This window comes from Paenibacillus sp. FSL E2-0201, assembly GCF_037963325.1.
GTDB lineage: Bacteria > Bacillota > Bacilli > Paenibacillales > Paenibacillaceae > Paenibacillus_AQ.
In genome coordinates, this window is sequence record NZ_CP150154.1 from 6055112 (window position 1) to 6168831 (window position 113720).

Consider the following 113720-nt stretch of genomic DNA (forward strand, 5'->3'; position numbering starts at 1 on the left):
TGAACAGCTAAAGATACGGTGGCATAATCGGCCAGTTCTACTGCGATTTGAACGCCCGAGTTTCCCCGTCCCACAACGATAACACGCTGCTCACGAAACGGTTCAGGTTGTTTATATTCGGACGAATGAAGAAGGTTTCCTTGAAAAGATTCAGTTCCAAGAAGATTAGGAATATATGGACGATGAAAAGAACCCGATGCGCTAATAATCGATTTGCTTCGATATCTTTTGCCATTAAAAGTTATGATATCAAAGCCGCCATTGACAGCTTCGACTCGTTCCACTTTGCTATTTAACATTAATGGAAGTTTGAACTTCTCAGCGTATACACGTAGATAGGAGATGACCTCATCACGTAACGGGTACTCGTTTGAATCTTTGGGGAAAGCGAAACCTGGTAATGACGAATATCGTGCAGGAGAAAACAACTTAAGGCTATCATAATATTGTGGCCAAGCCCCCGCCGGCTGATCACCGGCTTCCAAGATCATGAAATCCAGTCCAGCCTTTTGCAAATGATAACCGGATGCGAGACCCGCCTGCCCACCACCAATGACAATGGTATCTACAACTTTGGACATTGTTGTTCATCCTTTCTTTTTAACCGAGTATGTAGTTAACAGCAGTTATTCTTATTTAACGCATAGATCAACAGTTCTAGGCTCTCTGTAACCTGCTCCCGTTTGTTCTCCGGGATATCATTCATAATCTTTCCAAAGTATGCATTAAGAACAGCACTAATTTGTTCATTTAAAACCTGTCCCTTGCTTGAAAGCATCAGCTTCACATAACGCCTATTGTTCGGATCAATAATTCTTTCAACCCAATGATCTGCTACTAAGTTATTTACCGTTCTGCTCATGGTGCTTTTATCCAGATTAAGTACATTAGCCAGATCTATGAGTGAGATTTCACCCGCAAACCCAATTTCCATAATAGCGTGGCATTGTCCGATCGTTGCTCCGCAACACATGAGTTGTGTTTTCTCTAGAGCACCAATGTTTTTATCGAATGCTCTCATTAAATTTCTCAGTACATCTACATTTTCCATGGTTTCACCTCAATAATGAATAGAGAAATATTACGAACCTTTTACCCCTTTATACAGGCTATATCCTATCTTGCCATCAAGCACAGCTTTGAAAAAAATCTTCTCGTTCTCCATGACTTTAAATACACCTTTAATTCCATGCTTCTGCACAATCCGTTTTAAGGTTATCAGTCTTTCGGGTATAGTAAGCAGCTTCGAACGATGCTTAACATCTCGATCTTTTCGAACCTTCCAGAATTTTTCTGGTTGTGACCATTCTTCGTACTCCGCAATAATGTTAACGACACCCGATTTTCTCAGCATTTCATTCCATTGCTCAAATTCCAAAGGAGTCGTTCCGTACCTTTCAGCCAGTTCTTCCTTCTCTTTTTCCGTGATTTGCTTTTTCCAGATGGATTCATGGATCACTATGGTGCCACCAGGTTTCACAACACGCACCATTTCATTCAGTACCTGTTCTGAATCATCCGGGATCCCAACCGCACATTCGTTAATCACTGCATCAAAGGTATCATCACCGAAGGGTAACGCCTGGGAATCTCCCTGACGGAAGGAGACACGGCCTGTCATACCAGCCAATTTAGCAGAGTTCGACGCGGACTCGATCATTTTTACAGAGATGTCTAATCCAGTCACCTGAACTCCATAGTTCTCTGCATAAAATATTGCTTGAGTTCCTCTTCCACTGGATACATCCAAAACCCACATCCCCTGCTTAAGCCCTGCAATCTCTGCTGTACGTTTAGTTAAAGCAAAGCCACCAGGATGCAGTGTTTCTATTCCACTAATTTCAATGGCATCCTCAATGGTTGGTTGATGTATTCCTTTTCTTTTCATCTTCATCCCTCCCCCTAAAAATGTAACACACAACTGTTGCATTTTAGAACAGTTTTAAAAAAGACTATATTCGTAAGGAGATAGTCTTCAAATGGTAAAAGTTTATGATTGTGACGGGTAAAAGGTCAGAAGAAAATAAAGTGTTAGACCCGGTTAATTGTAGCAACGTAAATAGAGGATGGTTAGTTCATTATATGAGCAAAGAATTAGGATACTAATTCTTTTTTTAATTTCATTCAAATGCTCACTTGAATGTTATCGAAAAAAGGGTATACTATATTCAAACCAACATTTGAATGATAATGGAGTGAGAAAATGGATAAAAAAGACACTTGTGAGATTTATTGTTACGATGAAGAAAAGGTTAGTCGTATACAAGGTGATTTGCAAAAGATTAATATATCTAAAGTTGCCCAATTGTTTAAAGCCATAGCAGATGAAAATAGAGCAAAAATCACCTATGCATTGTGTAAGGATGAAGAGCTATGTGTTTGTGATATAGCAAATATTATTGGATCAACGGTTGCGAATGCTTCCCATCACTTGCGAACACTTCATAAACAAGGGGTTGTGAAGTATAGAAAAGAAGGAAAATTGGCATTTTATTCATTAAACGATGAACAAATTAAACAACTAATTTTTATTGCTGTAGCACATGAGAAGGAGGATAAAGTAAATGTCTGATCAACAAACAAAATTATCCGAACAAGAAATGAAAACCTATAGGGTTCAAGGATTTACCTGTACAAACTGTGCAGCTATCTTTGAAAATAATGTTAAAGAGTTACCTGGTGTTCAGGATGCAAAAGTTAATTTTGGAGCGTCTAAAGTTTATGTTACAGGTACGACAACAATTGAAGAGCTTGAAAAAGCTGGATCATTCGAAAATTTAAAGATTCGTGATGAAAAAGAACAAAGAGTAGAGCGTGAACCCTTTTGGAAGCAAAAAGAAAACATAAAAGTATATATTTCTGCGATGCTGCTTGTTATTAGTTGGTTTTTAGGAGATCAATTTGGGGAAGAACATCTTCTTCCGATGATTGGTTATGCAGCGTCCATTTTAATTGGTGGATATTCACTATTTATTAAAGGTCTAAAAAATTTAAGCAGATTAAATTTCGATATGAATACGTTAATGACCATTGCTATTTTAGGGGCAGCGGTAATTGGTGAATGGGGTGAAGGAGCAACAGTTGTTATTCTTTTCGCTATCAGTGAAGCATTAGAGCGTTATTCAATGGATAAGGCTCGTCAATCTATTGAATCATTGATGGATATTGCTCCAAAGGAAGCATTAATTCGTCGTGGAAATGAAGAAATGATGATCCACGTTGATGATATTCAAGTCGGAGATATTATGATCGTAAAGCCTGGTCAAAAATTAGCCATGGACGGCACAGTCATTAAAGGAACTTCAACGTTAAATCAAGCTGCGATTACAGGTGAAAGTGTTCCAGTAACAAAAACAATTGATGACGAAGTGTTTGCAGGAACATTAAATGAAGAAGGATTGCTCGAAGTTCAAGTATCAAAACGAGTTGAGGATACTACGCTTTCTAAAATTATCCATCTTGTAGAAGAAGCTCAAGCAGAACGTGCACCTTCTCAAGCGTTCGTCGATAAATTTGCCAAATACTATACACCAGCTATTGTTATCTTGGCTCTGTTAATCGCTGTTGCTCCTCCTTTACTATTTGGCGGTGATTGGAGCGAATGGATTTATCAAGGTTTAGCTGTATTAGTGGTCGGTTGTCCATGTGCATTAGTTGTTTCAACTCCGGTTGCCGTCGTTACTGCAATTGGAAATGCTGCAAGAAATGGTGTTTTAATTAAAGGTGGTATCCATTTAGAAGAGGCAGGAGCCCTTAAAGCGATTGCTTTTGATAAGACAGGGACATTAACAAAAGGTATTCCTGCAGTAACAGACATAGTGACGTATAGTGGAAATGAAAGTGAATTAATGACGGTAACTGCAGCCATAGAAAAAGGATCGCAACATCCACTCGCTTCGGCCATCATGAGAAAAGCAGAACAAAATGGATTGAACTTTAATAGTGTTTCAGTTGAAGAGTTCCAATCTATTACAGGTAAAGGCGTAAAAGCAATAGTATATAATCAAATGTATTATGTTGGAAGTCCAAATCTTTTTGAAGAACTGCATCAAACAATAGATAGTTCAATTAAAGAAAAAATCACTCATATGCAAACAGAAGGAAAAACCGTAATGGTGTTAGGAACGGAAAAAAAGATCCTTTCATTAATCGCCGTAGCAGATGAAATGAGAGAATCCTCCAAAGAAGTTATCACTAAATTGAATAATATTGGAATCGAGACAGTGATGCTGACAGGTGATAACCAAAGAACCGCCGCAGCAATTGGAAAAAAAGTTGGTGTTTCTGATATTAAAGCTGACTTACTACCCGAAGATAAGTTGAATTTTATTAAAGAACTTCGAACAAAGCATCATAGTGTGGCAATGGTCGGGGATGGCGTGAACGATGCACCAGCACTTGCAGCTTCCACTGTTGGTGTAGCGATGGGTGGTGCCGGGACTGATACAGCCTTAGAAACGGCTGATATTGCATTAATGTCTGATGATTTAAGTAAATTGCCATATACCATTAAATTGAGCCGTAAAGCTTTAGTCATCATTAAACAAAATATTACCTTCTCTTTAGCGATTAAATTAGTGGCATTGCTGTTAGTTATGCCTGGTTGGTTAACGCTATGGATAGCGATATTTGCCGATATGGGAGCAACGTTGATTGTGACATTAAACAGTTTAAGGTTATTAAAGGTTAAAGAATAAATGTAGTTATGTAATCAAGGCAGTAATCCGATAAGTTAACAGGAGACGATAGTTAAACATAAAGGGTTCCACATATTATACATGACTAATATGCGGAACCCTTTATTATATTTGGCTTTCCTAAATTTAGGTCTTGATAAACTAGGAAAATAAAGTACTCGACTGGCGAGGGTATTAAACTAACAGGCAGGATAGTTGAATAATAAAAACACATTATAGAAAAATGAATTGTTCATTGTAGTAATAATGAAAGAGGATACCTCCAAAATATAGTACATATAATTCGACTCGGGCTTTAAACCACACTTTTAATAATAGCAAATAGAAGAACATCTACAAAGTATCATGTGTGATATAATTCTGATAAAAAAGAGGAGCGTGTGAGGTGTTTTCGAGGGAAAGCTTAGAAAAGAACCAAATTGGCGTATACGCAGTAGCTTTAATTGTTGGGGGGATTGTTGGATTGGTAACTCCACGAATTGGTGGCTTCATGGAGCCTTTGGTTTCCTTTGCGATTGCTGTCCTTTTATTCAGTATGTTTTGTCAAATTCCATTTCTTAAACTAAGGAAGGCAGTCTCTAATGGACGCTTCATAGGGGCTTTGCTGATTGTAAATTTTATTTTAATCCCCTTGCTTGTATTCTTATTAATTAAGATTTTCCCTCAGCCAAGCCCAGTTTTAATCGGAGTTTGCTTGGTACTTCTAACTCCGTGTATAGACTATGTCATTGTCTTTACTCAATTGGGCAAAGGGAATGAAAAGTTAATTCTTGCGACTACACCACTACTTTTTGTTGTACAAATGATTATGTTACCTATTTACCTTTGGCTGTTCATTGGTGCTGAGACATCCCAAATAGTAAGAATTGGTCCATTTATTGAAGCTTTTGTTTATTTAATTATTGTCCCTTTATTACTTGCATTAGCTGTCCAATTATTAGCTAAAAAAAGGGCTTATGGCATTAAAACGCTGGACCTTACAGCGTGGTTGCCTGTTCCACTCATGGCACTCGTACTCTTGTTGGTGATAGGCTCTCAAATTGACAGGATTGTAAAGGATTTCAATATAATTATCGCAGTGATTCCAATTTTTGCATTATTCCATATAATCTCTCCAGTAATATCAAGAACGATATCATTTGTTTTTCGTTTGGAGCCATCAGACGGAAGAGCACTTATTTTTAGCGCAGGAACTCGCAACTCGCTTGTTGTACTTCCCCTTGCCCTTACCTTACCAGGGGAGATGGCAACAATAGCAGCATCTGTGATAGTAACCCAAACAGTAATTGAATTAATCGCGGAGCTTATATATATAAAGTTAGTGCCGAATTTTATTTACCGAGATTAAAAGGTATGCAAATTAAAGTTTCAGATATTTGCACTAACGGGGAAGGTTAGTACAATGAAACAGCGACAGTCTAGGACTTTATTTACTCGTCCTTTGCTATCGCTGTTTTAATTTCTAGGTTTAGTCAAATATTTTATTTTCTGCTGACATAAAAACCTCTCAACACATCACGCATTTCTTGCTTGATATTAATGTCTGGACGTTTTTCTTTGGCCAAAGCTTCCGCTTCTTCCACGGTAGAAGCCATTTCTAGTTCAAGTAAAACTCCAGTGGCTACTGTTCCTGTGCGATTGCGCCCACCTGCACAATGAAAATACACCGTCTTTCCACTGTTCACTGCGTCTGTAACCGCCTGAATAGCTGCTTTCACATAAGACCCTTGCCCTGCTTCATCCTCTACGATGGGGAAATGATGACGGGTTACTTCGGCTGGAAAGCCTTCTGCCTCCGTTCCGTTATCTCTCAGATCAAACACATCTGTAATCTGATTCTCTTTAAGTGCTTCAAGTAAAGCGTTCTCTCCACCAATATATACTTTATTCTCGATAAGTGTATGATAATTTGCCATAATAGCTCTCTCCTGTCGGCTTAACAGCAGTTGCTGCCGCCACTCATAGTTAGTCCTGCGCCTTGCTCATCCTCTACAAAATCAAGGACAAGTCCGCTGATTTGGTCAGCCACCTGGGAATCAACCGCAATTTGAATATGATTTACTACACTCACCACATCATTTTCTTGCGGTTTCTCAAGCGACAACTGGTAACTGGGTCCACAGCATCCTGCTCCGGAATATGCAAACCGCAATGTGGAGACCCCTGCCTCCTTCATCATGTTCTCAATAAACTGCTTCGCTTCATCAGTGATCGTCATCTTTCCTCACTCACTCTCTTTGCTATCTTGAGGTATTTCCTGTCAAGGCCTTCAATTGTTCATAGCCTGTAATTTCATCCGGTTGCCACGGAATAATTGCCATATGACCGTTAGAGATTTGATTAACCTTACTAATCCATTGCAGTTCAGCATGAGCACGCGCATTCAGGACTTTGTCATTTGTTCCTGCAGCAGCAAAACTTTGGTTGACAGCCCACCATTTTGTTGGGATGCCGGCACGCTTCAGATCACTTTCCAAACGTGAGGCTTCATAAAAAGGAGTTGCCTCCGCTAGCGTGACGATCACGACACTGGTTTCCTTCGGATTACGAAGACGAGGGAGCAAATTTTGAACGGAATCCGGAATCCATCCAGAGGAACGGGCGATTTCTTTATGATACTCCTGAGTTGCATCAAGCAATAACAAGGTGTGTCCTGTCGGCGCCGTGTCAATCACTACGATTTCCTCTTCTGAATGTTCAACCAAATCGGCAAAAGCCCTAAAAACAGCGATTTCTTCTGTGCACGGCGATCTTAAATCTTCTTCTAGAAAAGCGAGTCCCTCTTCATCAAGCGAATCTGCATTTTGTTGAATGACCGCAGCTTGGTATCTCTCTAGTTCGATTTTAGGATCGACTCGACTGAGTGTGATGCGATCTGAATTCTCTCCAAAAACATACTCTAGATGGGCGGCGGGATCAGTCGTACTGAGGTGGACCCGGTGTCCACGTTCTGCAAGCCCTACAGCAATCGCAGAAGCTACTGTGGATTTCCCTACGCCTCCTTTACCCATTGTAAAGATTACCCGAATTCCACTTTCATTGAGCTCATTAATCAAACCACCTAGATCCGGAAGGGAACTATCAATCTCCACAGCAGTTACTTTTTCTGTAGATGTCAACGGATCCGATTGGAAAAGATTACGTAAGCTTTCAAGTCCAGTCACGTTAAATGGAGCTAATGGAATAACATAATTCGGCAGTTCCTGGAGTTCAGCAGGCAATTGTTCCAAAGCCCGCTGCTGCCTGTTATAGAACCCTTTAGATACAGAGTCCTCTTCGCTGTGAGATAATAGCAAACCATTAATGACCAGCATTTGGTTCTTGATACCTGTTCCCCGAAGTTCTGACGATGCACGTGCTGCTTCCATTAGCGGAGATTGTTCCGGACGGGTAACCAGAATTAGCGTCGTCATTTCACCATCTGATAAGGTGCGGACGGCTTCGTTATATAGTGTTTTTTTGGATTCTAAACCAGCCAGAGGCCCCAGACAAGATGCACCATGCGTACTTTCATCCAGAAATCCACTCCACGCCGATGGCAATTGTAATAAACGCAGTGTATGACCTGTAGGTGCGGTATCAAACAGAATATGATCAAATTGAGACTTTAATTGTTCATTAGTAAGCAGCGTCGTAAATTCATCAAAAGCTGCAATTTCAACGGTACATGCACCGGATAGCTGTTCTTCCATGGTGCTGATAACTGAATCAGGTAGGACTCCACGATACGGGGCAACAACTTTCATTTTATACTCTTCCGCAGCGGACTCCGGATCTAAATTTGCGACAAAAAGATTGGGCACACCTTCAATTGCGACGGGTTGATTGGACAACTCCAGGCCGAAGACATCTTGCAAATTAGAGGCCGGATCGGTACTCACGAGCAGAACCCGTTTACCGGCGTCCGCTAAGGCAACTGCTGCTGCACAAGCAGTTGAAGTCTTCCCAACGCCACCTTTACCTGTAAAGAAAAAATATGGCGTTTTCAGGATGGTATGTGGATCGAACCGAATAGACATGTTGACCCTTCTTTCGTTTATTGTGACTTCACTTTTAGTTCTAGACGCACTCTAGGCTTCATCGTAAGTTCAGAAGCCGGAATCCCTGTCCAGTTCTCTAACTCTTCATTAGTAGGATAACCTTGTTTCTTAACGACCTGACCATCTATCATAATTACAGGCAATACATCTGGACCTTCATCAGTCAGTAATTGTTTAACAACTTCATTCGCAACAAAAGCAGCCGGCTCACTGGACAAGTTATAACGGGAAACATTGACGCCCCTTTTCTTCAGGTTATGCACCACTGCAGAGATCCGAATTAATTCCGGATCAACACTCGGACCACATACTCCTGTGGAACAACACATCGCTGGATCATAGATTTCAATAGAGTTCATATATTTAATCTCCTTTCTGTAGAAAAAAGCCGGGATTTCTCCCGGCTGGACTATTCCTTATTCGCCGGTTTCAGCAAATTGTTTAATTCGTGCTCCGACCTGATCACGGACCTGCTGGAATACAGCCCATTTCGCTTCGTCAGTTCCTTGCGCTTTCGCAGGATCATCAAATCCCCAGTGTTCCCGTTTCACTTTTGGAGGTGTAATCGGGCACTTATCAGCAGCGTCTCCACACAAGGTAATCACCAGATCAGCGTTATTTAATAGCTCTGAATCAATAATATCGGATGTCTGAGACGTGATATCAATTCCTACTTCATTCATAGCTTTCACTGCTTTAGGGTTAAGACCATGTGCTTCGATACCTGCACTGTAAATATTCCACTCATCACTGAGGTATTTCTTTGCCCAGCCTTCAGCCATCTGGCTCCTGCAAGAGTTTCCAGTACACAAAAAGTAAATTGTTTTCTTTTCCATGAAAGATAATCTCCTTTATATTGAAGGTAATAGTAACTATATTTTTGGTGCTTTGTTTAGGCAGCAGGTGACGGTTTATTAAAGTACTTCTTTCCGAACCATAAAGAGACGTTTACAAGCCCGATAAGAACAGGCACCTCAACAAGCGGTCCGATAACAGCGGCAAATGCCGCCCCTGAATTTAATCCGAACACACCGATGGCCACTGCAATACCCAGTTCAAAATTATTGCTGGCTGCAGTAAAAGAAAGTGAGGCTGCTACCGGATAAGAAGTTCCCGCTTTTTTGGACATCCAGAAGGACAAGAAAAACATAATGACGAAGTATATTAATAATGGTATAGCGATTCTAACGACATCCATAGGTAGCTGAATCATTAAATCTGCTTTAAGTGAAAACATCAACACGATTGTAAATAAGAGGGCAATCAAAGTAAGAGCACCAATCTTTGGCAAGAAAACCTTCTCGAACCAAACCTCACCCTTTGTCTTCAGTGCAATCACTCGCGTCAATATTCCAGCTGCAAATGGAATACCCAAGTAAATCATTACGCTTTCCGCAATTTGCCCCATCGTAATATCAACGACTGCTCCCTGTACGCCAAACCATCCGGGCATTACAGTGATGAACAAATATGCAAAGACGGAATAAAAAATGATTTGGAAAATGGAGTTAAAAGCCACTAAACCTGCTGTATATTCCGGGTCGCCTTTTGCCAGATCACTCCATACGAGAACCATAGCGATACATCGAGCCAAACCTATCATGATTAATCCAATCATGTATTCCGGCATATCGCTCAGAAATAAGATGGCTAACAGAAACATTAATACTGGACCGATAATCCAGTTCTGCACCAAGGAGAGCAGTAGGACTTTCCAATCCTTAAATACTCTTCCCAGTTTCTCAAACTTCACTTTAGCAAGCGGTGGATACATCATCAGAATCAATCCCACGGCTATAGGAATTGAAGTCGAACCGACCTGCATCTTCGATAAACCTTCCGAAAAGCTAGGTATCAAAAAGCCGATCAATATCCCAATTCCCATTGCCGCAAAGATCCATAAGGTTAAATAACGATCCAAGAAAGACAACTTTTTTTCTCTTTGACTCATATTGTTCAATCTCCTTTGATAAGTTTTCCTTATCACTTAAATCCTTGCACGTATTAATTACAAGAAATTCTAAGACCTTTCTTATCGAGCTCTTCCAATTCATGATCTTGTGAAGGAACAAAGTTCATCAATTTCTGGATTAACTCATTATGATTACTATTAGAATTAATTGAATAAAAAATCCATTGACCCTTCCGATTTTCCTTTACCAGACCTGCATCCTTTAGTTTGCGTAAATGCTGACTGACAGACGGTTGACTCGTTTTGAAAACTTCGACAAGTTCGCATACACAGCATTCTTGCTTCTCCAACAATTTCATCATGGTAAGCCTCGTTTTATCCCCCAAAAGCTTTAAAACCAGTGATACTTCTTCCAAATCATCTAGAGCAAAACTCATATTCCGTTCCTCCTTTTCCTTCATCATTATATAATCATATGCTTATATAAGCAATAGGTAATATATAAATCAGACTCTGAGGTCAGACTTAAGTCATTCGATTAATCACAATCAGCCTCAGTATAGTTCTCTTTTAACAAAGACAGCAACGTCTGAGTATCGGGCAAGGTATCTAGAACGGTTTGAATAAAGGGTTTATCATCCACATCAAGTGAATAGTATACCCATTGTCCACGTCTTCTTTCCTTAACCATTCCCAGCGCCTTTAATTTTCTTAAATGTTGGCTGACATTGGGCTGAGTCATATCTAAGATCCCCGCTAGATCACACACACACCATTCTTTATCTTTCAATAGTCCCATTATTGTGAGTCTGGTTTTGTCACCTAATAATTTCAGTTTTTCAGCCATTTCCATATCGAACATATACACAGTCCCCTCAAGATTACGAACAAAATAATATATAAATATATAACCATATATTATTGTTTGATTCCTTCAAAATCAAGAAAGGCTATTTCTGTAGATAAATGCCCTTAATTCGAGAACCTCTTTTTATTCTTATGGTTTGCCGTGAATAATCGTTCGATTAACTGTTTTCTATTAAAATTAGCTCATCCCACATGATCACAACTGAATGTACGATGATACTACACCCGATATCGATACAAACATCTTTATTCGTTAACTGGTATTTTCATTTCCTTCAATAGTGCAATAACTTTCTGTTGGATTTCGTCCCTTGCAGCTCTTACGTCTCCCAGAAGACCATCACGTGTTAACGGATCAGTAACATTCCATTGAACATTTTTGATGGCAAAGGGCACGATTGGACATTTTTCATTAACTTGTTCACATAACTTTACAATGACTTTCGATTGCATAAACGTTTTCATATCAATTGTTTTTGAGCTTTTGTTTGAAATATCAATTCCTATTTCCTTCATGACTTCAATGGTATAAGGATGGATATCTCCGGATTCAAGCCCCGCACTTTCAGCGACCACATGATTACCACCATAATGTCTGGCAAAAGCCTCAGCTATTTGACTTCGGCAACGATTCTGGATACAAAGAAAATAAAGACGAATTGGTTGTTGCATCTTCTCAGCCCCTTTCTATTTGTATATAATTATATAATTAAATTGTTATATTTAAATCGTACTTTGTGTTAACGCAATGTAAAACAACAGTATATAATTATTCTATAATCCTGATTTGGCAATCTGAATTTTTCCAATTATATTTTGCAACTTTTAGAATTATACTATTTATGAGGTTTAAATAGACACCTGATGCTAATGATTGAAGACACATACCCTATCTCTCCTTCACAAAGAGCAACGGTAGTTACAACCATAAATCAGCAAATGACTTAAATTCAGAAGGAGTGTTCAGATATGTCTACACTCAACGTTCGTCATGCAACATTACAGGATTTGAAAAGTATTCTTCGGATTTACAATCAGGGTATCGAAGATCGGATTGCTACCCTTGAAACCGAGGAAAATGATTCGGCTTTTATGGAGGGATGGTTCCAAAATCACCGAGGTCGCTACAGCATTTTAGTAGCTGTAAGAGAAGACGAGGTGATAGGCTGGGCCTCTCTTAACCCCTATTCCCATCGGTGCGCCTATAACGGCGTTGCAGACCTCTCAATTTATATTGATCGTCACTTTCGTGGACAAGGTATAGGAAATACTAAATACCCTCCTAGAAGTCTTGGAAAAATCTGCACTGGAACAAGAATTTTATAAAATTGTACTATTTACCTTTCCATTCAATCAAGCAGGTCAAATGTTATATCAAAAAAGGGGCTATCGGCAGGTTGGAGTTTTTGAGAAACAAGGAGTTATGGATGGAGCTTTTATAGATGTGTTGATTATGGAAAAACTGTTGTAATCAACAAAAAATATAATCATATCTCTGCTTTGAATAGGTCTGTCTATCAACTACTTTCTGTGTAAGTAAAGCCGATATTCTCATCGAATGATAAATGAGGTGTTACAACATGAGCTTAATTTTTTTTGATCACCGTGAAATAATTGCTAAAAACTTGGTGACCTTCCTTCGGCAGAAAGGTTATTCCAAATTGTCTTTATCTAAACTAACAGACATCTCCCGAGCTACCATAGATCAGATTATCAAAGGAAAATGCCTAAACTCCATGGAGTATAATAAGCAAATTGAAAAGATTAATATAACATTTGAACTTTCAGATAACTATTTTATAACCCCTCTCATTTCTATAAATCCAATAACGTATACTTACTCAGATCAGTGTGCTGACCCAGAGAAAAGTACAGAAGTTAAAGAATTGTTGGATGGCTTGAATAACGTTCTTGATATTTATTCTCTTTACTTAAAGTAAGTAGGTGATTATAAGCAAAAAACGCATTGAAAATCTAGACGAAACCATTGGACGTTTTTTTGGAGATTAACGCGTAACGTTAGTGCTTGTGATCCTGATCCTTGAAGATTTATTCCATCAATCGGCTTGATTCCAGAATCAAAAGATCCAACCTCGACACTCGTCGGGGATGGATCTTTAATTTTAAGTAAAAGCAAGCTTTTGCTATTTTATTATCATTAAAGGACAATGCACTCTTTTTACAACCTTATGGCTGACACTTCCTAGAACCATCTCTTGGAGCGCATTTAATCCCCGGCTTCCGATGATAACCATCTCCACTTTTTCCTTATTGGCATATTCAATGATTGTCGGGCCTGGTTCTCCATGCAGAATCTTTAATTTACCAAAAGAGGACTCTTTGAAGCGAAGCAAAAGGGGAATGTTCCCGGGCGACCCCGGAAAGCTGATGAAAACGTGGAGAAAGCGATCCTTATGTATCAGTCCAGAAACTATACACTCACTGAGATTAAAGAACAAACCGGAATCAGCAAATCCACCTTGTACCGGTATTTAGAGAACTAATTGACTTCGGTGATCGATATTGAACATTGAACTCATACATTACTTCGATCTAATTATTTTCTGAATAAGGTGTTATTACTCCAGTTCAGCATTTTCTTTTCACCTCTTCATGAAAAAATCATATTGATTGTTCTCACTAAATACACCTACCCTGAAGTGAAATATGTTAGAACTGGACGGTATACTAAAAACATCCGAGCGAATTTCAGAGGTCTATCCTGATTTTCGCTCGGATGTTTTTTAGTATTGAGAGGTAGACTTTGTAGGATAGGGCGAAGAATTAAATTAGGATGTCTACAAGACTTCTCCATCTAGTTTGTCTTGTCATCATTTAGGCTCTTGCCCATATTTTTAGGTTTTGCACTCCTTTATATAGGCAACTACATATGATAAAAGTAAACACTAAATCTAAAGAGGAGAATGAGTATGTATCATAAATCATGTCATCACTATCACTGGCATAATCCTATGCATAACAGCAGTAATAAAAACAATCAGGGTTATCATCCTCAATATAATTGGAATAATACCAATAGTAATCCCTATGAGATAATGAATTTAAGAGATTATGGACAATGTCCACTTGTAATAAATATTGACCAGGCAGCAAAGCAAAACAATACTTACCGGACCGCATTATGGACAGGGAATTATTTTCAAGTGACTTTGATGAGTATCAATATTGGCGATGATATCGGATTAGAGGTCCATCCGACAACTGATCAATTCATACGTATAGAAGAAGGTCAGGGATTTGTTCAAATGGGTGATAGGAAAGATAATTTGGATTTCCAAGTGATGGCCTATGATGACTATGCAATTATGATACCTGCTGGAAAATGGCACAATATAACCAATACAGGGAATAGTCCCCTTAAAATTTATGTTATCTATGCACCGCCTGAGCATCCATATGGAACAGTTCATGAAACAAAAGCAATTGCAATGTCTGCTGAAGGATAGCTAAATCACGGTCCGGAACCAGCTATGAAGGAATTAGGATGCTAATCCGAATTTATCCTTTTTATAACGGCATAATTTCAAATCTATTATATACTTATTCTCTTCTTTATCTTCTGACTTTAATCCCCTAAGTGTATTTATTATTTCGATTCTTCTTGTTCTAGTCTCGCATAGTAAAGTCTATTGTTATCGAACCATATTATTTCAAAATAATAATCATTTTACATTAAAATCGAAATTTTTTCTTACTGCCATAACAGCTTCCAACGAAGGCTGTACTTATCTTGTTCCAATTCACTCAATGTACCTTGGGAAATACCAATCAAAACGAAGGTTTGACCTGACTCAGTTTGTTGATTTTTCTGATGTTTTTTATTTTATCACCAAGAGTTTTCACTCTTTCACCTCCTATATAAATAAAAAAACAGTCCCGAGGAAGGTAAGTTCTTCTTCGGGACTGTTAGTATGAAGTATTTAATTTAGTCTTAGATGACTGTTTAACTATAATTTTTCTAAATTAAGCATAAAACTTTATTGTCTAGAACAAAACCTTATTGTCATGACACACACTTTTTTATTACCGGATACCAATCATTATTTCACAACTTTAATGTCTATTTCATAACTTTAATGTCAATTTCACAACTATGATATCACCAGACACTGAACATCACATAATTATTCCCAACAAACTCTATTCCACAGTAACACTCTTCGCCAAGTTACGTGGTTTATCCACATCATGACCCAGCGCAAGAGAAGCATAATAAGACAATAATTGCAGAGGTACTACGGACAACGCTGCTGTCAGCATTGGCAGTGTCTTAGGAATCACAAACACTTGATCCACTGATCTAAGCAGGTCAGTCAAATGCTCTTGATGAGTGATCGCAAGCACGTCAGCGCCGCGAGCCTTCACTTCTTTAATGTTGCTCACAGTCTTCTCAAGCACAGCTTCCTGAGTTGCCAGGGCAATAACCGGAACGCCTTCTTCGATTAGAGCCAGCGTACCGTGCTTCAATTCACCTGCAGCATAAGCTTCGGAGTGAATATAAGAGATTTCTTTCAGCTTCAAGGACCCTTCTTGAGCAACAGCGTAGTCTACGCCGCGGCCGATGAAGAAGAGGTTTTTGTGCTCAGAAATTTGTTCTGCATAACCTTTGATCGCTTCTTTTTGAGCCAGGATCTCTTCTACTTGCTCTGGTAGAGCTTGCATAGCTGCTAGAATCTTAGCCACTTGTGCTTCGGTTTGTGTACCACGAACTTCAGCTAAATAAAGAGCAAACAATCCGAAGGCAACCAATTGTGAAGTATAGGCTTTGGTCGAGGCTACTGCAATTTCAGGACCTGCCAAAGTTACCAACACATCATTCGCTTCGCGAGCAATAGAACTGCCCACTACGTTAGTGATCGCCAATACATGTGCACCGTTAGCTTGCGCTTCACGCAGAGCAGCCAATGTATCCGCAGTCTCACCGGATTGGCTGACAACGATAACCAAAGTTTCTGGTGTCACGATTGGTGAACGGTAACGATATTCCGATGCGATATCATTCTCAACCGGAATACGAACCAAAGATTCGATCATAGTACGTCCTACCACACCAGCATTGTATGCCGTTCCGCAAGCAACAACTTGGATGTTACGGATGTTCTTGATTTGTTCTTCCGTCATGTTCAGCTCTGGCAAAACAACCTTGTTGCCTTCGGCATTAATACGACCACGCATAGTGTCGCGGTAAGCCTTAGGCTGCTCGTGGATCTCTTTCAACATGAAATGCTCGTAGCCGCCTTTTTCCGCGGTAACTGCATCCCAATCGACAGTAATCATTTCCCGAGAAATAAAGTTGCCTTCAATCGTCATCAGTTCGACAGCATCTCTTGTCAGGACTGCCATTTCGCCGTCGTTCAAAATATATACATTACGGGTATACTCAAGCAATGCAGGAATATCTGACCCGATAAAGTTTTCTCCTTCGCCAAGACCGATAATGAGCGGGCTCGCTTGACGCACAGCCACCAATTTATCTGGTTCATATTCAGTCAGGACGCCTAATGCAAACGCACCGCGCATGAAGGTAATCGCTTTTTGCACAGCCTTCACGATATCCCCGTCATATTCACGAGCAATCAGATGTGAAATCACTTCTGTATCTGTTTCGGAGACAAAGTGGCACCCGCCAGCAATCAGCTCTTCTTTCAGATCCAGATAGTTTTCAACAATACCGTTATGAACGACCGAGAACTTCATGCTGTTATCCGTATGTGGATGCGAATTCTCATCGGATGGTTTACCGTGAGTTGCCCAGCGTGTATGTCCGATACCGGCGCTACCTGCCAGTGGGCTGCCTTCTAGCTTCGACTGCAGATTCGCCAAACGGCCTTGTGCTTTCACTACTTGCAATCCTTCCCCAGTGAATACAGCAATACCAGCGGAATCATATCCCCGATACTCCAGCTTCTTCAATCCTTCAACCAAGATCCCCTGCGAATTCTGATTACCAATATATCCTACAATACCACACATTATAATTTCCCCCGTCCGAGTTATCGTAATGTGGCGGCATAAGGAAAGAAACGTGCCGTGCGGCATGTTTTTGAGAAAAAGCAAATATTCTGTTGTATTTTGGATCAACAAAATAAACTGTCACTTACATCTTATGTTCATGAAATGCACAGCCTTCTTCTCTGCCGTGGCAGAACTACCGTGTTTCTTTACGATGCGCGCACACATGAATTTTTATATTTCTTATGCACCCATGAAAACGTTGTGTGAAAGGTCGCCCTTCCATTTTCCGTCTCCATTTACGGCTCTGGTGCATCACCGGGAGGTCCCCGCCGAACATTTCGAACACCTCCACCTCGTCAGCTTACGTCTGCCGTGATCCGTTCAAGCCCTTGTCTACATAACTATGTAGCAGCTTTCCCTTCTCCCCCGCGCTCGACCAAGCTCTGGCGCTTGCTATTGCGAACCTCACAATCCCCACTTTCCTTCTAGAATGACACTTAATCTATTATATGCACCTTGTAGTACTTTGGCAATGCTGCACCAACCCAAATTTCCAATTCCTGTTCATTGGATCCGGCCTAAAAGTGATAAACACCGGTGTAATGAGTCCGAATTGATCTCGCTCACTACACCGGCTATATAGTTATGGAAATGAATTATACCAATTCGCGTTGAACAACTTCTACAATTTGATTCACATAAAGATCTAGATCTGCCTTATCAGGTCCCTCTGCCATGACACGGATTAGAGATTCCGTACCGGACGGACGTACAAGCACACGGCCATTGTCGCCTAGCTTGCCTTCTACTTCAGCGATAGCCGCTTCGATAGCCTGGTTGTTAGGATAATTGGTCTTATCCTGAACACGAACATTAACCAGTACTTGCGGATACTTTGTCATCATGCTTTTGAGTTCACTAAGCTGCTTACCTGAAGCTATAAGTGTATCTACCAGCTGAATAGCCGTCAGAATACCATCACCTGTAGTGTTATAATCAAGGAAGATAACATGTCCAGACTGTTCTCCACCTAGATTAAAGCCGCCACGGCGCATTTCTTCCATCACATACCGATCGCCCACAGCTGTTTTAGCAGTGTTCAGAGATAATTTCTCGGTAGCTTTGTAGAATCCAATATTACTCATAACGGTTGATACAATTGTACTATCTTTCAGCTTGCCGGCACGGTTCATTGCATCCCCGCAAATACAAAGGATAAAGTCTCCGTCAACTTCATCACCTTTATTATCAATCGCAATCAATCGGTCAGCATCTCCGTCAAAAGCAAGCCCCAAATCCGCTCCTTGACGCAATACTTCTTCACGCAAAGTCTCTGGATGTGTCGAACCAAATCCAGCATTAATATTCAAGCCATCAGGCTCGGATCCAATAGAAATAACTTCAGCGCCAAGCTCTCTGAACAATCTTGGTGCAAGTTCATACGCTGCGCCGTGAGCACAGTCGAGTACGACCTTGACCCCTTTAAAATCCTGAGAAATTGTAGTCTTCAAATACTCTAAATAGAGGTACTTAGCATCATTATCAACCGTAACCATACCTAAACCTGAACCGATAGGACGCGGCAATTCATCTACCTCAGCATCCATAAGCTCTTCAATACGCAGCTCAGTTTCATCCGTAAGCTTGAAACCATCTCCGCCAAAGAACTTAATGCCATTATCTTCAACCGGATTATGTGATGCAGAAATCATTACCCCTGCATCGGCCTTTAATAATCTAGTAATATAGGCAACAGCAGGCGTACTCACTACACCTATACGGATTACATCTGCTCCAATAGACAGCAAACCAGCAATAAGAGCCGATTCAAGCAAAGGACCGGAAATACGTGTGTCCATTCCGATGACAACCTTTGGTTTATGCACATTACCCGCTAGTACATATCCTCCGCAACGACCAATGCTATAGGCCATTTCTGCTGTTAATTCACGGTTCGCTACTCCCCGCACACCGTCAGTTCCAAAATACTTCCCCATTATTTTTCTCCTTTGAATACGCTACATTAGCTTAATGTTCTATCATATGACTTGAATACTATTTTGGTGTACCTTTGGGACATATCCTAAAAGACGTATTTCAATAAAAGGTTATGTTCCCCCTGTACCTACAGGATTTTCGGAATTCGTACTTGTGTTAGCTGTGCCGTTATTCTCTGGATTGCTATCTGTCGGGTCAGGCGTTGCTGTCCCACCAGCCTCTCCACTATGGGTGGGCTTCTCAGTGGCTCCCTCATCGCCTATAACAGGCTCAGAGCTTGGCTCAGGAGTAGTTACACTCCCCGTATCTGGATGAGGCGTAGGCACCGGCGTTGCAGGTGATAGTAGTTGCACAGTCACCGTAAGAGGCACGCCTGAATTAGCCAGTGCAATGAATTTGGGCAGTGATACCCGTAAAGAAACCTCATGAGTCCCGGCAGTAAGGCCAGTCACATCTGCCACAACACTTAAATCTTTCTTATCTAGTTGATTTAACAAAGTAGGTGCACCCGTTAAGGTAAGGTCTATATCCTTACTTGGTGGATTAACAATACTTCCCTCTAGCCCATCACCCACACCTTGTAATTTGATGGGTACCGCTTCAACCTTCCGTTCAGCAATTTCTGAAATCGTTAATGAAACATTCACAGTTTCAGGCATGACCTTCTCAGTTCCAGCCGGAGGCTTCAGATCTACCTTCAGCTGCTTCGTTCCTGCAGAATCTATAGCGCTAAGATCAACACTTGCTTCATAGGTTGATAAAGCTGCTAATGCATTTGCTTGACCATATACAACAACTGATTCCAGTTCTGGTGTCACATTCGATAAGACGAGAGAATCTGGAAGTTGACCGGTAAAGCCGATATCCAGTGGCAGGCTCTTAAAAGGCAAAGTAATTGGCAATTCCACCGATACGGTAGCTGGTTCAATTACAGCGTCCTTCACTTCTTTTCCTTCACTATCATAAGCGTGCAGCTTCAATTTCTTCTCTTTAAAGGTTTCATTCTCCCCATTTAGCTCAATGGTGCCTTGTACCTTTACCACTTTGCTTAACTCATTATCAGGAAGCGTAACCTCAACAGTATCTGTAGGCTGCATGACAGGGGTGCCCAATTGATAACCCGCTGCTGGTTCTCCCTTGGTAACCAAGGTTATGGGAAAAGACTTTGTATTTCGCAGCTCTACATGTACGTTGACCTCTTTAGGAGTCATTCTGACGAGCGTTACACCTCTAGGTAATGAATAAGAGAGTGGCAACGTATTATCTCCAGGCTCAACCTTACTTAGATCAAGAGTCACTTTATAGTCGTCCGAGAACTGAAAGGAGATATCAGAGTTCTTCCCCTTAACCTCCATACTGACACTATCTACATCCTTGTATTCCAGCACATATTTATCTTTATCTAGACCGACCTCTTCGATCTTTACATTCTCAATAATCTTCGACTTAGTATCGACCGTGGTCTGTCCAACAGGTGCAGTGTCGACACGAACCATTGTAAACAGAATAATCCCAAACGCAAGGGCAAGAATCTTATTGAAATTGTTATTGCTCATCCACTTATCCATGATTTTTGTCCCCCTTCCGTTTCCAGAAAGTTGAACCTTTCTCCTTCAGCGATGAACTTACACTTAGCTCTTGATGGAGCTTCGAAATCATTGATTCTTCTTTAATGTCCCTCACAATTTGACCATTGATGGCCAGAGAAATCTGTCCTGTCTCCTCTGAGACAATGACAGACACAGAGTCCGCAACCTCACTGATCCCTATAGCTGCACGATGCCGTGTCCCCAGTTCCTTACTAATAAAAGGGTTCTCAGACAAAGGTAAATAACAAGCAGCGGCGGCAATCTGGTTTCCTTGCATAATAAGGGCTCCGTCATGCAGAGGTGTGTTAGGAATAAAGATGTTAATCAGCAACTCCGAGCTGACTAGAGAACGCATCGCGATACCCGATTCCGTATATTCATTGAGGCCTGTCTCTCGCTCGAATACGATTAATGCCCCTATTTTTCTATGTGATAAATAATTTACGGCTTTAATGACTTCGCCAATTAATTTACTGAGCTCTTCATCACTTTCCCCAGCCCGTCCGAAAAATCTGCCTCGTCCAAGCTGCTCCAGTCCCCTTCGTAGTTCCGGCTGAAAAATGATAAAGACCGCCAGCACCCCGAATGTAAACATTTGATTCATTAGCCATTTGAGCGTATAGAGATCTAGGATGGTACTCACAGCCCAAATCAAAACCAGTACGAGAATCCCCTTTAGCAGTTGAATCGCTCGAGTTCCGCGCACCATATTAAGCACTTTATAAATAATGTAGCTGACGATCAAGATATCAATTATATCTTTAATGGAGTCTTTCCATGTTAAATCTGTAAAATAACTCATTGCCTAAAACCCCCGTCATTTCATATTAGCTGGGTTTATGTAAAATGTCTGTTAGATCTATATCATATCTAGGTTATAACGTTCGGGCTCCAGTTGCAAGTTTAGTGCCTCACGCATTTTCTAAATTTTCTAAATTAAGGCAACAAAAAAGCGCCATCTTTCCGGAAAAAGAGGCGCAAAATAATATTCCAGCTCAAGGTAACCACTGCCCGCATTAACGGTAGGCAACTTCAGAGAACATGTTCGTCACTTTATACCAGAGCCAACTTACTGCTTGGTCTATGCTTTTGACTTGCCCAGAAATATGAGCCGTTGAAGCCTGATACAAAGAGCCGTCAATAACTGTTACGTTACCGTTCACTTCCCCATATACCTGTGCTTTACCATTCTCTATGGTAAGGTCACCGGTAATAATCTTGCCGGAAGGTACGATTACAGTATCCCCTTTGATGACCACTTGATCCAGATCTACTCCTCTAACTACAAGTTGTCTATCTGGACTCCAAAAAGTTACGGTGCTCATTAGCATTACGACAAGAAACAGAGATGCCGCTGTAAGTGCAGGGTGTCTCTTGATCCAGGTAATGAAAGCTTTTTCTTTCTTGGACTTTGGCAATGAACTCATTATCCGGCTCACAAGATCATCTGAGGCGACGGGATTCTGATGCATAAGGGAGAACATCAACATATCTGTCTGTTCTAATTCTTTAAACTTTGCACGGCAATCTGGACAGGATAGAAGATGCTCCTTCAATTCCCTCTGCTGCTGTTCGGGCAAGTCGTCATCCAAGTAATCGTGCATCATAGAGACGGCCAGTTTGCATTCCATAGGAGCCAATCCTTTCATGAGTGCTATTTAATTATCCTAAGACAAAGGGTCAGGACACATAAGACTTGCTTAACTTACATACGTTGCTCTTCAAAAGATGTTTCATAAAAAAATCAATTATTACATTTTCGGGCCTAATTTTTTACGCAAAAATTCACGACCGCGGTGAACACGCGTTTTAATCGTGGTAACAGGCATGTCGAGCACATCACTGATCTCCTGAAGTGATAAATCCTGCAGGTATCTAAGAATCATCACAGACCTGTATTTCACAGGCAGACTGTCAATCGCCTCATAGATTAGCCCCTGCGTCTCAGAGAGCAGTAATTCGGTCTCAGGTGTCACATTATCACTTGGAATCAATGAATAGCCGTCAAGGCCCTCCTGATCGTTCATTTCTGCATCGAGCGAATAGGTTGGTTTCCGTTTACGTAATCTATCAATACAGAGGTTCGTTCCAATCCGATAAATCCAGGTAGAGAACTTCTGTTTATCATCATACCGATCCAAGTTTCTATACACACGCAAAAAAGTCTCCTGAACAATATCCTCCGCCTCATGGCGATTGTTCAGCATCCGGTACGCCAGATGATATATTTTGTCTTTATATAGTTCCACAAGCTCGGCAAATGCCCTTTGGTCGCCTTTTAAGGCGAGCTTTGTCAATCTGCCTTCCAAATTCTCCACCTGTTAACTCCCCCAGACTTGCCGCCCTTGGTATTTATTTTGAAATATCCACGGTACAAGCAATTAAATCGTAATTCAAGTTTGTATAAAAATCAAGGATTGTATTGTAACCTCCTCTGTAAACTGAGTTAATTTCTAGGAATAATAGATAGGGTGAATCCAATGACATTCCTAAGAATGTTGGACTTTCGGTCGCTGTTATCCTCTGATTTCCTGATTATAAACCGCATATAGCGGTCGAAATCTGAGGATAGCATATGCTTACGATGCTAGCTTTCCTACGGAAAGCTTTCGGGCTATCGCATTCGCTCCTACAGTTCCAAAATCCTTCTCCATGCCCACTTTCACCAGAATTTATTATTCTTATCAATTACCTCTGACCACATCTCGGGTACTTTTCAGGAAAAAAATTCATATTCGTCATTTCTCCGAGATATTTCTTCAAGAAAATCCTACACAATATACAGTTTATGAGCATAACAACTCGTACTAGAGCACAAAAAGTCCGCCCCAATAAAGGGCGGACTTTTTGTGTTAAGACTATATCAGCCGGTATTTCGAAGACCGGCGGCAATGCCATTGATAGTAAGCAATACTTCGCGAAGCAATTCGCTATCGTCTCCATCGACTTCACGGAGCGCTCTAAGCTCAGATAGCAATTGAACCTGCAGATAACTAAGTGGATCAACGTAAGGATTGCGGAGTCTAATCGACTCCTGAATCACAGGGACGTTATCCAAGATATCCTGCTGGCCAGTAATCTTCAGGATCAGCTCAGAGGTCAGTTTGAATTCATCTTCAATCTGACCGAAGATCCGTTGACGCGCTTCCTCGTTCTTGCCCATGCTGGCGTATTCCTTAGCAATGATCAAGTCCGCTTTTGAGATAGCCATTTGCAGCGTATCTATCAGTGTAGTAAAGAATGAGAAGTTCTCATACATATGCTGCATAATCTTCAGATTCTCTTCCTTACCCTCATAGAAACTCTGCAGTCCGGTTCCAGCAGCATACCATGCAGGAAGCAAATAACGGCTTTGTGTCCATGCAAATACCCACGGAATTGCACGCAAGTCTTCAAAGCGGTCACTGTTCTTCCGTTTGGAAGGGCGTGAACCAATGTTAAGCTCTCCAACCTCAGGCAGAGGAGTAGATTCTTTGAAGTAAGTCAGGAAGTCCGGATCACGGAATATCAAATCCTGATATTTGTGAAGCGAAACTTCAGAGATACGGGCAACAATCTCTTCCCACTTCTCTTCATATAAATCCGCTTGTGGAATTCTCGCATTGATCGCTGCAGTCACAAGCGCAGATGTCGCTTGCTCTAGACTGCGGTAAGCAATCCCTTGCATCGAATAACGGGAGGAGATCACTTCTCCCTGCTCGGTGATCTTAATGCCTCCGCCAATCGTCGAGGCTGGCTGAGCCAGAATGCTGCGGTTAAGCGGCATGCCGCCACGGCCGAGCGCTCCACCACGACCGTGGAAGAACTTCAGCTTGATTCCGAACTTATCGGCTGTAGCTGTAATCTCTTTCAGAGCAACACGCAGTTCATAGTTAGCGGTAACCACGCCGCCATCTTTGTTACTATCTGAATATCCAAGCATGATTTCCTGCAAATCATTCATTGCTCTTACTGCATCGCGGTAGATAGGCATGTTGAGCAATCTATTCATAATTTGTGGTGCTTCATGCAAATCATCAATCGTTTCAAAAAGTGGCACAGCTTGCAGCGTACATACGACTGTACCGTCATTATCTTTGCGGAATAGTCCTACCTCTTTGGAGAAGACCATAACCTCCAGAATATCGCTTGCCGCTTCTGCCATACTGATCAGATAACTAGTGATACATTGTTTGCCGTACTCTTCTTGCGAAGCGAAGATCGTCCGGTACACTGCAAGACATTCCTCTGTACCCTCACTATAAGTCTGATAAGAAGAAGTGATTGGACGTGGATCATTCAACAGCTTCTCCAGTAGCTCAATCTTCTCATCTTCAGACAGTTTGGAGTAATCCGGCGTAATGTTCATTTTCGCCAGAATTTCAGTCATAGCATTCTCATGTTCTTGACTGTGCTGACGCACATCAAGTGTCGCCGTATGGAAACCGAACAGCTCCACTTGGCGGATCAATTTCTTAATATAAGTGTCGGCCACATAATCGGCATAGTGATGCCGTAAACTGCGGTCAATCACGTTCAAATCATCGATAAACTCTTCAGGTGTAGAATAACGCTCAAGAGTATCTTTTTTCTCATCATCCAGAACATTTTGTGTCTTGGAGATCATATAACTAAGCTTAATACGGTAAGGTTCATTGTCATTGCGCCATTCTTCCATCTTGCCGAGATTGATGATCTCACGATCAGCTTCGATGGATTCAATGAGCTCCGGCGTTACCTTAACAATACTAGTGCTAAAGCTTAGATATTTCATGAGTTCACGCATAATCCGCTGATATTCCCGAATCGCCAGCTTACGCTGCATACGCAAAGTCTGTGAGGTAACTGTTGAAGTTACCGAAGGGTTACCATCGCGGTCTCCACCAATCCATGAACCAAAACGCAAGTAAGTTGGTACATGCCAGTTCTGTCCTGGGTAGTATTTACTCAGACAACGTTCAAGTTCTTGATAAACGTCCGGCAATACATGGAAAATCGTCTCGTGGAAATAGTACATCCCATTGCGCACTTCATCGAGTACTGTTGGCTTGCGGTCACGCAGTTCATCCGTTTGCCATAGCGTAATCACTTCATTTAATAATTTCTCACGGAGCTGTTCACGCTCCCGGAAGGTTAAAGTAGGGTTATCCAGACCCATAACATCATCAGATATCCGCTTATGAATATCGAGAATAGCACGGCGCATAGCTTCCGTAGGATGTGCCGTCATTACAAGTTCCAGAGATAATCCTGCAATAATCTCGTTAACTTCCTCATGAGAGAAATCACGTTCACGAAGCTCTTTAATTGCGCTTTCTATAGAACCGGGTTGGACTGTCTCCCCAGCTGAACGTTCATAGTCACGTTTGCGGCGAATCCGATGGTTCTGTTCGGCAATATTCACGAGCTGAAAATAAATGGCGAACGCTCTTATTACCTGATGACGGTTCTCTGGATCCAAAGAATTGATTAACTCCTTAAATTCACTGTGCAGTTCAGGTAAAAATAGTGAGCGCAGCGATTTACTGGTTTCGCGAATTTTCTCCACGATCTCTAGTAGTTCGTTACCGCCTTGGTGAACCAAGACCTCTCCTAAAATGTTCCCCAAGAACCGTACGTCCCGTCGCAGCAGATTGTTAGAGTTGCTTTTGCTGACGGTAGTCGTAAGTTCGGTCATGCTGCTCCCCCCATTCTCTTCCGGATCAATGTGTTAATTATTGTCTGTCTAAATATCTTCTATTAAAGCTTTCCTCATATCATACAATAAAACCGCGTGAAAATCTCCAACTTTTTTGTGCTGTAAAGCGACACAGTAATTAAGATTATACACCAATTTCTCAATTTATACAGTCCTTATATTTTATGTATTCTTTCTTATATATAATGGCTCTAGAATGCCTTCAGTATGTGTATTTAAATACGGAGTGTTCGAATCTGATCGATGAACAGGCCAATAAGCGGAGAATAATGACGATCGCGGTTATACGAATAATAAATATGTCTTTGAAAATTATAATCTGGAATGGTGCGCATTAGCAATCTTCCTCTGGCCACCTCGTCCTCCACAGCAAGCCGCGAGATAAACGAAACATACTTTCCACTCATAAGTGATTGCTTTATGGCCTCCAGTGAATCCAGCAGAATATAGGTTCTGGGTTCATTCCCTTCACGCTCAAACCATTTATCCGTCAGTTGGCGTGTACTTGATTCCTTGTCATGTAATATAAAACTCGCTGAAGCAATCATAGCCGGGTTTAAATTAGAAAATGCGGCAAATTCGTGAGATGGCGCAAAAACAAGTACAAGCTCGTCTTCACACAAAGCTTGAGTATGCAGATCAGGCAAATAAAAAGATTCCGTAGACAAAATACCAAGGTCAATCTCATGACTAGCCAGCATTTCTTTGATTACAGGGGAAGGCTTAACCGATAAAGAGATCGTAATCCCCGGATGTTGTTCTCCAAACAGCCCTAATATTTTTGGGAGAATATAAGTAGCTGGAACGTAACTGGCACCAATCTTAAGCGTTCCTCGCCCCGCCTGACTGAACTCTTTTACAACCCTCTCCGCTTCTGCAGCTAGTGCATTGATTTTAGTCGCATAATGAAGAAACGCTTTCCCACTCTCCGTAAGAATCATTTTATCCATTCTGGATTCAAATAACTTCTCCCCCAATTGCTGCTCTAAATTCTTCAAATGATACGTAACGGTGGGCTGCTTCAGTCCAAGTTTATCGGCCACTGTGGTTATTTTTTTATGTTTATTTAGCAGTTCTACGATTTCCAGCTTGATTAAATTAAGGTTCATTATCATCCACTCCCTTGCCTATTCCCTAAACGGTACCATAGAAGAATTCTATGAATGTTAAAATAAATCGGCAAAAAAGTTAATATCACAGTTACATTCAGCAAATATAGCGGGAATTCTTTACCTTTACACTAAGAACAAGCTTAAGAACAGGCAGGTAGATAGAGATGAAGGAAATTACAATCCACAGATTGGAAAAGAAATTCGGAGATGTGCATGCCTTGAAGGCTGCAGATCTGAAGATTCCCGCTGGAAGCTTTACGACATTACTCGGTCCTTCAGGTTGTGGAAAGACGACACTACTCCGTCTGATTGCTGGGCTAGAAACACCGGATGCGGGAGAAATTCTAATGGATGACGAGTTTATTTTCTCAGGGAACAAAAGAATTAGCCGCCCTATCCATAGCCGAAACTTTGGGATGGTCTTTCAAGATTTCGCGCTCTGGCCGCATCTAACTGTCTTCGAGAATGTCGCCTTCGGACTTCGTGCCTCTAAGCAGAAAAAGGATTTACGGATTAGGGTTCAACAAGCCCTTCGTTCCGTAAAGCTGGAAGGACTGGAGCTACGCTTTCCCCATCAGCTATCCGGTGGACAACAGCAACGGGTTGCTTTTGCCAGAGCAGTAGTTACTAGACCCCAGCTTGTATTGTTCGATGAGCCGCTAAGTGCACTGGATGCGGTCTTGCGAGATGAAATGAGGCTGGAGTTAACCTCCTTGGTGAGGAACATGGGCATTACTGCTCTATACGTCACCCATGATCAAACCGAGGCGATGTCTATGTCAGATGAAGTGGTCGTGATGCAAGGCGGAACTATTTTACAAACAGGTTCACCTGAGGAGATTTATCAGAAACCAAATCATCCTTTTGTAGCCCATTTTATTGGAAAATCCAACTGGATCCTTCCCGATAAGCAAATGCTTCGTCCGGAACATTTACGTTGGTCTCAGGAGGATGCTTCCTCTCTTCCTTTTACGGGGACGATTCGACATGTGAGCTATATGGGTGATCGCTATGAGGTCATTCTGGACATGGAGAACCGAACGACTTGGACCGCTTATCATGATCAACGTCTACCTGTTGGAGAAACGATCCAGGTCTACGCTTCTGAGCACCAGATCCATCATCTGAATTAAGCGTCCACTGCATGGAATAGCTCGTATGATGCTGTTCCATGCAGCAAGATGCAAAAAATATTAGGGAGGCATTCACATTGAAACCAATGAATAATACTAAAGGACTTAGCACACTTCTTCTAACAACTATAATCGGAGCAAGTCTAGCCGGCTGTAGCTCTACTAACACGCCTGCAGCTAACGCAAGCAATCCAAACTCAAACGCTAACACTACAGCTCAAACTGAAGCACCACAACCAACAGAGAAAGCTCTAAGTGGCAATCTTATCGTCTACAGTGCAGGTCCAGAAGGTCTAGCCAATAAAATTAAAGAAGGCTTTGAAGCCAAAACCGGTGTGAAGGTCGAAATGTTCCAAGGCACTACAGGAAAAATATTAGCCCGTATGGAAGCAGAGAAATCTAATCCGGTAGTCGATGTTGTCGTTCTTGCCTCCCTTCCGTCTATGCAAGGGATGAAGAACGATGGATTATTACTTCCATATAAAGAAGCAGTGAATGCAGATAAACTCGTAAGCGATTGGTCAGACACAGCAGATGGAAATTATTTCAGCTACAGCGCATCCGCACTGGGGATTGTCTACAATACAAAAAAAGTTAGTACGCCTCCGACTTCATGGGATGATCTCACTAAAGCGGAATGGAAAGGAACCGTCAATATTCCAGATCCTTCGCTATCTGGCTCGGCTCTAGATTTCGTAACTGGATATTTAAGCGCTAAAGGGGACAGCGGCTGGGATCTTTTTAAACAATATAAAAGCAATGATGTAGCGATGGCGGGCGCCAATCAAGAGGCACTTGATCCAGTTATTACCGGCGCTAAATCCGTCGTTGCTTCAGGTGTAGATTACATGGCTTATAAGGCAAAAGCTGACGGTGAGCCTGTAGATATCGTCTACCCTGCTGAAGGAACAGTGATCAGCCCTCGTCCGGCTGCGGTTATTAAGACAAGCCCGAATGTAGATAATGCTAAGGCTTTTATCGACTATCTTCTATCTGATGAAGCTCAAGCGCTAGTTGCTAAAGCCTACTTATTGCCAGGCAGAACCGACGTGAAAGCAGAGAATCGTGCGAATCTCGATGAAATTAAGACATTTGATGTGAAATGGGAATGGATGAACGAGCACAGCGATGAAGTTTCCTCGACCTTCACACAAATTTTTAAATAAGCGTAATGAATATTAACTCTTTACGCTCATTTAAATGGGTAAGCGGCGGACTTGCTTTATTTATACTGACAGTGCTCGTACTGCTGCCACTCCTGCTCATTTTTTGGACCAGTATCTATCCTAATGAGCAGTTAGATATAGCCGCGCCACTACGAACCATTATGAGTAGTCATGATCTGGTTGAGGTACTGCTGAATTCTATCGGGCTCGGGGTAAGCGTTATTCTACTAACTACGCTATTTGCACTACCTCTGGCCTGGATTATGGCTAAAACGGACTTAGGGCATCATAACTGGCTGGATGTTGTGCTACTAATTCCTTTTATGACTCCGCCATACATTGGTTCAATGGGTTGGATGTTATTTATGCAGACGGGTGGGTATATGGAACAGTTTCTGCCCGCTTCCTCCGTGCTGACTCCGTATTTCTTTAGTTATGGAGGGATGGTGCTGATCATGAGCCTGCATCTCTTCCCATTCCTATATTTGCTGCTGCGCAATGCGCTTTTGCAGATTGGGGGCAATCTGGAGGAAGCAGCCTCTGTTCATGGCGCTCCGTTCTTTTACAGATTTAAAAGAGTAATCATTCCCTTGCTGTTATCCAGCTATGGGCTTGGAGCTCTTCTCATCTTCGTCAAAACGATTGCCGAATTCGGTACCCCTGCGACCTTTGGTCGTAGGATCGGATTTTACGTTCTGACCTCTGAGATCCATAAGTATATCTCTAGTTGGCCAATAGATTTTGGAAAAGCTACTTCACTAGCTTCCTTGCTGCTCGGAGTTTGTCTCGTCATGTGGTACATCCAGACTCTAATAAGCAGCCGCTTCTCTTATCGCTTAATAGGCGGAAAAGGGACGCGTACCAAACGTTATAGAAGTACGGGAATTGTAGGGGTCCTTAGTTGGGGGTATGTCGTTCTATTACTGCTATCATCCATCGGCATTCCATATTTCTCAATCATAACAGCCTCATTATTAAAGCTGCGAGGAGAAGGCGTATCTTGGAGCAATTTAACCTTAAAGCATTATGCAGAGCTGCTATCACCGGGTTCTCAAGGTCTTGAGGCCTTATTGAATAGCTTCACATTAGCCATCGTTGCTTCCAGTATCGCGGTTATTCTTGGGACTTGGTTTGCCTTAACTGTAGGAAAAGGAGCTACATTCAAGCAGAAAATTACAGATCTATTCAGTCTACTCCCCAATACAGTTCCTGGAATTGTAATTGTAGTAGGGCTAATCCTGCTATGGAATGCTCGCTGGATGCCTATTCCGCTCTATAATACCTACTGGATGGTTGTGCTAACCTACGTTGTACTATTCATCCCCTATACTGTTCAGTATGTAAAAGCGAGCTATGGGCAGATCGATTCTTCCCTTATGCAAGCGGGACAAGTATTCGGAGGAAGCAAGCTTTATGTGTTCCGCCGTATCCTGCTCCCTCTCATCCTTCCGGGGATGGTGGCTGGATGGATGATGACCTTCACCATTTCCAATCGGGAACTGGTAGCCTCCTTACTCATTCTTCCACCTTCAATGCAGACCTCGGCAACCTATATTTTTGCCCAGTTTGAACAAGGTGCAGTGGCGATGGGGATGGCCATGGCAGTAATCTCTGTCGGCGTTACTACTATATTACTACTAGTATTAGAATATTTAAGCCCAGATAGAAAGCGGAGACAACGATGAGCACACTAACGATTTGGGGAGGGGCCGGAGAGCATGGCCGTTCCTCCTATCTTTTGCAAGACAAAGATGGGCAATCTGGTATCCTACTCGATTGTGGTGTCAAAAAAGAAGGCCCAGGTGAATACCCCCTGCTAGACACAGACATCATCCCACATTTGCAGGCCGTGTTTCTGTCCCATGCGCATGAGGATCATTCCATAGCACTTCCCCTACTATATAAGTACGGATATTCAGGTAAGGTATGGACAACGAAAGCTACCGTTAAACAGCTTCCCGATTACTTCGAAGCATGGGATAAATACGTGGCAGCTCAGTCTGTATCACTACCTTACGAAGAAATAGATAAACAATCTATTGAGTTCATGTATTTAGAGGAGCATATCCCCCCTCAGACTTGGCTGAGGATTGCCCCTAATCTTCGAGTACAATGGGGGCGAAGCGGACATTTAGCAGGTTCGGTCTGGCTGATCCTCGAATGGGACGGAACAGTCGTATTTTTCTCAGGGGATTATACGAAGGAGTCGCTGCTGCTCATGGCAGATTCACCAACGATCATGGAAGCCGGAGCTAAAGATGCCGTCGATCTATCTATTATCGATGCCGCATACGGCGCGGATCCTGATGAGCAGCTTGTAAAGTTACAGCAATTAGAGTCAGCGATCTGTAACACGCTGCAAAAAGGGGGATCAATCCTCCTGCCGGTGCCTATCCATGGCAGAAGTCAGGAATTGATCGTATGGGCAAGCGAGTGTTTCCCGGATGATCAGCTGATCGTCGAAGAAGAGCTCATAGCACCTTTAAGAATTTTGAGCGATAAGACCGAATGGCTGAAAGAGGGCGCTATTCAGCGCGTTGATATGCTTCTTAATAGAAAGAACTTGTGCATTGTATCTAATTCAGAGGAACGTGCAAAGGCACTGTTGAATCTCAAGAGCTCAATCGTGTTTACCAATGACGGAATGATGCAGTCGGCAAAAGCACAAGCGTACTTTCATCAGCTCTCTGCTTCTCCTGACAACCATGTGATCTTCACGGGACATTTGGCGGCAGGTAGTTTCGGGCACCGTCTCGTTAAAGGGTCTTTGGGAGAAGAATCTAGCAACACGAGTTGTACAATCTCATTAATTCGCTATAAAGTCCACCAAGGCTTACCGGACATTCGAGAAATGCTCCAAACGGTTCCCAGCCGCCGGTCGGTGCTCGTTCATGCTCCCAAACCGCATATTGATCATGTCACTTCTATATTAGAAGGAGAAGGTTTTGCAGGGCTTTACTCTCTACTTCCTGGAAGTACGCTTTCGTTCTGAAGTTTAACTATGTAGTTTCGTTAGGAGAAAATAGGGCTCTTCCTTAGGTCTATTCAGACTTTTTGGAACAGCCCTTTTTTATGATTCGTACCTATTATCCATTTACTCTTTCGTCGTCCCCGGGCGATCCTTAAAAGCTAGCTCAAACAACCCCGTCGCAGATAAACCAGCCAGACCTCCAGCCCAAAGGCGAAGAACGATATCCAGTTCGGTAAAAGGATACGCTGCCGCTCCGATGAGCAAGCCTAACAATAGTCCGATAATTGGGACTGCATTACGGGGGATGTTGATACTATTTTTGACCAATTGGACCAGCGCCAGTACGAATACTGCTAATATTGAGGCAAACGCCATAACTTCATCTAAAATCTCTCTAGTTTCCATGATAGATACCTCCTTAGTGAGTACTTTTAATCTCAACCGTCCTAGTGGCGGAATCATAACCCACCTGTGCACCTAGCGCTTCTGCAATAATACGAACGGGAACGTAGGTGATGCCTTTTTCAAGCACTCCATCTGCAACCTTAACTCCGTTAACCTTTACGACAGCTATTGCGTCACCCTTCAAAGTTTCCTCCTCCTTCCGATTGATGATTTTGTACGCTGACTCCACTGCGGATATTGAGGGCTTTGCCCCTGCTCGTAACTGTGTGAGCGTTAAGCCAAATGCCATTTGAAAATGTGGGTAATCTTTAAAGTTCGTCCAATCGCCTCCCCATTCGAAGCCAAGTGCCTTGGCCTCTTTTACAACCTCCTGCCAATCTATAATCTGATTGTTATTCCCGTCCCGGCGCATATCCCATGACACACTCGATCCATTCGGCAGCAAAAGAGCAAAATCTACCGCTAATCCAAAATTATGATAGCTATACCCGCCACGCGCATTGGTGACAATCGCTCCAGGCTTAGTGCGTCCTTGTGCGTAAAGAGCATCCTGCTCGGCTATTGTGCGGAGGCCTTGGGTAATGAGAATGGGGATGTTGAGTTTGTAGCAACGTTCAATTAGAGCAGTAGCCGCGGAACGGACTACGGGGTGTAGGTTGGTTAGACGTGAGGTCGATTTATTTTCCACCTGAATTAGTGTCAGCATGTTGATCCTCTTCTCTGTCTATCTTTTTCAAATAAATGAATTGATCGTATCTCCCGGAACGCGTCATTGATGCCAAAATAATGATGCCGATTGTTGTACCGAATTGAGCAATAGCCCAGCTATAGTTCAGCCAAATTAGCCATGCTGCTGTGTCCACTCCTAGTAATCCTGCCAAACGGAATAGTAGAATTACAAGCATATTGAACGTATAGGCCATTAAGAAAAAAAGCATAGCCAGCATAAACACGCTGACCACACCTTTTTGGAGTCGTTCGTAAAAATATTGCCTGTGGCGATAAATGATGTATAATCCGCAAGCTGCAGTAGTGCTATATAGCAACAATAATAAAAAATCAATCATGTGCATCATGATCCCCTCGATCATAAACTAAATATTTGGCGAATCGGTTGCGATCAATCTCCTCCTGAATTTCCTGGGAGACATTTCTATAATGACTTATGGTCAGTGTAACGCTGGTAGAGGCTCTGCGGAGCTCCATCTCTTTATCAACATGCCGGGGGAGAAGCAGCCGCCGAATCCATTGTGACAGCATTCCTAACTCCCCCTGTCTTCCGTATGGTCAATCTTCAGTTTCTTTAAGACGTCCAGTGTGGGCTGCATAAACTCTGAGCGCTCCTTATCCAAAATCGCTTGCAGACGATCCCGATCCTCCTCTGCCCGATCCAGCATTTCTCGCGGTACAAGGTTCCCTTTGACAATCGCACGCAATAACACCATCAGCACGATCATCAAAATGAAAGCAACAATATAAGCCAGCCCATACTTATCCGCCAATGGCAGCAGCTTCTCCAATTGCGCAATATCCCCTTCGCCCATTCGTCCGCTCCTTTCTGTAATGATGTTGATGCGTAAGCAGCCCCCGGGGTACCGAGGGCACAAAAAAACACGCTCCTGTTTGAATGCGTGCAAGTTATATAGCTGATGATTGCTCAGAAGAATTATGTTCAACAAATGGTATATCTGATCGTTTTTCGATAATCTGCACCTTTACCAAAATCTCATTATCCGGCTGCATGTTATAGGAAGAAATGATATCCTCTATCGGACCTTCCTCACGATCATAACGAGTGATGCAGGCATTAGTCATCAGCCGGATTTTGGCTGCGGTAAGTGAATCCATAGTCATGATTACAACTCAACTCCTTTTGGTTATATGCTGAGTAATTCAGCCATAATGACTTCGATGTCTTGTAGCCGATCTTGCAAAGCCATATTCTCTGCGCGCAGTTGCTCAACCTCGCTTAACTCTGGCGGCTTTTTGGCTTCGGCCTCTAGGTAGGCTTCCCACGCTGCTTCGAGTTCTACTTCTGTTGGTTGTGGTACGTCTAGGTTCCAGGCGGCGATGTATGGGCCTCTCTCTACAAGGTCGTAGTGTTCACCCTCGACCAGTAGGTTATAGTCAATGCCGTAACAGTAGTGTACGCCCTCTAAGGGTTCTTCTCCTTCGCCTGGCGGCTTGATCTCATATCGGACACGACCTTTTTCTTCGGCTCCCTCGTGCAATACAGGTTCAGCGCCATTGTCTTGGACGACAAAGTCACGAAATGGATTAGCGTATGGGTATAGATACATAATTGCTAGTGCTATATTCATCTTTCACCCTCCTTTATGCAATTCTTATTAAAGATACATGCGTATATTGGTCACTGGATGGTATTGAAACGTTTTGTATAGGGTTTAAATAAACTTCCACATACTGTCCCGCATCAAGACGGAGAAGTGCCGAACCGCCCAGTGAAAGACCAACTTGAATAGCATCACTTGTTTGTTCTGTTATTACGGAATTTAAAATTCCATTCACAAAGATCCCCAAAGCCCCTCTCCCCACGCCCGTGTTAGAGATAGCTACTCGAACATTCAACAAGTACACTCCTGTCTCTGGAGCTACCATTCTACTATTTGCTGCGTTCGCAGTGTTTTTAATATTGTATAGAGATAGGTTGAATAATACTTTATTCCAAACACCCGCGCTCGCGAATTGATCCGCCCCGGTGTGGCCCATTTCAGCGGTCGGGCGTGATGTGGTTGTATTATCTCCCCATGGGTTAAAAACTCCACTTGTGATGATACCATTTAATGAGCCTTCGGAAGTTATTCCTGATGGCTGTGAGCCATATTTATAGATTGAACCGCCATGACTAGCGTAAAGACCCACGCCATTCGCTTGCCCCGTGTTATTGAGTGATGTAACAATCGAAGCACTTCCGACTATTATTCCAAAGTTCCGTCCAGATACCGAAGAATTTCTAATGTCTGCGTTTTGACCTGCAATATTAATTCCCGGATAATTAGCGGTAGTTTCACAGGAGCAATTTTTAATGTCGATGTTTCCGCCGTCATACGCATTAAAACCCATTGAGGTTGTGGTATTAGCAGAAAATCCGTCTATAACAATACGATTGCACCGTTCAGCCACGAAGGAGCGGATAGTTACAGAAGTACCCATAAATTGAACATGACCACCGCCTACTTTGCCGCTTATTCTCACATCTTCGGCATAGGTTCCAGATGCAACATTTATAGATGCAGTATGATTAACAACTTGAGGAATCATGCCGATAGCCCTATTGATTGTTTTAAATGCCCCTGCTGACGTATTGGCTGAACCGTTGTTTGTGTCATTCCCATCCGTCCTTACATAGTACGTAAGATCAGCGGTCGTTTGCTGCGGCGTAGTAACCAACGGCGCCTTACCATTTAACTGCCCCTGAATCCCCCCAGTCACCCCATCCAAATACCCAAACTCTGCATTTGAGACCACGCCAGTCCCAATCTTCGAGGCATCAATTCCGGCTGAAGCATTAACATCCGCGTTGACAATCACCCCAGCCGCAATAGCCGTGACTCCATCACCAGTACTAGTGACATCCCCCGTGTGATTAGGGTGCGCATAATTATTGGCACCCGCAGCGATACCCGCCAGCTTCGTTTTCTCCGCCGTAGTGTAGTCGTTCGTGGACAGCTGTTTCCCAGTAACTTTATCAACCTTGCCAGTTACGGCATTATCCAAGATGTCCATATTCCCGTTCAGATCGGCAATATCAACGATATCTGTTCCCTCTGGTTTCTTTAAGCCCAAATTTCCTGTGGTTTGCATGTGTCACTCTCCTATCTATAAGTTCTTAATTCGTTCCATGTCTTACTGTGAGCACTCTCCCAAGTCAAAACCTTAACGGAGTCCCACCAGGTATAGCTGAACACAAATTCATAAGCTAAATGCGCAGGTTTTATCTCTTCGATAATTTGAATCAACCCTGCCATATTCGGAGGTATGCCCAGTGTACTCACAAAATGAATCTCAAAACGGTACTCATCAGGCACTTCCTTAACTTCAACCACTCCACCCGAAAAGGCGGACGCCGTCCGCTGGATCATCTCCGGCGTTGTCGTCCCGTTTCCACGCAGCTTCGCCTTAATCATCTCTCGGCGTGTGGCATATGACTTGGATAATTCGATATTTAATCCAAGTTCAGCTTCCCAACGTCCAAGGCTCACCGTTGCCGTTTCAACAAACGCCTGATCCAGTACATCTATAGTGCCTACCTTCAGTCCACCAATTTCTAGCCCGATGGTCTCCTGAAGCTTCTCCATTTCACGGACATCCTTATAATAATCTGGCAAATACTGCATTAGATCAGGCGCCTCGACTTCACCCGGATGATTCGAATCTTCATCTGCGGAATACAATAATTCGCTGAATAAAGAGTTGCCATAGCTCATCCCCTACACCCCCTTCATTTGATTCCAGGTTAGAGGGCCTTTAGGCAGATAATCATGTGTATGCGTCGCTGGAGGAAACACTGATGGCTTCCCCTCTACCCCCGCCCAAGCTACACTATCCGCTTGTTGAGCAAAATCTACCTTGCCATTGTTATTCGTATCGTAAATGCTTTTCAGCATGTCTCCGGTACTTTGTGCCGCAACTAGCAAGACATTCCCAGCAGCAGAACCGATATATAGCTTACCTGTGTCTGTACAGTAGCCAAGCTCACCAATAGCCAGTGCTCCAATCGCACTTTCCAATCCGCGGCGTATTTGAATCAATGTCTTTAAAGCCATTGTCCCGCCCCCTAGAAAGTTCCGCCATCAATACTGGCTACGGTAAGTTTATTGCCATTCGCCGCATCATAAATGATGCTACTTCCATCCACACTTACAGCTACACCGGCACCATCTACAGTGATCCCTTTTCCAGCTGTAACCGCAATCGCGTCTGCAGTAACCGTGATCCCATTGCCTGCACCAATATTCAGCGTCACAGCATCGGCCTGTCCACCACCAATCAGTCCGTTTCCAGCTGTAATGGTCTGTAATGCACCACCCGTTCGAACCCATGCGCTGCCGTTCCAGCTATAAATCTTCTGCTCATCATCAACATAAGCGGTCCAGCCTACGGCAGGAACATAAAATACCCAAGCAGCAGATTGGTACTCCACGATTTGATTCGTTTTTCCCGCCCATGCCCCAGTTGCTCCAGCTGGAATAATGTATCGATCACCCTCAACCGGACTGGCTGGTGGAGCCAGCAGGTTCTGATCTTTTACCGACGCTTGCGGTTCGATGTTATGCTTAGCCAGCTCAATTTCATTTTTAATCTTTTGTGCAGACCACAAGTCTGTAATCGTAGTCCCGGCATCATTGATTGTCCGGTGCTTGGTCACATCGTCAATGTGAGTCTTGATCTCAGCGGCAGTCTTTACATTCGTGCCATCTGATACTTTATTGATATGTCCCGCACTAATATCCGCTTTAAGCACCTTCGCGTAGGTTGCTCCATCAGCGATATCGTCAATTGTACCCGTCAGGTCACTAAGCTTCTGCGCATTCACCCGCCGCCAAGCTGCCCCATCATCAAAATATAAATATCCGCTATTCGAACCCGTAGTCACGTAATACAACCGGCCAACGGCTCCAGCAACTGGACGCGAGGCTTCTGGCCCGGACAACGCCCTTCCGACCATGGAATTAGACGTACCGTCACCAATATAAACTTCCTTTGTATCATTGCAAAAACCAAGCTCACCCGCCTTCAACACGCCATAACTCGTTAGCTCAGCCTTTGTTCCCCGCTTTATTTGTATGGTCTGTGCCATTTTACACCTCTCTTCTGAATGATCCTCCGTCAATCTGTCCCTTGTTCTTATACCGTTCTATTTCAGTTTGAACAGCAGTAAGACTTTCCTGCAAACCGTTAATATCCTCTGCTTCAACGGTATCGCCGGGGGTTTCGTAAGTCACATAAACCTCAGGCACATCGGCAAAAATCTTAATCAACCGTCGCCACGGCGCTTCATCCGGAAAAGACACCGTAAAATTACGTAGCTCGATCCCGGAATACTGTGACCCTGTGTACACTGCGATGCTCTGATTATTGATGTTGTCATGCGCAAGCGCACCACTATACATGCCATTTACAAGCGATAATCTCTCTTCAATAACATAACTGGCACCGTTTGCTTTTTTATTAAGCTTTTCTTGAAAAATATCAATTTGCTCTGGATAACCCATGCTACACCTCCAGTAAAACATTGCCGAACAACGGCACTTCTTCTTCGCTCAACATTACGTTGCCCGCTCCACTGTTCAGCTTCAGCTCACTGTAATCTGCGACTCCCTCAGTAGCTAGCAATAGTGCACCAATTACAGACTGACTAATATAGGTTGCTGAAAAAGCCTTCTCCTTGCGATAGCTCTCAAGAGTCGCCTTGAATTCTTCATTAACAGCTTGCAGCGCATAACCTGAAGCAAGGGTTACTTTTGCACTTATACTGATGCTTTTGCCCGTTGCCGACGCCACCGATACAACAGCACCTACAGGGGCTTGCCCCTCACCCTCTCCAGAGACCGGATCAATGTAATGCTGAACCTTAGTCACCAGCAGCTCAGAAGCAGGAAGTTTCTCGGCATCTACGATAATCACCTTCACCGTCTTAGGACCATTCCATAATGGAAAAACACGAGCGCCCCCTACTCCTGCAACCTGCATTGCCCACTCCATGTAGTGATATTTATTGCCGCTAGTAGCTGGGCGTCTGGCTGAATCCAAATAACGCTGGCGAAGCGATTCATCACTTTCGGCGTTCTCCCCAGGGATCAGAAGAGAAGCTATTTCTCCGCGTGCAAGGTCTGAAATATAATTCACCGGCAGCAAAGAGCCAAAATATCGGTTTCCTTCTTCTCCAGCGGTTTCACTCTCCAACCGATACACTCCAGGAGATAACTTTTCCACAGCCGTATAATTCAGCATATCGAGAGAGAACCGGCTGCCGAGAGGTACATCCAGAAGTCCCCCATCCGCTTTATAAAAAATCCCCTTCAGCTGCGCTTTGCTCGCTTCTCTCCTTACAATGCCTGACCAGGAGATACTTCGCTCCAAGTACTCGCCGGTAGCCGTATCTGCAAAATACAGATTATTATTGACATCCAGCTCAATGTACATTTGCGCCAGCTCTGCTGCTGCCGGAGCGAGCGCGTCATAAATGATGCTGCCCTCGCGTTTATCCAGACCTGACGGAACCCGGTCCAGCATCCGTTCCAAAAGAGCCTCATACGTCTGATCCTCATACATCCTCATTCCACTCCTTTCTCAGCTGAAAATTCCCATAACGTGTGACCACCTTACAATCAAAGGTTAGATTATCCCCGTTAAAAGAGACCTCAATATTTTCTAAGCTAAGGATTCGTTCATCCTGAAGTAAGGCTTCACTAACGACACGTCTGATTTCAGCTCTGACTAACAGCCGATCCTTACCCAAAACCAGCTGCCACTCTGTTCCGTAATCCGAACTGTAAATCAGATGTTCAAATCTATCGGTTCGCAGAATTTTGGCCGCTGCCTGCTGCACTGCCTCAAGTCCATCCGCTTGGCCAGTGATCCTTTTTCTGTCCCAATCCATTCGGTAGGTTAGACTAGGGTTTTCCCCACGCTCAAGGTTGACCTCGCCTTCAAGAAGGGCAGTTATCGGTCCAGCTTTTCCAATCGCAGGAATCATATTGGACTCACCAGCCGATCCAGAACAATATAGCTTTGTCCGCCCTGCATCCGAACCATCAGAACCCGATCACCAGAGGCAAGTCCTCGACGCACTACCACTTCTCTACCCTCTAGCTCGACTTTACATTCCATTACCGATTCAGGCAGCACTAGCGCATTCCCCGATAAAATAAAACGTTGATCCACCTGGATCTGTAAGGGAGCTACCTCCGTTACCGTCCCATAAGAAAAAGCCACGGGATTTGTATTTCCCACGGCTCCTAGGCTTGCTTTTTTTATAATATCCAACATCATTTCTACACCACCTTTATATCGAGGGACATCGTATGCTCCCCACCGGAAATCTTATGACTGCATTGATCCACCAGAAACACCTGAGTTTTAAATTCATCAAGCAGGACATATATGAAATTACCAGCCCTTACGCGCATATCACCAATCGCCTGTACGGAGAGACTAAGCTTTTCACGGTTGTGCATTTTTAGCAGATTATTTGCCTTCTCCTGAATTTGTGCAGCATTCGCTTTGTCATCAGCCTTCTGATACAAGTGGAGGATACCCCAGCGTTTCACATTATCCTTATCGCTAACCGGAAAGAAATCACGCTTACCAGACTTCTCATTATCCTTGTATAAAAAGATCGTGTTGTACGTATCATCATCAATACTTTTTTTGAGCGAATAGTCATACAGATAATGCCCCGCTCCCAACACCAGATTAAGCAGCATAGACTCCGGTTTTCGCAGTGTTAGCTTACCAAAATCATCGTAAAAGGCCATCAACCGCCCCTTATACTGAAGCTCACTGCCGATCGCTCCCATAATGATGTCCAGCAGCTTTTTGTCATCCTCGATTAAAGAGGGAATCCGGTACTCTGTATCCTCCAGCACACCTGTCTGCAGTCCGTAGTCTTGCGTTATTTTTTTTATAACATCATTAGCCGTAACATCCTGCAAAACATAACTGCCATTGCCCAGCAAATAACGCATCTGATCATAGGCAGTCAGCTTAATCTCCTGATCCGAGCCTGTATCAATACTGAACACAAACCCGTAGAATACATCCACATTATCTTTGCTGAACTGAATAATATCACCGTTGCTGATACCGAACTTAGGATGCTGATAGATTCCACTGTCCACAAGTGTTAACTCTAGCGTTGCCGGTTTTCCTGAGCGGGCCGTTTTCCAAGAAATATCGGAGACGATGCCAGAAATATCCCATAGATTACCTTCCTTATTCTTCACAAGCAGTTCCATAACATCCTCCTACGACAGCTTAATGACCTTACCGATTGGAAGCTTCCTCAGCTCGCTATCTTTAATGCCATTAAGTTTCTGGATTTCCCAACACCTATTACCATCTCCAAGGATTTCTTTAGCGATTTTCCATAGATTATCTTTAGATTTCATGATATACGTTTTAGGTTTGGGAGTTTCGTTCGCCCGCTTCTGTTCTACCTTCACTTCATCCTTGACGACTTTAACAGCTACCGCCTGATAAAATACATACTTTTTGAGAGATAACGAATATTCAATATCCCCTGATGTACCTGCACTGAGCTTCCAAGAGAAGCTTTCAATACTCATAGCCATATTCACACCGAAATCAATCTCTATGGATTTATCCTCACTAGTCGATGAATCCTTTAACCATTTCTTGGCGTCGTTTAGCTTCCCATCCGCTTTTTTCAAGTCATCAGTATAGCTCACCCCGGAAAATACAAAACGAATAGGTCTGCGACTCGTCATCCACTTCTTAATCAGCTCCACATATTCAAAAGGTCTCTTCAACCCATCCTCTTGTACTAATACAAACGGATACCTTTGTGCCGGAAAAATACTTTCGATTGTGATCTCCGTCAGCTTCGGATAAGCAATCGTATTAATCTCACCTAGATCGATAATGGTATAGCTCTTCCCATCCCCGCTTTCCTTGATTTCCAAAGTCTCTGGATTGACTGGCAGTCGGAATGCTTCCGCCTGATTATTAAAACCAAGAAATATCCCGTACTCTTCCACGTTACGTATACACCCCCTGCGCCGTAGAGACAAACTCCTCGTTCAGCTTTTGCCCAATCTTGTTGATAATCGAATCAATGTCTCCGGCATTATTAATATTCCCGGTCGTGACCTGCACCGTCGGCGTCAGCTCTACAAAATTCTGGATCGCCTGAATCTCAGCTAACTCCCGCAGCATTTTCAGATCATCGCTGGAGATGTCTACGGTGTCGTTGATGGATCCGAGTTCATTCACACGGTTGACGGTGTTTAGATTACCCGGAGCCCCTGCATTTTGAAAAGAACCCGTAGATGAAGGTGTATTCAACGTAGGAACTGCTGGAATTTCAGGTACGGTAGGCGTTTGCAAAGGTTTTGACAAATCCCCTGGATGAGTAGTATTCCACTGATTTAATGTGTTGTTATTACTCTTATTTCCACCTACGTTCAGTTTTTCTTTAAACTTATTGATATCAAAATTTTGGATCTTTTCTGCCCCTGAATTAAAAGAAGCTCCAATGTCCATTTGCAAATCCTTTTTGAATTTACTGCTATCAACCTCTTCAATATGAAGATTGATCTCCGACTCTATACCAATAAATTTACCAACAGCTCCAACTACTTTATTTATACTATCTAGCAAAAAGTTCACGGCGCCAATAATACCATTAACAAATCCGGTCCAAAGATCGATAACAAAGCCTACGAATTCTGCAACGAGCTGTCCCAGTCCTCTGAACATATTCGCCAAAAAGTCCCTAACCGGTTGAAGTGCCGCTACTATCCCTAAAAAAGCTACTATTAGCGCAACTATAAGTCCAATTACAAGTGCAATTGGATTAGCACTCATCACAGCGTTGAAAATGCCTTGGGCTGCGGTAGCAATTCCGGTAGCAATAGATGAAATTCTAGTTGCAATTGTTGAGGCATTCATCGCGATTGCTAATGCAATAACTCCAGCAACAACACCCAAAACAATCGGCAAAACAACAGGGTTGCTAAGAACACTCCAGAGATACAATGCACCTTGTACGACCTGCGAGAATACTTGTGCAAGTATCGCCAGTCCAATCGCTATCCCATCGATAATTGGCTGAAAGCTTCCATCTGAAAATGCCTGGTTAAGAATGCCTAATAGTGGTGACAATGCCGCAAGAGCACCTTCTCCCATACCAGCCAGAGAGTTGTTATAGTTTCCAAGAAGAGCTTGCCATTGATTAACGGGTGAATCCATCATGGTTTGCAGCGAATCACTCGTCATACCTGACGTTGTCATTATATCACCCAAAGTACTCAAAAAGGCTTCCATATTACCTGTTCCGGCCACTAGATCAAGTCCGCCCAGATCCTCTTTATCCACCTGAAGCATGGACGCTAAATCACTGGAATCGCCCTCAAAAGCAGAAGTAATCGCCGATGAAGTATCACCAATATCCTTTCCCTCCGGAGACATCATGCTTAGCCTTGTGGAATAATCCATTAGCTTATCTAGCTGATCTGTATTTTGAGTTTTAGGATAAAACGATAAGACACTCTCCATGGACTTGTTGACATCCTGCCCGGTATCTAGTGCTCTCTTCTTGAATTTATCAAACATAGCCGTACCAACATCAGCATTTCCGGTTTTGACTTTAAAAAGATCTTCCCACTTTTGCTGTTCGGCCGCAGGCGCAAGCACCTTTTCCATAACTCCTTTAACTTTATCCAGCACACCCTTGGCTTTCCCAAAAGCACCTGTAATCTTTTCCCAAGTGCCCGCCTGCTGTTCAGCACCTGCTGCTCCTTGTTCTGCCGCATCGTTCAGTCTCTCCTGAGCTTGTACTGCGCCTCCAATAGAAGCTTGAATTCTGGTATAAGCTGCACTGTAATTGTTAGTGATGTTGTACACGGGTTTATTGACTATTTTCATACTTATTCGGTTTAAAGTTGCGGAAAAGGAATTTGAAATATTTGCAGAAACCTGAGTTGTAATTTGATTGGTTATATCATTGATCCATTGGTTGGAGACTTGCTGGATTCCAGCTATATTGTTTTGCATACCTGCCATTCATTCACCCCCTATCTCTTCCTCGCCTTACTCCGTGCCTGATCCCGCTTCTCCTTCTCCACCCGAACAGCGATCATCGCATAAATTGCGGCTCGTTCACGTGAGGACAGCTTCATTAGCTCATGCGGTAAAATATGAAGCTCGTGGAGGGCGTAGTAAGCTAAGTTAGCTTCGCTGTCGCCCTCGTTGATTAGTTTTTTACTTCATCCACCAGCTCGTTCATATCTGTACCGAAGCCATTCAAGGCCTGTACCCGTTCACCCAGCGCGGCGAATTCACCTGGGAGCAGCATTTTACGCAGCAACGTCTCAGCACCAAGAACACCATAAGAACGTTGTAACTCGGCATTTTTCAGATCTGGATGCACCACACTTGAAGTCATCAGCTTAGCCATATAATCATTCGGTTCAATCTCGGAGGTATACACTCCGTTCTTACCTTTGACCTTACGAGTAGCTGCTTTACGGCATTCCTGATTCTCATCCTCGTTCATACTGCGTAGCTTCCAGGCAACTGCGTTCCCTTCCTTATCCTTAAAACGCTGCGATACCACAAACTCCTCGGTCGTGTCACATGCTACATTTTGCGCAAAAAACAAACTTAATTCACTCATTGTCTTCCTCCTAAAATGATTTAGTTTCTTCTAGTACTACTAACTAGACAGAGAAGAGACCCGCCGCTCACCTGCACGCCCGGGCCTTACTTGCTCCTATCTAGTTGTCTTTATTATTTTCCTGAGCCGGCCGGAGCGCCAAAAGCTTGCACAATCTGCACGTCTTCAAAGGTAAAGCTCACTTCTTCTTCCAGCGCATCTGATTCTGTATCAAGAGAAGCCATGATGACACTATCAAGGTTCACGCCTTTTAAAATAATACGTTGTGCTCCCACACTGGACGATGGGTCTTCGTTCGTAACCTCAATATCGAAATACTGATCGACACCTGTGTTCATATAATCAAGCATCATCTGGCGGAAACGGCTAGTCATATAAAAAATCGTCATCGAACCGCTGCCCGACCATCCAGTCGCTTTATGCTGAACACCACGTCGGCCGAGTGTCTTCACTTCCGCCTTTGTTTTTTCTACCGTTGCTTCAAGCGTCTTCACATAGAACATCTCTTCAGTTTGCGTGCCAATCACCGCATACGCACGGCCCTCCTGGCCGGAAATCGTATCGCTAGCTTTTAAAAATGCCATCTTAAACCACCTTCACTTTCATATATACTTTTTCTACGGAATCAACTGGCTTCACTGCTACGTCGAGTACAATACTATCGCTATCGGTACCTGCCACAACGACAACATCAGTCTGCGCATTAAAGCTTTCAATCGCCCCAATATCCTGCAGATCATTCATGTAAGTTGCACATTGCGACCAGAACAGAGCCCGTCCATCTTCATTATTAGCTACCTTACCAATGTAGTAGTTCTCAAAAATACGCTTCAGATCATTCGCAATCCCATCCAGCACACGCAACACACGATTTTTGGAGAACGCTTTGCCTTTATCCGGAGAGAATGCCGTAAACGTGTTAATATCCTGTTCCACCACAGCTCGCCCTCCACTGTAAGTAAAGAGCAGTTCGCCTTGCAGCAAAGCTGCTGTCGTTTCAGAATGGCTAAGCCGTACATCAGCATCAACCGAGTCGTCATAGCCCTGATAAGTCAGCGATTGATTCACGGCAGCAGCAGCCGTAGCACCGGCCACCCAAGCAACTGCATTGTTGTTATCAATCGTAGTTCCGTCACTCAGTACTACCCCATTCTTCACACTGATCACACCCTCATGACCCGCAGTAGCATAATCCGATAGTACAGCCTGCACTTTCTTACCTTCCGCATCCCGCAGTCGTCTCACCCAAGAGCTATACAGTGCCTTAAGCGTACTATCCTGCGATACTAGTCCAACCGTTTGGAACTCAAGCACCTCAAGAGCAGATAAGAAATCGCTGTGCGCACCATTTGTCACCGTTCCGTTAGCTCCGCCAATAAGCGGCATCCCTGCGGTTAGCTTCAAGCCTTCTGCGCCATTTTTCTGGAATTGTACATAATCGTTAGCGACCAACTCTTCAGCCATTCCAACCGTTTGCTTATTCAGTTCAGCTCCATTCAGCAGTGTCTTTACATCAAAAAGAGCATTATTCTCAATATTCTTCTCAATAACAACAGAAAGATCGTTTCCGCGTACACCACCGTATTTAGCCGTAACCTGTAGACCATTGTTCGTGACCGACGCTTTAACCCCTTCATTCAATCGATAGAGCAGTAACGTTCCCGCACGTTTCAGCGCTTCGCGTACTGGCAGCAATGTTGGATGTTCCAAATCATAACCTAGTAGCTTATTCACGTCGTCCTGCGGGGTAATCTCCATGATCACTCCAGCTTCTCCCCAAGATAAGGCAAGTGCCAAAGCAGTAATCCCGCGTTCTCCCATTTTGCCGATGGCACCTTGATTCGATGCTACATTTACGTACACCCCTGGGCGCACTTTGTTTTGAGTTGTCCATGTTCCGCCTGCCATTAGTTCAAAACCTCCTTATTAATAAACAATCCCATAGATTGCTTCGCTTCTTCGATCGTATAACTTTTGTTATCCTGCAAAATAACGTTCAGCACATCCTTTTCCTTAACCGTAAAAAGCGATGAATTCACAATCTGCTCTTTACCAAAACGATCTCCATTACTCACCTTTGTGCTCATTTCAGTCTTTCTCCTCCAATCATTTGCCCCATCTTAATGGGGTCATGCTTCTCACTTTGCAAATACACCATATAGTCCGTTGTAAAAAGCGGCCCATGCCCCTCTACCCCAGCTTCCCAGGCTTGCCTAGCTACACGGAAGGAGCCACCCTCTTGCTCCATCCCTGCCATTGCTTCACTTAGCCTATCAGCCATTCTTTCAGCCTCCAGTAGACTTCCTTGTTCATAACGGATACCGAAGCGATAAACCGCCAAATATCTGCCTTCCCGCTGCCGATCCAGAGTCGCTGAGATCAGTCCGGGATAAAAATAAGCCGTCTGAGGTTTCTCTCCCTCCACATATACAGGCACATCTGGAAAGTACTTCTCCAGCGCACTCGTAATGTGTTCTCGTAATTGTTGTACCGACATCACTCCATTCCTTTCTGAACTGCGGCGGTTCGCCGATCTTTGATGGTGTTAACCTTCAATTGCATTAACATTAAGAAAACACCTCCTCTACTAAAACTAAGAACAAAAAAGGATACTATCCGATATTGGATAATACCCTTCTATACTAGGCCAATGCCAAAAGAATCTTTCACCGCTAGATTTGTTCTTATCACCACTAGGGCGGAACGTGTAGCAGAGCATTCATGCTCTTGCGGTGTTCTTTTTGCTTCATTTGCCATGTTATAAATATACACCCCTATTTGCCTTGCAGAGACGGTATACCGACGAGGTTTAAGCTAGCTTTGGGATGGTAAAGAGCGGTTTTTCGGAGGGGTCATCTGCTCATAAAAAAAGACCGCATCATCCGCTCGGATGACACAGTCTCTTAAGTAACCATCTATATCTCTTAGGTAATACTAACCTTCTCTTTCTTCACTCTTGGTGCTGTTATTAAGGTGTTAATGGATAGTAGACCGAGATCCGTTAAAGCCAAAGCCATCTTATAAAAAGCCTTCGAGCGTATCTTCACGTAAGTATCCTTACTCACCGGTGGATCAAACACATGATTGTAAATCGTATAATCGTACGTTTCGTCTCTTTTCATATAACGCTCTCTTACTAATTGCTGTTCCCTCGTATCAAGTCTCTCTACCACAGAGTCTATCGCCGAGCAAAAAGCCCTCCTAGCAGCCGGTATATCCACATTATAAGAAGCTATCGCAGCAGTCTGATCAGTAACAGTATTCGTAGGACCATGAAATCTTTCTGTATAAGAATAAGTAGTACTAGCTTCCTTAGCCTCAAATGTAACGGTCTTAAAAATACGGTATTTCTCCAACATACTCTCTATAGCGACCTGGGTTCGGCGACGGTCTAGCTCCGGTAAAGCGGATAAGTTCATCATTTTATGCACTCCTTTAGGTTTGACAGAATGAGATTAAATTGCGGAAGTTTCCTAAGCAATGTGCTAAAATATAAAAGTGTTCGTATTCTGTTCGTATTTTTCTATAATATACCACTTCTCTACCAATCTCGTAAAACCCCGTTTTAGTCTGTTTTGGGCGAAAAAGAATAGCTTTTCCTCCATTATCTTGCCTTTTGGCAATAATATACGCTTTGTTGTTTACCAATTGGCAAAAATGGCTTATATTAATATCATAAGCTTCAGTCTATAAGGAGTGGTTGAGATGAAACAAGAATTTGGGGATTACATGAAGCAACTTCGCGAAACAAAGGGACTCACCATTAATCAATTGGCAGCAGCAGCGGGGATTAGCGGATCACAGATTTCACGGATTGAAAATGGTCTAAGAGGCGTTCCTAAGCCAACTACGTTACGCAAAATAGCTGAGGCCTTAGGCGCCCCGTACGAGCAGCTAATGGATCAAGCGGGGTATTTGCAGGAGCAAGCCCTTCCAAGCGAAGAGATTGTCCCAGATTGGGCTACAAGCAAGGATAAGCGTGACTTTCGTAAAATGCTAGAGGATGATGGAGAGCTGATGTTTGATGGAATTCCACTAGACAAGGAAGACAAGCAGAGGATTAAAGATGTACTGACCGGCTTATTCTGGGAAGCCAAACAGATGAACAAGCGAAATAAATCCAACAACACTTAATAACTACACTAACATGCTGCAGGTGAAGAATATGGATGAACTGATCAATAATCTGATTAAAAAATATAAAACCAACTGTCCGTTCGAGCTGGCCTCAGCGCTGGGTATTCACATTCGTTTCATGAACCTTGGGACAGGCACAAAGGGATTATATTACCGAAAACTAAGAAGAAGATTTATTGTCATTCATAATGAGTTGCCAGTTGAGTGGCAGCGCTTCGTTTGTGCGCATGAATTAGGACATGATCGACTTCATAAGGGGATTAACCGCTTTTTTCTAGAGGAAAGCTCCTACTTCTCTCCTGGGAAGCTTGAACGTCAAGCTAATGTCTTTGCTGTAAAGCTACTATCCACAGGTAGCAATCCTGAGCAAGAAGAATCATGGAAAAGTTATTATTTACGAATTGGTATTCCACCAGAAGTTCAATTTCTTTTGGAAGAATGATAGAACATATGTTATATCATTACATGCGTATTATTAAATCAATACATAACAAAAAAAGCTCTTACCGAAGTAAGAGCTTCTAAGAGCGATTAAGCTGAGTATCGGGATGACACGATTTGAACATGCGACCCCCTGGTCCCAAACCAGGTGCTCTACCAAGCTGAGCTACATCCCGTTACTATAAAATTATGGAGCGGGTGATGGGAATCGAACCCACGCTATCAGCTTGGAAGGCTGAAGTTCTACCATTGAACTACACCCGCAAAGGTGAAAAATCGGGATGACACGATTTGAACATGCGACCCCCTGGTCCCAAACCAGGTGCTCTACCAAGCTGAGCTACATCCCGTTATAATGCTATGATTGCTTAATAAAAAAATGGCGCGCCCTGAGAGATTCGAACTCCCGGCCTTTTGATTCGTAGTCAAACGCTCTATCCAGCTGAGCTAAGGGCGCAAAAATTATGGAGCGGAAGACGGGAATCGAACCCGCGACCCTCGCCTTGGCAAGGCGATGCTCTACCGCTGAGCCACTTCCGCAAAATATGGTGCGCGTGAAGGGACTTGAACCCCCACGTCGTGAAACGCCAGATCCTAAGTCTGGTGCGTCTGCCATTCCGCCACACGCGCATGTAATAATAAAAGTGAGCCATGAAGGACTCGAACCTTCGACACCCTGATTAAAAGTCAGGTGCTCTACCAACTGAGCTAATGGCTCGCACTTGGCTGGGGATATAGGATTCGAACCTATGAGTGACGGAGTCAAAGTCCGTTGCCTTACCGCTTGGCTAATCCCCATTGATGCTACCTCTATGTTGCCCATAATCTCTCAGGAAGATTATGGTGGAGGCTGAGGGGATCGAACCCCCGACCCTCTGCTTGTAAGGCAGATGCTCTCCCAGCTGAGCTAAGCCTCCATATCTATGGGACCCTCTAAGGGTAAGTACAAGTAAAAGTTGGTGACCCGTATGGGATTCGAACCCATGTTACCTCCGTGAAAGGGAGGTGTCTTAACCCCTTGACCAACGGGCCTTGCAAATCTGTGGAGCTCTCAACCGGATTCGAACCGGTGACCTCTTCCTTACCATGGAAGCACTCTACCTGCTGAGCTATGAGAGCATGGCTCCCCGAACAGGACTCGAACCTGTGACAACTCGATTAACAGTCGAGTGCTCTACCAACTGAGCTATCAGGGAATATCCGCTTGGCAACGTCCTACTCTCCCAGGACCCTTCGGTCCAAGTACCATCGGCGCTGGAGGGCTTAACGGTCGTGTTCGGGATGGGTACGCGTGGAACCCCTCCGCTATCGCCACCAAACGGGCATTACAGCGTAATGCTCAGGCTTAATCGCCTGAAAACTGAATCCGAATTGAATTTGCGTTTTAAGTATAGGATAAGCCCTCGACCGATTAGTATTGGTCAGCTCCATGCATTACTGCACTTCCACCTCCAACCTATCTACCTCGTCGTCTTCAAGGGGTCTTACTAATTGGGAAATCTCATCTTGAGGGGGGCTTCACGCTTAGATGCTTTCAGCGCTTATCCCGTCCGTACGTAGCTACCCAGCCATGCTCCTGGCGGAACAACTGGTGCACCAGCGGTACGTCCATCCCGGTCCTCTCGTACTAAGGACAGCTCCTCTCAAATTTCCTGCGCCCACGACAGATAGGGACCGAACTGTCTCACGACGTTCTGAACCCAGCTCGCGTACCGCTTTAATGGGCGAACAGCCCAACCCTTGGGACCTACTTCAGCCCCAGGATGCGATGAGCCGACATCGAGGTGCCAAACCTCCCCGTCGATGTGGACTCTTGGGGGAGATAAGCCTGTTATCCCCAGGGTAGCTTTTATCCGTTGAGCGATGGCCCTTCCATGCGGTACCACCGGATCACTAAGTCCGACTTTCGTCCCTGCTCGACTTGTAGGTCTCGCAGTCAAGCTCCCTTATGCCTTTGCACTCTTCGAATGATTTCCAACCATTCTGAGGGAACCTTGGAACGCCTCCGTTACTCTTTAGGAGGCGACCGCCCCAGTCAAACTGCCCGCCTGACACGGTCCCCGTACCCGATTAGGGCACTAGGTTAGAACCTAGATACGATCAGGGTGGTATCCCAACGGCGCCTCCACCGAAGCTTGCGCTCCGATTTCTACGGCTCCCACCTATCCTGTACAGATCGTACCCAAATTCAATATCAAGCTGCAGTAAAGCTCCATGGGGTCTTTCCGTCTTGTCGCGGGTAACCTGCATCTTCACAGGTATTAAAATTTCACCGGATCTCTCGTTGAGACAGCGCCCAAGTCGTTACGCCATTCGTGCGGGTCAGAATTTACCTGACAAGGAATTTCGCTACCTTAGGACCGTTATAGTTACGGCCGCCGTTTACTGGGGCTTCGGTTCATAGCTTCGGGTTACCCCTAACCACTCCCCTTAACCTTCCAGCACCGGGCAGGCGTCAGCCCGTATACTTCGCCTTGCGGCTTCGCACAGACCTGTGTTTTTGCTAAACAGTCGCTTGGGCCTTTTCACTGCGGCCCCCTCGTGCTATTCACACTACCGGGGCACCCCTTCTCCCGAAGTTACGGGGTCATTTTGCCGAGTTCCTTAACGAGAGTTCTTCCGCGCGCCTTAGAATTCTCTTCTCGCCTACCTGTGTCGGTTTGCGGTACGGGCACCTTCTCCTGGCTAGAGGCTTTTCTTGGCAGTGTGAGATCATGACCTTCGCTACTACAATTTTCGCTCCCCATCACAGCCCAGCCTTAACGATGTGCGGATTTGCCTACACATCAGCCTCACTGCTTAGACGGACATATCCATCAGTCCGCGTCACTACCCTCCTGCGTCACCCCATCGCTCATAGCGGATTACGGTGGTACAGTAATTTCAAACTGTTGTCCTTCGACTACGCCTTTCGGCCTCGCCTTAGGTCCCGACTTACCCTGAGCGGACGAGCCTTCCTCAGGAAACCTTGGGCTTTCGGCGGATCAGATTCTCACTGATCTTTTCGTTACTCATACCGGCATTCTCACTTGTATGCTGTCCAGCGCTCCTTACGGTACACCTTCAACCCACATACAACGCTCCCCTACCCCAGATACATTCGTATCTAGCCATAGCTTCGGTGGTGTGTTTAGCCCCGTTACATTTTCGGCGCAGAGTCACTCGACCAGTGAGCTATTACGCACTCTTTCAATGGTGGCTGCTTCTAAGCCAACATCCTGGTTGTCTGTGCAACTCCACATCCTTTCCCACTTAACACACACTTGGGGACCTTAGCTGATGGTCTGGGCTGTTTCCCTTTTGACAATGGATCTTAGCACTCACTGTCTGACTCCCGGCAATAAGTATATGGCATTCGGAGTTTGACTGAGCTTGGTAATCCTTGCGGACCCCGCACCCAATCAGTGCTCTACCTCCACTACTCTTATACCGAGGCTAGCCCTAAAGCTATTTCGGGGAGAACCAGCTATCTCCGAGTTCGATTGGAATTTCTCCGCTACCCCCACCTCATCCCCGCACTTTTCAACGTGCGTGGGTTCGGGCCTCCAGTGCGTGTTACCGCACCTTCACCCTGGACAGGGGTAGATCACACGGTTTCGGGTCTACGTCCACATACTAAATCGCCCTATTCAGACTCGCTTTCGCTGCGGCTCCGTCTTCTCGACTTAACCTTGCATGTTAAACGTAACTCGCCGGTTCATTCTACAAAAGGCACGCCATCACCCATTAATAGGGCTCTGACTTTTTGTAAGCACACGGTTTCAGGTTCTATTTCACTCCCCTTCCGGGGTGCTTTTCACCTTTCCCTCACGGTACTGTTTCACTATCGGTCGCCAGGTAGTATTTAGCCTTAGCAGATGGTCCTGCTGGATTCATACGGGGTTTCACGTGCCCCGCACTACTCGGGATCCGTCTCGGAGAGAACACAGTTTAGGTTACAGGGCTTTTACCTCTATCGCGGGCCTTTCCAGACCTCTTCACCTACCATATTCCTTTGTAACTCCATGTGAGACGTCCCACAACCCCTAAGAGCAAGCTCTTAGGTTTAGGCTGTTCCGCGTTCGCTCGCCGCTACTGACGGAATCACTATTGTTTTCTCTTCCTCAGGGTACTTAGATGTTTCAGTTCCCCTGGTCTGCCTCTACATACCCTATGTATTCAGGTATGAGTAACTGCGAATTACCACAGCTGGGTTTCCCCATTCGGACACCCCCGGATCAAAGCTTGCTTACAGCTCCCCGAGGCAGTTTCGTTGTTCGCCACGTCCTTCGTCGGCTCCTGGCGCCTAGGCATCCTCCGTGTGCTCTTATTAGCTTAACCTTGATTTTTCCGCAGGAAAATATCATACGATATCTCTCTTGGAATCATCTCACTAATAACATTTACTTGTTTGCACAAGTTGCTAAAAGATGTTCTAAAACGCAAATTCGTTTCGGTATCCAGTTTTCAAGGATCAATGTTAAAGAAAGTATTGAATTTAAAAATTATGGTGGAGCCAAGCGGGATCGAACCGCTGACCTCCTGCTTGCAAGGCAGGCGCTCTCCCAGCTGAGCTATGGCCCCATAAAGGGATATAAGTTATATGGTGGGCCTTGGTGGACTCGAACCACCGACCTCACCCTTATCAGAGGTGCGCTCTAACCAACTGAGCTAAAAGCCCATATAACATATATAATATTGTGAATCAACCAAAGTGGTTGTTCGCTTGGCGGCGTCCTACTCTCCCAGGACCCTTCGGTCCAAGTACCATCGGCGCTGGAGGGCTTAACGGTCGTGTTCGGGATGGGTACGTGTGGAACCCCTCCGCTATCGCCACCAAACGCATATGAAAGAGACTTGCTCTTTCAAAACTGAACACGAGTGAGTGTTTGAACCCGAGGGTTCTATTATGGAAGTTTAACTTCCGATTTGAATGTCTTCATTGCAGAAGACGATTCTCCATAGAAAGGAGGTGATCCAGCCGCACCTTCCGATACGGCTACCTTGTTACGACTTCACCCCAATCATCTACCCCACCTTCGGCGGCTGGCTCCCTTGCGGGTTACCCCACCGACTTCGGGTGTTGTAAACTCTCGTGGTGTGACGGGCGGTGTGTACAAGACCCGGGAACGTATTCACCGCGGCATGCTGATCCGCGATTACTAGCAATTCCGACTTCATGCAGGCGAGTTGCAGCCTGCAATCCGAACTGAGACCGGCTTTGATGGGATTGGCTCCACCTCGCGGCTTCGCTTCCCGTTGTACCGGCCATTGTAGTACGTGTGTAGCCCAGGTCATAAGGGGCATGATGATTTGACGTCATCCCCACCTTCCTCCGGTTTGTCACCGGCAGTCACTCTAGAGTGCCCAACATTACTTGCTGGCAACTAAAGTTAAGGGTTGCGCTCGTTGCGGGACTTAACCCAACATCTCACGACACGAGCTGACGACAACCATGCACCACCTGTCTCCTCTGTCCCGAAGGCCGCTGCTATCTCTAGCAGATTCAGAGGGATGTCAAGACCTGGTAAGGTTCTTCGCGTTGCTTCGAATTAAACCACATACTCCACTGCTTGTGCGGGTCCCCGTCAATTCCTTTGAGTTTCAGTCTTGCGACCGTACTCCCCAGGCGGAGTGCTTACTGTGTTAACTTCGGCACCAAGGGTATCGAAACCCCTAACACCTAGCACTCATCGTTTACGGCGTGGACTACCAGGGTATCTAATCCTGTTTGCTCCCCACGCTTTCGCGCCTCAGCGTCAGTTACAGCCCAGAAAGTCGCCTTCGCCACTGGTGTTCCTCCACATATCTACGCATTTCACCGCTACACGTGGAATTCCACTTTCCTCTTCTGTACTCAAGTCACCCAGTTTCCAGTGCGACCTTAGGTTGAGCCCAAGGTTTAAACACCAGACTTAAATGACCGCCTGCGCGCGCTTTACGCCCAATAATTCCGGACAACGCTTGCCCCCTACGTATTACCGCGGCTGCTGGCACGTAGTTAGCCGGGGCTTTCTTCTCAGGTACCGTCACTCCGGTAGCAGTTACTCTACCGGACGTTCTTCCCTGGCAACAGAGCTTTACGATCCGAAAACCTTCATCACTCACGCGGCGTTGCTCCGTCAGACTTTCGTCCATTGCGGAAGATTCCCTACTGCTGCCTCCCGTAGGAGTCTGGGCCGTGTCTCAGTCCCAGTGTGGCCGTTCACCCTCTCAGGTCGGCTACGCATCGTCGCCTTGGTGGGCCGTTACCCCACCAACTAGCTAATGCGCCGCAGGCCCATCCCTCAGTGACAGATTGCTCCGTCTTTCATTCTTTCTTCAGGAGAAAAAAGAAATTATCCGGTATTAGCTACCGTTTCCGGTAGTTATCCCAGTCTAAGGGGCAGGTTGCCTACGTGTTACTCACCCGTCCGCCGCTAAGTTATTTTGAAAGCAAGCTTTCAAAATAACTCCGCTCGACTTGCATGTATTAGGCACGCCGCCAGCGTTCGTCCTGAGCCAGGATCAAACTCTCCAATTAGTATTGAAAAGAGCGATATGCTCATTTTGAAACATCTGACGAGAAAATTAATTCTCTAATTTGGATTTCACTTTCGTGATTTCCCACTCACTCGTTGTTCAGTTTTCAAAGATCAACGTCTCTCATTTCGTCGTCGTTGTTTGTCAGCGGCGACCTTTATAATATATCACAGTGTTTCGTTGTTTGGCAAGTCTTTTTTTGAAAAAGTTTTTTTCAATTTTTCTTGCCTTCCGCTTCCCTTTTACACAAGCAAAAGGAGCGCGAGATATAATTTATCATGAGCACTCCTTTTTAGTCAAGCTATTTTATTAAAAAATCTTAAATCCATATAAAACTCTTGCATTTACCACCTATCCTCAGTGTTTATACTGAGATGAACGTCCGCCCCACGCATACTTGGAAAGCTCTTTCTGAGGAGCAAAACGAGCATACATCCGAAATACAGTCTTATATCTATTGGCGATGGCATGCCTGATATTTTGGTCCAAGCGCTGATCACTCAAATCTAACAGCATCTCATCGAGTTCTTTCCGCAAAACATAATCCAGTTCCTTGCATTCTTTTTCGTTAAACAACATTCCCAACATATGCTTGGCCTCCTTCATGAAGTTGCAAGTAACACATTCACTAAAACCATAAACCCCTTGTACATAATTAGTTAGTCCATCTCATGGAGAAAGCTGCCTTAAGTCCTCTTACACTAGATTAACCGGAGTACTCTTTTTATAACCATAATTAATAAAAATTCCCTTTATGGTTACGTCGCGATTATATACCTCTGTCCTTTAGGCAATCCTTGGAGGAATAGCTTTAATGTTATGCTCCAATCTTGGAAGTTTTATGATAAAAGCGAAAAAGTTATTGTGCTTTCAATGATGGCTGCAACAAATAGCAGGATTACAGTCCATATAGATGCCGTGAGTGTTTGACGCATAAAGAAAGACCAATCTGCCCCTCTCTCCATTTTCCTAGTGAAAGAACTAAATATACTTGAGAGTACTTTCCCGCCGAACTGCAGTCCAAATGCACAAGCAATAATGATCGCCGGAATCTCTATAATCCCGTGTGGCAGCAGTCCTTTTACAATAAGCTCGAACAAATCCTGTCCTTGCAGTGCTGATAAATGAATCAGATAGCCGATAACCGCTCCGTTAATAAATAAGAATATGGCTGGCAGTATACCGAACAATGCCCCTAAAAATATGATAAGAACACCCTTGATGCTGTTATTTAAAAATATAAATACAAAGAAGCTCCATTGCGGATTAGAAGAATCTCTAAGGTTGCCACTGATTTCACTGAGCCCCTCTAATTGCTGAACCAATAGCTTTTCCAGACTGCTGGTAGCTACCCACCCTATAACCGCTCCTACTGCGAAGAGCAGACAGGATAGCAATAAAGCCTTCCGGATCGTTTTTAGATCTTTAATAAACGTGAAGAACGACAACATAAATACCCTCCTGAAATTGTGATCTCTGTTTCTTAGGTCATAACCGTGCGGTACGAGCATACATTTAGAACAAACAAGCATTTCGCATGGGAGAGGAGCGCTGTCATTATGAATTCTTTTTATGTATTCAGCGGCAAAAAGATTAAACGATTCATCTATATTTTCGCCGCTGTGCTTCTTGCTGCTGGAGTTGTATACGTCGAGAGGGGAAACATAACCGTTTTTTCTGAATCCGGACCTTCCGCGATCTACAGTGTACCAACAGAGAAGAAGCTGATTGCCCTGACCTTCGATATTAGCTGGGGGGAGAAAAGACCTGAGCCGATTTTGAAGGTACTTGAAGACAAGAAAGTGGACAAAGCCACCTTCTTCCTGTCTTCACCATGGAGTAAGACTCACCCGGACATTGTAACTAACATCAAGAATGCAGGTTTTGAAATTGGAAGTCATGGTCATAAACACGTCAATTACAGCACATTAAGCAACGAAGAAATTCGCACACAGATCTCAACGGCTCACACCGTACTTACCGAATTAACCGGCACTGAGCCCAATTTGATTCGTATGCCTAATGGGGATTTTGACAAAAGAGTCCTTCAGGTTGCCAGCGATCTCGGTTACAAGGTCATTCAATGGGATACAGACTCTCTGGACTGGAAGAATATCGGCGTAGACAATATCGTTAAGCGTGTAACGACAAAAGCGCATCCAGGTGATATCGTCCTTCTACATGCCAGTGATTCCTGCAAACAAACACATGAAGCACTTCCACTCATTATCGACGAGCTCCGCAGACAAGGTTATGAATTCGTTACCGTCTCTGAGCTGATTAGTCAAAGCAATACCGAAGGTAAAGAAGTTCGCGACTCAGCTTCACTTAGTAATGCCTTAGAGGACGCGGCTGGACTGTAAAATACATTTCAATCTCTGGTGCCGTAATGGATGTTGATTCGTCCAAAGGATTAATGACGTGGAGAAATGAGTTCCGATATGTCGGGTGTGGGGGTATTCAGCTTCGGATAGCTCAGATCCAGACTCTCCAGCGTCTTTACTACGATGGATAAGGTCAAATAGTTGCGGTACCATTGATGATTGGCGGGTATCCAGTACCAGGGTGCTTTATCTATGCTAGTTTCCTTAAAAACATCTTCATATGCTTCTTGGTAATCATCCCAATACTCCCGCTCCTGGAGATCACTTGCATCGAATTTCCAGTGTTTTTTAGGATCTTCAAGTCTTTCCTTGATTTTCTTTAACTGCTTCTCTTTAGAAATGTGCAGAAAAAGCTTGATAATTGTCGTCCCCTCTTCCACCAGCATTTCCTCAAACTGGCGTATGTAACGAAAACGGCGCTTTAGGTCATCCTTTTTCAACCCTCCATGTACCCGCGGTACCAATACATCTTCATAGTGCGAACGATTAAATGCAGAGATGTAGCCCTTAGGGGGAGTTTTCTGATGTACCCTCCATAGGAAATCATGAGCCTCTTCCTCAAGAGAGGGTTTCTTGAAGCTGGTAACTATGAAGCCTTGTGGATTGATGCCTGAAAAAATATGCTTAACCGTTCCATCCTTACCGCTAGAATCCATTCCTTGCAGAATTACAAGCAGCGAATGCTTTTTCTGAGCAAACAAAATATCTTGTAGCTCTGCCAAACGTGCTTTAAGCTCTTCTGTTTTGGCTTCTGCTTCTTTTTTGGATTTAAAAATACCTATATCGTCCGGATCCAGCTTGTTAAGCCGGATTTCTTTTGTGTCTTTTATCATATAGCGCTTGATGTCCATATATTCCCCTCCTAAAAGTTTTGTGAGCGTTACTACACTTGTGTTACTTCGTACAAAACTCACTTCGGAAGCATCTACTAAGTTTTGTAAAGCATATACATCATTGAGGAGCTTCGTACAAAACTCACTTCGAAAGCATTTTCTTAGGTTATGTGTTCTTTAAGATTAACCTCCTTAATCAGATTTTAATCGTTTAGATATAGTAAGAGCAAAAAACCCCGTCTTCTGAAATCAGAGCACGGGGTTCATTGTTTAGTGCTTTCCCCATTCATTATCCGGCTGCCGGCCTCAGAATACGGTGAAGCATCAAAATTTGGAATGCATTACAAGCGATAAGCGGAACAACAATAAATACCGTCGCACTATCAACACCTATACGGAGCACACCAATAACTTCCACAATTGAAATAGCTGTCATAAAAAAGAGGGTTGGAATCAAAGCTGAGATGTTTGTACTTTTTACTTTGAAATAAGACACAATAATAGCTGCTAACAAAATAAAGATTCCTAATATTAGATCAGACATAACATTTCTTTCCCCGCCAACGACGGTACGCAGAAAAATCAGTTCAAGCAATGCGAGCACAGAAAGCACTAGTTGTATGTATTTCCAAACCTTTTGAGGAAAAACGCCGTTGCCCATATAATTCAAAATCAAATAGGCAAAAAAACCAAGTTGCGAATAAACGCTTACAAGCATACCGTAGCCAAGCAGAATCAGCGGGTATAAAAAGAAATCCCCGACACTTTTGAAATCAATTTTACCATTCACGAATTGCAGTGCCAGACCTGCGATTACAGCTCCGCCCGCTCCTATAAGGAGGGTAGTCCAAAATAAATGAAACCATTTTTTTATACTCAGCCAATTCACCTCCTCTTGTCAGATTTATTTTACCAAGGATACCGACAAAACACCATTACACTCACAACATAAATGTGCTCTAATGCGGCATAATACATCTGGAGAATCCTATAAAGGAGGGCAGCGCCAATGAAATGGAGATTTATCGGTTCTGTGGGTTTGGCTTTGGGCTTTGTTATGGCCTTAACGGCTTGCGGAGGTGAGCAGAGCAGTTCTTCTTCCGGACAAGGCAGTTATAAAGAAACGAAGACCATGGTTTTAGATATATTGAAAAGCGATGAAGGTAAAAAAGCGGTTGAGGAATCATTATCAAGCTCCAGCTCTGGCGGCACCAGTGGAATGAGCATGAAGATGATGCCGCTTCAAACAACAGAGGAAATCAAAACCGCTGTAAAGGATACTCTCACTGCGCCGGAATATCAGAAGGAAATCGAGAAAATAATGACTGATCCCAAGTTCGCGGGTGATTTTGCTAAAGCCATTCAATCGCAAAGCAAGGAGCTACACCTTCAGCTAATTAAAGATCCCACTTACCAGAAATCAGTCGAAGAAATTATGAAATCCCCAGAGATGATGACGATGTTTTTAAATCTCACCAAAACACCTGATTACCGAAAACAATCGATGAAGACTATGCAGGAATCCATGCAAACCCCATTATTCCGTATGGAAGTATTGAATTTACTTAAAAAAGTTGTGCAAGAAGAACTCGAACCAAAGGAGAAAAAAGATAAAGCCAGCGAAGGTGCCGACAAACAGGAAAGCAGTGGCGGCGGTAGCGGCGATGATTCAAGTTCATAAAAAAGAGGCCTCATCCCACTAATAAAGTGTGGGACGGCCTCTTTTTCATGCACAAAAATTAGTGCTCGTATTTTGCAATGATTTTATCAGCGATATCGGCAAATATCAGTCCTGTCGATGTCTCTTCTTTGTATACAGATGGTGAGAAATCGGATTCGGAAATATGGTTGTCTGGTGCACCTAGCGGCACTTGAGCAAGCAGCTCCGTATGAAGCGTCTCGGCAAGCCTTGCTCCTCCGCCTCTGCCAAAGATATAATCTTTCTTACCGCAGTCAGTACACTCATAATAAGCCATGTTCTCAATGACTCCAATAATCTCATGATCTGTCTGTAGAGCCATAGAGCCCGCTCTAGCCGCCACAAACGCAGCTGTAGCATGAGGTGTCGTCACTATGATCTCTTTGCTGTGAGGCAGCATCTGATGCACGTCAAGCGCTACATCACCTGTACCTGGGGGAAGATCAAGCAGCATATAATCAAGTTCCCCCCAACCGACATCATTGAAGAACTGGCGAAGCATTTTACCAAGCATAGGCCCCCGCCAAATCACTGGACTATTCTCACGGATAAAGAAGCCCATAGACATGACCTTCACTCCGAAACGTTCCACAGGAATAATCGTTCCTTCTTCAACAACCGGCCCCTCTTCAATCCCCATCATATCAGGAATGCTGAAACCATAAATATCGGCATCGATTAGACCTACTTTTTTTCCTTTTCTTGCTAGGGATACGGCCAAATTCACTGTTACAGTGGATTTACCAACTCCACCTTTACCGCTGGCCACGGCGATAAAGTTCACACCAGAACTCTCGCTAATTAATTCATGGTCATCAAGGCCGGCAGCATGTCCTTTAAGTTTCCCAGGTTCATCAACTTCCTCTGCACTCTCTCCGCGAAGGATAGCACGTTCATAATCGGTTGCATCACGAAGCCGGATATGTACATTTGAAGCCCCACCCGCTTCAAGCAATTCACGAACCTGTTGTTCTAGATCCATGCGACTTTGCTCTTCAGGATTCAGACATACGATTGATAAAGAAATACGATCTTCTTTAATCATAATGTCACGGATCAGCTGTAGTTCCACAAGGCTTTTTCCAGTTTCCGAGTCTGTTAATGGCTGCAGTATTTCCTGAATTTGTTCCTTAGTCAGCATGGAAAGCACCTCTGTTTCCTTTCCGGTTAAGAAATTCTCCGGAGTTTTTGTCTATTATAACATTACCTGTCTCCCCATGAGTAGTCCTTACTGCTCGGAGGCGTACCGAAGAATGCCGCGATAAATGCTAGTCGCTACCTTCCGCTGGTAGACATCATTTCCGAGTAGAGCGGATTCCTGGGGGTGTGATAAGAAGCCGACTTCTACAAGCACCGCTGGTATTTTTAATGCTTTTAGCAGATATACAGTATTCACTGTCTTCGCCACACGATCGGTATTCTCTAGCGTAGTCTTCAGCTCACTCTGCACAAACTCCGCAATTGCTTTATTATCCTTATGATTGGGGTAGTAAAAGGTCTGCGCTCCGCTCCAACGATTCGAAGGGACACTGTTCATGTGAACGCTTATAAAAAGGTCTGCGCCTTTCTCTTCGATGCTTCTTACCCTTTGTTTAAGATCTTCCGTCTTGCGCTTAGAATAGCCCTTAGTGCCTTCCAGAGCCAAATCGTAATCCCCCTCACGAGTCATTACTACAATAGCCCCAGCCTGTTGCAGATAATCACGCAAATACAGCGATACCGCGAGATTAATATCTTTCTCAATTAGCCCTTCCCGGCTAACCGCTCCTCCATCAGCTCCACCATGTCCCGCATCGAGAGCAATAACTTTTCCTGACAAGGGCAGACTCCAATAATTTAGTGTTTTAGCGGTAGGCATGTCATACGCTATAATTCCGATCATTATAGCCAGCAGTGTAGCACCAAGCATACTTTTTTTGATACTGCTCCATGAAATCCAGACCGAGACTTTATTCTGCTTTCGGCCAGACATAACAAAGACCCCCTCGTCCCGATAGATAATACTCATCTATATGGGACAAGAAGGTCAAATAGTACTAGCTGACAGTGATTAAGCTGTAACTTCTTGAGTCATACCTTCAATCAGAATCTGCGCAACCTCAGGCCGCGTAAATTCTGGGGGAGGACATTGGCCGTCACGGAGCAAAGCCCGTACTTTCGTACCCGACAATGTCATATGATCATCGCTAGGATGAGGGCAAGTTTTACTAGAAGCCATATTTCCGCATTTTTTACAGAAGAAGCTGTGTTCAAAAAATAATGGAGTTATATCAAGCTCCTCAGCACTAAAATTCGAGAAAATTTCCTGTGCCTCGTAAGTTCCGTAGTAATCCCCTACGCCCGCATGGTCACGACCCACGATGAAGTGGGTACAGCCGTAATTTTTGCGAACCATGGCATGGAAAATTGCTTCCCTAGGACCTGCATAACGCATTGCCGCTGGAAAAACACCAAGGAAGGTGCGATCCTCAGGATAATAATTCTCCAAAAGCGCCAGGTAGCTCTTCATCCGCACATTTGCCGGTACATCATCCGATTTCGTCTCACCCACAAGTGGATTTAGAAATAGAGCGTCTACAACCTCCATAGCGCACTTTTGAATGTATTCATGAGCTCGATGAACCGGATTACGTGTTTGGAACCCTACAACCGTTCTCCAGCCCTTATCAGCAAATATTTTCCGCGTATCCGCAGGATCAAAATAAAACTCACTGAACTTCTCAGGCTGTGGTCGATTCAAGACTGTAATCGGTCCTCCAACATAAGTCGAAGGACGAGCCAGCAACTTACTCACTCCAGGATGTTCAGGATCTGTTGTTTTGAAGACATTTTGTGCTTCAATCGTTTGATCAACAGTATAAATACTTTCAATATCCAATAAACCGTAAATCTCGCCATCTTCTTCACCGATTAGAGATACTTTATCCCCAATTGTTAATCCGGCAGCCACATCATCTTCTACAGCCAGTGTTATTGGAATGCTCCACACAGTGCCATCTGCTAAACGCATGCTTTTTACCACTGAAAGATAGTCTTGCTCATTTAAAAAGCCAGTTAGTGGGGAAAACGCACCTACAGCGATAAGATCCAAATCGGATAAAGTCCAGGTATTCAAGGCAATTGCCTTGTTGTCACGTGCGAGATTTAGCAATTCTTCTCTTTCAGTTCCCTCTACTACACGGTTAACCAAAGTTCCGCCATGCGGACGTATTGAAGTCATCTTAGTCTCTCCTTCTATGTTCCCACAGGGATATGTCTTATTTGTGCAAACCGCATTCTGTCTTTTCTGATCCAGACCAACGGCCAGCACGCGGATCTTCACCTGGCATAACCTGACGAGTACATTGTTCACAGCCGATACTTGGATAGTTACGGTCGTGTAGAGGGTTATAGATTACGTCATTTTCACGAATATAGTTCCATACATCTTCTGAAGTCCAATCCGCAATAGGATTAAACTTTACTAAACCAAATTTATAATCATACTCAACCTTTTTAGCATTTGCGCGGGTAGGTGCTTGGTCACGGCGAATTCCAGTAATCCAAGCCTCATATTGAGATAATATACGAGTCAGCGGTTCAACTTTACGAATTCCACAACATTGGTTAGGATCAACAGTCCATAACGCATCACCGTATTGAAGTGCTTGCTCCTGCGTTGTGAGTTGTGGAGACACACGTACAAACTCTAATCCGTATTTGTCTGCCATTAAATCTCTGGTTTCGTAGGTTTCCTTAAAATGATAATCTGTATCGAGATAAAAGACGTCGGTTGATGGACTAACTTTGTGAAGCATATCAACAAGCACTACATCTTCGGCACCAAAGCTGCAGGCAAAAGTAATGTTAGGAAATGTTTCAACAGCCCAGCGGATAATTTCCTCGGGTGAAGCACTCTCTAATTCTTCGGCCTTTATTCTGATCAAATCTTCTTTCTCAAGCAGGTTCATTAAGGTATTCCTCCATCCAAAATATTAATCGTATGAATAAATGAGGTAAAAGAAGTAATAAAACCAACTATTTCTATATGAAATAGTATATAACTTTTACGGAGGAAGTCAATGAATTTCACCGCTCAGAATTAGTAAATGAATGCAAAAAAAGCCCATTTTTTATTCAAAAGGGGCTTCATAGTAAAAAATAAAACCCTCGACCATAGAGGCCAAGGGTTGAATTCTTGATAAATATTAACGTTTCGAGAACTGAGGCGCACGACGTGCAGCCTTCAAGCCGTATTTCTTACGTTCCTTCATACGAGGGTCACGAGTCAAGAAACCAGCTTTCTTCAATGCACCGCGATATTCAGGGTCAACTTTAAGCAATGCACGGGAGATACCGTGACGAATTGCTCCAGCTTGACCAGAAATGCCGCCACCATGTGCAAGAACGATTACATCGTAGTTGCCCAGTGTTTCAGTCAGGTTCAAAGGTTGTTTTACGATCATTTTCAGTGTTTCAACACCGAAATATTCGTCCATCTCACGTTTGTTAATGACAATGCGTCCTTCACCCGGTACAAGGCGAACACGTGCTACCGAATGTTTACGACGACCTGTCCCATAGTATTGTACTTGTGCCATGAAACTGTCCTCCTCTATTCTTATCCGCGAAGTTCGTAAACTTCAGGTTTTTGTGCTGCATGTGGATGCTCGGCGCCTGCATATACTTTCAATCTCAGCTTCATGTGGTCCCCTTGACGAGTCTTAGGAATCATACCATGAACAGCGAATTCAATTACGCGTTCTGGTTTAGTGTTCAGCAGAGTTTCAGCATTAGTAACTTTCAAGCCACCTGGGTGCATCGAGTGACGGTAGTATTTCTTGTTTTGCAATTTCTTACCGGTCAAGTGAATTTTCTCAGCGTTGATTACGATAACGAAATCTCCTGTGTCAACGTGTGGAGTGAATTGCGGTTTGTGTTTGCCACGGATCAAAGCAGCGGCTTCGCTGGCCAAACGACCGAGTGTTTTGCCTTCGGCATCAATAATGTGCCAATTGCGTTCAACTTCGTTCGGCTTCGCCATATAGGTGGTACGCATGAATGTTTCCTCCTTGTTCTCGTACGAAAATCTTCTGTTTCGTATATCTTGTTTCTCATTGAATTACAATTATGTGAGTTAAGCAAAGCATTTTTTTGGCATTTCCTTGATCGGGGCTGTGGGATAGCCATCAAGAAAACACAACTTTTATATTACAGTATAAACATAACAAGTGCAAGTGATTTTTAAACATTCAACCTATTATTTAGGAAGAAATTTATAGAAAAAAAGATTCACTTTCGGTCTCATCATATTCTACACTCCACAAAGCCAACCCCTTGGCAATAGCTGTTGGACCAGCAGCTGAACGATCACATGCCGCCAATATACCAGCAACATGATCAGCATCTATTTTACCTTCCCCCACATGGATCAAAGTCCCCATAATAATGCGAACCATATGTTGAAGAAATCCACTACCCGTTATATAAGTTTGGATCACTCCCTGATCTAATGAAGAGGGTCGGCACATACTGCGGTCTACTTCCATATGAGCTTCAAAGATCGTTCGTACATGAGAGGTCTTAGTAGACCTCCGAGAAGCAAACGAAGTGAAGTCATGTGTCCCTAAAATATGCGTTAAGCCTTGCTGCATCGCAGGAATATCCAACTGCACCGGATGGTGAAGCTGCCAGCGCCGTTGAAACGGATCTGGAAACCTGTTGCCGTTAATCGTGTATCGGTAAGTTTTACGCTTAGCTCCTCTACGAGAGTGAAACGTCAGCGGTACTTCCCTAGCCTCAGTAACCACGATATCTTGTGGCAGCCGGGCATTAAGCGCCAGACACCAACGTTCAAGCGGGATTCGAGAGGAGGTCGTAAAGTTAAAAGGCTGACCATAGGCATGTACTCCGGCATCTGTACGACCAGAAGCTGTAATCTTAAGCTCCTCACCCGTCAGATGGAGTATCGCTTGCTCCAGCCGATCCTGAATCGTATTGCCCTGAGGCTGGGTCTGAAAGCCATCATAATTTGTTCCGTCATAATTGACCTTCATCAATAGATTACGCATTCCGTTCTCCTTTATAAACCGTTCAGCAGAAACGTCGATCGAAGCACTGTCTGATCTTATTCACGAGGAAGAAATGGCTTTGCCGTCCCTAGAAGGACGGCATCCATTAACACTTCACTCCATTATTTCAAAAAAAAGAGCCCCTGCGGGAGCTCCTTCAATTGAACCAAGGTGATTCCCACGGTTATTAGTACAGCAGAGTCTTGCGCCTCTGCAGCACAATAACGCTGATATTTCCCCCATCTTTACTCCAAAGAGGGCCGGATGAAAGGGAAGCATCGGAAATCAATACTTGTGATACTACGCGCGGTCTACCAATTCAAGATAAACCATAGGCGCAGCGTCGCCACGACGAGGTCCTAGTTTCAGGATACGAGTGTATCCACCTGGACGCTCCGTGTAACGAGGAGCAATGTCAGAGAACAATTTTTGAATTGCATCTTGTTCACCATCAACAGTCTCGCGGCGAACAAATGCAGCTACTTGACGACGAGCATGAAGATCGCCTTTTTTAGCTTTAGTGATCAACTTTTCAGCGATAGAACGAACTTCTTTCGCTTTAGCTTCCGTTGTTTGGATGCGCTCGTATAAAAATAGATCCGTTACCATGTCGCGAAATAACGCTTTACGCGCACTGGAATCACGGCCCAATTTTTGGTATGCCATGTGTTTTCCCTCCTTTACTGTAGCAATCTGTAGCTATTCTTCTGTACGGAGTCCCAAACCAAGTTCCTCAAGCTTCTCCTGAACTTCTTCCAAAGATTTACGACCAAGGTTACGCACCTTCATCATATCTTCTTCAGTCTTCGTGGTAAGCTCTTGTACGGTATTAATACCAGCACGTTTGAGGCAGTTGTAGGAGCGGACAGAAAGATCAAGCTCTTCGATTGTCATCTCAAGCACTTTTTCTTTTTTGTCTTCTTCTTTTTCAACCATAATTTCGGCGTCTTTCGCTTCGTCCGTAAGACCTACGAACAGTACGAGGTGCTCGTTCAAAATTTTGGCTCCGAGGCTTACAGCCTCTTCCGGTCTAATACTGCCATCTGTCCAAATTTCAAGCGTCAATTTGTCGTAGTTAGTCACTTGACCAACACGTGTATTGTCTATGCCGTAGTTAACGCGTGAAATAGGAGTGTAGATGGAGTCAACCGGGATAACGCCAATTGGCTGATCGTCGCGTTTGTTCCGGTCCGCTTGGACGTAGCCGCGACCACGGCCTGCAAAAATACGCATGTGAAGTCTCGCACCAGGTCCCAGCGTTGCAATGTGAAGATCCGGATTCAGGATCTCAACATCGCTGTCCGCACGGATATCACCTGCGGTAACGATGCCTTCCCCTTCGGCATCAATCTCAAACACTTTTTCCTCGTCTGAATGAATCTTCAAGGACAAGGCTTTAAGGTTTAGAATGATCTCCGTCACATCTTCCATTACGCCTGGAACGGTCGAGAACTCATGCAGAACGCCGTCAATTTGGACCGAAGTCACTGCGGCTCCTGGAAGCGAAGAAAGCAATATCCGGCGAAGTGAATTCCCCAGAGTCGTGCCATACCCACGTTCCAACGGTTCAACTACGAATTTCCCATAGGTACCTTCATCATTAGCTTCTACGGTCTCAATCTTCGGCTTTTCGATTTCTATCACGAGTTTACCCCTCCTTCAACGTCGCTCCTATATGAAACTGTCACCCCATCAGGTGCATCATGTAGTATGCCTAAACACCTATTATTAGCAGATGCGTCAGAATTATACCACATTTACAATACTGATTTCACTATACGCGACGACGTTTCGGCGGACGGCATCCATTGTGAGGAACCGGAGTTACGTCTTTAATAAGGTTAACTTCAAGCCCTGCAGCTTGAAGGGAACGGATGGCTGCTTCGCGGCCCGCGCCCGGTCCTTTAACCATAACCTCAACCGATTTCATGCCGTGCTCCATAGCTGCTTTAGCTGCTGATTCAGCTGCCATTTGCGCTGCGAATGGAGTCGACTTACGGGAACCTTTAAATCCTTGGCCGCCGGAGCTTGCCCAGGAAATTGCATTTCCGTGTGGATCTGTGATGGTAACGATGGTGTTGTTGAACGTGGAACGAATATGTGCCACGCCGGATTCGATATTTTTACGGTCGCGACGTTTAGTACGTACGACTTTTTTCGGTTTAGCCATTGTCTCTTATCCCCCCTTATTATTTCTTCTTGTTTGCTACCGTACGACGCGGGCCTTTCCGGGTACGGGCATTGGTTTTAGTACGTTGACCGCGAACAGGCAATCCACGACGGTGACGAACACCGCGGTAACAGCCGATCTCAGTTAGACGTTTAATATTCAAGGAAATTTCACGACGCAGGTCACCTTCAACCTTAACCGTTTTGTCGATCGTTTCACGCAGTTTGCTGACTTCATCTTCCGTCAAATCACGGACACGTGTATTAGCGCTAATGCCTGTTTCATTAAGAATTTTCTGAGAAGTCGTTTTACCGATTCCGAAAATATAAGTCAAGGCGATCTCAACGCGTTTGTCACGTGGCAAATCCACTCCAGCTATACGAGCCATTTTACGCTACACCCCCTTCTTAACCTTGTTTTTGTTTGTGTTTCGGATTTTCGCAAATCACCATAACAGTCCCTTTGCGGCGGATTACTTTACATTTCTCGCAAATGGGCTTTACAGAAGGTCTTACCTTCATGTTAATTACCTCCTCAAAGTTTTGCGAAGCAAAACTTTTTTCGTAGTTCCCATCTATTTACGGTAAGTTATACGACCTTTTGATAAATCATAAGGCGATAACTGCACGACCACTTTGTCTCCGGTCAAAATACGGATAAAGTGCATCCGCAGTTTACCGGATACATGGGCAAGTATTTGATGACCGTTCTCAAGCTCAACCTTAAACGTTGCATTTGGCAACGGTTCAAGGACAGTACCTTCTACTTCAATGACATCTTCCTTAGCCACAGTTAGTCTCCTTTCTCATCAGCACTTATTCCGGTGGGTCCAGCATACTTCATGACTGCGTAACGCAGCTTTCCGTTTGTTACCCGGCCAGTTTCTTCCAAACTGTTCACAACCTCACTGCTGATGAAGGGTATGAGCTCAAGATGAAGAATATTCTTCTTCTTTGGCCCATCAAACTTACGTTTGTCTCCATCTGCAATGTATACAAATCTGCTATCAACAACTGCGATAACAACGGCTGCCTCTCCGGCATCTTTGCCTTTGAGAATTCTCACTAATTGACCAACCTGCGGGCTGCTCACAGTATTCAAGAGGAGATCACCTACGCATTCAGTTTTGTGAAAATTTCCATGCCGTCCGGAGTAACTGCTACTGTATGCTCAAAGTGGGCACATAGTGAGCCATCAACCGTAACGACAGTCCAGTTATCTTCCAGCGTTCTGACATGTCTCTTCCCTACGTTTACCATCGGCTCAATCGCGAGTACCATACCCGGTTTCAGACGTGGTCCGCGGTCCGCTATGCCATAATTCGGAATTTGCGGTTCTTCATGCAGTTTTGCCCCAATGCCATGACCAACATACTCGCGTACGACTGAGAAACCAGCCTCTTCGATGTATTGTTGAATAGCATGGGAGATTGTAAACAAGCGCACATCCGGCTTGACTAACGCCAGTCCCGCGTACAAGGAGCCTTCCGTAACGTCCAGCAAACGCTGAGCTTCTTCGGAAATGCTGCCCACACCGTAGGTCCAGGCGGAATCACCGTGATAACCGCGGTATTCTGCACCGATATCCAGCGTTACTATATCGCCTTCGATCAGTTTGCGTTTACCTGGAAATCCATGCACTAATTGTTCGTTGACTGAAGCGCAAATGCTGGCAGGAAAACCGTTGTAGCCTTTGAAAGACGGCACAGCACCTTGACTGCGAATGTATTGATCGGCGATTCTGTCGAGCTCCCCCGTTGTAATGCCAGGCTCAATGGCTTCAGCAATTAGACGGTGACTCTCGGCAACAATACGACCAGCTTCCCTCATAAAGGCAAGTTCCTGTTCGGATTTACAAATGATCATTACATTAACCCCGCAATAAAGATACGATTTCAGAAGAAACGACATTGATTTCGTTTTCTCCATTTACCTGACGCAAAAGACCTTTATTATCATAAAACGCAAGCAGCGGCGCTGTCTTATTATCATACTCATCCAGACGCTTGCCTACACTTTCTTCGTTGTCATCCGGACGTTGATACAATTCACCGCCATCAATGTCGCAAATGCCATCTTGCTTCGGCGGGTTGAAGATTAAATGGTAGGATGCTCCGCAAACTGTACAAATGCGACGTCCAGTAAGACGTGCCATCAGTAGTCCACGGTCAACATTCAAGTTGATGACATGATCCAAAGAAGTGTTCAAACGGCTAAGAATTTCATCCAGCGCTTCCGCTTGCGAAAGAGTTCTTGGAAAACCATCCAATAGAAATCCTTTTTCGCAATCGGACTGCTGAAGCCGTTCTTCAACTATGCCAATGGTCACATCATCTGGTACAAGCAAACCTTGATCAATAAAGGATTTGGCCTTCAATCCAACTGGAGTCTCTTGTTTGATAGCCAAACGGAAAGCGTCTCCTGTCGAAATATGAGGAATTCCAAATTCTTTAATGATTTCAGCTGCTTGTGTTCCCTTGCCTGCCCCAGGAGGGCCCATGAATAATATGTTCACGATTTCTCTCTCCCCCCAAAAGTTCGCCACCAAGCAAGAAACAGCACAATAGGTGCCGGGAAGAATAAAATCTTAAGCTTCACCGGAACCTATCGCCTATTTATTGATGAAGCCTTTGTAATGGCGTTTGATCAATTGGCTCTCGATCTGCTTCATAGTATCCAATGCCACACCGATTACGATTAGCAGTGAAGTACCGCCAATTCGAACTTCTTTAGGCAATCCAGATAAAGCACCGAAGAACATCGGCAATACAGAGATCAAAGCCAGGAACAATGCGCCGGACATAGTCAGACGAGACATTACTCTAGTCAAATACTTCTCAGTAGCTTTACCAGGACGGATACCTGGAATGTAACCACCATTCTTCTTCATGTTATCAGCCATCTGTTGAGGATTCATCTGCACGAACGTATAGAAGAACGTGAACCCGATGATCATCACTACATACAGAAGCATACCAAGTGGTGCATCAGTTGCCAAATACTTAGCAATCCATTGAGCCCAGGCATGTGTTGACCAGAAACTGGAGAGAACAACTGGGAACTGAAGCAGTGATACGGCGAAGATAACCGGAATTACACCAGCCGCATTAATTTTCAGCGGAATGTGCGTATTCTGTCCACCGTACATCTTGTTGCCGACTACGCGTTTAGCGTATTGAACAGGAATCTTCCGAATACCTTGCTGTACGAAGATAACTGCTGTAATAATCGCTACAATCACAATCAGCACAATAACGACTTTAAGAATATTCAGGAACACTTGATCCGGCTGAATAAAGCTTGAGTTAGCCGTACTCGTGATATATCCCGGGATAGCGGCGACGATTCCCGCAAAAATCAGGATCGAAATCCCGTTCCCGATTCCCTTTTCGGTAATCTGTTCACCAAGCCACATCAGGAAAGAAGTACCAGCCGTCAAGATAATGGCAACCAGTAAGTAGTCAGCAAATGTCGCATTCGGCATCATTTGAGTTCCATAAATCCGGTTAAACCCTATCGACGTAGCAAAACCTTGGATCAGGGCCAAAATCACAGTACCATAACGAGTGATTTGCGCCAGTTGTTTTTTACCGTGCTCCCCTTGTTTAGCCCATTCAGCAAACTTAGGAACAACATCCATCGACAGCAATTGCACGATGATGGATGCTGTAATGTACGGATAAATACTGATCGCAAATATCGAGAAGTTTTTGAGCGCTCCGCCCGAGAAGGTGTTCAAAAGTCCCATCAAAGCGTCACCGCTCTGATTTGCTGTTTCCAGTACATCTTTGTTCACACCAGGAACCGGTACAAACGAACCGATACGGTAGATAATCAGAATGAACAAGGTAAACAGGATCTTTTTGCGCAAATCTTCCACATGCCAGATATTCTTAAGCGTCTTGAACATTAGATCACCTCGGTTTTACCGCCGGCAGCCTCGATTTTCTCTACCGCAGATTGAGAGAACTTATTTGCTTGTACAGTCAATTTAACGGTTAACTCACCATTGCCGAGAATCTTAATGCCGCTTTTGGAATTCTTGACAACACCAGTTTCAAGCAACAACTGCGGAGTCACTTCAGTTCCTTCTGCAAAGCTATTCAGATCTTCAAGGTTCACAATCGCGTACTCTTTACGGGTAGGATTAATGAAACCACGTTTAGGCAGACGACGATAGAGTGGATTTTGTCCACCCTCGAAGCCCGGACGAACACCACCGCCAGAACGTGAGTTTTGACCTTTGTGACCGCGACCGGAAGTTTTACCATTTCCGCTACTTGGACCACGACCAACGCGATTGCGTTCTTTTCGTGAACCTGGAGCCGGAGCAAGTTCATGTAACTTCATCGTTTGCACCTCCTTATGTTTGTTAATTTATGCGAGGCGTTTAGCCTTCAATTTCAGTTACAGATAGCAAGTGACTCACTTTATTGATCATTCCGCGAATTGCAGGACTGTCATTGTGAACCACTGTCGTGTTGAGTTTACGTAGGCCGAGCGTCTTAACAGTAACACGTTGTGTTTCTGGACGTCCGATTACACTACGTACGAGGGTAATTTGCAATTTTGCCATTGACGTTCCCCTCCTTAACCGCGCAATTCTTCGACAGATTTGCCGCGAAGTTTCGCGACCTCTTCAATGCGTTTCAGACGGGATAGTCCCTCCAAAGTTGCATTGACCATATTCATGGAATTCGAAGAACCCAGTGATTTTGTCAAAATGTCGCCAACGCCTGCCAATTCCAATACTGCACGAACTGGACCGCCAGCGATAACGCCAGTACCCTCTGATGCTGGTTTCAGCAACACACGTCCTGCGCCGAAGTGGCCAGTAACGAGATGGGGAATCGAAGTTCCTACGATTGGAATGTGAATCAGGTTTTTCTTGGCGTCTTCAATGCCTTTACGGATGGCATCCGGAACTTCGCCGGCTTTACCGATACCAGCACCGACGTAGCCATTGCCATCGCCCACAACAACGAGTGCACTAAAGCTGAAACGGCGTCCGCCTTTTACAACTTTTGCTACACGGTTAATGTGTACAACTCTTTCTGTCAGTTCTAAACTGTTCGGATCTACACGCAAGTCGTTAACCTCCTTTTAAGAATTATTCTAGAATTCAAGACCAGCTTCACGAGCTGCGTCAGCCAATGCTTGAATCCGTCCATGGTACAAGTAACCTCCGCGGTCGAATACGACCACTGCATAGCCTTTTTCTTTAGCGCGCTCAGCGACCAATTGGCCAACTTTTGCTGCAGCTTCAACGCTGCCGCCATTACCGATATTAGCGCTCAATTCTTTATCAAGAGTAGAAGCGGATACGATAGTAACCCCTTTAACATCATCGATCAGTTGAGCGTAGATGTGTTTCGAAGAACGGAACACGTTCAAACGTGGACGCTCAGTAGTACCCTGGATCTTTTTACGAACACGCAGGTGTCTTTTGAGACGAGCCTTGTTTTTATCTTCTTTTGTAATCATGACTTCCCTTTCACTCCCTTCAGTTTGCCGTAAACAGCTTCACTTTAAGATGCACGGGGTATCTTACAATTAAGTTTAAACTGGTTATTTCTTCTTACCAGCTTTACCTTCTTTGCGGATGATACGCTCGCCTTCATATTTGATACCTTTACCTTTATACGGTTCTGGTTCACGAACGGAACGAATTTTAGCAGCGTATGCGCCAACGCGTTCTTTATCGATACCTTTAACGATGATCTTCGTGTTCGCAGGAACTTCGAACTCGATACCTGCTTCCGGTGTAATTTCAACCGGATGGGAGTAACCAACGTTCAGAACGATTTTATCTCCGGATTTGCTTGCACGATATCCGACCCCAACCAATTCCAGAGATTTCGAGAAACCTTCAGTCACGCCTGCTACCATGTTGCTGACAACGGAGCGGGTTGTGCCGTGAAGTGAACGATGCAATTTGTTATCCGACGGACGAACAACGGTAATTTCGTTATTTTCAACTGTAACCTTCATGTCTTTATGAAGCTCACGAGTCAAAGAACCTTTTGGACCTTTTACTGTAATAACGGCGTTGTCCAAAGTGACATCTACACCGCTAGGTACTGCGATTGGTTTACGACCAATACGAGACATGTGTTGCACCTCCTTATCTTGTGACGTTTATTACCAAATGTAGCAGACAACTTCTCCGCCAGATTTTGATTGACGAGCTTCTTTGTCGGTCATAACTCCCTTAGATGTGGAGATAATCGCGATTCCAAGACCACCGAGTACACGAGGCACTTCATTGCTCTTCGTGTATACGCGAAGGCCTGGTTTACTGATTCTTTTCAAACCAGAAATAACACGCTCTTGGTTAGGGCCGTATTTCAAGAAGATACGGATAATCCCTTGTTTGCTATCTTCAACGAATTCCGCATCGCGGATGAAACCTTCACGCTTCAAAATGTCAGCGATTTGTTTCTTCATAGTAGAAGCAGGCATTTCTACCGTTTCGTGACGCACAATGTTAGCGTTACGAATACGAGTAAGCATATCTGCAATAGGATCAGACATAGTCATGTGTGTAAACCTCCTTCCCGTTTATAAACTTCTTACCAACTTGCTTTTTTCACGCCAGGGATCTGGCCTTTATAAGCTAATTCACGGAAACAAATTCTGCAAATTTTGAACTTTTGCAGTACCGAATGTGGACGACCACAACGTTCGCAACGTGTATATGCACGTACTTTAAACTTAGGCGTACGTTGTTGTTTAACTTTCATCGAAGTTTTTGCCACTTAGCCTGACACCTCCTAAACATTTTCGGAGAAAATGGATTAACCGACTTTATTTTGCGAAAGGCATTCCCAGCTGACCCAGCAGCTCGCGGGATTCCTCGTCCGTCTTAGCAGTAGTTACAATAACGATGTCCATACCGCGGACTTTATCCACTTTGTCATATTCGATCTCCGGGAAGATCAATTGTTCTTTAAGACCAAGTGTGTAGTTACCACGGCCGTCAAAGGCTTTAGTGGAAACACCACGGAAGTCACGTACGCGTGGAAGCGTTACGTTGAACAATTTGTCCAAGAAGTAATACATACGCTCACCGCGTAGTGTTACTTTAACCCCAATCGGCATATTTTCGCGTAGTTTGAAACCAGCGATGGATTTTTTAGCTTTAGTGATTACTGGTTTTTGACCAGCGATCAACTGCATGTCATTAACTGCAGCATCAAGTACTTTGGAGTTTTGAACAGCGTCACCCACACCCATGTTGATGACAACCTTCTCGATCTTAGGCACTTGCATAACAGTTGTATAGTTAAACTTCTGCATCAAAGCAGGTGTTATTTCATTGAGATAACGTTCTTTCATTCTTGCTGCCATGAAGATTTAACCTCCTTTCTTTAGGGCTAGATTAGTCGATAATCTCTCCGGATCTTTTTGCAATCCGAACTTTTTTACCGTTGTCCAATACTTTGTAACCGATACGTGTTACTTTGCCGGTCTTCGGATCGATGTGCATTACGTTGGACACATGAATCGAAGCTTCCTGCTCAATAATTCCACCCTGTGGATTCAGCTGGTTCGGCTTTTGGTGTTTCTTCACCATATTGACGCCTTCTACCAGAACGCGGTTTTCACGAGGATAAGCAGCGATGACACGGCCTTTTTTGCCTTTGTCTTTACCACTAATCACAAGCACCACATCATCTTTCTTCACGTGCAGTTTATTGTTATGGGATTCCAGAACTTTTTTCACTCTAGGCATTTATTACACCTCCTATAACTAACCTTCAACTTATTGGTGCTCGTGTTTATTAGATTACTTCCGGTGCCAAGGAAACGATCTTCATGTAGTCTTTATCGCGAAGTTCGCGAGCAACTGGTCCAAAGATACGTGTTCCACGAGGGCTTCTGTCGTCTTTAACAACAACAGCTGCATTTTCGTCGAATGCGATGTAAGATCCATCTTTACGACGAACGGAACGTTTCGTACGAACAACTACCGCTCTAACAACATCACCTTTTTTGACAACGCCGCCTGGTGTTGCTTGTTTTACGGAACAAACGATCAAATCACCGATTGCTGCTGTACGGCGTCCAGTACCACCCAGTACGCGGATACACATCAGTTCCTTCGCACCAGAGTTGTCAGCCACATGCAAACGTGTAAATGGTTGAATCATTATAATTTCCTCCTTCCGGAAAAACTCTTTTGATTATCTTAGATGATAACCGCTTTTTCAACCACTTCAACTAGTCTCCAACGTTTGTCCTTGGACAACGGACGAGTTTCCATGACTTTTACGGTATCGCCAATTTTTGCAACGTTTTCCTCATCATGTGCTTTGAATTTCTTCGTAGACTTGATGCGTTTGTGGTACAAGTTGTGTTTCTTATAGGTTTCAACAGCGACTACGATGGTTTTATCCATTTTATCACTGACCACTTTACCGATTAGCACTTTACGTGCATTACGTTCTTCGCTCATTAGTTAGCCTCCTTCCTGAATACGGATCTGAGATCCGTCTCACTTAACTAATCCCAAGCACTCTTTGATGGATCACGGTTTTAGCACGAGCTATTTCCTTACGCACGTCACGAATCCGAGTCGGGTTGTCCAGTTGGCCTGTTGCCAATTGAAAACGGAGATTAAAAAGTTCCTCTTTGAATCCAGCGATCTTTTGTTCAATCTCAGCAGTGGTTAAGTTGCGAAGTTCATTAGCTTTCATTTGCTTCACCACCCAATTCTTCACGTTTCACAAACTTAGTCTTAACAGGCAGCTTGTGAGCGGCAAGACGCATCGCTTCACGAGCGATTTCTTCCGACACGCCTCCGAGTTCGAACATAATCTTGCCCGGTTTAACTACGGCTACCCATTTCTCAACATTACCTTTACCACTACCCATACGAACCTCGAGAGGCTTTTGAGTAATAGGCTTATCTGGGAAAATCTTGATCCAAACTTGACCGCCACGTTTGATATAACGTGTCATCGCGATACGAGCAGCTTCGATCTGACGGTTAGTGATCCAAGACGGTTCCATTGCAACTAGGCCGAATTCGCCGAAGTTCAATTCAGTACCGCCTTTTGCCATACCCTTCATGTGTCCGCGTTGTTGCTTGCGGTGTTTTACGCGTTTTGGTACCAACATGATTAGTTGCCTCCTTCCTGAGCAGCTTGTTTCTTAGCTGGGGGAAGAACTTCTCCACGGTAGATCCATACTTTTACGCCGATAAGACCGTAAGTTGTATGTGCTTCAGCCGTTCCGTAATCGATATCGGCACGAAGCGTATGAAGTGGAACTGTTCCTTCGCTATAACCTTCTGAACGAGCGATCTCGGCTCCGCCAAGACGTCCGCCTACTTGAGTTTTAATCCCTTTTGCGCCAGAACGCATAGTTCTTTGAATCGCTTGTTTGAGTGCACGACGGAACGATACACGACGTTCCAATTGTTGAGCAATGCTCTCAGCTACAAGAATTGCATCCAATTCAGGGTGCTTGATTTCATTGATGTTGATGTGTACTTTTTTGCCACCAGCGATTGCTGTAACTGCGCTGCGAAGTACTTCTACTTCTGCTCCGCCCTTACCAATAACCATACCTGGTTTAGCAGTATGAATTGTAACGTTCACTCGGCTAGCCGCTCTTTCGATCTCGATATGGGAAACAGCGGAATCCTTCAACTTACCTTTAAGGTATTCCCGGATTTTGACGTCTTCCATCAGAAGAGTACCGAAATCTTTTCCTGCATACCATTTAGATTCCCAATCGCGAATAATACCGATTCGGAGTCCGATTGGATTTACCTTTTGACCCACGTGTTATCCCTCCTTATTTCTCAGATACCACCAGTGTAATGTGGCTCGTGCGTTTATTGATCCGACTTGCGCGGCCCATGGCGCGCGGACGGAAACGTTTCATAGTAGGTCCTTGGTTAACGAAAACCTCGCTAACGAACAAACTGTTCACGTCCAAAGAATAGTTATGCTCAGCATTCGCAATTGCCGAATTAAGCAACTTCTCAACGACCGGAGAAGCGGATTTCGGAGTGTGGCGAAGAATTGCAATTGCTTCCCCCACTTGCTTACCACGAATCAAGTCAACAACCAGTTTCGCTTTACGAGCGGAAATCCGCACCGATCTTGCATGTGCTTTTGCTTCCATTGTTTAACCTCCTTTCAAACAGAGACCTTATTATTATCTTCTTGTTTTCTTATCGTCACCCGCGTGGCCTTTGTAAGTACGTGTTGGCGCGAACTCGCCCAACTTGTGACCTACCATATCTTCTGTTACGTATACAGGCACGTGTTTACGGCCGTCATATACACCAAACGTATGTCCGATAAACTGAGGGAAAATGGTTGAGCGACGGGACCAAGTTTTAACTACAACCTTTTTCTCAGCCTCGTTCAGTTCCTCAACTTTTTTAAGCAGGTAGCCATCGATAAACGGCCCCTTCTTTAAACTGCGACCCATGTGTGAATCCTCCCTTCATCCGGTTCTTCAAACCGCGAATCGACGCTTCGCGCTTTATTAACTTGCCAGAAGCGTCTTATTTAGTGCGGCGGCGAACGATATATTTATCAGATGCCTTGTTTTTCTTACGCGTTTTGTAACCAAGGGTTGGTTTACCCCATGGAGACATAGGCGATTTACGTCCGATTGGAGCGCGGCCTTCACCACCACCGTGTGGGTGATCGTTAGGGTTCATTACTACACCGCGAACTTCAGGGCGACGGCCCAGCCAGCGACTACGTCCAGCTTTACCGATTTTGATCAATTCGTGATCTTCGTTACCTACAGAACCGATAGTTGCACGGCATACGCTAAGGATCTTGCGAACCTCACCGGATGACAAACGAACGGAACAGTATTTTTCTTCTTTACCAAGCAATTGAGCTTCTGTACCAGCAGCACGAACCAATTGTCCGCCTTTACCTGGTTTCAACTCGATGTTGTGGATAACTGTACCCACTGGAATGTTTTCCAGTGCAAGAGTGTTACCAATTTTGATGTCGGCTGTTGGGCCGGACTCTACTTTATCCCCAACTTTTAGGCCTTTAGGAGCGATGATATAACGTTTCTCTCCATCAGCATAGTGGATCAAAGCAATATTAGATGTACGGTTCGGGTCATACTCGATTGTAGCAACGCTACCTGGTATGCCGTCTTTAGTACGTTTGAAGTCGATAATACGGTATTTACGTTTGTGTCCGCCGCCATGGTGACGAACCGTAATTTTACCTTGGTTGTTGCGTCCCGCATGTTTGAACAGCGGAGAAAGCAACGATTTCTCTGGCTGGTTTGTTGTAATTTCTTCAAACGTAGACACAGACATGTGTCGTCTTGCCGGAGAGGTCGGTTTGTACTTTTTGATTGGCACTATAGTTTCCTCCTTACTTTAAGAGTATTATTCTACCGCTTCAAAAAATTCAAGCGGCTTGCTGTCCGGGCTAAGCTTAACGATGGCTTTTTTCCACTCTGGAGTGTAACCAGAATATTTACCATAACGTTTCAATTTGCCAGGCACGCGCATTGTGTTCACATTAGTTACTTTTACTTTGAAAATAGCCTCGACAGCTTTTTTGATTTCGGTTTTGTTAGCACGGATATCCACTTCAAAAGCGTATTTCATTTCGCTCATGTAGTCGGAAGTACGTTCCGTAATCACCGGACGTTTGATAATATCACGAGGATCTTTCATTACGCGAACACCTCCTCTACCTTCAGAACTGCTTCTTTAGTGATGATCAGTTTGTCGTACGTTAGTACGTCAAGAACATTAATGCCGTCAGCCGCTACGAATTTCACCCCAGGGATGTTACGAGCGGAAAGCGCTACGTTATCATCATAGCTAGTAGCTACGATCAACGCTTTACGATCTACTTTCAGGTTGTTCAAGATTGCTGCGAATTCTTTCGTCTTCGGAGCATTCATTGTCAAGCTATCCAATACGATAATGTCATTCTCGAGTACTTTCGAGGACAAAGCGGATTTGATCGCCAAACGACGAACCTTCTTAGGCAGTTTCCAGGAATAGCTACGTGGTGTTGGTCCGAAGACAACGCCGCCGCCTTTCCATTGTGGAGAACGAATGGAGCCTTGACGAGCGCGACCTGTACCTTTTTGTTTCCAAGGTTTACGTCCACCGCCACGAACTTCAGAACGTCCTTTTACTTTGTGTGTACCACGACGTAGGGAAGCTCTTTGCATAAGCGCAGCTTCATGTAGAACGTGCTCATTCGGTTCAATACCGAATACTGTATCGCTCAGTTCCACTTCACCAACTTCGTTGCCACTAATATTAAAAAGTGTTACTTTTGGCATTTCATGTTCCTCCTTTCTTCAGTAATTATTTCTTAACGGTTTGTTTAACTTTCACGAAGCTGTTTTTAGGACCTGGGATAGCGCCTTTAACCAGCAATACGTTACGTTCAACATCAACCTTGATAATTTCAAGCTTTTGAACCGTAATAGTCGTGTGACCCATATGTCCTGGAAGGCGTTTGCCCTTAGGAACACGGTTAGCTTGGATAGAACCCATGGAACCTGGTCTTCTGTGGTAACGCGATCCGTGAGCCATTGGTCCGCGGCTTTGTCCCCAACGTTTGATGTTACCTTGGAAACCTTTACCTTTAGATGTGCCAGTTACGTCAACAAATTCGCCCTCAGCAAAAATATCAGCTTTCAGTTCTTGTCCAACCTCGAGAGACCCGAGGTCAACACCGCGAATTTCACGAACGTAGCGCTTAGGTGTTGCATTTGCCTTTTTGGCGTGACCCTGTTCAGGCTTATTGGAGCGTTTTTCTTTTTTATCAGAAAAGCCCAATTGCACTGCTTCATATCCGTCGATATTCAGGTCTTTCTTTTGCAGTACTACACAAGGTCCTGCTTCGATAACAGTAACAGGAATTACGTTACCTTCTGGAGTAAACACTTGAGTCATACCGAGTTTTTTTCCTAAGATACCTTTCAATGTTGACACCTCTTTTCTTTTCCTAAGTTGCTAAAAATGAATTACAATTTGATTTCGATATCTACACCGGACGGTAGATCCAAGCGCATCAAGGCATCCACAGTTTGTGGTGTTGGGTTCACAATATCGATCAAACGTTTGTGAGTCCGTTGCTCAAACTGTTCACGGGAATCCTTGTACTTGTGTACCGCACGGAGAATAGTAATGATTTGCTTCTCAGTTGGTAACGGAATCGGCCCGGATACACCTGCACCCGAACGTTTTGCTGTTTCAACAATCTTCTCAGCGGATTGATCAAGAATTCTGTGGTCGTATGCTTTCAAGCGAATACGAATTTTTTGCTTTGCCATTTTAGTCCCTCCTTCTATCGCCCAATTTGGTATCGGACATACTCCGCGAAAATTTTCTGACCTCGTCCCCATGGCAAAGGGGCCGGGTGTGTCAGTAACCTCTCACATCATCGCAACGTCTCAGAACAACATTTATTATTATATATAATAGGCGGCAGTATTGCAAGCTAAAATAACAAAACAACGCATATTTTTTTCATACGTTGTTTTGTTTCTATTATATAGGTTAGAGATTCTCAGTTGCAGACTTGAAAAACTCAGCTGACTCCGCTGTTTGCGCTGTTGCTGAACCAATTCCTTCTATAGTCTGAATCAATGTCCTTATTTCTTCTTCTACTACAACTATCTCCTGTGTGCTACTACTCATCGCCTCTACAATATCGGAAAACAAAAGACTAGTCTCAAGAGATTGATGCTTTCCACTTTTGGTTAGCTCTTGCACCTTACGTATCTCATCAACAACCTGTTGTGTGAGACTGCCCGATTTATTAGTTAGCTCCACGATCTGAATTACAGTATTCTTCGTATCTTCTGCCAACCGACTAACTTCTTGGGCAACTACACTAAACCCTCTACCGTACTCTCCGGCTCTAGCAGCTTCTATTGTTGCATTAAGAGAAAGGATTTTAGTTTGATCAGCTATATCTTTCACTGAGTTTACGATTTTTTGTATTTGTTTAGAGGAATTGCTTAATTCATAAATGGAGTGTTCCATCTCACTAGTGCTTTGATAAATAAGGTTAATCTGTCCTGTTAAGCTATCCAAATGTTCATGTCCATCTGTAGCCAGCCCCTGTGACTCTACAGAGGATCTAGCTGTACGTTGGAATGTTCTACTTACCTCATTACTACTGGCTACTAGCTGCTTCACAGCGGCATTTGTATCGATGCTAAAATCTATTAATTCGCTGCTAAATTCAGCAATTTTCTGCTTTAATTCATTTTTAACCAATAAGTACTGTTGTTCTTTTTCTTTAACGTTCTCTTTCTCGTATTCCTCTAAAACAAGTTGTTGCTCGAGGTTTAGCAGCTTAGTCACAGTCTGAACTACTTGTAGGCGTGCTTTGTCATCATTGGTTTCTTTATAGATAACTTGTATAAATACGTTCTGAAGATTTTGAAAAGCGGATAAGTACCATTTCGGCTCAAGTCCGACCCTTTTATGAATATTAGCAATCTTCAAGCGCTTTGCTATGTATTCATCATCAACTTTGCCATCAAAAATTTCGATGATATGCTCTCGGAGCGTTGTTTTCAATCTCTCGATGCTGCTATGCTTCAAAATTATGGCCTCAAGCTTATTAACACCTAACACCGAATTGTAAAATTGATCAGTAATGTAGTCTATATTCTGTTCAACAATAGGCTTCACCCTACGCAATAAATTCAAATCTGATTCAGTTAGATCAATCATCTTCATTTGTTCATTGAGCTCGCCATGACCTTCAATAGTATGAAATAAAAACTCAGTAGGCTTGCTCTGATCCTTGATATCTAAGGAATGAGAGGCAGGAGAATCCACATTGTTATTACGTGCAGTTAGCGCATGCATGAAGGAAAAAGGACATTTCCCCATATTACCACTCCCCCTTAATTCCTATATTTTTACATTATTAATCCTCCTTCATTTTACTCTATGATTAGTATAATTGTAAACAATTGATTGATGTATTTTGACGAATTATGTAGAAACAACTCATATTTAATACGTTTTATTTATCATTAAATGTCGAAAAATATATTATGATTTTCTGAACACAAAAAGCCCCGGATTCTCCGCAAGAAGAATCCGGGGCACTATGATTCAGAGTCTACCCGCAGATAGAATCTAATTTATTTTTGGATGGAAGCTACGCTACCTGCTCCAACTGTACGGCCACCTTCGCGAATGGAGAATTTAGTACCTTCTTCAATAGCGATAGGGGAGATCAAAGCAACAGTTACAGTGATGTTATCACCAGGCATAACCATTTCAGTACCTTCTGGCAAGTTGATGATGCCAGTTACGTCAGTTGTACGGAAGTAGAACTGTGGACGGTAACCAGTGAAGAATGGTTTGTGACGTCCGCCCTCTTCTTTAGTCAAAACGTAGATTTGAGCAGTGAACTCAGTGTGTGGTTTAACAGAGTTCGGTTTAGCCAATACTTGGCCACGCTCGATCATAGTACGGTCTACACCACGAAGCAAAGCTCCGATGTTGTCGCCCGCTTGAGCGGAATCCAGCAATTTACGGAACATTTCTACGCCCGTAACTACGGATTTCTTAGTTTCTTCGTGAATACCAACGATTTCGATTTCTTCTCCGACTTTAACTGTTCCGCGTTCTACGCGACCAGTTGCCACAGTACCGCGGCCAGTGATGGAGAATACATCTTCGACAGGCATCAAGAATGGTTTGTCAGTTTGACGCTCTGGAAGTGGAATGTACTCGTCGATTGTTTCGAACATTTCAACAATCTTCTTAGCATATTCACCATCTGGGTTTTGAAGAGCTTCACGAGCAGAACCACGAATGATTGGAGTGTCGTCGCCAGGGAAGTCATACTCGCTCAGCAAGTCACGAACTTCCATTTCAACCAATTCCAACAACTCTTCGTCTTCAACCATGTCGCATTTGTTCAAGAAAACAACGATGTATGGAACACCTACTTGACGGGACAACAGGATGTGCTCGCGAGTTTGTGGCATAGGGCCATCAGCTGCGGATACAACCAGGATAGCTCCGTCCATTTGCGCTGCGCCAGTGATCATGTTTTTAACATAGTCGGCGTGACCAGGGCAGTCTACGTGAGCGTAGTGACGGTTAGGAGTTTCATATTCAACGTGGGAAGTGGAGATTGTGATACCACGTTCGCGCTCTTCAGGAGCTTTGTCGATTTGATCGAATGCGATAGCTGCGCCACCGTAAGTTTTGGACAATACAGTAGTGATTGCAGCAGTCAGAGTCGTTTTACCATGGTCGACGTGACCAATAGTACCGATGTTAACGTGCGGTTTGTTACGTTCAAACTTTGCCTTTGCCATTTGAACAGTTCCTCCTTAATGTGGGGTTCCTTATATTTGAGCCGTCCGCCTATATGTTTATCTTAGATGACTGAGTGTTTATACCCGGACGGCAAGTTAAAACTAGTAATTATTCTACGCCTTTGTTCTTAGCAGCGATCTCTTCCGCAATGGATTTAGGAACTTCTTCATAGTGAGAAAGCTCCATTGAGAATACGCCACGTCCTTGAGTACCAGAACGTAGAGTTGTAGAGTATCCGAACATTTCGGAAAGAGGCACCTTAGCACGGATAATTTGCGCTCCACCACGGGAATCCATACCTTCGATACGGCCACGGCGGGAGTTCAGCATACCCATAACATCACCCATATATTCCTCAGGAACAGTTACTTCTACTTTCATGATTGGCTCAAGCAGGACAGGTTTACACTTGTCTTTAGCTGCTTTAAGTGCCATCGAGCCGGCAATTTTAAATGCCATTTCGTTGGAATCGACATCATGGTAAGAACCATCAACGATGGTAGCTTTAACGTCTACAAGCGGGAAGCCTGCAAGTACGCCGTTTTTCATTTGTTCTTCGATACCCGCAAGTGCAGGAGCGATGTACTCTCTAGGAACCGAGCCACCAACAACTTTACTTTCGAATTTGCTACCAGTACCTGGCTCGAGGGGTTCAAATTCAACCCATACGTGACCGTATTGACCACGACCACCAGATTGGCGTACAAATTTACCTTCGACGCGAGCAGGTGCCTTGAACGTTTCGCGGTAAGCAACCTGTGGTTTACCCACATTGGTTTCTACTTTGAACTCACGACGCATACGGTCGATGATGATGTCCAAGTGAAGTTCACCCATACCAGCCAGGATAGTTTGGCCTGTTTCTTCATCAGTATGAGCACGAAGAGTTGGATCCTCTTCAGTCAATTTACCGAGAGCAACGCCCAATTTATCTTGGTCAGCTTTTGTTTTTGGTTCAACAGCGATTTCGATAACTGGATCAGGGAAGTTCATTGATTCCAGAATTACTGGATGCTTCTCATCACACAGTGTATCACCTGTACTGGTGTCTTTCAAACCAACTGCTGCAGCGATGTCGCCAGAATACACGATGGAAATCTCTTGACGGCTGTTAGCATGCATTTGAAGAATACGACCAATACGTTCACGCTTGTTCTTAGTAGCGTTAACTACGTAAGATCCGGACTCTAGAATACCAGAGTATACACGGAAGAACGTAAGTTTACCTACATAAGGGTCAGTCATGATTTTAAATGCCAAAGCTGCAAACGGTTCTTCATCCGAAGAATGACGAACTGCTTCAGTTCCATCATCAAGATGTCCAGTGATAGCTGGAACGTCAAGAGGAGATGGCAAGTAATCAACAACTGCATCCAGCATAAGCTGAATTCCTTTGTTACGGTAGGAGGATCCAACAATTACAGGGAACAATTTAACTTCAACTACGCCTTTGCGCAGTGCAGCTTTAATTTCCGGAACTGTAATTTCTTCGCCTTCCAGGTACTTCATAGTCAGATCTTCATCAAGTTCAGCAACTTTCTCGATCAACTCGAGACGCAGCTCCTCAACTTTGGCCAAATATTCTTCCGGAATATCCGTTACTTCGATGTTTTGGCCTAGATCATCTCTAAACATGTGTGCTTTTTGCTCAACAAGGTCGATAATACCAGTGAAATCACTTTCAGCACCAATTGGCAATTGAATAGCAACTGCATTGGCTTGAAGACGATCACGCATAGTTTCGATTACGTTAAGGAAATCCGCACCGATAATGTCCATTTTGTTCACATATGCAATACGTGGAACGTTATAACGGTCAGCCTGTCTCCATACGGTTTCAGACTGAGGTTCAACGCCCTCTTTTGCACTAAATACACCTACTGCCCCATCCAATACACGCAGGGAACGTTCAACTTCAACAGTGAAGTCAACGTGTCCTGGGGTATCAATGATATTGATGCGGTGACCTTTCCACGCAGCAGTGGTAGCAGCGGACGTAATCGTGATTCCGCGCTCTTGTTCTTGCTCCATCCAGTCCATTGTAGCAGCACCCTCGTGAACTTCACCGATTTTGTGCGTACGGCCTGTATAGAAAAGAATCCGCTCTGTGGTAGTTGTTTTACCAGCATCAATATGCGCCATGATCCCGATGTTACGTGTATTTTTTAAGGAGAACTCTCTAGCCATGAAATGGATCTCCCTTCAAAATATAAGTTATTTGAATGACCTTAATCCTACCAACGGTAGTGAGCGAACGCTTTGTTTGCTTCAGCCATTTTGTGTGTATCTTCGCGTTTCTTAACAGAAGCGCCTGTGTTGTTGGAAGCGTCGATGATCTCAGCCGCCAAACGCTCTTCCATCGTCTTCTCACCGCGGTTGCGAGAGTAGTTTACGAGCCAACGTAATCCCAGAGCAGTACGTCTCTCTGGTTTAACCTCGATAGGTACTTGATAGTTAGCACCACCGACACGACGAGCTTTGACTTCCAAAACCGGCATGATATTCTTGATGGCAGCTTCGAAAACTTCCATCGGATCTTTACCCGTACGTTCTTCAATCAACTTGAATGAATTGTACAGAATGCTTTGAGCGACACCTCTTTTACCACCCAGCATAATGCGGTTAATCAAACGAGTAACCAACTTGCTATTATACAACGGATCTGGCAATACGTCTCTCTTAGTAACTGGACCTTTGCGTGGCATGGATATCCCCCTTTCTTAAATGTTTATTATTCTAGTACTTTTTCTTATTTCTTAGCCTTAGGACGTTTAGCACCGTACTTAGAACGAGCTTGCATCCGGTTAGCTACACCTGCTGTATCCAATGCACCACGAACGATATGGTAACGAACCCCTGCAAGGTCCTTTACTTTACCTCCGCGAAGTAATACAACACTGTGCTCTTGTAAGTTATGTCCGATACCCGGGATATAAGCTGTTACCTCGAGACGGTTCGTCAAACGAACACGGGCATATTTACGAAGCGCTGAGTTTGGTTTACGTGGAGTCATTGTACCAACACGAGTGCACACACCGCGTTTTTGCGGAGCGCTCAAATTTGTAGCCTCACGCTTGAGGGCGTTATACCCTTTTTGAAGAGCGGGAGATTTAGATTTTTCGATTTTGGCTTGACGGCCTTTACGAACCAATTGGTTAATTGTTGGCATGTTGTTGCCACCCCCTTCCTGAAATGATAGCCGATTTAAGAACTCTAAGCCCACAGACCCAGGCGGTTCATAAAAAGACAAATGAAAAGTTCTTGCCGCTGGAGTTCACTCCAGTACAAAAACATTTCCGTAGCTATTGTTTTAAGACGGCTGCCATCGCAGCGCCAACTTCTATTCCGCAGGCCTTGCCCAAATTCAGCATCGTATCCACATATGTGATCTTAACACCTTGTTTGTTACAAAGCATAACTATCCTGGAAGTAAGCCTTTGATCTCCGTCCTCTGCCACATAGACTTCTGCGGCTTGGCCCAACTCTACCGCCTTGACGGTTTGTTTGGTACCGATCTTGACCTGAGCATCCTGTAGTCCTCTATCATCAGTCATAATCATTACCTCCAATGAACAAGGATAACATGGCTACTCACGCACCTTAGACATTTTAGCATTATCAGTAGATGGTGTCAAGAAATTCAGCAATAATTTTTATGAATATTGTACACAGCAGATATTCGTGTCAAACCTATGAATAGGTATGACACGAGTACACTACCATGGTTGCTAATTTATTCAGCAGGAACCGTCTCTAAAGATTCAAGCGCGCTTTCTGCATTTGGATCACTTAGTTTAACATTACGGTAACGATTCATACCAGTACCGGCAGGAATCAACTTACCGATAATAACATTTTCTTTGAGTCCAAGCAACTTATCTACTTTACCTTTGATAGCAGCATCTGTTAAGACGCGAGTAGTTTCTTGGAAAGACGCTGCTGACAAGAAGGAATCTGTCTCAAGAGACGCCTTGGTTATACCGAGCAAGACTGGTTTAGCAACTGCAGGCTCTTTACCAGACAAGATGGCTTCCTTGTTAGCACCTTCATATTCATGAATATCCGCAAACGCACCTGGTAACAGACTTGTGTCACCTGCATCAATGATACGGATCTTCCGAAGCATTTGTTTGATCATAACTTCAATGTGCTTATCATTGATCTCAACGCCCTGGTTACGATATACACGCTGAACTTCTTGCAGAATGTAGTTTTGTACCCCACGGATCCCTTTGATTCGCAGCATTTCTTTAGGGTCAATCGAACCGTCTGTCAACTCATCGCCGGCTTCAATTTCTTGGCCTTCGCTGACACGTAGACGTGATCCATAAGTAATGGAATAAGTCTTGGATTCTGCTTCACCTTGAACTTCGATTTCACGACGATCCTTAGTTTCACGGATTTCCTTGATTACACCATCGATCTCACTGATTGTAGCCTGACCTTTAGGGTTACGGGCTTCAAACAACTCTTGAATACGCGGCAAACCTTGCGTGATGTCATCACCGGCAACACCGCCGGTATGGAACGTACGCATGGTAAGCTGGGTTCCTGGTTCACCGATAGATTGTGCAGCGATAATACCAACCGCTTCACCGATCTCAACGTGTTTACCAGTTGCCAAGTTACGACCGTAACATTTCTTACAAACACCATGACGAGCACGGCAGCTTAGTACAGAGCGGATTTGTAGCTTAGTTACACCAGCGTCTACGATTGCTTCCGCTTTATCGGAGTCAATCAAATCGTTGCGGTGAACAATGATTTCGCCTGTTTCTGGATGACGAACAGTTTCGAAGCAGTAGCGACCTTCAATACGGTCATACAGATCCTCAATAACCTCTTTACCATCCTGAATTCGACTAACTGTAAATCCTTTGTCCGTTCCACAATCTTCCTCACGGACGATAACGTCCTGAGCTACGTCAACGAGACGACGAGTCAAGTAACCGGAGTCAGCAGTACGAAGTGCGGTATCGGCAAGACCTTTACGCGCTCCGTGAGTGGAGATAAAGTACTCCAAGACCGTAAGACCTTCACGGAAGTTCGCTTTAATTGGTAATTCGAAAATCCGACCCGAAGGTGTTGCCATCAGACCACGCATACCACCCAGCTGAGTGATCTGCGATTTGTTACCCCGCGCTTTGGAGTCAACCATGAGCATGATAGAGTTGAAACGGTCCATCGATTTAAGCAGGATGTTCGTAAGATCATCCTTCGTCTTCGACCAGATCTCAATAACACGGTCGTACCGTTCGTCATTAGTGATCAGACCACGGCGATATTGGTTAGCAACCACATCTACCTTAGCTTCGGACTCTTTCAGGATCGTAACTTTCTCCTCAGGCACGATAACATCCGACACAGCAACGGTAACACCGGAACGTGTGGAGTACGTAAAGCCGAGTTGTTTAATTTTATCCAAAATCATAGAGGTTTTGGTTGTATGATAAGTTTCAAAACAACGTGCGATAATCAGACCCAGATATTCTTTACCTACAGCGCTGGCTTCAGGAGCGGATTCAATCAGCTCGCGAATATCTGCGCCTTTTTCATAGATAAAGTATTTCTCTGGCGTGCCATGCAGCAAGTTAGTCTTAGTCGCTTCATTGATATAAGGGAAACTACTTGGGTAAATTTCATTAAAGATAATCTTACCGATCGTAGTAATCAACATTGCACCTTGTTGTTTTTCCGTAAAGCAAGTCTTACCTAGTGCTTTAACTGGAATAGCTACACGAGCATGAAGACCTGCAGTTCCGCGTTGGTAAGCTGATACAGCTTCATTTACGGTACGCAGAATCATACCTGATCCTTTTTCTTCCTTGTTGTCCATGGTCAGGTAGAAAGTACCAAGGACCATATCCTGGGAAGGTGTTACTACTGGTTTTCCGTCTTTAGGGTTCAAGATATTACCGGATGCGAGCATAAGAATACGTGCTTCCGCTTGAGCTTCTGCTGACAGAGGAACGTGCACCGCCATTTGGTCACCGTCAAAGTCGGCGTTGTAAGCCGTACATACGAGTGGGTGAAGACGAATAGCATGACCTTCCACCAAAATCGGTTCAAAAGCTTGAATACCGAGACGGTGAAGTGTTGGTGCGCGGTTTAGAAGTACTGGGTGCTCTCTGATTACTTCTTCAAGTACATCCCATACTTCAGGACTTACACGCTCAACTTTACGTTTTGCGCTCTTTATGTTGTGGGCTAGGCCCTTGTTAACCAATTCTTTCATGACAAAAGGCTTGAACAATTCTAGCGCCATTTTTTTAGGAAGTCCGCACTGATACATCTTGAGGTACGGTCCTACAACGATAACGGAACGTCCAGAGTAGTCAACCCGTTTACCGAGCAAGTTCTGACGGAAACGTCCTTGTTTACCCTTCAGCATATGGCTGAGTGATTTAAGTGGACGGTTACCAGGACCCGTTACAGGACGTCCTCTACGGCCGTTATCGATGAGAGCATCGACAGCTTCCTGTAGCATCCGTTTCTCGTTCTGCACGATAATGTCAGGAGCACCAAGATCAAGCAGTCTTTTCAGACGGTTGTTCCGGTTAATAACACGACGATACAGATCGTTCAAATCAGACGTAGCAAAACGGCCACCATCCAATTGAACCATCGGACGAAGTTCCGGAGGAATAACCGGTAGTACATCCATGATCATCCAATCAGGTTTGTTGCCTGAGTTACGGAATGCTTCAATAACTTCCAGACGTTTGATCGCCCGGTTACGACGTTGGCCTTGAGCCGTACGCAGTTCTTCTTTGAGGAATTCCAGTTCTTTCTCAATGTCGATGTCTTGAAGAAGCTTCTTAACAGCTTCAGCACCCATGCCGGCTTGGAAACCGTAACCGTATTTTTCACGGTAGCTACGATATTCTTTTTCGGACAAAAGTTGTTTCTTTTCCAATGGTGTTTCACCTGGATCAGTTACAACATAAGAAGCGAAGTAGATAATCTCTTCAAGAGATCTTGGAGACATATCTAGTGCCAAGCCCATACGGCTTGGGATACCTTTGAAGTACCAGATATGAGATACCGGAGCAGCCAATTCAATGTGACCCATACGTTCACGACGAACTTTAGCACGAGTAACTTCAACGCCACAACGGTCGCAGACTACGCCCTTATAACGGACACGTTTGTATTTACCGCAATGACATTCCCAGTCTTTTTGCGGTCCAAAGATACGCTCGCAGAAAAGACCCTCTTTTTCCGGTTTCAATGTACGATAGTTAATGGTTTCCGGTTTCTTAACTTCTCCGCGGGACCATGAACGAATCTTCTCCGGAGAAGCGAGTCCGATTTTCATAAATTCAAAATTGTTAACGTCCAACAAGGAGCAACCCTCCTTAACCTAATCCTGATTTAGTACCGCTTTGCCCTCCTCTGACTGTTACATCAAAAGAGGGCGCGGTCCTTTATAAAATGGAACTCTAAAGCTCCTAGCGTGATTATTCTACTCCGACTTCTGCGCCTTCTAAATTGAGGCTTAGCTTGTCGCCTGACGTCTCGTCCTCATCGTCCAATTCTCTCATTTCAATTTCCTGCTCGTCACCGCTAAGAATCTTAACATCCATACCCAGGGACTGCAGTTCTTTGATCAATACTTTGAACGATTCAGGAACACCTGGTTCCGGTACATTTTCACCTTTGACGATGGATTCGTACGTTTTCACGCGACCAACCACGTCATCGGATTTCACGGTCAAAATTTCTTGCAATGTATATGCAGCACCGTAAGCTTCAAGCGCCCACACTTCCATCTCCCCGAAACGCTGTCCACCAAACTGAGCTTTACCACCCAGCGGCTGTTGCGTAACTAGTGAGTAAGGACCTGTTGAACGGGCGTGAATCTTATCATCAACCATGTGCGCCAGTTTGATCATATGCATGACGCCGACAGTAACTTCACGTTCGAAGCGTTCACCTGTCCGACCATCGTACAATACAGTCTTACCATTACGCTGCATACCTGCTTCTTCCATCGTATCAAACACGTCGTACTCACGCGCTCCGTCAAATACCGGCGTTGCAATGTGAATACCCAGACGCAATGCGGCCATACCAATATGGACCTCGAGCACCTGTCCGATGTTCATACGAGAAGGAACGCCTAGAGGGTTAAGTACAACCTGTACTGGCGTACCGTCCGGAAGGAACGGCATATCTTCTTCTGGCAGGATACGGGCAACGACACCCTTGTTACCGTGACGTCCGGCCATTTTGTCACCCTCAGAGATCTTACGTTTCTGAGCGATATAGACACGAACCAATTGATTTACACCAGGAGGCAGTTCATCACCGTTCTCACGTGTAAATACTTTAACGTCCACGATAATACCATCACTACCGTGAGGAACGCGTAAAGAGGTATCCCGTACTTCACGAGCTTTCTCACCAAAGATAGCGTGCAGGAGACGTTCTTCTGCTGTCAGTTCAGTTACACCCTTCGGAGTAACCTTACCAACCAGAATGTCACCAGCGCTGATTTCCGCACCGATACGGATGATTCCACGCTCATCAAGATTGCGCAGAGCTTCTTCACCCACGTTTGGAATATCACGAGTAATTTCTTCAGGTCCCAGTTTAGTGTCACGAGCTTCAGATTCGTATTCTTCGATATGGATCGAAGTGTATACATCTTCCTTAACTAGTTTCTCACTTAACAGGATCGCATCCTCGTAGTTGTAACCTTCCCAAGTCATGAACGCAACGACTACGTTGCGGCCAAGAGCAAGTTCGCCCATTTCTGTGGAAGGACCATCTGCCAGGATATCACCTTTCTTAACAATGTCCCCTCTTTTAGCAAGAGGACGTTGGTTAATACAGGTACCTTGGTTAGAACGCATAAATTTGTGTAATTTATATTTAACGATATCGCCTTTAACTTCTTTGCCTTCGACTGTTTCAACCCGGCGCAGCCAAATTTCATTAGCTGAAGAACGTTCGATAATACCGTCATACTTAGAAACAACACATACGCCAGAATCCTTAGCGGATTTATGCTCCATCCCTGTTCCGACCAGCGGAGCTTTAGGAATTAGAAGTGGAACGGCTTGACGCTGCATGTTAGATCCCATCAGTGCGCGGTTGGAGTCATCGTTCTCAAGGAACGGAATGAGCGCCGTAGCGACGGATACGACCTGTTTAGGCGAAACGTCCATGTAATCTACACGATTACTTGGCATCGTTGTAATGTTGTCAGAGTCTTTATTGTAACGAACGATTACCATGTCTTCCTTAAAGGAGCCATCTTCGTCGATCAATACATTAGCCTGAGCAACTACATAATTATCTTCCTCATCAGCAGTCAGATAATCGATTTGTTCAGTTACCTTACCTGTCTTTGGATCTACCCAACGATATGGAGCTTCAATAAAGCCGTATTCGTTGATACGAGCAAAGGTAGACAAGGAGTTTATCAATCCAATGTTCGGACCTTCCGGTGTTTCAATTGGACACATCCGACCGTAGTGACTGTGATGGACGTCACGAACTTCAAAGCCCGCGCGCTCACGTGTCAAACCACCGGGTCCGAGTGCAGATAGACGACGTTTATGCGTAAGTTCCGCAAGCGGGTTCGTCTGATCCATAAATTGAGACAACTGAGAGCTACCGAAGAACTCTTTAATGGACGCGATAACCGGACGAATATTGATCAGAGCTTGAGGCGTAATTGCATTAGCATCCTGAATCGACATTCTTTCACGCACAACGCGCTCCATACGGGACAACCCGATACGGAACTGATTCTGAAGAAGTTCACCCACAGAACGCAGACGACGGTTACCCAAATGGTCAATATCATCGGTATTACCAATTCCGTGAAGCAAATTAATAAAGTAGCTGATCGAGGATATAATATCAGCTTGAGTAATGTGCTTAACTGACTTGTCGATGTTGCCGTTAGCGATCAGCTTAATAACCCGACCTTCTTCAATTGGCGAGAATACGTCAATCGTCTGAAGAGGAATATCTTCGCTGTCCATAACCCCACCAGTAACACGGTAGTTTTTAAAGGCAACATTCTTTTCGAAATATGGAATCAATTCATCAAGCAGTCTGCGATCGACCATTTGGCCGGACTCTGCCAGGATTTCTCCTGTAGCTTCGTCAACCAAAGGCTGAGCAAGACGTTGATTGAAAAGACGGTTCTTAATGTGTAGCTTTTTATTGATTTTGTAACGGCCTACATTGGCTAGGTCGTAGCGTTTTGGATCAAAGAAACGCGCGACCAGCAAACTTTTGGCATTGTCTAGTGTCGGCGGTTCGCCCGGACGCAAACGCTCGTAAATTTCAATAAGCGCCTTCTCCGTGGAGTCCGTGTTGTCTTTATCCAGCGTATTGCGAATATATTCATCATTGCCAAGCAATTCCAGAATTTCGGCATCACTACCGAAACCGAGAGCACGCAAAAGTACGGTAACAGGAATTTTACGAGTCCGATCGATGCGAACATACATAATATCCTTAGCGTCGGTCTCAAGTTCCAACCAGGCTCCGCGGTTCGGGATTACTGTGGCGGTGTAGGTTTTTTTGCCGTTCTTATCCACTTTTGTGCTGAAATAGACGCTTGGAGAGCGAACCAACTGGCTGACAATAACCCGTTCCGCACCGTTAATAATAAAAGTGCCGGTCTCCGTCATCAGCGGGAAATCTCCCATGAACACTTCCTGCTCTTTGACCTCACCGGTCTCCTTATTAATGAGCCGCACCTTTACACGCAGAGGAGCCGCATACGTCACGTCCCGCTCTTTAGCGTCGTCAACCGTATATTTTGGTTCACCCAGGCTGTAATCAATGAACTCTAGTACCAAATTACCTGTGAAATCCTGGATCGGCGAGATGTCCTGAAACATTTCCCGCAATCCTTCCTCCAAAAACCAATCATACGATTTTTGTTGGATCTCGATCAGGTTCGGGACCTCGAGTACCTCGTTAATTCTCGCATAGCTCCGCCGAGTGCGTCGACCATACTGAACAAGATGTCCTGCCAACTTTACTCACCCCTCATGTCTACTCACTTAAAAATTGATTGCGAACCCTTGTTTGGAACCGTATAATGGAACCATACTACAAGGATTCAGTCATAAATAAAAGAAAAGCCCTTATCGAAATCTTCGAAAAAAGAGCGCACTTATCCATGACCAAAATACTCCTTATCCAGTAGATTTGCCCAAAACGTACATATTATACGTCACCAAGCAACAGTTTATGCGCTATTATCTATTACCGCGTAACACTCGCTACGCCAGAGCATAGAGAACCAATTCGCACAAAACTTGCCGTACGGCTTGCGCTAGCCGGCGACAATATATCGCTTGACATTTTCAGCAAACTAAAGACATGGAGCCTATCTTAATACTGACATTTTATAATAATACCATTATCACTATCACATGTCAATAACCTATTGATTTTTATTTCTGAGCTTTAATAATACGATAACCTTTATCTTTCCCCACTTCTTCCACATTCGAGAACAAGCTTTCAAGTTTAGCTACCGCTGACGGAGCACCCTGCTTCTTCTGAATAACAATCCACAGAAAGCCACCCTCATTCAAATGATCATAAGCTTCTTCAAAAATCTGATGCACTACAGCTTTTCCTGCACGTATCGGAGGATTGGTAAGAATCACATCGAACTTTTGTTGTTCATTCAATGCGCCGAGTACATCGCTTTCCATTACCGTAACATTCCGGATTCCATTGTGCTGAGCATTCTCACGCGCAAGTTCTACCGCACGACTGTTAATATCAATCATCGTCACTTGCCCTTTGGGGGCTAGGTATGCTGCACTTATGCCTATCGGTCCATATCCGCAACCCACATCAAGCACTGCCGAACCGTCCGGAATGATCATAGCTTCAATAAGAACTCGGCTACCGTAATCGATATCTCCTTTAGAGAAAACACCCGCATCGCTCGTAAAACGAAAGCTTTTGCCTCTTAGAACGGTGTCGATGGTACGTCTGTCATGACGCACTTCCGGTTGCTGCGAATAATAATGTTGCGACATCTCTATCCTCCCTTTCCTTTATGTTAATAGTTTGTATTTACAAAACCCTACTAACTCTATTTATAAAATAAACCCCTTGAACAAGTTCAAGGGGTTTTCAGTATAGAAGGAATTACTTCACTTCTACAGCTGCGCCTGCTTCTTCCAATTTTGCTTTAGTAGCTTCGGCTTCTTCTTTGCTTACTTTTTCTTTGATTGCTTTTGGTGCGTTGTCTACAAGGTCTTTAGCTTCTTTCAAGCCAAGGCCTGTGATTTCGCGAACGATTTTGATAACGTTGATTTTGGAAGCGCCAGCGCCTGTCAAAATTACGTCAAATTCGGATTGCTCTTCAGCAACTGCTGCTACCGCACCGCCAGCTGCTACTGGAGCTGCTGCAGTTACGCCGAATTCTTCTTCAATTGCTTTAACCAGGTCGTTCAGTTCCAATACGCTCATGCCTTTAATTGCTTCCAAGATTGCTTCTTTACTCATGATTGAACCTCCATTTATAATTTAAATTTGTTTGTGGTAATGATTTATGCTGCAAGAGTCAAAGGCTTACGCGCTTTGTTCTTCTTTTTCAGCAACAGCTTTAACTGCAAGCGCGAAGTTGCGCATTGGAGCTTGAAGTACGCTAAGCAGCATGGACAGCAAACCATCGCGGGATGGAAGCTCAGCCAGTGCTTTCAGTTGGTCCGCGTCGATGACACGTCCTTCTACTACGCCGCCTTTCAATTTCAAAGCGTCGTTTTTCTTGGCGAAATCGTTCAAAATTTTAGCTGGAGCTACTGCATCAGTTGTGCTGAATGCGATAGCTGTTGGACCAGTCAAAACTTCATCCAACTCAGTCAACTCAGCCGCAGCAGTTGCGCGACGTAGCAATGTGTTCTTCAGGACTTGAAACTCAACGCCAGCTTCACGAAGTTGCTTACGCAGTTCAGTCACTTGGGAAACGTTCAATCCACGATAGTCCGCTACAACAGTCGAAAGACTGTTTTGCAGTTTCGCAGTAACAACGTCAACCGCATCCTGTTTTGCTTGAATTACTTTTGCATTTGCCAATGTATACACCTCCTGAAAATTTATGTGTCGGCGTCCTTTCCAAGGAAAGCATCACCGCTCCTACGCAGGCATTAGAAAAGCCTCCGCAGAATCACGAAGGCTTGATAAAACGAAAGTTATACGAGCGAGCTCGTTACTTCTTGTTTCTATCACAACACCTCGGTAGGGAATTAAGCACTAAGGCACCTACTGTCTACGGTAAGCATATTCAAGGTTAAGATTGATACCTTAAGTTTCACAACTGTTATAGATTATCAAAATTGACTCAAAGAGTCAACCCTTATTTATCTGAAGACGGTTGTGTTCACACGAGCGCTAGGACCCATTGTGGAAGAAATCGAGATGCCTTTAAGGTATACACCTTTAGCAGCAGCTGGTTTCGCACGGTTCAAAGCGTCGATAAGAGCTTTAAGGTTATCATTCAATTGTGCAGCATCAAAGGACACTTTGCCGATTGGCGCGTGAATTTGACCTGCTTTGTCGAGACGGTATTCGATTTTACCGGCTTTGATTTCTTGCACAGCCTTGGAAACATCGAATGTAACTGTGCCGGCTTTAGGGTTAGGCATAAGACCTTTACCACCAAGCAGACGACCTAGTTTACCGACTTCACTCATCATGTCAGGTGTAGCTACGCAGACATCAAATTCAAACCAGCCTTGTTGAATTTTGTTGATCATGTCTTGATCACCAACAAAATCGGCGCCAGCAGCTTCTGCCTCTTTCGCTTTTTCACCTTTTGCAAATACAAGCACGCGTTGTGTTTTACCAGTGCCGTGAGGCAGGACAACAACACCACGAACTGCTTGGTCTTGTTTACGCGGGTCTACACCCAGACGAACTGCTGCTTCAACGGTTTCGTCGAATTTTGCAGTCGCTGCCTTTTTCACAAGCTCTACAGCTTCTGAAGGCTCGTAAGTTGCTTCGCTGTTGATCAGCTTAGCAGCTTCTTGGTATTTCTTACCATGTTTAGCCATGAAAATGTTCCTCCTTTGTGGTGTTAGCGGAAATTCCTCCCACATACTTGCGGGTCACGAATGACCGATTCTTCGAAAACTACTAGTCTTCGATTGTGATACCCATACTGCGAGCAGTACCTTCAACCATACGCATTGCAGCTTCTACAGATGCAGCGTTAAGGTCGGGCATTTTTGTTTCAGCAATTTCACGAACCGCTGCGCGGCCGATTTTTGCTACTTTTTTCTTGTTTGGTTCGCCGGATCCTTTTTCTACTTTAGCAGCGATGCGAAGCAGAACAGCAGCCGGAGGAGTTTTAGTGATGAACGTAAAGGAACGGTCTTCAAATACTGTAATTTCAACCGGAATGATCAAGCCAGCCTGGTCGGCAGTACGAGCATTAAATTCCTTACAGAATGCCATGATGTTGACACCTGCTTGACCTAACGCCGGACCTACTGGAGGCGCTGGATTCGCTTTCCCTGCAGGAATCTGCAGTTTCACCATTTTAATAACTTTTTTAGCCATGAGTGACACCTCCTTGCAAAAATAGTGGTCTTCGAACGCCATTAGCGCTCTCCCACAAGAAACCCTTAGCTTATGTTATATTTTCTCCACTTGAGTGAAATCCAACTCTAGCGGGGTTTCCCGTCCAAACATGTTAACATGCACTTTAATCTTGCTCTTGTCAGCCAAAATTTCTTCCACGGAACCCACAAAATTCGCAAACGGACCAACCATAATACGTACGGATTCCTTGATTTCGAAATCAATCTTCGCTTTAGGTTCAACCATGCCCATATGCTTCAGAATTTGTTCTACCTCTTCCGGAAGCAAAGCTGTCGGTTTAGACCCTGAGCCTGTCGAACCAACAAATCCAGTAACGCCCGGAGTATTGCGGACAACATACCAGGAATCATCAGTCTGAACCATTTCCACCAAAACATAACCCGGGTAAACTTTACGCATGACGGTTTTTTTCTTACCGTCTTTGTTTACGATTTCTTCTTCCATAGGAACAAGAACGCGGAATATTTTGTCTTCCATGCCCATGGACTCAACGCGCTTTTCCAAATTGGCTTTGACCTTATTCTCATACCCAGAATAGGTATGAACGACATACCATCTTTTTTCCATATCAAGCCACCTGGGACCTCTCTAAATAATCGCTTCAATCACAGCGGAAATACCGATGTCCAGAACCCAGAAGTAAATAGCGACAACTACAATTGTACCGAGAACGATCAATGTATAGTTGGTCAATTCTTTACGACTTGGCCAGCGAACCTTTTTGAGTTCACTCCAGCTCTCAGTGAAAAAGGAAAACATAGACTTGAAACTACGTTTCATGCCGACTACACCTCCACAGACTATCTGGTTTCGCGATGAGGAGTTTGCGAGTTACAATACTTGCAAAATTTCTTCATCTCCATGCGGTCGGGGTGATTTCGCTTGTTTTTGGTAGTCGCATAGTTTCTTTGTTTGCAACTTGTACAAGCCAAAGTGATAATTACCCGCATGATGTGCACCTCCCGAGACGTCCTTCTAACTATACAATTAGAAGACGTAAATATTGATCCTAAAAAAAGCCGCGAATTTAGGCCTACCTAAAACACTTTAGCATAATGTCAAGGTCTGTGTCAACGAAAGAATTCCGTTCTGCACTGGGTAATTTCGGGTGTTATAGTCATATGGCCGTACCCTGTCTTTGGGTCTATCTCTTCCTCACACTTCGCTGTCTTCCTTATCATTATGGGGTATTCCGACTGTGTATAAACCTACCCTCAACGGCAACGACTAAAATCGACTCAAATAGGAATTTATGGTATTATACCCTAATTCTATCCGAGCAATTTCATGAGACTAAAAAAAAGAACTCGATGTACGAGCCCTCTTGTGTTCATTATATCATTAATTGTCGCGCACTTCTAGATATCTTTCTAATTTCCGCTTTACACGTTGTAAAGCGTTGTCAATAGATTTCACATGCCTCTTTAGATCTTCAGCAATTTCCTGATAAGACCTTCCGTCTAAGTACAACATTAGAACCTTACGCTCTAGGTCACTTAAAATCTCTGCCATCTTATCTTCAAGTCCAATGAATTCTTCTTGATTAATAATTAGTTCTTCTGGATCTAGAACCTGAGTTCCACAAATGACATCCATAAGCGTTCGGTCAGAATCTTCATCATAAATGGGCTTGTCCAAAGAAACATAAGAATTGAGCGGAATATGCTTCTGACGAGTGGCCGTCTTAATAGCGGTTATAATTTGACGTGTAATGCAGAGCTCAGCAAAAGCCTTAAATGAAGAGAGCTTGTCACCTTTAAAGTCACGAATAGCCTTATATAGACCTATCATTCCTTCTTGAACAATATCTTCACGGTCTGCCCCGATCAAGAAATAAGAGCGGGCTTTAGCACGTACAAAATTACGGTATTTATTAATTAAGTGTTCCAATGCGCCACTGTCGCCACCACGGAAAGCCTCGACAATATCTTCATCACTTATGAAATCATACTCAGACAGCATTATTTCCTTGAGGTCGACACTCACCAAGAATCCCCCCGGCTGCAACGCAAGACACATCGTTACTTCGCGAAATATAGGATCAGTATATATTATGTTACCTTACACCGTCAACCGGATTTGTCCAAAAACAATCTGGAATAGCATATAATGGAATAAAAATATTACCTAAATCTTCCCAACTGTCACTGTCTACGCCAATTTTCCAGTTTACTCCGCACATCAGGTGGCAGTTTGTCTCCTAAAGAATGACGTGTAGAACTGATACTTCCCGGTTCGATAGCCTTTTTCACTTGTTTCTGATTCTCTTCAATCTCTAGATGTAATTCTCTTGCAGAAATCCGCAGTGCACCTTGAGCAAAAATAATATGCTGCTCCACTAAGTCACTTGTTGCAACATAGATTTGGCGACGTCGGTTGCTAAATTCCCCAACCAGTCGCTCGATGCACTCGTCTGCGGTTTCTTTTTCCTTGGTGAAAAACACCTGGACTTTGCCTTGGACAAATGACCGTCCCAATCCTGGAACGCGGTATGCATCAAACACAGCAATAACCCTTCGTCCTGAGTAAGCCTGGTAATCAGCCAGCAAATCCATCAAGCGGTCGCGTGCTTCCTGCATACCAATCTGGGACAGTGCCGCAAGTTCCGGCCAGCCACCGATCATATTATATCCGTCCACAAGCAGCACATCACGCCAGTCGGCCATAGTTATCCCTGCTGTTGCCGAAGGCGTACCACTTCATACATAATGACTCCTGCGGCGACAGAGGCATTTAATGAATTGATCTTTCCGGCCATCGGCAGTTTAAGTAATACATCACATTTCTCACGAATCAGGCGTCCCATCCCTTTATTCTCATTACCGATTACAACAGCTACCGGTCCTGTGAAAATATTGGATCCAAACAGATTCTGATCTGTATCCACATCTGTACCTACGACCCAGACTCCCTGCTCTTTCAGACGATCAATGGTCTGACCTAGGTTAGTCACCCGCGCAACCGGAACATATTCCACGGCACCCGCCGATGTCTTGGAGACGGTAGCAGTAATCTGAGCCGAACGACGTTTAGGTACGATTACTCCATGCACTCCAGTACAATCTGCTGTCCGCAGAATGGATCCCAGGTTATGTGGATCTTCGATCTCATCCAGCAAAATTAGGAATGCAGGCTCTCCTTTAGCTTCTGCTGCAGCAAGCAAATCATCTACCTCGACATAGGCAAAAGGTGCCGCTTGAGCAACTACCCCTTGATGTTGAACTCCTGGAGCGAGTTGATCCAGCTTACGCTTGTCCACATGTTGAATGACAATCCCCGCTTTGCGTGCTTCAGCGACGATTGGTGCAGTCAGATGCTTCTGAGCCGTTTCTGCGATCCATATTTTGTTTAAAGTACGACCCGCACGAAGTGCTTCAAGCACTGAATGCTTCCCAGCTAATATTTCCTCTTCTGTCTTCAAATCTTCTTCCATGTCCACTTCTCCTATTCTCTATTTCACAAAAGCCTTATCACGGCTGATTCAACATAAACTGTATACCACGCTGTACAATTTCTTGTATTCGCTCTTGTTGACCTGTGTAGTATAAGTAACCAATCAGACACTCAAAAGCAGTAGCATGACGATATTCAAGCACATCTGCATTCTTAGGAATACTTCCCGACTTAGCGTTTCTCCCCTGACGGGCGACATCCTTTTCCTCTTCTGTGAGATTCGGCTCCAAAAATCCAAGAATGGCACTCTGCGCCTTAGCGGATACAAGTCCTGTAGCAGAGCGATGCAAATGGTTTGGGCGCAAATTCGGAAGAGATACTAAATACTGACGAACTGACACCTCGTAAATAGCATCTCCTACATAGGCAAGTACGATTGGTGAGAGGAGTCGCGCAGGTTTGGAAGGCTCGTAAGGAAACCACCCATTCTGAAACTTGCGTTCCTCACTCATTTACGCCGCCACCGCATTCCTTGCGGAGTATCCTCAAGCAATATGCCCAAGCGGCCTAATTCATCACGAATCTCATCGGACCGGCTCCAATTCTTATTCTTACGCGCTTCAACCCGCTCCGCGATCAATCGTTCAACTTCTTCACTCGCGATCTCTTCTTCCTCATGCTCAGGTGTCAAACGCAGCACAGCATTCATTTCCCCAAAAGCTTGCAGCAACGCAGCAAAATCAACAGGGGCTGCTTCACTATTCGCAAGGGTATGGTTTGCAAGACTCACCCAATCAAACATAGCGGTAATCGCATCAGGGGTATTAAAGTCATCCTGCATTTTAGCATGAAAATTGGCCACTATAGCAGATAATTTATCGTTAATCTCTAAGCTCACTTCACCTTGGGCAATTCCTGCAGCAAGCTCAAGACGATGCTTAACATTGCTCTCAGCTAGAGAGATACGCTCTACGCTCTTTTCGGCTGAAGTCAACGAATCAACAGAAAAGTTCAAAGGATTACGGTAATGTGTCGAGAGCATAAAGTAGCGGATAGTTCCCGCTTTAAATTGCCCACGGATATCTTTTACAAGCCAACCATTACCAAGGGATTTGGACATTTTCTCGTCCCCGATATTGAGAAATCCATTATGCATCCAGTAATTAGAGAGTGGTTTACCTGTCAGAGCTTCTGTCTGAGCGCATTCGCATTCATGATGCGGGAACTGCAAATCTTGTCCGCCACCGTGGATATCGATTGTATCTCCTAAGAACTCTCTTGCCATGGCCGAGCATTCAATATGCCAGCCTGGACGTCCATTCCCCCAAGGGCTTTCCCAATACACTTCACCTGGCTTCGCCGCTTTCCATAGTACAAAATCCTCAGGCTTCTCTTTACGTGAATCAACCTCTACACGAATACCAAACTGTAATTCATCTAGATTCTGACGAGACAGCTTACCATAGTCTTCAAATTTGGAAGTGCGATAGAATACATCGCCGCCGCTCTCATATGCGTACCCTTTTTCCTCAAGGTCTTTAATGAATTGAATGATCAGATCCATGCTTTCTGTAACCCGCGGATTCAATGTCGCCGGCTTCACTCCAAGTCCTTCGAGATCCTCAAGATAGGCAGCGATAAAAATCTCCGCAACCTCCGCTACTGTTGTATTCATTTCCTCTGCTTTGCGTATCAGTTTATCATCTACATCCGTGAAATTCGTAACATACCGTACCTCATTGCCAAGTTGCTCCAAATAATTCCGGACCATATCAAAGACAATAATAGGTCTAGCATTTCCGATATGCATATATCCATAAACGGTTGGACCACATACGTACATTTTCACTTTGCCCGATTCCTGGGGCACAAACTGCTCCTTGCTGCGTGTCATTGTGTTGTAAATTTGTAAAGCCATCCTATTCCAACCCTTTCTGTTGTCCCGATTCCTTAGTACCGGATATGCTTAAATTTCGTAATCACCAATATACTGCTGAGTTTCAGCCAGTCTTTGTGCGGTCTTTTGCTTATCTTCTTCGCCAAGCTTCTCTCTGATCTCTTCGATTTCTTTTTGCAAAAAACGAAGTGAATCTACAAGCGGGTCTGGCATCTTGGTATGATCCAAACGATCGGATACACGTTCACCGTTTCGTTTTACTACACGGCCCGGGTTCCCTACTACCGTACTGTTATTTGGCACTTCACGCAACACAACTGCATTAGAACCTATATTTGAATTGTCGCCGATACGAAACGATCCTAATACCTTCGCACCAGAACCAATAACTACATTGTTGCCAACTGTGGGATGACGTTTACCTTTTTCTTTCCCTGTTCCCCCGAGTGTAACCCCTTGATAGATAATAACATCATCACCGATTTCACAGGTTTCTCCAATAACAATCCCCATACCATGGTCGATAAACAGCCTATTTCCGATGACGGCTCCGGGATGGATCTCAACACCGGTCATAAATCTACTAAACTGTGAGACCAAACGGGCCATTGTATACCAGCGGCGTTTGAAAAAAGAATGAGCAATTCGATGACCCCAAATGGCGTGCAACCCTGCATATGTGAAGACAACCTCGAACCAGCTGCGGGCAGCGGGATCGTTATCGAATACCGCCCGAATGTCCGACTTAATATGCTTAAACATCACGGTTCCTCTCTTCTTGACTCCCCCATCTCCTGTTTACAGGTACACAAGGGAGGTATTGTCTCCCATTCATCATTCTTATCATACATATGCTGTGGGTGTTTGCTTGGTTTGTTATATAAAAAAAGATACCTCGAAACAAAAAAAGCCCCTGCAGCATAAAGCTGCAGAGACGTTTAACCGCGGTTCCACTCTGCTTGAACGAATCAAACAGTCTGCGTTGTTACCATCGGCAGAGTTCCTTCGTTCCACTTGGCATCATTAACGGCGATGTACCCGGCACGATCTAACGAACCTTAAGGATCGTTCAACCGTGCAGCTCACAGGCGCATGTTCTGCCCCGGACAAATGAATAACTCCCAGCCCGAAAGGTATCCCTTTCACGGTTATTCTCTCTGGTAATTGCCTTAATGGACGTACTTCTCCTGATCACAGCTATTATCATATGGTACTATCTTAGCGCAAAAGCTAAGGGACTGACAAGAGGCTTAGTGATAAGTAATCCTGCTTTAAGCTCCCTTAATTTGTGATTTCAAACGTTCGATAACTCGGTTTTGGCCGAGCAAAGCAATCGTTATATTGAGATCACGTCCGTGTGTTTGTCCGGTCAGAGCTACGCGAATCGGCATAAATAACGCTTTACCCTTGTGACCTGTTTCTTTCTGCACTTCCTTGATCAGTACAGCCATATTACTAGCACTGAAATCCTGACAGGCTTCAACCTTAGCCAGGAAAGCAGACAAGACCTCAGGCACTTGGCTTTCAGCTAGAACTTGCGCCGCTTCTGTTTCTAACTCCAGATGGCTACGGAAGAATAGTTCAGATAGCTCTACGATATCGGAGGCAGAGGTCATCTGCTCTTGATACAGTGCTACTAGGCTTTCTGCCCATGCCTGCTGCTCATCATTCAGCTCAGCCGGTATTTTCCCCGCTTTTTGTAGATGTGGAATCGCTAATGCCGAGATCCGTTTAGGATCAGCATGCTTAATATAGTGATTATTTAGATGCGCCAGCTTATTCTTATCGAATACAGCCGGACTTTTGGACAATCGGTCCGCATCAAAAATAGAAATAAGTTCTTCTTTACTGAAAATTTCTTCTTCACCTTCTGGCGACCAGCCCAGGAGAGAAATGAAATTAACCAAAGCTTCAGGCAAATAACCCAATTCGTCATACTGCTCGATAAATTGAATAACGGATTCATCCCGCTTGCTGAGCTTCTTGTGGTTGTCGCCAACAATAAGGGTCATATGACCAAACAAAGGCGGTTCCCAGCCAAGTGCTTCAAAGATCATAAGTTGACGCGGGGTATTGGAAATATGATCTTCTCCACGCAATACATGGGTAATAGCCATCAGATGATCATCAACAGCTACCGCAAAGTTGTAGGTCGGAATTCCGTCCTTCTTTACAATAACAAAGTCACCCATTTCCTTCGTGTCAAAAGAAATGTTGCCCTTTACGATATCATCGAACGCATACGTACGATCTTCTGGTACGCGGAAGCGAATACTAGCCACCCGTCCTTCAGCTTCAAAAGCAAGGCGTTGCTCTTCCGTCAAATCACGGTGTTTACCGGAATAACGAGGAGTTTCTCCACGAGCAGTCTGTTCTTCACGTTCCGCTTCCAGTTCTTCCTCTGTGCAATAGCAACGGTAAGCCAAACCTCTATCCAGCAAATCCTGCCAATATACGCGATAAAGATCCAGACGTTCAGTCTGGCGGTAAGGTCCATACTCTCCGCCAACATCAACGCTCTCATCCCAATCCATACCTAGCCATTTCAAATATTTAAGCTGGCTCTCTTCGCCGCCTGCGACATTGCGCTTCACGTCTGTATCTTCAATTCTGATAATGAATTTACCGCCTTTATTACGGGCGAACAGATAGTTAAACAGCGCCGTTCTGGCGTTACCTATATGTAAATGTCCCGTAGGGCTCGGTGCGTAACGCACCCGGACTTGATCCGTCATTATATTCCCTCCGCTTCATATGGTTAAAACTTAGAATTTACTACTTAGACCATCTCAAGATGATATCACATCTTGGAGTAGACAGACAATAGATTGTGCGGCGATTCCTTCGCCACGACCGGCAAAACCAAGCTGCTCGGTAGTGGTGGCTTTAACATTCACCTTGGACGGGTCTGCATGAAGCGCACGAGCAATGATCTCCGTCATTTGAGGAATGTAAGGCGCCATCTTTGGTTTCTGGGCAATAATCGTTGAATCGATATTTCCAAGCTTATAACCACGCTCGCTAGCAAGCGCCCATACTTGTTCTAATAATTTCAAGCTATCCGCGTCCTTAAACGCCGGATCTGTGTCCGGAAAATGTCTGCCAATATCACCTAGTCCAAGCGCGCCTAGAATAGCGTCACTTACTGCGTGCAGCAGCACATCTGCATCGGAATGTCCCAATAGTCCTTTTTCATATGGAATCGTAACTCCTCCAATAATACAAGGCCTTCCCTCTACCAGTTGATGTACATCAAATCCTTGTCCTACAGCGATCATGATTGTCCCTCTCCCCTGTTTCTTTCTGTGAATTCTGCAAAATCTAAATCATCAGGCGTCGTAATCTTAATATTTCTGTAGCTTCCCTCTACCACAGAAACCGGAATGCCGGCACGTTCCGCTAAACTGGAATCATCTGTACCTAAAAAACCATCCCGCTCCGCTACCTCATAAGCATCCAGCAATTCAGAAAGACGAAAAGTCTGCGGGGTTTGAATCGCCCACAGACTTCGCCGATCCGGCGTAGAAAGTACTTTGCCTTCGTTATCTACCTGTTTGATCGTATCTTTGACTGGTACAGCAAGAACTGAAGCACCGATCTGCTTCGCTCGCTTGTAACATGCCTCAATTTCAATCGGCTGTACAAACGGGCGAACCCCATCATGCACCATTACCCACTGTGTCGTAAGTTTCAACAATCCTTTATGTACAGAATGCTGACGCTCAGATCCACCAGGCACGATAGCCTTAACCTTGTCCAGCTTATAGAGCTGTATCCATTCCCGGCAGCGTTCAATATCTTCCTTACCGGTTACAAGCACGATTTCGGAAATCAATTCGTGCTGCTGAAATACTTCCAGCGTATGAACGATAATTGGTTTACCCTGCAATAACAGATATTGCTTGCTCTCTACAGTCCCCATTCGCGTTCCTCTGCCTGCCGCCACAATGACGACGCCCACACTGTTTGACATTACTCAGGCTCCTGTCTTTCACGTATATTCCCATCATAACGTGTTTGGCGGGCATTTCCAACCCATAGGACAGTTGCCATGCACTTTATCTTTACTTATTGTGCTTTTTCCAAGAGCTTTGGCTTCGCAAATATCATCCGTCCAGCTGAAGTTTGAAGCACACTAGTGACAAGTACCTCCATCGTAGTCCCGATATATTCACGTCCGCCTTCCACAACGATCATCGTTCCATCATCTAAATAGGCTACGCCTTGTCCATGCTCTTTGCCATCCTTAATGACCTGAACCACGATTTCCTCACCGGGCAACACTACGGGCTTTACGGCATTCGCAAGATCATTAATGTTCAGAACTGAGACTCCCTGCAATTCGCATACCTTATTCAAGTTGAAGTCATTAGTAACTACTTTACCTCGCAGTACCTTCGCTAACTTCACCAGCTTACTATCCACCTCAGAGATTTCTTCAAAATCCCCCTCATAGATTAACACCTTCACATCAAGCTCTTTTTGAATCTTATTGAGAATATCAAGTCCCCGCCGTCCGCGATTCCGTTTCAGTAGATCGGAAGAATCTGCAATATGCTGGAGCTCCTCAAGTACAAATTCCGGAATAACAATCGTTCCTTCAATAAAACCAGTTTTACAAATGTCAGCAATCCGTCCATCAATAATCACGCTAGTATCGAGGATTTTATGCTCCTCCAGCCCACGACCTTCCGGCTCAGCCGCTTGTCCCCATCGTCCAGTTGTCCAAAGTGCAGCTAGTTCCTCTTTTTTCTCCAGTCCGATCCGCAGCCCCATATATCCAAAAGCTAACGTAACGGGTACCTGGAGCAGCTGTCCTGCTTTTCCAAGCCAAATCATCGCAGGATATAACAGAAGAGACAGCAGAAGCCCCCCTGTAAGCCCAGCTGCACCTGCAGCCAATTCATTCATTGGTATACGCGAACAGTACAGAACCGCCTCCCGCAGTTTTGAACCTCCCCATTCCGCGCATAAAGACCCCGCAAACAAAAAAATAATGGCACCCAGCACCGTAAATAAAATGCTTCCCTCTACAGGTAAACTTTCACTCAGCTTTTCCATCCCCTTGGGGAATCCTCTTTCAAGCGCATGGTATAGCGAAAAACCAGACCAAGCTCCACATATTAAAGCAAAAGACAATATCACTTTTTTCCACATAACCTAACGCACCTCCTTTTTATTCATCCTTGAATGATCTATACCTCACCAGTATGTTCCAATTTTCAAGACGATAAACTTGGAGTAGCGCTGTAATTGCAAAAAGGCTCTGCCATCCCTAGGGAAGACAAAGCCTTTAGTAATAAATGTATGAATTTATCCTTACTACGAGTGAATGCTTTAACCGTTCTTTGAGTGATACACTTTATCTTCGGAACGTCTTCTACGACGGTGACGGCGTCTTGCTGTCAATCGATCGATGTTTTGTTTAAAACCATATAACGCGTAAATCCCCAGTAAGACGAAGATTAGCTTAGCAATTTCCTCTGGGAATACAACGGCAACTGCCACAGCAACAATAATGACTACTGGCGCACCGACAACCACTTTTTTAGGCAAGCCGACCTTCTTAAAATTAGGATATTTAACAGTGCTGACCATCAAATACGATAAGAGCAGTGTAGCCACGATCATAAACGGAGCGGAAACATCTTTATTAAAAAGAGCTAATGTGGCAAGTACACCACCAGCAGCAGGAATTGGCAAACCGATGAAATAACCAGGAACCCCTGGTTGAACATTAAAGCGAGCAAGGCGCAATGCCCCAAACACCGGGAAAATTGCAGTTACTGTCCAGGCTAATGCAGAATTCAAATCATGCAGGCTTGAAACGTACATAATAACAGCCGGCGCTACTCCAAAGGAAACGACATCAGACAAAGAGTCCAGTTCCTTACCAAATTCACTCTCACATTTAAGTGCACGAGCAACTCGGCCATCCAATCCGTCTAACAGCATAGCAATAATAACCATGATAGCGGCCATGCTAACTTTACCGTCAAACGCCATCATGATACCAAACATTCCGAGCATCAAGTTACCTATGGTAAAAAGACTCGGAATTGATTTTTGTATCATTTCTTCACCTCAATTTTCTCACATTGGCCTTAAATAGCTCCAATATTACGTGATTGTATGTTATTTACATTTGCCTGTCAATAAGAACTTGCTTCTGTAAACGTTTGAGCCCATCCTGAATATTACGAGCTCGCACCTCCCCAATTCCGTCCACTTCATCCAGTTCGGCTATGCTTGCAGACATCAAATTAGGCAGCATTTCAAACCGCTCCACCAGATTATGAATGATCACATTTGGAAGCCGCGGAATTTTGTTAAGCAGACGATACCCACGTGGTGTAACCACTTCTTCGGATGAAATTGCCGTTGAAGAGTAGCCCAGCAATCGAGCAATATGGTTATCATCCATTAGGTCATCATCACTAATACGTTTGAGACCGGCAATAATTTCACGAATTTTATCTTCTTGCTCTTCCTTAGCATAGTCTCTGTATAGGAGCCATGCTTCTTCCTCTGTATTTCCAACCAGTTCTTCCATCTGCATGCTGATTAAGCGTCCTTCGTTGCCTAATTCATTTATATATCGTTTGATCTCCATTTTTATGCGTAGAACCATCTCTACCCGCTGAATCACGCCGACCACTTCGGCCACGGTTACGATTCCCTCATACTCTGAAGCAGACAAATTCGTCAGTCCTTGTGTAAGAACCGCTTTGTACTTTTCGAGGGTCTGAATCGCTTGATTAGCTTTAGCCAAAATAGCTCCGATTTCTTTTAGTGCGTATCGAATGGAGCCTTGATACAGAGTAATGATATTACGGCGCTGTGAAATGGAAACCACCAGTTTGCCTGTTTGCTTCGCTACACGCTCGGCGGTCCGGTGACGAATGCCTGTCTCGATTGATGAAATAGACGAATCCGGAATTAATTGTGTATTTGCATACAAAATCCGCTTTAAGTCTTCACTAAGAATAATGGCACCGTCCATTTTGGCGAGCTCATATAAATAATTGGGCGAAAAATCGCAGTTAATGGAGAATCCTCCGTCTACTACTTCCATCACCTCGGGACTATAGCCAACGACGATTAGTGCTCCCGTCTTTGCGCGCAGCACATTCTCCAGACCTTCCCGAAAAGGTGTTCCCGGTGCCGCCAGTCTGAGCAGATCATTCATATTCTCTAATTGGTTATATTCTTTCATAATCCCTGTGCCCCCTAATCTAACGCGACCGATAGTGCATCTGCTACGGTACTGACGCCTATAATCTGGATATCTTGCGGGTGCTTCCAGCCCTTCAAACTTTTCTCTGGCATAATCACCCGCCGGAAGCCTAGCTTCGCGGCTTCCTTCACA

At 44.2% G+C, this 113720-nt stretch carries 128 protein-coding genes, 14 tRNA genes, 4 rRNA genes, 3 pseudogenes and 1 other annotated feature (2 of these 150 running past the window's edge); of the genes and pseudogenes, 15 read left to right on the plus strand and 134 right to left on the minus strand.

Annotated elements, in window-relative coordinates; genetic code table 11:
- The 3 genes in view from NSU15_RS27220 to NSU15_RS27230 are tightly spaced (at most 35 nt apart) and all read right to left on the minus strand, a layout consistent with a single transcriptional unit that may run on beyond the window.
- Nucleotides 1–581: the 5' portion of an FAD-dependent oxidoreductase gene (locus NSU15_RS27220; RefSeq protein ID WP_339288245.1), read on the minus strand. Its footprint begins 481 nt before the window's first position; only the first 581 of its 1062 coding nucleotides appear in the window; its start codon is at nucleotides 579–581; the stop codon falls past the left edge of the window.
- 35 nt (nucleotides 582–616) lie between these two features.
- On the minus strand, nucleotides 617–1051 hold the full coding sequence (locus NSU15_RS27225) for a MarR family transcriptional regulator (RefSeq protein ID WP_339288246.1): 435 nt from the start codon (nucleotides 1049–1051) through the stop codon (nucleotides 617–619).
- A gap of 30 nt (nucleotides 1052–1081) precedes the next feature.
- Nucleotides 1082–1888, minus strand: a complete 807-nt coding sequence (locus tag NSU15_RS27230; protein WP_339288248.1) for a class I SAM-dependent methyltransferase — start codon at nucleotides 1886–1888, stop codon at nucleotides 1082–1084.
- A 315-nt stretch (nucleotides 1889–2203) separates the two neighbouring features.
- Here NSU15_RS27230 and NSU15_RS27235 point away from each other — a divergent pair, with 315 nt between their 5' ends.
- The 3 genes from NSU15_RS27235 to NSU15_RS27245 all read left to right on the plus strand — a co-directional run bounded on the left by NSU15_RS27235 (nucleotide 2204) and on the right by NSU15_RS27245 (nucleotide 6045).
- Nucleotides 2204–2572: a metalloregulator ArsR/SmtB family transcription factor gene (locus NSU15_RS27235; protein ID WP_339288249.1), complete on the plus strand. Its 369-nt coding sequence runs from the start codon at nucleotides 2204–2206 to the stop codon at nucleotides 2570–2572.
- Entirely contained in the window at nucleotides 2565–4697 is a 2133-nt protein-coding gene (locus NSU15_RS27240) for a heavy metal translocating P-type ATPase (RefSeq protein WP_339288251.1), read from the plus strand. Before NSU15_RS27235 ends, NSU15_RS27240 begins: the two co-directional genes overlap by 8 nt.
- 385 nt (nucleotides 4698–5082) lie before the next feature.
- Nucleotides 5083–6045, plus strand: coding sequence for an arsenic resistance protein (locus NSU15_RS27245; protein ID WP_339288252.1), 963 nt, complete (start codon nucleotides 5083–5085; stop codon nucleotides 6043–6045).
- Between the two features lie 133 nt (nucleotides 6046–6178).
- On the opposite strand, the gene NSU15_RS27250 is transcribed toward NSU15_RS27245, so the two are convergent.
- The 9 genes from NSU15_RS27250 to NSU15_RS27290 form a co-directional block, all read right to left on the minus strand.
- On the minus strand, nucleotides 6179–6613 hold the full coding sequence (locus tag NSU15_RS27250) for a dual specificity protein phosphatase family protein (protein WP_339288253.1): 435 nt from the start codon (nucleotides 6611–6613) through the stop codon (nucleotides 6179–6181).
- A gap of 20 nt (nucleotides 6614–6633) precedes the next feature.
- On the minus strand, nucleotides 6634–6915 hold the full coding sequence (locus NSU15_RS27255; RefSeq protein ID WP_076315881.1) for an iron-sulfur cluster biosynthesis family protein: 282 nt from the start codon (nucleotides 6913–6915) through the stop codon (nucleotides 6634–6636).
- A 22-nt stretch (nucleotides 6916–6937) separates the two neighbouring features.
- Nucleotides 6938–8716 carry an arsenical pump-driving ATPase gene (arsA, locus tag NSU15_RS27260; protein WP_339288255.1) on the minus strand — a complete coding sequence of 593 codons (1779 nt, stop codon included), beginning with the start codon at nucleotides 8714–8716 and terminating at the stop codon, nucleotides 6938–6940.
- Between the two features lie 17 nt (nucleotides 8717–8733).
- On the minus strand, nucleotides 8734–9096 hold the full coding sequence (gene arsD / locus NSU15_RS27265) for an arsenite efflux transporter metallochaperone ArsD (protein ID WP_339288256.1): 363 nt from the start codon (nucleotides 9094–9096) through the stop codon (nucleotides 8734–8736).
- A 57-nt stretch (nucleotides 9097–9153) separates the two neighbouring features.
- Entirely contained in the window at nucleotides 9154–9573 is a 420-nt protein-coding gene (gene arsC, locus NSU15_RS27270; protein ID WP_339288257.1) for an arsenate reductase (thioredoxin), read from the minus strand.
- Between the two features lie 56 nt (nucleotides 9574–9629).
- Entirely contained in the window at nucleotides 9630–10688 is a 1059-nt protein-coding gene (gene arsB / locus NSU15_RS27275) for an ACR3 family arsenite efflux transporter (RefSeq protein ID WP_339288258.1), read from the minus strand.
- Between the two features lie 53 nt (nucleotides 10689–10741).
- A complete protein-coding gene (locus NSU15_RS27280) occupies nucleotides 10742–11086 on the minus strand; it encodes a metalloregulator ArsR/SmtB family transcription factor (RefSeq protein ID WP_339288259.1) in 345 nt (114 codons plus the stop codon).
- A 101-nt stretch (nucleotides 11087–11187) separates the two neighbouring features.
- Nucleotides 11188–11502, minus strand: coding sequence for a metalloregulator ArsR/SmtB family transcription factor (locus NSU15_RS27285; RefSeq protein WP_339291489.1), 315 nt, complete (start codon nucleotides 11500–11502; stop codon nucleotides 11188–11190).
- 260 nt (nucleotides 11503–11762) lie between these two features.
- On the minus strand, nucleotides 11763–12188 hold the full coding sequence (locus NSU15_RS27290) for an arsenate reductase ArsC (protein ID WP_339288260.1): 426 nt from the start codon (nucleotides 12186–12188) through the stop codon (nucleotides 11763–11765).
- Nucleotides 12189–12485: 297 nt separating this feature from the next.
- Between NSU15_RS27290 and NSU15_RS27295 the strand changes: the two are divergent.
- Nucleotides 12486–12987 (plus strand): annotated as a pseudogene (locus tag NSU15_RS27295) (arsinothricin resistance N-acetyltransferase ArsN1 family A).
- A gap of 109 nt (nucleotides 12988–13096) precedes the next feature.
- On the plus strand, nucleotides 13097–13456 hold the full coding sequence (locus NSU15_RS27300) for a hypothetical protein (protein WP_339288262.1): 360 nt from the start codon (nucleotides 13097–13099) through the stop codon (nucleotides 13454–13456).
- A 204-nt stretch (nucleotides 13457–13660) separates the two neighbouring features.
- On the opposite strand, the pseudogene NSU15_RS27305 reads toward NSU15_RS27300, so the two are convergent.
- Nucleotides 13661–13840 (minus strand): annotated as a pseudogene (locus NSU15_RS27305) (universal stress protein); the annotation flags it as partial.
- On the opposite strand from NSU15_RS27305, the pseudogene NSU15_RS27310 reads away from it, so the two are divergent.
- A pseudogene (locus NSU15_RS27310) lies at nucleotides 13841–14020 on the plus strand (helix-turn-helix domain-containing protein); the annotation flags it as partial.
- A gap of 426 nt (nucleotides 14021–14446) precedes the next feature.
- Complete coding sequence (locus NSU15_RS27315) at nucleotides 14447–14983, plus strand: cupin domain-containing protein (RefSeq protein WP_339288263.1); 537 nt, start codon at nucleotides 14447–14449, stop codon at nucleotides 14981–14983.
- A 694-nt stretch (nucleotides 14984–15677) separates the two neighbouring features.
- Here NSU15_RS27315 and glmS read toward each other — a convergent pair.
- From glmS to NSU15_RS27355, 8 genes are all read right to left on the minus strand, one after another.
- On the minus strand, nucleotides 15678–17510 hold the full coding sequence (glmS, locus tag NSU15_RS27320) for a glutamine--fructose-6-phosphate transaminase (isomerizing) (protein WP_042131171.1): 1833 nt from the start codon (nucleotides 17508–17510) through the stop codon (nucleotides 15678–15680).
- 638 nt (nucleotides 17511–18148) lie between these two features.
- Nucleotides 18149–19489, minus strand: coding sequence for a phosphoglucosamine mutase (glmM, locus tag NSU15_RS27325; protein WP_042131172.1), 1341 nt, complete (start codon nucleotides 19487–19489; stop codon nucleotides 18149–18151).
- 111 nt (nucleotides 19490–19600) lie between these two features.
- On the minus strand, nucleotides 19601–21058 hold the full coding sequence (locus NSU15_RS27330) for a CdaR family protein (protein ID WP_339288264.1): 1458 nt from the start codon (nucleotides 21056–21058) through the stop codon (nucleotides 19601–19603).
- Nucleotides 21051–21881: a diadenylate cyclase CdaA gene (gene cdaA / locus NSU15_RS27335; RefSeq protein WP_042131174.1), complete on the minus strand. Its 831-nt coding sequence runs from the start codon at nucleotides 21879–21881 to the stop codon at nucleotides 21051–21053. Before cdaA ends, NSU15_RS27330 begins: the two co-directional genes overlap by 8 nt.
- A gap of 214 nt (nucleotides 21882–22095) precedes the next feature.
- The gene (locus tag NSU15_RS27340; RefSeq protein WP_042131175.1) at nucleotides 22096–22710 is read right to left on the minus strand and encodes a zf-HC2 domain-containing protein; all 615 of its coding nucleotides are present in this window, start codon (nucleotides 22708–22710) and stop codon (nucleotides 22096–22098) included.
- A gap of 120 nt (nucleotides 22711–22830) precedes the next feature.
- Entirely contained in the window at nucleotides 22831–23397 is a 567-nt protein-coding gene (gene sigW, locus NSU15_RS27345) for an RNA polymerase sigma factor SigW (RefSeq protein ID WP_036681288.1), read from the minus strand.
- A gap of 545 nt (nucleotides 23398–23942) precedes the next feature.
- Nucleotides 23943–26735: a phosphoenolpyruvate carboxylase gene (ppc, locus tag NSU15_RS27350; RefSeq protein ID WP_076120977.1), complete on the minus strand. Its 2793-nt coding sequence runs from the start codon at nucleotides 26733–26735 to the stop codon at nucleotides 23943–23945.
- A 236-nt stretch (nucleotides 26736–26971) separates the two neighbouring features.
- Nucleotides 26972–27865 (minus strand): LysR family transcriptional regulator, encoded by an 894-nt coding sequence (locus NSU15_RS27355; RefSeq protein WP_042131177.1) that lies wholly within the window; start codon nucleotides 27863–27865, stop codon nucleotides 26972–26974.
- Between the two features lie 167 nt (nucleotides 27866–28032).
- Between NSU15_RS27355 and NSU15_RS27360 the strand changes: the two genes are divergently transcribed.
- The 4 genes from NSU15_RS27360 (at nucleotide 28033) to NSU15_RS27375 (ending at nucleotide 33159) form a co-directional block, all read left to right on the plus strand.
- Nucleotides 28033–29001, plus strand: a complete 969-nt coding sequence (locus tag NSU15_RS27360) for an ABC transporter ATP-binding protein (RefSeq protein WP_339288266.1) — start codon at nucleotides 28033–28035, stop codon at nucleotides 28999–29001.
- Nucleotides 29002–29087: 86 nt separating this feature from the next.
- Entirely contained in the window at nucleotides 29088–30167 is a 1080-nt protein-coding gene (locus tag NSU15_RS27365) for an ABC transporter substrate-binding protein (protein WP_339291491.1), read from the plus strand.
- A 5-nt stretch (nucleotides 30168–30172) separates the two neighbouring features.
- Complete coding sequence (locus NSU15_RS27370; protein ID WP_339288267.1) at nucleotides 30173–31852, plus strand: iron ABC transporter permease; 1680 nt, start codon at nucleotides 30173–30175, stop codon at nucleotides 31850–31852.
- Nucleotides 31849–33159 carry an MBL fold metallo-hydrolase gene (locus NSU15_RS27375; RefSeq protein ID WP_339288268.1) on the plus strand — a complete coding sequence of 437 codons (1311 nt, stop codon included), beginning with the start codon at nucleotides 31849–31851 and terminating at the stop codon, nucleotides 33157–33159. Before NSU15_RS27370 ends, NSU15_RS27375 begins: the two co-directional genes overlap by 4 nt.
- Before the next feature lie 102 nt (nucleotides 33160–33261).
- Here NSU15_RS27375 and NSU15_RS27380 read toward each other — a convergent pair whose 3' ends face one another.
- The 24 genes from NSU15_RS27380 to NSU15_RS27495 all read right to left on the minus strand — a co-directional run bounded on the left by NSU15_RS27380 (nucleotide 33262) and on the right by NSU15_RS27495 (nucleotide 49347).
- A complete protein-coding gene (locus NSU15_RS27380; protein WP_339288269.1) occupies nucleotides 33262–33543 on the minus strand; it encodes a holin in 282 nt (93 codons plus the stop codon).
- 13 nt (nucleotides 33544–33556) lie between these two features.
- Nucleotides 33557–34249, minus strand: coding sequence for a M15 family metallopeptidase (locus NSU15_RS27385; protein ID WP_076120982.1), 693 nt, complete (start codon nucleotides 34247–34249; stop codon nucleotides 33557–33559).
- The gene (locus tag NSU15_RS27390; RefSeq protein WP_339288270.1) at nucleotides 34221–34634 is read right to left on the minus strand and encodes a hypothetical protein; all 414 of its coding nucleotides are present in this window, start codon (nucleotides 34632–34634) and stop codon (nucleotides 34221–34223) included. Before NSU15_RS27390 ends, NSU15_RS27385 begins: the two co-directional genes overlap by 29 nt.
- On the minus strand, nucleotides 34603–34803 hold the full coding sequence (locus NSU15_RS27395) for a hypothetical protein (RefSeq protein ID WP_042131184.1): 201 nt from the start codon (nucleotides 34801–34803) through the stop codon (nucleotides 34603–34605). The genes NSU15_RS27390 and NSU15_RS27395 overlap by 32 nt, the downstream gene beginning before the upstream one ends.
- Nucleotides 34804–34805: 2 nt before the next feature.
- Nucleotides 34806–35087 (minus strand): hypothetical protein, encoded by a 282-nt coding sequence (locus NSU15_RS27400; protein WP_036681272.1) that lies wholly within the window; start codon nucleotides 35085–35087, stop codon nucleotides 34806–34808.
- Between the two features lie 94 nt (nucleotides 35088–35181).
- Nucleotides 35182–35397 carry a hypothetical protein gene (locus NSU15_RS27405; protein ID WP_042131185.1) on the minus strand — a complete coding sequence of 72 codons (216 nt, stop codon included), beginning with the start codon at nucleotides 35395–35397 and terminating at the stop codon, nucleotides 35182–35184.
- A 23-nt stretch (nucleotides 35398–35420) separates the two neighbouring features.
- The gene (locus tag NSU15_RS27410; protein WP_042131186.1) at nucleotides 35421–35864 is read right to left on the minus strand and encodes an XkdW family protein; all 444 of its coding nucleotides are present in this window, start codon (nucleotides 35862–35864) and stop codon (nucleotides 35421–35423) included.
- A gap of 13 nt (nucleotides 35865–35877) precedes the next feature.
- Nucleotides 35878–37368, minus strand: a complete 1491-nt coding sequence (locus NSU15_RS27415) for a hypothetical protein (protein WP_076120983.1) — start codon at nucleotides 37366–37368, stop codon at nucleotides 35878–35880.
- An 11-nt stretch (nucleotides 37369–37379) separates the two neighbouring features.
- Nucleotides 37380–37991 carry a putative phage tail protein gene (locus tag NSU15_RS27420; RefSeq protein WP_339288271.1) on the minus strand — a complete coding sequence of 204 codons (612 nt, stop codon included), beginning with the start codon at nucleotides 37989–37991 and terminating at the stop codon, nucleotides 37380–37382.
- A 3-nt stretch (nucleotides 37992–37994) separates the two neighbouring features.
- Nucleotides 37995–38330 (minus strand): hypothetical protein, encoded by a 336-nt coding sequence (locus NSU15_RS27425; RefSeq protein WP_081954205.1) that lies wholly within the window; start codon nucleotides 38328–38330, stop codon nucleotides 37995–37997.
- An 11-nt stretch (nucleotides 38331–38341) separates the two neighbouring features.
- A complete protein-coding gene (locus tag NSU15_RS27430) occupies nucleotides 38342–39364 on the minus strand; it encodes a DUF2793 domain-containing protein (protein WP_339288272.1) in 1023 nt (340 codons plus the stop codon).
- A 1-nt stretch (nucleotide 39365) separates the two neighbouring features.
- Nucleotides 39366–39779 (minus strand): hypothetical protein, encoded by a 414-nt coding sequence (locus NSU15_RS27435; RefSeq protein ID WP_042131191.1) that lies wholly within the window; start codon nucleotides 39777–39779, stop codon nucleotides 39366–39368.
- A 1-nt stretch (nucleotide 39780) separates the two neighbouring features.
- On the minus strand, nucleotides 39781–40839 hold the full coding sequence (locus NSU15_RS27440) for a baseplate J/gp47 family protein (protein WP_339288274.1): 1059 nt from the start codon (nucleotides 40837–40839) through the stop codon (nucleotides 39781–39783).
- Complete coding sequence (locus tag NSU15_RS27445; RefSeq protein ID WP_339288275.1) at nucleotides 40832–41263, minus strand: DUF2634 domain-containing protein; 432 nt, start codon at nucleotides 41261–41263, stop codon at nucleotides 40832–40834. Before NSU15_RS27445 ends, NSU15_RS27440 begins: the two co-directional genes overlap by 8 nt.
- Nucleotides 41260–41556, minus strand: a complete 297-nt coding sequence (locus NSU15_RS27450) for a DUF2577 domain-containing protein (RefSeq protein ID WP_042132514.1) — start codon at nucleotides 41554–41556, stop codon at nucleotides 41260–41262. Before NSU15_RS27450 ends, NSU15_RS27445 begins: the two co-directional genes overlap by 4 nt.
- A gap of 5 nt (nucleotides 41557–41561) precedes the next feature.
- The gene (locus NSU15_RS27455; protein ID WP_042131194.1) at nucleotides 41562–42524 is read right to left on the minus strand and encodes a hypothetical protein; all 963 of its coding nucleotides are present in this window, start codon (nucleotides 42522–42524) and stop codon (nucleotides 41562–41564) included.
- 9 nt (nucleotides 42525–42533) lie between these two features.
- Nucleotides 42534–43286, minus strand: a complete 753-nt coding sequence (locus NSU15_RS27460; RefSeq protein WP_339288277.1) for a LysM peptidoglycan-binding domain-containing protein — start codon at nucleotides 43284–43286, stop codon at nucleotides 42534–42536.
- A gap of 1 nt (nucleotide 43287) precedes the next feature.
- Nucleotides 43288–45312: a hypothetical protein gene (locus NSU15_RS27465; protein WP_042131196.1), complete on the minus strand. Its 2025-nt coding sequence runs from the start codon at nucleotides 45310–45312 to the stop codon at nucleotides 43288–43290.
- Between the two features lie 190 nt (nucleotides 45313–45502).
- Nucleotides 45503–45925, minus strand: a complete 423-nt coding sequence (locus tag NSU15_RS27470; protein WP_042131197.1) for a phage portal protein — start codon at nucleotides 45923–45925, stop codon at nucleotides 45503–45505.
- A gap of 113 nt (nucleotides 45926–46038) precedes the next feature.
- The gene (locus NSU15_RS27475) at nucleotides 46039–46509 is read right to left on the minus strand and encodes a phage tail tube protein (RefSeq protein WP_042131198.1); all 471 of its coding nucleotides are present in this window, start codon (nucleotides 46507–46509) and stop codon (nucleotides 46039–46041) included.
- Between the two features lies 1 nt (nucleotide 46510).
- On the minus strand, nucleotides 46511–47833 hold the full coding sequence (locus NSU15_RS27480; protein ID WP_339288278.1) for a phage tail sheath family protein: 1323 nt from the start codon (nucleotides 47831–47833) through the stop codon (nucleotides 46511–46513).
- Complete coding sequence (locus tag NSU15_RS27485) at nucleotides 47833–48012, minus strand: hypothetical protein (RefSeq protein WP_339288279.1); 180 nt, start codon at nucleotides 48010–48012, stop codon at nucleotides 47833–47835. The genes NSU15_RS27480 and NSU15_RS27485 overlap by 1 nt, the downstream gene beginning before the upstream one ends.
- On the minus strand, nucleotides 48009–48422 hold the full coding sequence (locus NSU15_RS27490; RefSeq protein WP_339288281.1) for a DUF6838 family protein: 414 nt from the start codon (nucleotides 48420–48422) through the stop codon (nucleotides 48009–48011). Before NSU15_RS27490 ends, NSU15_RS27485 begins: the two co-directional genes overlap by 4 nt.
- Before the next feature lie 427 nt (nucleotides 48423–48849).
- Complete coding sequence (locus NSU15_RS27495) at nucleotides 48850–49347, minus strand: ArpU family phage packaging/lysis transcriptional regulator (protein WP_339288283.1); 498 nt, start codon at nucleotides 49345–49347, stop codon at nucleotides 48850–48852.
- A 283-nt stretch (nucleotides 49348–49630) separates the two neighbouring features.
- Here NSU15_RS27495 and NSU15_RS27500 point away from each other — a divergent pair, with 283 nt between their 5' ends.
- Complete coding sequence (locus NSU15_RS27500) at nucleotides 49631–50059, plus strand: helix-turn-helix domain-containing protein (protein ID WP_339288285.1); 429 nt, start codon at nucleotides 49631–49633, stop codon at nucleotides 50057–50059.
- A gap of 31 nt (nucleotides 50060–50090) precedes the next feature.
- Nucleotides 50091–50504, plus strand: a complete 414-nt coding sequence (locus tag NSU15_RS27505; protein WP_042132516.1) for an ImmA/IrrE family metallo-endopeptidase — start codon at nucleotides 50091–50093, stop codon at nucleotides 50502–50504.
- A 101-nt stretch (nucleotides 50505–50605) separates the two neighbouring features.
- Here the strand turns inward: NSU15_RS27505 and NSU15_RS27510 are convergent.
- The 20 genes from NSU15_RS27510 to NSU15_RS27605 form a co-directional block, all read right to left on the minus strand.
- Nucleotides 50606–50679: transfer RNA gene (locus tag NSU15_RS27510), tRNA-Pro, on the minus strand.
- Nucleotides 50680–50693: 14 nt separating this feature from the next.
- Nucleotides 50694–50767, minus strand: a tRNA-Gly gene (locus NSU15_RS27515).
- A gap of 12 nt (nucleotides 50768–50779) precedes the next feature.
- Nucleotides 50780–50853, minus strand: a tRNA-Pro gene (locus tag NSU15_RS27520).
- Between the two features lie 30 nt (nucleotides 50854–50883).
- Nucleotides 50884–50960: transfer RNA gene (locus NSU15_RS27525), tRNA-Arg, on the minus strand.
- 8 nt (nucleotides 50961–50968) lie between these two features.
- Nucleotides 50969–51043, minus strand: a tRNA-Gly gene (locus NSU15_RS27530).
- 6 nt (nucleotides 51044–51049) lie between these two features.
- A tRNA-Leu gene (locus NSU15_RS27535) sits at nucleotides 51050–51133 on the minus strand.
- 15 nt (nucleotides 51134–51148) lie between these two features.
- A tRNA-Lys gene (locus tag NSU15_RS27540) sits at nucleotides 51149–51221 on the minus strand.
- 5 nt (nucleotides 51222–51226) lie between these two features.
- A tRNA-Gln gene (locus NSU15_RS27545) sits at nucleotides 51227–51301 on the minus strand.
- Nucleotides 51302–51344: 43 nt separating this feature from the next.
- Nucleotides 51345–51420 (minus strand) — tRNA-Val (locus NSU15_RS27550).
- A 40-nt stretch (nucleotides 51421–51460) separates the two neighbouring features.
- Nucleotides 51461–51535: transfer RNA gene (locus NSU15_RS27555), tRNA-Glu, on the minus strand.
- Between the two features lie 11 nt (nucleotides 51536–51546).
- Nucleotides 51547–51622, minus strand: a tRNA-Thr gene (locus NSU15_RS27560).
- Between the two features lies 1 nt (nucleotide 51623).
- Nucleotides 51624–51699, minus strand: a tRNA-Asn gene (locus NSU15_RS27565).
- Nucleotides 51700–51705: 6 nt separating this feature from the next.
- A 5S ribosomal RNA gene (gene rrf / locus NSU15_RS27570) occupies nucleotides 51706–51822 on the minus strand.
- 72 nt (nucleotides 51823–51894) lie between these two features.
- A 23S ribosomal RNA gene (locus NSU15_RS27575) occupies nucleotides 51895–54823 on the minus strand.
- Between the two features lie 167 nt (nucleotides 54824–54990).
- Nucleotides 54991–55066 (minus strand) — tRNA-Ala (locus NSU15_RS27580).
- Between the two features lie 20 nt (nucleotides 55067–55086).
- Nucleotides 55087–55163 (minus strand) — tRNA-Ile (locus NSU15_RS27585).
- Between the two features lie 43 nt (nucleotides 55164–55206).
- Nucleotides 55207–55323, minus strand: a 5S ribosomal RNA gene (gene rrf / locus NSU15_RS27590).
- A gap of 124 nt (nucleotides 55324–55447) precedes the next feature.
- A 16S ribosomal RNA gene (locus NSU15_RS27595) occupies nucleotides 55448–57005 on the minus strand.
- The 16S, 23S and 5S rRNA genes sit together here with 14 tRNA genes alongside, the layout of an rRNA operon.
- Before the next feature lie 356 nt (nucleotides 57006–57361).
- Nucleotides 57362–57592 carry a hypothetical protein gene (locus NSU15_RS27600; protein ID WP_036680631.1) on the minus strand — a complete coding sequence of 77 codons (231 nt, stop codon included), beginning with the start codon at nucleotides 57590–57592 and terminating at the stop codon, nucleotides 57362–57364.
- A 251-nt stretch (nucleotides 57593–57843) separates the two neighbouring features.
- On the minus strand, nucleotides 57844–58455 hold the full coding sequence (locus NSU15_RS27605) for a stage II sporulation protein M (RefSeq protein ID WP_339288286.1): 612 nt from the start codon (nucleotides 58453–58455) through the stop codon (nucleotides 57844–57846).
- A 108-nt stretch (nucleotides 58456–58563) separates the two neighbouring features.
- On the opposite strand from NSU15_RS27605, the gene pdaB reads away from it, so the two are divergent.
- The gene (gene pdaB, locus NSU15_RS27610; RefSeq protein WP_042131205.1) at nucleotides 58564–59367 is read left to right on the plus strand and encodes a polysaccharide deacetylase family sporulation protein PdaB; all 804 of its coding nucleotides are present in this window, start codon (nucleotides 58564–58566) and stop codon (nucleotides 59365–59367) included.
- Nucleotides 59368–59417: 50 nt separating this feature from the next.
- Here pdaB and NSU15_RS27615 read toward each other — a convergent pair whose 3' ends face one another.
- Both NSU15_RS27615 and NSU15_RS27620 read right to left on the minus strand, forming a co-directional pair.
- Entirely contained in the window at nucleotides 59418–60239 is an 822-nt protein-coding gene (locus tag NSU15_RS27615) for a PPK2 family polyphosphate kinase (protein WP_042131206.1), read from the minus strand.
- 271 nt (nucleotides 60240–60510) lie between these two features.
- On the minus strand, nucleotides 60511–61101 hold the full coding sequence (locus tag NSU15_RS27620; protein ID WP_339291494.1) for a KinB-signaling pathway activation protein: 591 nt from the start codon (nucleotides 61099–61101) through the stop codon (nucleotides 60511–60513).
- A gap of 129 nt (nucleotides 61102–61230) precedes the next feature.
- Here NSU15_RS27620 and gerD point away from each other — a divergent pair, with 129 nt between their 5' ends.
- A complete protein-coding gene (gene gerD, locus NSU15_RS27625; RefSeq protein WP_076121166.1) occupies nucleotides 61231–61902 on the plus strand; it encodes a spore germination lipoprotein GerD in 672 nt (223 codons plus the stop codon).
- Between the two features lie 58 nt (nucleotides 61903–61960).
- Here gerD and NSU15_RS27630 read toward each other — a convergent pair whose 3' ends face one another.
- The 67 genes from NSU15_RS27630 to radA form a co-directional block, all read right to left on the minus strand.
- Nucleotides 61961–63061: an Mrp/NBP35 family ATP-binding protein gene (locus NSU15_RS27630; protein ID WP_076121167.1), complete on the minus strand. Its 1101-nt coding sequence runs from the start codon at nucleotides 63059–63061 to the stop codon at nucleotides 61961–61963.
- 87 nt (nucleotides 63062–63148) lie between these two features.
- A complete protein-coding gene (gene cwlD, locus NSU15_RS27635) occupies nucleotides 63149–63892 on the minus strand; it encodes an N-acetylmuramoyl-L-alanine amidase CwlD (RefSeq protein ID WP_042131209.1) in 744 nt (247 codons plus the stop codon).
- A 78-nt stretch (nucleotides 63893–63970) separates the two neighbouring features.
- Nucleotides 63971–65140: a sulfate adenylyltransferase gene (gene sat / locus NSU15_RS27640; protein ID WP_076121168.1), complete on the minus strand. Its 1170-nt coding sequence runs from the start codon at nucleotides 65138–65140 to the stop codon at nucleotides 63971–63973.
- A gap of 37 nt (nucleotides 65141–65177) precedes the next feature.
- A complete protein-coding gene (locus NSU15_RS27645) occupies nucleotides 65178–65870 on the minus strand; it encodes a phosphoadenylyl-sulfate reductase (RefSeq protein WP_042131211.1) in 693 nt (230 codons plus the stop codon).
- A 237-nt stretch (nucleotides 65871–66107) separates the two neighbouring features.
- A complete protein-coding gene (gene rpsI, locus NSU15_RS27650) occupies nucleotides 66108–66500 on the minus strand; it encodes a 30S ribosomal protein S9 (protein ID WP_025706574.1) in 393 nt (130 codons plus the stop codon).
- Nucleotides 66501–66520: 20 nt separating this feature from the next.
- On the minus strand, nucleotides 66521–66958 hold the full coding sequence (gene rplM, locus NSU15_RS27655) for a 50S ribosomal protein L13 (protein WP_036680589.1): 438 nt from the start codon (nucleotides 66956–66958) through the stop codon (nucleotides 66521–66523).
- A 217-nt stretch (nucleotides 66959–67175) separates the two neighbouring features.
- Nucleotides 67176–67970: a tRNA pseudouridine(38-40) synthase TruA gene (gene truA, locus NSU15_RS27660; RefSeq protein WP_339288288.1), complete on the minus strand. Its 795-nt coding sequence runs from the start codon at nucleotides 67968–67970 to the stop codon at nucleotides 67176–67178.
- A gap of 300 nt (nucleotides 67971–68270) precedes the next feature.
- On the minus strand, nucleotides 68271–68636 hold the full coding sequence (gene rplQ, locus NSU15_RS27665; RefSeq protein ID WP_019908254.1) for a 50S ribosomal protein L17: 366 nt from the start codon (nucleotides 68634–68636) through the stop codon (nucleotides 68271–68273).
- A gap of 33 nt (nucleotides 68637–68669) precedes the next feature.
- Nucleotides 68670–69614: a DNA-directed RNA polymerase subunit alpha gene (locus NSU15_RS27670; protein WP_036680585.1), complete on the minus strand. Its 945-nt coding sequence runs from the start codon at nucleotides 69612–69614 to the stop codon at nucleotides 68670–68672.
- A gap of 130 nt (nucleotides 69615–69744) precedes the next feature.
- Nucleotides 69745–70140, minus strand: a complete 396-nt coding sequence (rpsK, locus tag NSU15_RS27675) for a 30S ribosomal protein S11 (RefSeq protein ID WP_019908251.1) — start codon at nucleotides 70138–70140, stop codon at nucleotides 69745–69747.
- 19 nt (nucleotides 70141–70159) lie between these two features.
- Nucleotides 70160–70528, minus strand: coding sequence for a 30S ribosomal protein S13 (gene rpsM / locus NSU15_RS27680; protein WP_036680583.1), 369 nt, complete (start codon nucleotides 70526–70528; stop codon nucleotides 70160–70162).
- A 19-nt stretch (nucleotides 70529–70547) separates the two neighbouring features.
- Nucleotides 70548–70661 (minus strand): 50S ribosomal protein L36, encoded by a 114-nt coding sequence (gene rpmJ, locus NSU15_RS27685; protein ID WP_003322638.1) that lies wholly within the window; start codon nucleotides 70659–70661, stop codon nucleotides 70548–70550.
- A 53-nt stretch (nucleotides 70662–70714) separates the two neighbouring features.
- Nucleotides 70715–70930, minus strand: coding sequence for a translation initiation factor IF-1 (infA, locus tag NSU15_RS27690; RefSeq protein ID WP_036652996.1), 216 nt, complete (start codon nucleotides 70928–70930; stop codon nucleotides 70715–70717).
- Nucleotides 70931–70932: 2 nt separating this feature from the next.
- A complete protein-coding gene (locus tag NSU15_RS27695; RefSeq protein ID WP_042131215.1) occupies nucleotides 70933–71241 on the minus strand; it encodes a KOW domain-containing RNA-binding protein in 309 nt (102 codons plus the stop codon).
- A gap of 11 nt (nucleotides 71242–71252) precedes the next feature.
- Nucleotides 71253–72005 (minus strand): type I methionyl aminopeptidase, encoded by a 753-nt coding sequence (gene map / locus NSU15_RS27700; protein ID WP_042131216.1) that lies wholly within the window; start codon nucleotides 72003–72005, stop codon nucleotides 71253–71255.
- A 4-nt stretch (nucleotides 72006–72009) separates the two neighbouring features.
- Entirely contained in the window at nucleotides 72010–72654 is a 645-nt protein-coding gene (locus NSU15_RS27705) for an adenylate kinase (protein ID WP_042131217.1), read from the minus strand.
- Nucleotides 72655–72750: 96 nt separating this feature from the next.
- On the minus strand, nucleotides 72751–74049 hold the full coding sequence (secY, locus tag NSU15_RS27710; RefSeq protein ID WP_042131218.1) for a preprotein translocase subunit SecY: 1299 nt from the start codon (nucleotides 74047–74049) through the stop codon (nucleotides 72751–72753).
- The gene (gene rplO, locus NSU15_RS27715; protein ID WP_042131219.1) at nucleotides 74049–74489 is read right to left on the minus strand and encodes a 50S ribosomal protein L15; all 441 of its coding nucleotides are present in this window, start codon (nucleotides 74487–74489) and stop codon (nucleotides 74049–74051) included. Before rplO ends, secY begins: the two co-directional genes overlap by 1 nt.
- A gap of 40 nt (nucleotides 74490–74529) precedes the next feature.
- Nucleotides 74530–74715 carry a 50S ribosomal protein L30 gene (gene rpmD, locus NSU15_RS27720; RefSeq protein WP_036680567.1) on the minus strand — a complete coding sequence of 62 codons (186 nt, stop codon included), beginning with the start codon at nucleotides 74713–74715 and terminating at the stop codon, nucleotides 74530–74532.
- 14 nt (nucleotides 74716–74729) lie between these two features.
- Complete coding sequence (gene rpsE / locus NSU15_RS27725) at nucleotides 74730–75227, minus strand: 30S ribosomal protein S5 (RefSeq protein WP_036652980.1); 498 nt, start codon at nucleotides 75225–75227, stop codon at nucleotides 74730–74732.
- A 27-nt stretch (nucleotides 75228–75254) separates the two neighbouring features.
- Nucleotides 75255–75623, minus strand: a complete 369-nt coding sequence (gene rplR / locus NSU15_RS27730; protein ID WP_042131220.1) for a 50S ribosomal protein L18 — start codon at nucleotides 75621–75623, stop codon at nucleotides 75255–75257.
- An 84-nt stretch (nucleotides 75624–75707) separates the two neighbouring features.
- A complete protein-coding gene (rplF, locus tag NSU15_RS27735) occupies nucleotides 75708–76250 on the minus strand; it encodes a 50S ribosomal protein L6 (RefSeq protein WP_042131221.1) in 543 nt (180 codons plus the stop codon).
- Between the two features lie 30 nt (nucleotides 76251–76280).
- Nucleotides 76281–76679, minus strand: coding sequence for a 30S ribosomal protein S8 (rpsH, locus tag NSU15_RS27740; protein WP_036680560.1), 399 nt, complete (start codon nucleotides 76677–76679; stop codon nucleotides 76281–76283).
- 32 nt (nucleotides 76680–76711) lie between these two features.
- On the minus strand, nucleotides 76712–76897 hold the full coding sequence (locus NSU15_RS27745) for a type Z 30S ribosomal protein S14 (protein ID WP_013312154.1): 186 nt from the start codon (nucleotides 76895–76897) through the stop codon (nucleotides 76712–76714).
- Nucleotides 76898–76946: 49 nt separating this feature from the next.
- On the minus strand, nucleotides 76947–77489 hold the full coding sequence (gene rplE / locus NSU15_RS27750; protein WP_042131222.1) for a 50S ribosomal protein L5: 543 nt from the start codon (nucleotides 77487–77489) through the stop codon (nucleotides 76947–76949).
- A 31-nt stretch (nucleotides 77490–77520) separates the two neighbouring features.
- Nucleotides 77521–77874 carry a 50S ribosomal protein L24 gene (gene rplX / locus NSU15_RS27755; protein WP_076099615.1) on the minus strand — a complete coding sequence of 118 codons (354 nt, stop codon included), beginning with the start codon at nucleotides 77872–77874 and terminating at the stop codon, nucleotides 77521–77523.
- 49 nt (nucleotides 77875–77923) lie between these two features.
- Nucleotides 77924–78292, minus strand: coding sequence for a 50S ribosomal protein L14 (rplN, locus tag NSU15_RS27760; protein WP_036680556.1), 369 nt, complete (start codon nucleotides 78290–78292; stop codon nucleotides 77924–77926).
- A gap of 38 nt (nucleotides 78293–78330) precedes the next feature.
- On the minus strand, nucleotides 78331–78597 hold the full coding sequence (gene rpsQ / locus NSU15_RS27765; RefSeq protein ID WP_042131223.1) for a 30S ribosomal protein S17: 267 nt from the start codon (nucleotides 78595–78597) through the stop codon (nucleotides 78331–78333).
- Between the two features lie 43 nt (nucleotides 78598–78640).
- On the minus strand, nucleotides 78641–78838 hold the full coding sequence (gene rpmC, locus NSU15_RS27770; protein ID WP_019908232.1) for a 50S ribosomal protein L29: 198 nt from the start codon (nucleotides 78836–78838) through the stop codon (nucleotides 78641–78643).
- Nucleotides 78828–79262 carry a 50S ribosomal protein L16 gene (gene rplP, locus NSU15_RS27775; protein ID WP_042131224.1) on the minus strand — a complete coding sequence of 145 codons (435 nt, stop codon included), beginning with the start codon at nucleotides 79260–79262 and terminating at the stop codon, nucleotides 78828–78830. The genes rpmC and rplP overlap by 11 nt, the downstream gene beginning before the upstream one ends.
- Nucleotides 79263–79264: 2 nt before the next feature.
- Nucleotides 79265–79930 (minus strand): 30S ribosomal protein S3, encoded by a 666-nt coding sequence (rpsC, locus tag NSU15_RS27780; protein ID WP_038573452.1) that lies wholly within the window; start codon nucleotides 79928–79930, stop codon nucleotides 79265–79267.
- Nucleotides 79931–79943: 13 nt separating this feature from the next.
- On the minus strand, nucleotides 79944–80276 hold the full coding sequence (rplV, locus tag NSU15_RS27785) for a 50S ribosomal protein L22 (protein WP_036680546.1): 333 nt from the start codon (nucleotides 80274–80276) through the stop codon (nucleotides 79944–79946).
- 33 nt (nucleotides 80277–80309) lie between these two features.
- The gene (gene rpsS / locus NSU15_RS27790; RefSeq protein ID WP_036652940.1) at nucleotides 80310–80588 is read right to left on the minus strand and encodes a 30S ribosomal protein S19; all 279 of its coding nucleotides are present in this window, start codon (nucleotides 80586–80588) and stop codon (nucleotides 80310–80312) included.
- Between the two features lie 76 nt (nucleotides 80589–80664).
- A complete protein-coding gene (gene rplB / locus NSU15_RS27795) occupies nucleotides 80665–81495 on the minus strand; it encodes a 50S ribosomal protein L2 (protein ID WP_042131225.1) in 831 nt (276 codons plus the stop codon).
- Nucleotides 81496–81522: 27 nt separating this feature from the next.
- Nucleotides 81523–81816, minus strand: a complete 294-nt coding sequence (rplW, locus tag NSU15_RS27800) for a 50S ribosomal protein L23 (RefSeq protein WP_036680537.1) — start codon at nucleotides 81814–81816, stop codon at nucleotides 81523–81525.
- Entirely contained in the window at nucleotides 81816–82439 is a 624-nt protein-coding gene (gene rplD, locus NSU15_RS27805; protein ID WP_036680536.1) for a 50S ribosomal protein L4, read from the minus strand. The genes rplW and rplD overlap by 1 nt, the downstream gene beginning before the upstream one ends.
- Before the next feature lie 25 nt (nucleotides 82440–82464).
- A complete protein-coding gene (rplC, locus tag NSU15_RS27810; RefSeq protein ID WP_036680532.1) occupies nucleotides 82465–83088 on the minus strand; it encodes a 50S ribosomal protein L3 in 624 nt (207 codons plus the stop codon).
- A gap of 41 nt (nucleotides 83089–83129) precedes the next feature.
- Entirely contained in the window at nucleotides 83130–83438 is a 309-nt protein-coding gene (gene rpsJ, locus NSU15_RS27815) for a 30S ribosomal protein S10 (protein WP_017692074.1), read from the minus strand.
- A 226-nt stretch (nucleotides 83439–83664) separates the two neighbouring features.
- Nucleotides 83665–85014: a globin-coupled sensor protein gene (locus NSU15_RS27820; RefSeq protein WP_339288289.1), complete on the minus strand. Its 1350-nt coding sequence runs from the start codon at nucleotides 85012–85014 to the stop codon at nucleotides 83665–83667.
- Between the two features lie 257 nt (nucleotides 85015–85271).
- Entirely contained in the window at nucleotides 85272–86462 is a 1191-nt protein-coding gene (tuf, locus tag NSU15_RS27825) for an elongation factor Tu (RefSeq protein ID WP_042131227.1), read from the minus strand.
- 109 nt (nucleotides 86463–86571) lie between these two features.
- Entirely contained in the window at nucleotides 86572–88650 is a 2079-nt protein-coding gene (gene fusA / locus NSU15_RS27830) for an elongation factor G (protein ID WP_042131228.1), read from the minus strand.
- 47 nt (nucleotides 88651–88697) lie between these two features.
- Complete coding sequence (gene rpsG / locus NSU15_RS27835; protein WP_036680520.1) at nucleotides 88698–89168, minus strand: 30S ribosomal protein S7; 471 nt, start codon at nucleotides 89166–89168, stop codon at nucleotides 88698–88700.
- Between the two features lie 44 nt (nucleotides 89169–89212).
- A complete protein-coding gene (gene rpsL, locus NSU15_RS27840) occupies nucleotides 89213–89632 on the minus strand; it encodes a 30S ribosomal protein S12 (RefSeq protein WP_036680518.1) in 420 nt (139 codons plus the stop codon).
- A gap of 133 nt (nucleotides 89633–89765) precedes the next feature.
- Nucleotides 89766–90017 (minus strand): ribosomal L7Ae/L30e/S12e/Gadd45 family protein, encoded by a 252-nt coding sequence (locus tag NSU15_RS27845; RefSeq protein ID WP_042131229.1) that lies wholly within the window; start codon nucleotides 90015–90017, stop codon nucleotides 89766–89768.
- A 179-nt stretch (nucleotides 90018–90196) separates the two neighbouring features.
- Nucleotides 90197–93808 (minus strand): DNA-directed RNA polymerase subunit beta', encoded by a 3612-nt coding sequence (gene rpoC / locus NSU15_RS27850; protein WP_339288290.1) that lies wholly within the window; start codon nucleotides 93806–93808, stop codon nucleotides 90197–90199.
- 115 nt (nucleotides 93809–93923) lie between these two features.
- Nucleotides 93924–97469, minus strand: a complete 3546-nt coding sequence (rpoB, locus tag NSU15_RS27855; protein ID WP_042131231.1) for a DNA-directed RNA polymerase subunit beta — start codon at nucleotides 97467–97469, stop codon at nucleotides 93924–93926.
- A gap of 423 nt (nucleotides 97470–97892) precedes the next feature.
- On the minus strand, nucleotides 97893–98492 hold the full coding sequence (locus NSU15_RS27860; RefSeq protein WP_042131232.1) for a class I SAM-dependent methyltransferase: 600 nt from the start codon (nucleotides 98490–98492) through the stop codon (nucleotides 97893–97895).
- 112 nt (nucleotides 98493–98604) lie between these two features.
- A complete protein-coding gene (gene rplL, locus NSU15_RS27865; RefSeq protein WP_042131233.1) occupies nucleotides 98605–98964 on the minus strand; it encodes a 50S ribosomal protein L7/L12 in 360 nt (119 codons plus the stop codon).
- Nucleotides 98965–99030: 66 nt separating this feature from the next.
- Nucleotides 99031–99534, minus strand: a complete 504-nt coding sequence (gene rplJ / locus NSU15_RS27870; RefSeq protein WP_042192187.1) for a 50S ribosomal protein L10 — start codon at nucleotides 99532–99534, stop codon at nucleotides 99031–99033.
- Nucleotides 99535–99598: 64 nt separating this feature from the next.
- Nucleotides 99599–99751, minus strand: a sequence feature (ribosomal protein L10 leader region).
- A gap of 67 nt (nucleotides 99752–99818) precedes the next feature.
- Nucleotides 99819–100511: a 50S ribosomal protein L1 gene (gene rplA / locus NSU15_RS27875; RefSeq protein ID WP_036680504.1), complete on the minus strand. Its 693-nt coding sequence runs from the start codon at nucleotides 100509–100511 to the stop codon at nucleotides 99819–99821.
- An 82-nt stretch (nucleotides 100512–100593) separates the two neighbouring features.
- Nucleotides 100594–101019 (minus strand): 50S ribosomal protein L11, encoded by a 426-nt coding sequence (gene rplK, locus NSU15_RS27880; protein WP_042131235.1) that lies wholly within the window; start codon nucleotides 101017–101019, stop codon nucleotides 100594–100596.
- A gap of 75 nt (nucleotides 101020–101094) precedes the next feature.
- Nucleotides 101095–101628 carry a transcription termination/antitermination protein NusG gene (gene nusG, locus NSU15_RS27885; protein WP_036680499.1) on the minus strand — a complete coding sequence of 178 codons (534 nt, stop codon included), beginning with the start codon at nucleotides 101626–101628 and terminating at the stop codon, nucleotides 101095–101097.
- Nucleotides 101629–101649: 21 nt separating this feature from the next.
- A complete protein-coding gene (gene secE, locus NSU15_RS27890) occupies nucleotides 101650–101841 on the minus strand; it encodes a preprotein translocase subunit SecE (protein WP_036680497.1) in 192 nt (63 codons plus the stop codon).
- A gap of 20 nt (nucleotides 101842–101861) precedes the next feature.
- The gene (gene rpmG / locus NSU15_RS27895; RefSeq protein ID WP_076099620.1) at nucleotides 101862–102011 is read right to left on the minus strand and encodes a 50S ribosomal protein L33; all 150 of its coding nucleotides are present in this window, start codon (nucleotides 102009–102011) and stop codon (nucleotides 101862–101864) included.
- Between the two features lie 391 nt (nucleotides 102012–102402).
- Nucleotides 102403–103047 carry an RNA polymerase sporulation sigma factor SigH gene (sigH, locus tag NSU15_RS27900; protein ID WP_036680496.1) on the minus strand — a complete coding sequence of 215 codons (645 nt, stop codon included), beginning with the start codon at nucleotides 103045–103047 and terminating at the stop codon, nucleotides 102403–102405.
- A gap of 158 nt (nucleotides 103048–103205) precedes the next feature.
- Entirely contained in the window at nucleotides 103206–103727 is a 522-nt protein-coding gene (locus NSU15_RS27905; RefSeq protein WP_076121171.1) for an NYN domain-containing protein, read from the minus strand.
- Nucleotides 103728–103729: 2 nt separating this feature from the next.
- On the minus strand, nucleotides 103730–104494 hold the full coding sequence (gene rlmB, locus NSU15_RS27910; protein ID WP_042131237.1) for a 23S rRNA (guanosine(2251)-2'-O)-methyltransferase RlmB: 765 nt from the start codon (nucleotides 104492–104494) through the stop codon (nucleotides 103730–103732).
- A gap of 37 nt (nucleotides 104495–104531) precedes the next feature.
- On the minus strand, nucleotides 104532–104966 hold the full coding sequence (locus tag NSU15_RS27915; protein ID WP_339288292.1) for a Mini-ribonuclease 3: 435 nt from the start codon (nucleotides 104964–104966) through the stop codon (nucleotides 104532–104534).
- Nucleotides 104963–106372, minus strand: coding sequence for a cysteine--tRNA ligase (cysS, locus tag NSU15_RS27920; RefSeq protein WP_339288293.1), 1410 nt, complete (start codon nucleotides 106370–106372; stop codon nucleotides 104963–104965). Before cysS ends, NSU15_RS27915 begins: the two co-directional genes overlap by 4 nt.
- A 48-nt stretch (nucleotides 106373–106420) precedes the next feature.
- Nucleotides 106421–107113: a serine O-acetyltransferase gene (cysE, locus tag NSU15_RS27925; RefSeq protein ID WP_042131240.1), complete on the minus strand. Its 693-nt coding sequence runs from the start codon at nucleotides 107111–107113 to the stop codon at nucleotides 106421–106423.
- 509 nt (nucleotides 107114–107622) lie between these two features.
- On the minus strand, nucleotides 107623–109086 hold the full coding sequence (gene gltX / locus NSU15_RS27930) for a glutamate--tRNA ligase (protein ID WP_042131241.1): 1464 nt from the start codon (nucleotides 109084–109086) through the stop codon (nucleotides 107623–107625).
- A 54-nt stretch (nucleotides 109087–109140) separates the two neighbouring features.
- A complete protein-coding gene (gene ispF / locus NSU15_RS27935; RefSeq protein WP_042131242.1) occupies nucleotides 109141–109629 on the minus strand; it encodes a 2-C-methyl-D-erythritol 2,4-cyclodiphosphate synthase in 489 nt (162 codons plus the stop codon).
- A complete protein-coding gene (ispD, locus tag NSU15_RS27940) occupies nucleotides 109626–110324 on the minus strand; it encodes a 2-C-methyl-D-erythritol 4-phosphate cytidylyltransferase (protein WP_339288296.1) in 699 nt (232 codons plus the stop codon). Before ispD ends, ispF begins: the two co-directional genes overlap by 4 nt.
- A gap of 95 nt (nucleotides 110325–110419) precedes the next feature.
- Entirely contained in the window at nucleotides 110420–111508 is a 1089-nt protein-coding gene (locus NSU15_RS27945) for a PIN/TRAM domain-containing protein (protein WP_042131244.1), read from the minus strand.
- 180 nt (nucleotides 111509–111688) lie between these two features.
- Nucleotides 111689–112426 (minus strand): CDP-diacylglycerol--serine O-phosphatidyltransferase, encoded by a 738-nt coding sequence (pssA, locus tag NSU15_RS27950; protein WP_042131245.1) that lies wholly within the window; start codon nucleotides 112424–112426, stop codon nucleotides 111689–111691.
- A gap of 64 nt (nucleotides 112427–112490) precedes the next feature.
- Nucleotides 112491–113567 (minus strand): DNA integrity scanning diadenylate cyclase DisA, encoded by a 1077-nt coding sequence (disA, locus tag NSU15_RS27955; RefSeq protein ID WP_042131246.1) that lies wholly within the window; start codon nucleotides 113565–113567, stop codon nucleotides 112491–112493.
- 14 nt (nucleotides 113568–113581) lie between these two features.
- Nucleotides 113582–113720 carry the 3' end of a DNA repair protein RadA gene (gene radA, locus NSU15_RS27960; RefSeq protein WP_076121175.1) on the minus strand. 1229 nt of this gene lie beyond the right edge of the window, so 139 of the gene's 1368 nt are visible here — the last part of the coding sequence; its start codon lies off the right edge, out of view; it ends in the stop codon at nucleotides 113582–113584.

Coding starts and splice junctions, on each gene's coding strand:
- NSU15_RS27400 (WP_036681272.1), bottom strand. CDS start 35,087: ATGGGCGAAGGGGATATTGCGCAATTGGAGAAGCTGCTGCCATTGGCG.
- NSU15_RS27480 (WP_339288278.1), bottom strand. CDS start 47,833: ATGGCAGGCGGAACATGGACAACTCAAAACAAAGTGCGCCCAGGGGTG.
- NSU15_RS27235 (WP_339288249.1), top strand. CDS start 2,204: ATGGATAAAAAAGACACTTGTGAGATTTATTGTTACGATGAAGAAAAG.
- NSU15_RS27375 (WP_339288268.1), top strand. CDS start 31,849: ATGAGCACACTAACGATTTGGGGAGGGGCCGGAGAGCATGGCCGTTCC.
- rplW (WP_036680537.1), bottom strand. CDS start 81,816: ATGAAAGATCCTCGTGATATTATCAAACGTCCGGTGATTACGGAACGT.
- NSU15_RS27645 (WP_042131211.1), bottom strand. CDS start 65,870: ATGAACCTGCTTGAGAAAGAAGATTTGATCAGAATAAAGGCCGAAGAA.
- tuf (WP_042131227.1), bottom strand. CDS start 86,462: ATGGCAAAGGCAAAGTTTGAACGTAACAAACCGCACGTTAACATCGGT.
- NSU15_RS27315 (WP_339288263.1), top strand. CDS start 14,447: ATGTATCATAAATCATGTCATCACTATCACTGGCATAATCCTATGCAT.
- NSU15_RS27380 (WP_339288269.1), bottom strand. CDS start 33,543: ATGGAAACTAGAGAGATTTTAGATGAAGTTATGGCGTTTGCCTCAATA.
- rpmC (WP_019908232.1), bottom strand. CDS start 78,838: ATGAAAGCTAATGAACTTCGCAACTTAACCACTGCTGAGATTGAACAA.
- NSU15_RS27330 (WP_339288264.1), bottom strand. CDS start 21,058: ATGGATAAGTGGATGAGCAATAACAATTTCAATAAGATTCTTGCCCTT.
- NSU15_RS27860 (WP_042131232.1), bottom strand. CDS start 98,492: ATGTCGCAACATTATTATTCGCAGCAACCGGAAGTGCGTCATGACAGA.
- ppc (WP_076120977.1), bottom strand. CDS start 26,735: ATGACCGAACTTACGACTACCGTCAGCAAAAGCAACTCTAACAATCTG.
- NSU15_RS27425 (WP_081954205.1), bottom strand. CDS start 38,330: ATGGCTTTAAAGACATTGATTCAAATACGCCGCGGATTGGAAAGTGCG.
- truA (WP_339288288.1), bottom strand. CDS start 67,970: ATGCGTAATCTATTGATGAAGGTCAATTATGACGGAACAAATTATGAT.
- NSU15_RS27465 (WP_042131196.1), bottom strand. CDS start 45,312: ATGGCAGGTATGCAAAACAATATAGCTGGAATCCAGCAAGTCTCCAAC.
- NSU15_RS27420 (WP_339288271.1), bottom strand. CDS start 37,991: ATGAGCTATGGCAACTCTTTATTCAGCGAATTATTGTATTCCGCAGAT.
- NSU15_RS27945 (WP_042131244.1), bottom strand. CDS start 111,508: ATGTGGAAAAAAGTGATATTGTCTTTTGCTTTAATATGTGGAGCTTGG.
- cysS (WP_339288293.1), bottom strand. CDS start 106,372: ATGGCTTTACAAATTTACAACACAATGACACGCAGCAAGGAGCAGTTT.
- rpsL (WP_036680518.1), bottom strand. CDS start 89,632: ATGCCAACAATTAACCAATTGGTTCGTAAAGGCCGTCAAGCCAAAATC.
- fusA (WP_042131228.1), bottom strand. CDS start 88,650: ATGGCTAGAGAGTTCTCCTTAAAAAATACACGTAACATCGGGATCATG.
- map (WP_042131216.1), bottom strand. CDS start 72,005: ATGATCATTTGTAAATCCGAACAGGAACTTGCCTTTATGAGGGAAGCT.
- NSU15_RS27485 (WP_339288279.1), bottom strand. CDS start 48,012: ATGAGCACAAAGGTGAGTAATGGAGATCGTTTTGGTAAAGAGCAGATT.
- NSU15_RS27300 (WP_339288262.1), top strand. CDS start 13,097: ATGAGCTTAATTTTTTTTGATCACCGTGAAATAATTGCTAAAAACTTG.
- rpsJ (WP_017692074.1), bottom strand. CDS start 83,438: ATGGCAAAGCAAAAAATTCGTATTCGCTTGAAAGCATACGACCACAGA.
- NSU15_RS27360 (WP_339288266.1), top strand. CDS start 28,033: ATGAAGGAAATTACAATCCACAGATTGGAAAAGAAATTCGGAGATGTG.
- NSU15_RS27280 (WP_339288259.1), bottom strand. CDS start 11,086: ATGAGTTTTGCTCTAGATGATTTGGAAGAAGTATCACTGGTTTTAAAG.
- rplR (WP_042131220.1), bottom strand. CDS start 75,623: ATGATTACAAAAGAAGATAAAAACAAGGCTCGTCTCAAAAGACACCTG.
- NSU15_RS27490 (WP_339288281.1), bottom strand. CDS start 48,422: ATGTCGGTACAACAATTACGAGAACACATTACGAGTGCGCTGGAGAAG.
- pssA (WP_042131245.1), bottom strand. CDS start 112,426: ATGATACAAAAATCAATTCCGAGTCTTTTTACCATAGGTAACTTGATG.
- NSU15_RS27615 (WP_042131206.1), bottom strand. CDS start 60,239: ATGGACATCAAGCGCTATATGATAAAAGACACAAAAGAAATCCGGCTT.
- NSU15_RS27435 (WP_042131191.1), bottom strand. CDS start 39,779: ATGGGTTATCCAGAGCAAATTGATATTTTTCAAGAAAAGCTTAATAAA.
- rplM (WP_036680589.1), bottom strand. CDS start 66,958: ATGCGTACCACCTATATGGCGAAGCCGAACGAAGTTGAACGCAATTGG.
- arsC (WP_339288257.1), bottom strand. CDS start 9,573: ATGGAAAAGAAAACAATTTACTTTTTGTGTACTGGAAACTCTTGCAGG.
- sat (WP_076121168.1), bottom strand. CDS start 65,140: ATGACTTCAATACGTCCGCATGGCGGAACTTTGGTTAACCGTGTAGTA.
- NSU15_RS27915 (WP_339288292.1), bottom strand. CDS start 104,966: ATGAGTGAGGAACGCAAGTTTCAGAATGGGTGGTTTCCTTACGAGCCT.
- arsB (WP_339288258.1), bottom strand. CDS start 10,688: ATGAGTCAAAGAGAAAAAAAGTTGTCTTTCTTGGATCGTTATTTAACC.
- rplD (WP_036680536.1), bottom strand. CDS start 82,439: ATGCCAAAAGTAACACTTTTTAATATTAGTGGCAACGAAGTTGGTGAA.
- rpmJ (WP_003322638.1), bottom strand. CDS start 70,661: ATGAAGGTAAGACCTTCTGTAAAGCCCATTTGCGAGAAATGTAAAGTA.
- rplX (WP_076099615.1), bottom strand. CDS start 77,874: ATGCCTAGAGTGAAAAAAGTTCTGGAATCCCATAACAATAAACTGCAC.
- NSU15_RS27475 (WP_042131198.1), bottom strand. CDS start 46,509: ATGGCATTTTTAAAAGCTAGCGATACGATTTCCGGCCAGGAGGGCCGT.
- ispD (WP_339288296.1), bottom strand. CDS start 110,324: ATGTCAAACAGTGTGGGCGTCGTCATTGTGGCGGCAGGCAGAGGAACG.
- NSU15_RS27605 (WP_339288286.1), bottom strand. CDS start 58,455: ATGTTGTCGTTCTTCACGTTTATTAAAGATCTAAAAACGATCCGGAAG.
- NSU15_RS27365 (WP_339291491.1), top strand. CDS start 29,088: ATGAATAATACTAAAGGACTTAGCACACTTCTTCTAACAACTATAATC.
- rpsG (WP_036680520.1), bottom strand. CDS start 89,168: ATGCCACGCAAAGGTCCAGTTACTAAGAGAGACGTATTGCCAGATCCG.
- NSU15_RS27415 (WP_076120983.1), bottom strand. CDS start 37,368: ATGCAAACCACAGGAAATTTGGGCTTAAAGAAACCAGAGGGAACAGAT.
- rlmB (WP_042131237.1), bottom strand. CDS start 104,494: ATGGAAGAAGATTTGAAGACAGAAGAGGAAATATTAGCTGGGAAGCAT.
- rplP (WP_042131224.1), bottom strand. CDS start 79,262: ATGTTGGTACCAAAACGCGTAAAACACCGCAAGCAACAACGCGGACAC.
- rplA (WP_036680504.1), bottom strand. CDS start 100,511: ATGGCTAAACATGGTAAGAAATACCAAGAAGCTGCTAAGCTGATCAAC.
- NSU15_RS27470 (WP_042131197.1), bottom strand. CDS start 45,925: ATGAGTGAATTAAGTTTGTTTTTTGCGCAAAATGTAGCATGTGACACG.
- glmM (WP_042131172.1), bottom strand. CDS start 19,489: ATGGGGAAGTATTTTGGAACTGACGGTGTGCGGGGAGTAGCGAACCGT.
- NSU15_RS27225 (WP_339288246.1), bottom strand. CDS start 1,051: ATGGAAAATGTAGATGTACTGAGAAATTTAATGAGAGCATTCGATAAA.
- rpsH (WP_036680560.1), bottom strand. CDS start 76,679: ATGACTATGTCTGATCCTATTGCAGATATGCTTACTCGTATTCGTAAC.
- rpsS (WP_036652940.1), bottom strand. CDS start 80,588: ATGGGTCGCAGTTTAAAGAAGGGGCCGTTTATCGATGGCTACCTGCTT.
- gltX (WP_042131241.1), bottom strand. CDS start 109,086: ATGACGGATCAAGTCCGGGTGCGTTACGCACCGAGCCCTACGGGACAT.
- rpsM (WP_036680583.1), bottom strand. CDS start 70,528: ATGGCTCGTATAGCTGGAGTGGATTTGCCACGTGACAAACGCGTTGAG.
- pdaB (WP_042131205.1), top strand. CDS start 58,564: ATGAATTCTTTTTATGTATTCAGCGGCAAAAAGATTAAACGATTCATC.
- glmS (WP_042131171.1), bottom strand. CDS start 17,510: ATGTGTGGTATTGTAGGATATATTGGTAATCAGAATTCGCAGGGGATC.
- NSU15_RS27370 (WP_339288267.1), top strand. CDS start 30,173: ATGAATATTAACTCTTTACGCTCATTTAAATGGGTAAGCGGCGGACTT.
- rplF (WP_042131221.1), bottom strand. CDS start 76,250: ATGTCTCGTATTGGTCGTAAACCAATCGCAGTACCTAGCGGTGTAGAT.
- cdaA (WP_042131174.1), bottom strand. CDS start 21,881: ATGAGTTATTTTACAGATTTAACATGGAAAGACTCCATTAAAGATATA.
- ispF (WP_042131242.1), bottom strand. CDS start 109,629: ATGATCGCTGTAGGACAAGGATTTGATGTACATCAACTGGTAGAGGGA.
- NSU15_RS27405 (WP_042131185.1), bottom strand. CDS start 35,397: ATGACTATGGATTCACTTACCGCAGCCAAAATCCGGCTGATGACTAAT.
- NSU15_RS27505 (WP_042132516.1), top strand. CDS start 50,091: ATGGATGAACTGATCAATAATCTGATTAAAAAATATAAAACCAACTGT.
- NSU15_RS27820 (WP_339288289.1), bottom strand. CDS start 85,014: ATGGGGAAATGTCCTTTTTCCTTCATGCATGCGCTAACTGCACGTAAT.
- rpsQ (WP_042131223.1), bottom strand. CDS start 78,597: ATGAGCGAAGAACGTAATGCACGTAAAGTGCTAATCGGTAAAGTGGTC.
- NSU15_RS27385 (WP_076120982.1), bottom strand. CDS start 34,249: ATGCTGACACTAATTCAGGTGGAAAATAAATCGACCTCACGTCTAACC.
- NSU15_RS27355 (WP_042131177.1), bottom strand. CDS start 27,865: ATGAACCTTAATTTAATCAAGCTGGAAATCGTAGAACTGCTAAATAAA.
- NSU15_RS27250 (WP_339288253.1), bottom strand. CDS start 6,613: ATGGCAAATTATCATACACTTATCGAGAATAAAGTATATATTGGTGGA.
- NSU15_RS27495 (WP_339288283.1), bottom strand. CDS start 49,347: ATGATGAACTTATCCGCTTTACCGGAGCTAGACCGTCGCCGAACCCAG.
- rpsK (WP_019908251.1), bottom strand. CDS start 70,140: ATGGCTAAACCGAAAAAAGTCGTACGTACTAAACGTCGCGACCGTAAA.
- rplO (WP_042131219.1), bottom strand. CDS start 74,489: ATGAAGTTACATGAACTTGCTCCGGCTCCAGGTTCACGAAAAGAACGC.
- rplL (WP_042131233.1), bottom strand. CDS start 98,964: ATGAGTAAAGAAGCAATCTTGGAAGCAATTAAAGGCATGAGCGTATTG.
- NSU15_RS27600 (WP_036680631.1), bottom strand. CDS start 57,592: ATGTTGGGAATGTTGTTTAACGAAAAAGAATGCAAGGAACTGGATTAT.
- cysE (WP_042131240.1), bottom strand. CDS start 107,113: ATGTTTAAGCATATTAAGTCGGACATTCGGGCGGTATTCGATAACGAT.
- NSU15_RS27430 (WP_339288272.1), bottom strand. CDS start 39,364: ATGGCACAGACCATACAAATAAAGCGGGGAACAAAGGCTGAGCTAACG.
- cwlD (WP_042131209.1), bottom strand. CDS start 63,892: ATGTCTGGCCGAAAGCAGAATAAAGTCTCGGTCTGGATTTCATGGAGC.
- NSU15_RS27285 (WP_339291489.1), bottom strand. CDS start 11,502: ATGGAAATGGCTGAAAAACTGAAATTATTAGGTGACAAAACCAGACTC.
- secE (WP_036680497.1), bottom strand. CDS start 101,841: ATGAAACGTAGTTTCAAGTCTATGTTTTCCTTTTTCACTGAGAGCTGG.
- rpmD (WP_036680567.1), bottom strand. CDS start 74,715: ATGGCAAAATTGCAAATTACCCTCGTACGTAGTGTAATCGGACGTCCA.
- arsA (WP_339288255.1), bottom strand. CDS start 8,716: ATGTCTATTCGGTTCGATCCACATACCATCCTGAAAACGCCATATTTT.
- gerD (WP_076121166.1), top strand. CDS start 61,231: ATGAAATGGAGATTTATCGGTTCTGTGGGTTTGGCTTTGGGCTTTGTT.
- NSU15_RS27395 (WP_042131184.1), bottom strand. CDS start 34,803: ATGCTGTCACAATGGATTCGGCGGCTGCTTCTCCCCCGGCATGTTGAT.
- NSU15_RS27630 (WP_076121167.1), bottom strand. CDS start 63,061: ATGCTGACTAAGGAACAAATTCAGGAAATACTGCAGCCATTAACAGAC.
- rpmG (WP_076099620.1), bottom strand. CDS start 102,011: ATGCGGGTAATTATCACTTTGGCTTGTACAAGTTGCAAACAAAGAAAC.
- rpsI (WP_025706574.1), bottom strand. CDS start 66,500: ATGGCACAAGTACAATACTATGGGACAGGTCGTCGTAAACATTCGGTA.
- rplE (WP_042131222.1), bottom strand. CDS start 77,489: ATGGCAGCAAGAATGAAAGAACGTTATCTCAATGAAATAACACCTGCT.
- NSU15_RS27905 (WP_076121171.1), bottom strand. CDS start 103,727: ATGGCCGACTGGCGTGATGTGCTGCTTGTGGACGGATATAATATGATC.
- NSU15_RS27500 (WP_339288285.1), top strand. CDS start 49,631: ATGAAACAAGAATTTGGGGATTACATGAAGCAACTTCGCGAAACAAAG.
- rplN (WP_036680556.1), bottom strand. CDS start 78,292: ATGATTCAACCATTTACACGTTTGCATGTGGCTGACAACTCTGGTGCG.
- NSU15_RS27450 (WP_042132514.1), bottom strand. CDS start 41,556: ATGTTGGATATTATAAAAAAAGCAAGCCTAGGAGCCGTGGGAAATACA.
- NSU15_RS27255 (WP_076315881.1), bottom strand. CDS start 6,915: ATGACGATCACTGATGAAGCGAAGCAGTTTATTGAGAACATGATGAAG.
- NSU15_RS27440 (WP_339288274.1), bottom strand. CDS start 40,839: ATGTATGAGGATCAGACGTATGAGGCTCTTTTGGAACGGATGCTGGAC.
- disA (WP_042131246.1), bottom strand. CDS start 113,567: ATGAAAGAATATAACCAATTAGAGAATATGAATGATCTGCTCAGACTG.
- nusG (WP_036680499.1), bottom strand. CDS start 101,628: ATGGAAAAAAGATGGTATGTCGTTCATACCTATTCTGGGTATGAGAAT.
- NSU15_RS27455 (WP_042131194.1), bottom strand. CDS start 42,524: ATGGAACTGCTTGTGAAGAATAAGGAAGGTAATCTATGGGATATTTCT.
- secY (WP_042131218.1), bottom strand. CDS start 74,049: ATGTTCAAGACGCTTAAGAATATCTGGCATGTGGAAGATTTGCGCAAA.
- NSU15_RS27240 (WP_339288251.1), top strand. CDS start 2,565: ATGTCTGATCAACAAACAAAATTATCCGAACAAGAAATGAAAACCTAT.
- NSU15_RS27230 (WP_339288248.1), bottom strand. CDS start 1,888: ATGAAAAGAAAAGGAATACATCAACCAACCATTGAGGATGCCATTGAA.
- NSU15_RS27390 (WP_339288270.1), bottom strand. CDS start 34,634: ATGATCGAGGGGATCATGATGCACATGATTGATTTTTTATTATTGTTG.
- NSU15_RS27845 (WP_042131229.1), bottom strand. CDS start 90,017: ATGACTGATGATAGAGGACTACAGGATGCTCAGGTCAAGATCGGTACC.
- NSU15_RS27445 (WP_339288275.1), bottom strand. CDS start 41,263: ATGATTCCTGCGATTGGAAAAGCTGGACCGATAACTGCCCTTCTTGAA.
- NSU15_RS27340 (WP_042131175.1), bottom strand. CDS start 22,710: ATGGAATGCAAACTGGCCGTCTCTATGATGCACGATTACTTGGATGAC.
- NSU15_RS27290 (WP_339288260.1), bottom strand. CDS start 12,188: ATGCAACAACCAATTCGTCTTTATTTTCTTTGTATCCAGAATCGTTGC.
- arsD (WP_339288256.1), bottom strand. CDS start 9,096: ATGAACTCTATTGAAATCTATGATCCAGCGATGTGTTGTTCCACAGGA.
- rplV (WP_036680546.1), bottom strand. CDS start 80,276: ATGGAAGCAAAAGCACATGCAAGATCGGTGCGGATTTCCGCTCGTAAA.
- NSU15_RS27410 (WP_042131186.1), bottom strand. CDS start 35,864: ATGAATATAGCACTAGCAATTATGTATCTATACCCATACGCTAATCCA.
- rplQ (WP_019908254.1), bottom strand. CDS start 68,636: ATGGCATACCAAAAATTGGGCCGTGATTCCAGTGCGCGTAAAGCGTTA.
- rplK (WP_042131235.1), bottom strand. CDS start 101,019: ATGGCTAAAAAAGTTATTAAAATGGTGAAACTGCAGATTCCTGCAGGG.